94 protein-coding genes and 4 pseudogenes (2 of these 98 cut by a window edge) are annotated in these 115,343 nt (G+C 64.6%); 44 read left to right on the top strand and 54 right to left on the bottom strand.

Going from position 1 to position 115,343, the window contains the following annotated elements:
- Positions 1–1,553, bottom strand: the 5' portion of a protein-coding gene (locus NCR34_RS15315; protein WP_250500341.1) for a carboxyl transferase domain-containing protein. 55 nt of this gene lie to the left of the window's left edge; only the first 1,553 of its 1,608 coding nucleotides appear in the window; its start codon is at positions 1,551–1,553; its stop codon lies beyond the left edge, outside the window.
- An 11-nt stretch (positions 1,554–1,564) separates the two neighbouring features.
- Positions 1,565–2,746 carry an isovaleryl-CoA dehydrogenase gene (locus NCR34_RS15310; protein ID WP_248322602.1) on the bottom strand — a complete coding sequence of 394 codons (1,182 nt, stop codon included), beginning with the start codon at positions 2,744–2,746 and terminating at the stop codon, positions 1,565–1,567.
- Between the two features lie 163 nt (positions 2,747–2,909).
- Between NCR34_RS15310 and NCR34_RS15305 the strand changes: the two genes are divergently transcribed.
- Complete coding sequence (locus NCR34_RS15305; protein ID WP_250500340.1) at positions 2,910–3,650, top strand: TetR/AcrR family transcriptional regulator; 741 nt, start codon at positions 2,910–2,912, stop codon at positions 3,648–3,650.
- On the opposite strand, the gene NCR34_RS15300 is transcribed toward NCR34_RS15305, so the two are convergent.
- Together NCR34_RS15300 and NCR34_RS15295 are read right to left on the bottom strand one after the other, a co-directional pair.
- Positions 3,643–4,536, bottom strand: coding sequence for a ferritin-like domain-containing protein (locus NCR34_RS15300; protein WP_250500339.1), 894 nt, complete (start codon positions 4,534–4,536; stop codon positions 3,643–3,645). The genes NCR34_RS15305 and NCR34_RS15300 overlap by 8 nt on opposite strands.
- An 87-nt stretch (positions 4,537–4,623) precedes the next feature.
- A complete protein-coding gene (locus NCR34_RS15295) occupies positions 4,624–6,069 on the bottom strand; it encodes an MFS transporter (RefSeq protein WP_502800085.1) in 1,446 nt (481 codons plus the stop codon).
- A 350-nt stretch (positions 6,070–6,419) separates the two neighbouring features.
- Between NCR34_RS15295 and NCR34_RS15290 the strand changes: the two genes are divergently transcribed.
- Both NCR34_RS15290 and NCR34_RS15285 read left to right on the top strand, forming a co-directional pair.
- Positions 6,420–7,211, top strand: a complete 792-nt coding sequence (locus tag NCR34_RS15290; RefSeq protein ID WP_250500338.1) for an ABC transporter substrate-binding protein — start codon at positions 6,420–6,422, stop codon at positions 7,209–7,211.
- A gap of 240 nt (positions 7,212–7,451) precedes the next feature.
- On the top strand, positions 7,452–8,567 hold the full coding sequence (locus tag NCR34_RS15285) for a succinylglutamate desuccinylase/aspartoacylase family protein (protein ID WP_250500337.1): 1,116 nt from the start codon (positions 7,452–7,454) through the stop codon (positions 8,565–8,567).
- 14 nt (positions 8,568–8,581) lie between these two features.
- Here the strand turns inward: NCR34_RS15285 and NCR34_RS15280 are convergent, their stop codons facing one another.
- Entirely contained in the window at positions 8,582–8,950 is a 369-nt protein-coding gene (locus NCR34_RS15280; RefSeq protein WP_250500336.1) for a nuclear transport factor 2 family protein, read from the bottom strand.
- A 262-nt stretch (positions 8,951–9,212) separates the two neighbouring features.
- Here NCR34_RS15280 and NCR34_RS15275 point away from each other — a divergent pair, with 262 nt between their 5' ends.
- The gene (locus NCR34_RS15275) at positions 9,213–10,406 is read left to right on the top strand and encodes a porin (protein WP_244849933.1); all 1,194 of its coding nucleotides are present in this window, start codon (positions 9,213–9,215) and stop codon (positions 10,404–10,406) included.
- Positions 10,407–10,461: 55 nt separating this feature from the next.
- Here the strand turns inward: NCR34_RS15275 and NCR34_RS15270 are convergent, their stop codons facing one another.
- From NCR34_RS15270 to NCR34_RS15255, 4 genes are all read right to left on the bottom strand, one after another.
- A complete protein-coding gene (locus tag NCR34_RS15270) occupies positions 10,462–12,102 on the bottom strand; it encodes a bifunctional aspartate transaminase/aspartate 4-decarboxylase (RefSeq protein WP_250500335.1) in 1,641 nt (546 codons plus the stop codon).
- Between the two features lie 65 nt (positions 12,103–12,167).
- Positions 12,168–13,859, bottom strand: coding sequence for an aspartate-alanine antiporter (gene aspT, locus NCR34_RS15265; protein ID WP_250500334.1), 1,692 nt, complete (start codon positions 13,857–13,859; stop codon positions 12,168–12,170).
- Between the two features lie 351 nt (positions 13,860–14,210).
- Positions 14,211–15,272, bottom strand: a complete 1,062-nt coding sequence (locus tag NCR34_RS15260) for an alkene reductase (protein ID WP_250500333.1) — start codon at positions 15,270–15,272, stop codon at positions 14,211–14,213.
- Between the two features lie 61 nt (positions 15,273–15,333).
- Positions 15,334–15,627 (bottom strand): ArsR/SmtB family transcription factor, encoded by a 294-nt coding sequence (locus NCR34_RS15255; protein ID WP_175941112.1) that lies wholly within the window; start codon positions 15,625–15,627, stop codon positions 15,334–15,336.
- A gap of 669 nt (positions 15,628–16,296) precedes the next feature.
- Here NCR34_RS15255 and NCR34_RS15250 point away from each other — a divergent pair.
- The 6 genes from NCR34_RS15250 to NCR34_RS15225 are packed head-to-tail and all read left to right on the top strand — an operon-like array spanning position 16,297 to position 25,758.
- Complete coding sequence (locus NCR34_RS15250) at positions 16,297–17,523, top strand: efflux RND transporter periplasmic adaptor subunit (protein WP_502800091.1); 1,227 nt, start codon at positions 16,297–16,299, stop codon at positions 17,521–17,523.
- Positions 17,524–17,576: 53 nt separating this feature from the next.
- Positions 17,577–20,795 carry an efflux RND transporter permease subunit gene (locus tag NCR34_RS15245; protein ID WP_250500331.1) on the top strand — a complete coding sequence of 1,073 codons (3,219 nt, stop codon included), beginning with the start codon at positions 17,577–17,579 and terminating at the stop codon, positions 20,793–20,795.
- Between the two features lies 1 nt (position 20,796).
- Complete coding sequence (locus NCR34_RS15240) at positions 20,797–22,272, top strand: efflux transporter outer membrane subunit (protein WP_250500330.1); 1,476 nt, start codon at positions 20,797–20,799, stop codon at positions 22,270–22,272.
- Positions 22,269–23,564, top strand: a complete 1,296-nt coding sequence (locus NCR34_RS15235; RefSeq protein WP_250500329.1) for a paraquat-inducible protein A — start codon at positions 22,269–22,271, stop codon at positions 23,562–23,564. The genes NCR34_RS15240 and NCR34_RS15235 overlap by 4 nt, the downstream gene beginning before the upstream one ends.
- The gene (locus NCR34_RS15230; RefSeq protein WP_250500328.1) at positions 23,561–25,162 is read left to right on the top strand and encodes a PqiB family protein; all 1,602 of its coding nucleotides are present in this window, start codon (positions 23,561–23,563) and stop codon (positions 25,160–25,162) included. The genes NCR34_RS15235 and NCR34_RS15230 overlap by 4 nt, the downstream gene beginning before the upstream one ends.
- Complete coding sequence (locus NCR34_RS15225; RefSeq protein WP_250500327.1) at positions 25,162–25,758, top strand: PqiC family protein; 597 nt, start codon at positions 25,162–25,164, stop codon at positions 25,756–25,758. Before NCR34_RS15230 ends, NCR34_RS15225 begins: the two co-directional genes overlap by 1 nt.
- Positions 25,759–25,795: 37 nt before the next feature.
- On the opposite strand, the gene NCR34_RS15220 is transcribed toward NCR34_RS15225, so the two are convergent.
- A complete protein-coding gene (locus tag NCR34_RS15220) occupies positions 25,796–26,260 on the bottom strand; it encodes a glycine zipper family protein (RefSeq protein ID WP_250500518.1) in 465 nt (154 codons plus the stop codon).
- Positions 26,261–26,684: 424 nt separating this feature from the next.
- Here NCR34_RS15220 and NCR34_RS15215 point away from each other — a divergent pair, with 424 nt between their 5' ends.
- Entirely contained in the window at positions 26,685–27,077 is a 393-nt protein-coding gene (locus NCR34_RS15215; RefSeq protein WP_250500326.1) for a DUF6232 family protein, read from the top strand.
- A 42-nt stretch (positions 27,078–27,119) separates the two neighbouring features.
- On the opposite strand, the gene NCR34_RS15210 is transcribed toward NCR34_RS15215, so the two are convergent.
- The 5 genes from NCR34_RS15210 to phnS form a co-directional block, all read right to left on the bottom strand.
- Positions 27,120–29,573: a glycogen/starch/alpha-glucan phosphorylase gene (locus tag NCR34_RS15210; protein WP_248322621.1), complete on the bottom strand. Its 2,454-nt coding sequence runs from the start codon at positions 29,571–29,573 to the stop codon at positions 27,120–27,122.
- A 223-nt stretch (positions 29,574–29,796) separates the two neighbouring features.
- On the bottom strand, positions 29,797–30,573 hold the full coding sequence (phnV, locus tag NCR34_RS15205; RefSeq protein WP_250500517.1) for a 2-aminoethylphosphonate ABC transport system, membrane component PhnV: 777 nt from the start codon (positions 30,571–30,573) through the stop codon (positions 29,797–29,799).
- A 46-nt stretch (positions 30,574–30,619) separates the two neighbouring features.
- Positions 30,620–31,531, bottom strand: a complete 912-nt coding sequence (phnU, locus tag NCR34_RS15200) for a 2-aminoethylphosphonate ABC transporter permease subunit (protein ID WP_250500325.1) — start codon at positions 31,529–31,531, stop codon at positions 30,620–30,622.
- Positions 31,509–32,585, bottom strand: coding sequence for a 2-aminoethylphosphonate ABC transport system ATP-binding subunit PhnT (phnT, locus tag NCR34_RS15195; protein ID WP_250500324.1), 1,077 nt, complete (start codon positions 32,583–32,585; stop codon positions 31,509–31,511). Before phnT ends, phnU begins: the two co-directional genes overlap by 23 nt.
- Positions 32,582–33,670, bottom strand: a complete 1,089-nt coding sequence (gene phnS / locus NCR34_RS15190; protein ID WP_250500323.1) for a 2-aminoethylphosphonate ABC transporter substrate-binding protein — start codon at positions 33,668–33,670, stop codon at positions 32,582–32,584. Before phnS ends, phnT begins: the two co-directional genes overlap by 4 nt.
- 201 nt (positions 33,671–33,871) lie before the next feature.
- On the opposite strand from phnS, the gene NCR34_RS15185 reads away from it, so the two are divergent.
- Positions 33,872–34,753: a DMT family transporter gene (locus NCR34_RS15185; RefSeq protein WP_250500322.1), complete on the top strand. Its 882-nt coding sequence runs from the start codon at positions 33,872–33,874 to the stop codon at positions 34,751–34,753.
- 12 nt (positions 34,754–34,765) lie between these two features.
- On the opposite strand, the gene NCR34_RS15180 is transcribed toward NCR34_RS15185, so the two are convergent.
- The 7 genes from NCR34_RS15180 to NCR34_RS15150 form a co-directional block, all read right to left on the bottom strand.
- Positions 34,766–35,728 carry a L,D-transpeptidase gene (locus tag NCR34_RS15180; protein WP_502800084.1) on the bottom strand — a complete coding sequence of 321 codons (963 nt, stop codon included), beginning with the start codon at positions 35,726–35,728 and terminating at the stop codon, positions 34,766–34,768.
- Between the two features lie 1,224 nt (positions 35,729–36,952).
- Positions 36,953–37,414, bottom strand: a complete 462-nt coding sequence (locus NCR34_RS15175) for a hypothetical protein (RefSeq protein WP_250500320.1) — start codon at positions 37,412–37,414, stop codon at positions 36,953–36,955.
- Between the two features lie 187 nt (positions 37,415–37,601).
- A complete protein-coding gene (locus tag NCR34_RS15170) occupies positions 37,602–40,982 on the bottom strand; it encodes an ATP-binding protein (protein ID WP_250500319.1) in 3,381 nt (1,126 codons plus the stop codon).
- 127 nt (positions 40,983–41,109) lie between these two features.
- Positions 41,110–42,891: a S10 family peptidase gene (locus NCR34_RS15165; RefSeq protein WP_250500318.1), complete on the bottom strand. Its 1,782-nt coding sequence runs from the start codon at positions 42,889–42,891 to the stop codon at positions 41,110–41,112.
- 48 nt (positions 42,892–42,939) lie between these two features.
- Complete coding sequence (locus NCR34_RS15160) at positions 42,940–44,541, bottom strand: S53 family peptidase (protein WP_250500317.1); 1,602 nt, start codon at positions 44,539–44,541, stop codon at positions 42,940–42,942.
- Between the two features lie 271 nt (positions 44,542–44,812).
- Positions 44,813–45,715, bottom strand: a complete 903-nt coding sequence (locus NCR34_RS15155; RefSeq protein ID WP_250500316.1) for a DUF72 domain-containing protein — start codon at positions 45,713–45,715, stop codon at positions 44,813–44,815.
- Positions 45,716–45,755: 40 nt separating this feature from the next.
- A complete protein-coding gene (locus NCR34_RS15150; protein ID WP_250500315.1) occupies positions 45,756–46,154 on the bottom strand; it encodes a GFA family protein in 399 nt (132 codons plus the stop codon).
- A gap of 112 nt (positions 46,155–46,266) precedes the next feature.
- Between NCR34_RS15150 and NCR34_RS15145 the strand changes: the two genes are divergently transcribed.
- Entirely contained in the window at positions 46,267–47,589 is a 1,323-nt protein-coding gene (locus tag NCR34_RS15145) for an inositol monophosphatase (protein ID WP_250500314.1), read from the top strand.
- On the opposite strand, the gene NCR34_RS15140 is transcribed toward NCR34_RS15145, so the two are convergent.
- Positions 47,570–49,612: a tetratricopeptide repeat protein gene (locus NCR34_RS15140; protein ID WP_250500313.1), complete on the bottom strand. Its 2,043-nt coding sequence runs from the start codon at positions 49,610–49,612 to the stop codon at positions 47,570–47,572. The genes NCR34_RS15145 and NCR34_RS15140 overlap by 20 nt on opposite strands.
- Positions 49,613–50,005: 393 nt before the next feature.
- On the opposite strand from NCR34_RS15140, the gene NCR34_RS15135 reads away from it, so the two are divergent.
- The 9 genes from NCR34_RS15135 to NCR34_RS15095 all read left to right on the top strand — a co-directional run bounded on the left by NCR34_RS15135 (position 50,006) and on the right by NCR34_RS15095 (position 59,512).
- Positions 50,006–50,710 carry a 2Fe-2S iron-sulfur cluster-binding protein gene (locus tag NCR34_RS15135; RefSeq protein ID WP_250500312.1) on the top strand — a complete coding sequence of 235 codons (705 nt, stop codon included), beginning with the start codon at positions 50,006–50,008 and terminating at the stop codon, positions 50,708–50,710.
- A 9-nt stretch (positions 50,711–50,719) separates the two neighbouring features.
- Positions 50,720–51,709, top strand: coding sequence for an FAD binding domain-containing protein (locus NCR34_RS15130; protein WP_250500311.1), 990 nt, complete (start codon positions 50,720–50,722; stop codon positions 51,707–51,709).
- Positions 51,706–53,925 (top strand): xanthine dehydrogenase family protein molybdopterin-binding subunit, encoded by a 2,220-nt coding sequence (locus NCR34_RS15125; protein ID WP_250500310.1) that lies wholly within the window; start codon positions 51,706–51,708, stop codon positions 53,923–53,925. Before NCR34_RS15130 ends, NCR34_RS15125 begins: the two co-directional genes overlap by 4 nt.
- A gap of 99 nt (positions 53,926–54,024) precedes the next feature.
- Positions 54,025–54,612: a nucleotidyltransferase family protein gene (locus NCR34_RS15120; protein ID WP_250500309.1), complete on the top strand. Its 588-nt coding sequence runs from the start codon at positions 54,025–54,027 to the stop codon at positions 54,610–54,612.
- Between the two features lie 127 nt (positions 54,613–54,739).
- Positions 54,740–56,257 (top strand): UdgX family uracil-DNA binding protein, encoded by a 1,518-nt coding sequence (locus NCR34_RS15115; protein ID WP_250500308.1) that lies wholly within the window; start codon positions 54,740–54,742, stop codon positions 56,255–56,257.
- Positions 56,258–56,374: 117 nt separating this feature from the next.
- Positions 56,375–56,869, top strand: a complete 495-nt coding sequence (locus tag NCR34_RS15110) for a hypothetical protein (protein WP_250500307.1) — start codon at positions 56,375–56,377, stop codon at positions 56,867–56,869.
- A gap of 163 nt (positions 56,870–57,032) precedes the next feature.
- Entirely contained in the window at positions 57,033–57,641 is a 609-nt protein-coding gene (locus tag NCR34_RS15105) for a glycosyltransferase family 9 protein (RefSeq protein WP_250500306.1), read from the top strand.
- A 19-nt stretch (positions 57,642–57,660) separates the two neighbouring features.
- The gene (locus NCR34_RS15100) at positions 57,661–57,822 is read left to right on the top strand and encodes a hypothetical protein (RefSeq protein ID WP_175941075.1); all 162 of its coding nucleotides are present in this window, start codon (positions 57,661–57,663) and stop codon (positions 57,820–57,822) included.
- Between the two features lie 148 nt (positions 57,823–57,970).
- Complete coding sequence (locus NCR34_RS15095) at positions 57,971–59,512, top strand: methyl-accepting chemotaxis protein (RefSeq protein WP_250500516.1); 1,542 nt, start codon at positions 57,971–57,973, stop codon at positions 59,510–59,512.
- A gap of 20 nt (positions 59,513–59,532) precedes the next feature.
- Here the strand turns inward: NCR34_RS15095 and NCR34_RS15090 are convergent, their stop codons facing one another.
- Complete coding sequence (locus NCR34_RS15090; protein WP_250500305.1) at positions 59,533–60,732, bottom strand: M20 aminoacylase family protein; 1,200 nt, start codon at positions 60,730–60,732, stop codon at positions 59,533–59,535.
- 397 nt (positions 60,733–61,129) lie between these two features.
- Between NCR34_RS15090 and NCR34_RS15085 the strand changes: the two genes are divergently transcribed.
- Positions 61,130–62,290, top strand: a complete 1,161-nt coding sequence (locus NCR34_RS15085; RefSeq protein WP_250500304.1) for a metallophosphoesterase — start codon at positions 61,130–61,132, stop codon at positions 62,288–62,290.
- Positions 62,291–62,581: 291 nt separating this feature from the next.
- On the opposite strand, the gene msrB is transcribed toward NCR34_RS15085, so the two are convergent.
- From msrB to NCR34_RS15070, 3 genes are read right to left on the bottom strand one after another with little or no spacing between them, the layout of a single operon-like run.
- Positions 62,582–63,088, bottom strand: a complete 507-nt coding sequence (msrB, locus tag NCR34_RS15080) for a peptide-methionine (R)-S-oxide reductase MsrB (RefSeq protein WP_250500303.1) — start codon at positions 63,086–63,088, stop codon at positions 62,582–62,584.
- A 45-nt stretch (positions 63,089–63,133) separates the two neighbouring features.
- Positions 63,134–63,895 carry an ABC transporter permease gene (locus NCR34_RS15075; RefSeq protein ID WP_250500302.1) on the bottom strand — a complete coding sequence of 254 codons (762 nt, stop codon included), beginning with the start codon at positions 63,893–63,895 and terminating at the stop codon, positions 63,134–63,136.
- Entirely contained in the window at positions 63,892–64,854 is a 963-nt protein-coding gene (locus NCR34_RS15070; protein ID WP_502800083.1) for an ABC transporter ATP-binding protein, read from the bottom strand. The genes NCR34_RS15075 and NCR34_RS15070 overlap by 4 nt, the downstream gene beginning before the upstream one ends.
- 82 nt (positions 64,855–64,936) lie before the next feature.
- Between NCR34_RS15070 and NCR34_RS15065 the strand changes: the two genes are divergently transcribed.
- The gene (locus tag NCR34_RS15065; protein ID WP_250500300.1) at positions 64,937–65,416 is read left to right on the top strand and encodes a 2,4'-dihydroxyacetophenone dioxygenase family protein; all 480 of its coding nucleotides are present in this window, start codon (positions 64,937–64,939) and stop codon (positions 65,414–65,416) included.
- Between the two features lie 16 nt (positions 65,417–65,432).
- On the opposite strand, the pseudogene NCR34_RS15060 reads toward NCR34_RS15065, so the two are convergent.
- Both NCR34_RS15060 and NCR34_RS15055 read right to left on the bottom strand, forming a co-directional pair.
- Positions 65,433–66,587: pseudogene (locus tag NCR34_RS15060) on the bottom strand (DUF2827 domain-containing protein).
- On the bottom strand, positions 66,584–67,720 hold the full coding sequence (locus tag NCR34_RS15055) for a DUF2827 domain-containing protein (protein ID WP_250500299.1): 1,137 nt from the start codon (positions 67,718–67,720) through the stop codon (positions 66,584–66,586). Before NCR34_RS15055 ends, NCR34_RS15060 begins: the two are co-directional and overlap by 4 nt.
- A gap of 322 nt (positions 67,721–68,042) precedes the next feature.
- Between NCR34_RS15055 and NCR34_RS15050 the strand changes: the two genes are divergently transcribed.
- The 3 genes from NCR34_RS15050 to NCR34_RS15040 all read left to right on the top strand — a co-directional run bounded on the left by NCR34_RS15050 (position 68,043) and on the right by NCR34_RS15040 (position 71,036).
- Positions 68,043–68,975 (top strand): 3-hydroxybutyryl-CoA dehydrogenase, encoded by a 933-nt coding sequence (locus NCR34_RS15050; protein WP_350029434.1) that lies wholly within the window; start codon positions 68,043–68,045, stop codon positions 68,973–68,975.
- Between the two features lie 147 nt (positions 68,976–69,122).
- Positions 69,123–70,295, top strand: coding sequence for an AI-2E family transporter YdiK (ydiK, locus tag NCR34_RS15045; RefSeq protein ID WP_250500298.1), 1,173 nt, complete (start codon positions 69,123–69,125; stop codon positions 70,293–70,295).
- A gap of 159 nt (positions 70,296–70,454) precedes the next feature.
- Positions 70,455–71,036, top strand: a complete 582-nt coding sequence (locus tag NCR34_RS15040; protein ID WP_250500297.1) for a DUF6572 domain-containing protein — start codon at positions 70,455–70,457, stop codon at positions 71,034–71,036.
- A gap of 77 nt (positions 71,037–71,113) precedes the next feature.
- Here NCR34_RS15040 and NCR34_RS15035 read toward each other — a convergent pair whose 3' ends face one another.
- From NCR34_RS15035 to NCR34_RS15025, 3 genes are all read right to left on the bottom strand, one after another.
- On the bottom strand, positions 71,114–71,821 hold the full coding sequence (locus NCR34_RS15035; RefSeq protein WP_250500296.1) for a hypothetical protein: 708 nt from the start codon (positions 71,819–71,821) through the stop codon (positions 71,114–71,116).
- Between the two features lie 137 nt (positions 71,822–71,958).
- A complete protein-coding gene (locus tag NCR34_RS15030; RefSeq protein WP_250500295.1) occupies positions 71,959–73,674 on the bottom strand; it encodes an AMP-binding protein in 1,716 nt (571 codons plus the stop codon).
- A 28-nt stretch (positions 73,675–73,702) separates the two neighbouring features.
- Positions 73,703–74,836, bottom strand: coding sequence for an acyl-CoA dehydrogenase family protein (locus tag NCR34_RS15025; protein ID WP_350029438.1), 1,134 nt, complete (start codon positions 74,834–74,836; stop codon positions 73,703–73,705).
- Positions 74,837–74,939: 103 nt separating this feature from the next.
- On the opposite strand from NCR34_RS15025, the gene NCR34_RS15020 reads away from it, so the two are divergent.
- Entirely contained in the window at positions 74,940–76,004 is a 1,065-nt protein-coding gene (locus tag NCR34_RS15020; protein WP_502800082.1) for an AraC family transcriptional regulator, read from the top strand.
- Between the two features lie 49 nt (positions 76,005–76,053).
- Positions 76,054–76,215 (top strand): hypothetical protein, encoded by a 162-nt coding sequence (locus NCR34_RS15015; RefSeq protein WP_250500292.1) that lies wholly within the window; start codon positions 76,054–76,056, stop codon positions 76,213–76,215.
- Position 76,216: 1 nt separating this feature from the next.
- Here the strand turns inward: NCR34_RS15015 and NCR34_RS15010 are convergent, their stop codons facing one another.
- Both NCR34_RS15010 and NCR34_RS15005 read right to left on the bottom strand, forming a co-directional pair.
- A complete protein-coding gene (locus tag NCR34_RS15010) occupies positions 76,217–76,891 on the bottom strand; it encodes a hypothetical protein (protein WP_248322656.1) in 675 nt (224 codons plus the stop codon).
- Positions 76,892–77,131: 240 nt separating this feature from the next.
- On the bottom strand, positions 77,132–78,427 hold the full coding sequence (locus NCR34_RS15005) for an MFS family transporter (RefSeq protein WP_250473528.1): 1,296 nt from the start codon (positions 78,425–78,427) through the stop codon (positions 77,132–77,134).
- A gap of 309 nt (positions 78,428–78,736) precedes the next feature.
- Here NCR34_RS15005 and NCR34_RS15000 point away from each other — a divergent pair, with 309 nt between their 5' ends.
- A complete protein-coding gene (locus NCR34_RS15000; protein WP_250500291.1) occupies positions 78,737–79,759 on the top strand; it encodes a DUF2891 domain-containing protein in 1,023 nt (340 codons plus the stop codon).
- A 43-nt stretch (positions 79,760–79,802) separates the two neighbouring features.
- Here NCR34_RS15000 and NCR34_RS14995 read toward each other — a convergent pair whose 3' ends face one another.
- Complete coding sequence (locus NCR34_RS14995) at positions 79,803–80,120, bottom strand: YnfA family protein (RefSeq protein WP_250500290.1); 318 nt, start codon at positions 80,118–80,120, stop codon at positions 79,803–79,805.
- A gap of 76 nt (positions 80,121–80,196) precedes the next feature.
- On the opposite strand from NCR34_RS14995, the gene NCR34_RS14990 reads away from it, so the two are divergent.
- Entirely contained in the window at positions 80,197–81,591 is a 1,395-nt protein-coding gene (locus tag NCR34_RS14990; RefSeq protein WP_502800081.1) for an MATE family efflux transporter, read from the top strand.
- Between the two features lie 4 nt (positions 81,592–81,595).
- On the opposite strand, the gene NCR34_RS14985 is transcribed toward NCR34_RS14990, so the two are convergent.
- Positions 81,596–82,636 carry an alpha/beta fold hydrolase gene (locus NCR34_RS14985; protein WP_502800080.1) on the bottom strand — a complete coding sequence of 347 codons (1,041 nt, stop codon included), beginning with the start codon at positions 82,634–82,636 and terminating at the stop codon, positions 81,596–81,598.
- 144 nt (positions 82,637–82,780) lie between these two features.
- Between NCR34_RS14985 and NCR34_RS14980 the strand changes: the two genes are divergently transcribed.
- From NCR34_RS14980 to NCR34_RS14970, 3 genes are read left to right on the top strand one after another with little or no spacing between them, the layout of a single operon-like run.
- Positions 82,781–83,539: a DNA/RNA non-specific endonuclease gene (locus NCR34_RS14980; RefSeq protein WP_250500288.1), complete on the top strand. Its 759-nt coding sequence runs from the start codon at positions 82,781–82,783 to the stop codon at positions 83,537–83,539.
- Positions 83,532–83,792, top strand: coding sequence for a hypothetical protein (locus NCR34_RS14975; RefSeq protein WP_175941054.1), 261 nt, complete (start codon positions 83,532–83,534; stop codon positions 83,790–83,792). Before NCR34_RS14980 ends, NCR34_RS14975 begins: the two co-directional genes overlap by 8 nt.
- 27 nt (positions 83,793–83,819) lie before the next feature.
- Complete coding sequence (locus tag NCR34_RS14970; protein WP_250500287.1) at positions 83,820–84,338, top strand: methylated-DNA--[protein]-cysteine S-methyltransferase; 519 nt, start codon at positions 83,820–83,822, stop codon at positions 84,336–84,338.
- Between the two features lie 81 nt (positions 84,339–84,419).
- Here NCR34_RS14970 and NCR34_RS14965 read toward each other — a convergent pair whose 3' ends face one another.
- Both NCR34_RS14965 and NCR34_RS14960 read right to left on the bottom strand, forming a co-directional pair.
- Positions 84,420–84,923: an OmpA family protein gene (locus NCR34_RS14965; protein ID WP_250500286.1), complete on the bottom strand. Its 504-nt coding sequence runs from the start codon at positions 84,921–84,923 to the stop codon at positions 84,420–84,422.
- A 383-nt stretch (positions 84,924–85,306) separates the two neighbouring features.
- Positions 85,307–85,951 (bottom strand): annotated as a pseudogene (locus NCR34_RS14960) (DUF2968 domain-containing protein).
- Between the two features lie 168 nt (positions 85,952–86,119).
- Here NCR34_RS14960 and NCR34_RS14955 point away from each other — a divergent pair.
- The 4 genes from NCR34_RS14955 (at position 86,120) to NCR34_RS14940 (ending at position 88,914) form a co-directional block, all read left to right on the top strand.
- The gene (locus NCR34_RS14955; RefSeq protein WP_250500285.1) at positions 86,120–86,326 is read left to right on the top strand and encodes a hypothetical protein; all 207 of its coding nucleotides are present in this window, start codon (positions 86,120–86,122) and stop codon (positions 86,324–86,326) included.
- 350 nt (positions 86,327–86,676) lie between these two features.
- Positions 86,677–88,188 carry an ATPase domain-containing protein gene (locus NCR34_RS14950; protein WP_250500284.1) on the top strand — a complete coding sequence of 504 codons (1,512 nt, stop codon included), beginning with the start codon at positions 86,677–86,679 and terminating at the stop codon, positions 88,186–88,188.
- Complete coding sequence (locus NCR34_RS14945; protein ID WP_250500283.1) at positions 88,185–88,541, top strand: response regulator; 357 nt, start codon at positions 88,185–88,187, stop codon at positions 88,539–88,541. Before NCR34_RS14950 ends, NCR34_RS14945 begins: the two co-directional genes overlap by 4 nt.
- Positions 88,542–88,659: 118 nt before the next feature.
- Entirely contained in the window at positions 88,660–88,914 is a 255-nt protein-coding gene (locus tag NCR34_RS14940; protein ID WP_250500282.1) for a CsbD family protein, read from the top strand.
- Between the two features lie 103 nt (positions 88,915–89,017).
- Here NCR34_RS14940 and NCR34_RS14935 read toward each other — a convergent pair whose 3' ends face one another.
- The 4 genes from NCR34_RS14935 to NCR34_RS14920 all read right to left on the bottom strand — a co-directional run bounded on the left by NCR34_RS14935 (position 89,018) and on the right by NCR34_RS14920 (position 95,211).
- A complete protein-coding gene (locus NCR34_RS14935; protein ID WP_250500281.1) occupies positions 89,018–89,797 on the bottom strand; it encodes a fumarylacetoacetate hydrolase family protein in 780 nt (259 codons plus the stop codon).
- A 61-nt stretch (positions 89,798–89,858) separates the two neighbouring features.
- A complete protein-coding gene (locus NCR34_RS14930; protein ID WP_250500280.1) occupies positions 89,859–92,066 on the bottom strand; it encodes an acetate--CoA ligase family protein in 2,208 nt (735 codons plus the stop codon).
- Positions 92,067–92,156: 90 nt separating this feature from the next.
- Positions 92,157–93,413, bottom strand: a complete 1,257-nt coding sequence (gene frc, locus NCR34_RS14925) for a formyl-CoA transferase (protein ID WP_175941045.1) — start codon at positions 93,411–93,413, stop codon at positions 92,157–92,159.
- A gap of 31 nt (positions 93,414–93,444) precedes the next feature.
- Positions 93,445–95,211: a thiamine pyrophosphate-binding protein gene (locus NCR34_RS14920; RefSeq protein WP_250500279.1), complete on the bottom strand. Its 1,767-nt coding sequence runs from the start codon at positions 95,209–95,211 to the stop codon at positions 93,445–93,447.
- Between the two features lie 336 nt (positions 95,212–95,547).
- Between NCR34_RS14920 and sucC the strand changes: the two genes are divergently transcribed.
- Complete coding sequence (sucC, locus tag NCR34_RS14915; RefSeq protein ID WP_250500278.1) at positions 95,548–96,738, top strand: ADP-forming succinate--CoA ligase subunit beta; 1,191 nt, start codon at positions 95,548–95,550, stop codon at positions 96,736–96,738.
- A 12-nt stretch (positions 96,739–96,750) separates the two neighbouring features.
- Complete coding sequence (gene sucD / locus NCR34_RS14910) at positions 96,751–97,623, top strand: succinate--CoA ligase subunit alpha (RefSeq protein WP_250500277.1); 873 nt, start codon at positions 96,751–96,753, stop codon at positions 97,621–97,623.
- A gap of 79 nt (positions 97,624–97,702) precedes the next feature.
- Here sucD and NCR34_RS14905 read toward each other — a convergent pair whose 3' ends face one another.
- The 5 genes from NCR34_RS14905 to oxlT all read right to left on the bottom strand — a co-directional run bounded on the left by NCR34_RS14905 (position 97,703) and on the right by oxlT (position 102,250).
- The gene (locus NCR34_RS14905) at positions 97,703–98,434 is read right to left on the bottom strand and encodes a GntR family transcriptional regulator (RefSeq protein ID WP_175941041.1); all 732 of its coding nucleotides are present in this window, start codon (positions 98,432–98,434) and stop codon (positions 97,703–97,705) included.
- Positions 98,424–98,645 carry a hypothetical protein gene (locus tag NCR34_RS14900; RefSeq protein WP_244849861.1) on the bottom strand — a complete coding sequence of 74 codons (222 nt, stop codon included), beginning with the start codon at positions 98,643–98,645 and terminating at the stop codon, positions 98,424–98,426. Before NCR34_RS14900 ends, NCR34_RS14905 begins: the two co-directional genes overlap by 11 nt.
- 114 nt (positions 98,646–98,759) lie before the next feature.
- Positions 98,760–99,773, bottom strand: a complete 1,014-nt coding sequence (locus NCR34_RS14895) for a 2-dehydropantoate 2-reductase (RefSeq protein ID WP_250500276.1) — start codon at positions 99,771–99,773, stop codon at positions 98,760–98,762.
- A 157-nt stretch (positions 99,774–99,930) separates the two neighbouring features.
- A complete protein-coding gene (locus NCR34_RS14890) occupies positions 99,931–100,875 on the bottom strand; it encodes a LysR family transcriptional regulator (RefSeq protein ID WP_250500275.1) in 945 nt (314 codons plus the stop codon).
- A gap of 22 nt (positions 100,876–100,897) precedes the next feature.
- The gene (oxlT, locus tag NCR34_RS14885) at positions 100,898–102,250 is read right to left on the bottom strand and encodes an oxalate/formate MFS antiporter (RefSeq protein WP_175941037.1); all 1,353 of its coding nucleotides are present in this window, start codon (positions 102,248–102,250) and stop codon (positions 100,898–100,900) included.
- A 402-nt stretch (positions 102,251–102,652) separates the two neighbouring features.
- Between oxlT and NCR34_RS14880 the strand changes: the two genes are divergently transcribed.
- The gene (locus NCR34_RS14880) at positions 102,653–103,597 is read left to right on the top strand and encodes a LysR family transcriptional regulator (RefSeq protein ID WP_206469568.1); all 945 of its coding nucleotides are present in this window, start codon (positions 102,653–102,655) and stop codon (positions 103,595–103,597) included.
- 97 nt (positions 103,598–103,694) lie between these two features.
- On the top strand, positions 103,695–104,039 hold the full coding sequence (locus NCR34_RS14875) for a hypothetical protein (protein WP_250500274.1): 345 nt from the start codon (positions 103,695–103,697) through the stop codon (positions 104,037–104,039).
- Between the two features lie 98 nt (positions 104,040–104,137).
- Here NCR34_RS14875 and NCR34_RS14870 read toward each other — a convergent pair whose 3' ends face one another.
- Positions 104,138–105,589 carry an aldehyde dehydrogenase family protein gene (locus tag NCR34_RS14870; protein WP_250500273.1) on the bottom strand — a complete coding sequence of 484 codons (1,452 nt, stop codon included), beginning with the start codon at positions 105,587–105,589 and terminating at the stop codon, positions 104,138–104,140.
- Positions 105,590–105,876: 287 nt separating this feature from the next.
- Here NCR34_RS14870 and NCR34_RS14865 point away from each other — a divergent pair, with 287 nt between their 5' ends.
- Entirely contained in the window at positions 105,877–106,272 is a 396-nt protein-coding gene (locus tag NCR34_RS14865; RefSeq protein ID WP_250500272.1) for an RcnB family protein, read from the top strand.
- A gap of 57 nt (positions 106,273–106,329) precedes the next feature.
- Here NCR34_RS14865 and NCR34_RS14860 read toward each other — a convergent pair whose 3' ends face one another.
- Complete coding sequence (locus tag NCR34_RS14860; protein ID WP_250500271.1) at positions 106,330–106,689, bottom strand: H-NS histone family protein; 360 nt, start codon at positions 106,687–106,689, stop codon at positions 106,330–106,332.
- 726 nt (positions 106,690–107,415) lie between these two features.
- Here NCR34_RS14860 and NCR34_RS14855 point away from each other — a divergent pair.
- Positions 107,416–108,513 carry a lipopolysaccharide biosynthesis protein gene (locus NCR34_RS14855; RefSeq protein WP_250500270.1) on the top strand — a complete coding sequence of 366 codons (1,098 nt, stop codon included), beginning with the start codon at positions 107,416–107,418 and terminating at the stop codon, positions 108,511–108,513.
- Positions 108,514–109,090: 577 nt separating this feature from the next.
- Here NCR34_RS14855 and tssJ read toward each other — a convergent pair.
- From tssJ to NCR34_RS14830, 5 genes and pseudogenes are all read right to left on the bottom strand, one after another.
- Positions 109,091–109,609, bottom strand: a complete 519-nt coding sequence (gene tssJ, locus NCR34_RS14850) for a type VI secretion system lipoprotein TssJ (protein WP_250500269.1) — start codon at positions 109,607–109,609, stop codon at positions 109,091–109,093.
- Between the two features lie 29 nt (positions 109,610–109,638).
- Positions 109,639–109,995 (bottom strand): annotated as a pseudogene (locus NCR34_RS14845) (type VI secretion system baseplate subunit TssG); the annotation flags it as partial.
- A pseudogene (locus NCR34_RS14840) lies at positions 109,994–111,041 on the bottom strand (type VI secretion system baseplate subunit TssF); the annotation flags it as partial. The pseudogenes NCR34_RS14840 and NCR34_RS14845, both read right to left, overlap by 2 nt.
- 48 nt (positions 111,042–111,089) lie before the next feature.
- A complete protein-coding gene (locus tag NCR34_RS14835; RefSeq protein ID WP_250500268.1) occupies positions 111,090–114,620 on the bottom strand; it encodes an ImcF-related family protein in 3,531 nt (1,176 codons plus the stop codon).
- A gap of 3 nt (positions 114,621–114,623) precedes the next feature.
- Positions 114,624–115,343, bottom strand: partial view of a KPHS_23130 family T6SS system protein gene (locus tag NCR34_RS14830; protein WP_250500267.1) — the final stretch only. It continues 738 nt past the right edge of the window; only the last 720 of its 1,458 coding nucleotides appear in the window; its start codon lies off the right edge, out of view; it ends in the stop codon at positions 114,624–114,626.

The following is a 115,343-nucleotide window of genomic DNA, read 5'->3' as shown; positions in this document are numbered from 1 at the left end:
GCGAGTCCGAGGCCGAGCACGTCGCGGGTTTGCGCCGGATCGATCACGCCGTCGTCCCACAAACGCGCGCTCGCATAGTACGGATGGCCTTGCACCTCATACTGCTCGCGAATCGGCGCCTTGAACGCTTCCTCGTCTTCCTTCGACCACGTGCCGCCCTTCTTCTCGATGCCGTCGCGCCGCACGGTCGCGAGCACCGACGCGGCCTGCTCGCCGCCCATCACCGAGATGCGCGCGTTCGGCCACATCCACAGGAAACGCGGCGAGTACGCGCGGCCGCACATGCCGTAATTGCCCGCGCCGAACGAGCCGCCGATGATGACCGTGAACTTCGGCACTTTCGCCGTGGCCACCGCCGTGACCATCTTCGCGCCGTTACGCGCGATGCCTTCGTTCTCGTACTTGCGCCCGACCATGAAGCCCGTGATGTTCTGCAAGAACACGAGCGGAATCTTGCGCTGGCAGCACAGTTCGACGAAATGCGCGCCCTTCAACGCGGATTCGGAAAACAGAATGCCGTTGTTCGCGACGATACCGACCGGATGCCCCCAGATATGCGCGAAGCCGCAAACGAGCGTGGTCCCGTAACGCGCCTTGAATTCATCGAATGCGGAATCGTCGACGATGCGCGCGATTACTTCGCGCACATCGAAGGGCTTACGCGTATCGACCGGAATCACGCCGTACACGCTCTCCGGCTCATAACGCGGCGGCAGCGGTTCCTTCAGCGCGAGCGTCGGCGCTTTCACGCGATTGAGATTACCGACGATGCTGCGCGCAATGCCGAGCGCATGTGCGTCGTTTTGCGCGAGATGATCGACGACGCCCGAAAGCCGCGTATGAACATCGCCGCCGCCCAGGTCTTCCGCGCTCACTTCTTCGCCCGTTGCTGCTTTCACGAGCGGCGGACCGCCCAGGAAGATCGTGCCCTGATCTTTCACGATGATCGATTCATCGCTCATCGCGGGCACATACGCGCCGCCCGCCGTGCACGATCCCATGACGACCGCGATCTGCGCGATGCCCTGTGCCGACATGTTCGCCTGGTTATAGAAGATGCGGCCGAAGTGATCGCGATCGGGAAAGACGTCGTCCTGATTCGGCAGGTTCGCGCCGCCCGAATCGACGAGATACACGCACGGCAAGCGATTTTGCTCCGCAATTTCCTGCGCGCGCAGGTGCTTTTTCACCGTGACCGGATAGTACGTGCCGCCTTTCACGGTCGCGTCGTTGCAGACGATCACGCACTCCTGCCCTGCAATGCGCCCGATACCCGTGATGATGCCCGCGCCCGGCGCTTCATCGTTGTACATGCCGTACGCCGCGAGCGGCGAGAGTTCGAGGAACGGCGTGCCGGGATCGAGCAACTGCGCGATGCGATCGCGCGGCAGCAGCTTGTTGCGCGACAGATGACGGTCGCGCGCCGCCTGCCCGCCGCCTTCCGCAATCTTTGCGACCTTCTCTTTCAGGTCCGCGACGAGTGCTTCGAGCGCGGCCGCGTTGGTGCGGAAGTCCTCGCTGCGTGGATTCAGCTTCGATTCGATGATGGTCATGACGCGCGCCCTTATGCCGTCTCTGCGAACAGTTCGCGCCCGATCAGCATGCGGCGGATCTCGCTCGTGCCCGCGCCGATTTCATAGAGCTTGGCATCGCGCCAGAGACGCCCGACCGGATATTCGTTGATATAGCCGTTGCCGCCGAGAATCTGGATTGCTTCGCCGGCCATCCACGTCGCTTTTTCGGCGGTATAGAGAATGACGCCTGCGCAGTCCTTGCGCACGTCGCGCACGTGGCCGGAGCCGAGCGTATCGAGCTGGCGGCCCACGGCATACAGATACGCGCGGCACGCTTGCAGCGTCGTATAAAGGTCCGCGACCTTGCCCTGAATCAGTTGGAATTCGCCGATGGCTTGCCCGAATTGCTTGCGATCGTGGATGTATGGCACGACCGCATCCATGCACGCGAGCATGATGCCGGTCGGACCGCCCGCGAGCACGGCGCGTTCATAGTCGAGGCCGCTCATCAGCACCTTCACGCCGCCGTTCAACGCGCCGAGGATGTTTTCTTTCGGCACTTCGACATTCTCGAACACGAGCTCGCCCGTATGCGAGCCGCGCATCCCGAGCTTGTCCAGCTTCTGCGCGACGGAGAAGCCCTTCATGCCCTTCTCGACGATGAACGCCGTAATGCCTCTCGCGCCCGCTTCGATGTCCGTCTTCGCATACACGACGAGCGTGTCGCAATCCGGGCCGTTGGTGATCCACATCTTCGTGCCGTTCAGCACATAGTGATCGCTCTTTTCGTCGGCGCGCAGCTTCATGCTGACCACGTCCGACCCGGCGTTGGGCTCGCTCATCGCCAGCGCGCCCACATGCTCGCCGGATACGAGCTTCGGCAGATATTTGCGCTTCTGCGCTTCGGTGCCATTGCGATGAATCTGGTTCACGCACAGATTCGAATGCGCGCCGTACGACAGGCCCACCGACGCCGACGCGCGCGAGATCTCCTCCATCGCGACCATGTGCGCCGTGTATCCCATGTTCGCGCCGCCGTATTCTTCGGAAACCGTCATGCCGAGCACGCCGAGATCGCCGAACTTCTTCCACAGGTCCATCGGGAACTGGTCGGTACGGTCGATTTCCGCGGCGCGCGGCGCAATCTCCTTCGCTGCGAAGTTGACGAGCGTGTCGCGCAACATGTCGATGTCTTCGCCCAGCGCGAAGTTCAGGCCCGGCACGGTGCTCATGGGTGTCTCCTCGATATGCAGTGGGGTTGGCGTGCCCGGATCTGAGCCTGGCTCACAACGGGCATCTAACCGAATGGTGGCTTATTTCACGCTCAAATCGGGTAGCCGTCAATAGGGTTTTGAGCTACGCTCACATTTGTTCCCGACAATCTTCGGCACGATCATGTCCACGCAATCCACCGGAACCGGCCGCCGCACGCCTGCCGGCGTCAAATCGCAGCAACGCGTGCGCGACATCCTGCAAGCAGGCCGCGATGTCTTCGCCGAAAAAGGCTACGACGCGGCGACCACGGCGGAAATCGCGCAGCGCGCCGGCATTTCGGAGGCAACCGTCTTTAGCTACTTCAGTGGCAAGCGGGCGCTGTGCGCGCGCGTGATCGCGGACTGGTACGACGAGATCATCGACGCATTCGAAAGCGGGCTGCCGCGCGAAGGCTCGATCCGGCAACAGTTCGCGTTTATCGTGCGGACGCATTTGCGGCTGATGCTCGTCAACGGCACGGGCTTATGTTCGCTGGTGCTGTCGGAAGGCCGCACGAAACAGCATGATCTGTCGGACACGCTGACTGAATTGCAGCGCCGCTACACCGCGCCGCTGATGGACGTGCTCGCGCGCGGGCAGGCGCTCGGGCATGTACGCGCGGACGTGTCGCTGCGTCTGTTGCGCTCGCTCGTTTTCGGGCCGATGGAGCATGTGCTGTGGGACGCGACGCTCGCGAAGCGCCGCCTGAGTCAGGCTCAGATCGAGACGACGGCGGATGAACTGGTGGACGTGTTGTGGGCCGCGCTGCAACCGCCGGATGCGCAGCTCGCGGCGCTGGCACGGTTCAAGCAGGACGTGGAGGATGCGTCGCGGCGGTATGAGGAGCGGGCGAAAGGAGCCGGGGCAAGCTCGGCTACTTAACAAACCGCCGCGCCAGCCGCGCGAGCATCGGCACGGTGGTCGGCCGCAGCAGCCGCGCGTCGTAGCCCGCCATGCGACGCTCGTTCTCGACGAGACACAGATCGATCAACGCGCCCACCGACACGTTCCCGGCCACCGAATCCCCGACATTCGCGGGGAAATTCGCGTCCTGCGCCGCGCCGCTCTTGTCGAAACCGCGCGCGAGCGAAATGCGATCGCGGATCAGCGAAAGCCACACGCCCGCCGTCTTCAGCAAGAATCCAGGCTTGCGATACCACGGCAAGCTGCGCCGATACCACGCCACCCAGTTCGCGAAGAACAGAATGTGCCGCGCCTCCTCCTGAATGACCGGCTCGAACGTCTCGACGAGCGCTTCCGGGAAATAGCCGGACTGGCGCGCCGCCTCGAAAAGACCGAACGCGAAGAAACTGTCGATGCACTCACTGTAGCCCGTGAGCATCCACGCGCGCAGGGCGTCGTCGGGCGCGGGATACGGCGGCTCGGGCGCGAGTTCGATGCCGTACGCCTCGACGAGCTTCGACAGCACCAGCTTGTGCCGCGCCTCCTCGCCGCCGTTCATGCGCAGCGCTTCGTTGAGCAGCGGGTCGGACACGCTCGCCGCATACGTCGCCACGCGAATCGACGCCCGGCCTTCCGTCTGCACCGCGATATCCCAGATCGGCAGCGACGTGACGCGCCTGAGCGCCGCCGGGTCCAGCTTCGGCCACTCGATGACGGCAGGCTTATAAGGATTGTGCGTCGTCAGCAGCATCTCGCAGAACATGCGCTTGTGCAGCTCGGAACCGATCCGAATCCGGCCTTCGGATCGATAGATCCAGTTGCGCATCGCATGATCTGCTTCGACTGGGGTGAGCGTGTCGGACATATTCGAATTGTTGGCTTCTACAAGGAACGTTCTGCGGATTCTGGCATACAGAACGCCCAGACGCAGCAATCGGCACGCCGCTGCCTCTCAATGCGAGATCTTCTCGAGCGCCATGTCGCGCGTTCTCGGCCCCATCAGCCCGATCGCCGCCATCACGATCAACATGGCGCCCGCGATGAACACGAACACGCCCGTCGTGCCGAAACCCTTCAGCACGCCCGCGATGATGAACGAGGTGAAGATCGCGGAGAACCGGCTCCACGAATAGACGAAGCCGACGGCGCGAGCCCGGATGCTCGTCGGGAACAGTTCGGCCTGATAGGCGTGAAAGCTGTACGACATGATGTTCGAGGACAGCGTGAGTCCGACGCCCATCGCAATCAGAAACGCGGCATTCGACGACTGACTGAATAGCAGCCCGCACACGATATTGGCCGCCGCCATCGCGACGATGGCCGTCTTGCGCTCGATCTTGTCGGCAATCGCGAGGCCGATCATCGGGCCGATGGGCGCCGCGATCGCGATGATGCTCGAATACATCAGGCTCGACGTCACCGTGATGCCCTGCTTGATGAGCAGCGTCGGCACCCAGTTCGCGAAGCCGTAGAAGCCGACGGTCTGAAACACGTTGAAGATGATCATCATCGTCGCGCGCTTGCCGTAGGGCGGGCGCCACATGCGGGCGAACGAGCCGCCCTTCGCGCTCTCCGCGTCCAGAACCGGCTCCGGCTCGGCGGGCGGCGGCAGCGGCTTGCCGTATTCGCGCTGCACCTGCGCTTCGAGCGCGGTCATCACGCGGTCGGCTTCGTCCAGCCGCCCCTTCTGCGCGAGCCAGCGCGGGCTTTCGGGCAAGCGGCGGCGAATCCACCACACGAAAAGCGCGCCGTGCGCGCCGATCACGACGACCCAGCGCCAGCCGTCGATGCCGAACGGCGCGCGCGGCACGAGCAGATACGCGAGAAACGCGACCACCGGCACCGCCATGAAGCCCACCGCCTGCTCGCACGCGAACGCGCGGCCGCGAATGTGCTTCGGCGCGAGTTCGGAGATATAGGTGCCGATGGTCACGAGCTCCACGCCGATGCCCACGCCCGCCATGAAGCGCCAGAAGTTGAGGCCCGTCGCGGTGTCCTGAAACGCCATCACGACGTTGGCCGCCGTGTACCACAGCAGCGAATACGTGAACACCGCGCGACGGCCGAAGCGGTCGGCGAGCCAGCCGCACGCGACCGTGCCGATGAAGAGCCCCGCGAACAGCGACGCGATGAAGCTCGCCACGCCCGTCATGCCGAAGAAGCCGTTCGTGGTCGGCGTCAGAATGCCGCTTCGCACGAGGCCCGGCGCGACATAGCCCGAATACAGCAAGTCGTAAAGCTCGAAGAAGAAGCCGAGACTCAGCAGCACGACGAGCGTCCATACCGTGCGCGTGGCGGGCAGCCGGTCGAGGCGCGCGGAGATCATGCCGGCGGACAGCGCGGGCGGCGCGGCATCGGCGGATGCGCGGCTAGAAGTCGCCGCGGGTGAAGTGGGCATCGGTATCGTCTCCTGATTCATGTCGGGCTTTTATCTGGCGATGCGCGGCGTTCGACTCCGAGGCGCGCAAAGCAAAGGCCGCATCTTAACCGGATGGATCATCCTCGCGGCGCGGCGGGTTCGGGCACGGCCGGCGTGCTCGAAAACGGATGCCGAAAGGAGGAAAAGCTCTATTCGGGGTTTCACTAGGTTCCGAACTATTTTGGCTTGGTAACCTTCTGCCGATTCTGCACGGACACGATCCGCGGAATGCGCGCCTTCCCGCCTGTTTCAGGCGACCGCCCGCCTCGCCGGACGGCACCGGAACGAGACCTTCCGGGCCGAACTGACCACCTTCTGGAGTTAAAACAGTGAAGAAACTGCTTGCCGCCTTGTCGATGTCCCTTCTCGCCGTCACGTCGTTCACCGCCGTCACGGCCCATGCCAAGGACTATTCGACGATCCGCTTCGGCGTCGACGCAAGCTATCCCCCGTTCGAATCGAAAGGTTCGGATGGCAAGCTGGTCGGTTTCGACATCGATCTCGGCAATGAAATCTGCGCGCGTCTGAAGGCGAAGTGCGTGTGGGTGGAGAACGATTTCGACGGCATGATTCCCGCGCTGAAGGCGAAGAAATTCGACGGCGTGCTTTCGTCGATGTCCATGACGCCGCAACGCGCCGAGCAGATCGCCTTCTCCAGCAAGCTCTTCAATACGCCGACGCGCCTCGTCGCGAAGAAAGGCAGCGGCATCCTGCCGACGGCCGAGAGCCTGAAGGGCAAGAATGTGGGCGTCGAGCAGGGCACGATTCAGGAAACCTACGCCAAGACGTACTGGGCGCCGAAGGGCGTGACCGTCACGCCGTACCAGAACCAGGACCAGGTCTACGCCGACCTGACCTCGGGCCGTCTGGACGCCGCGCTGCAAGACGCGGTGCAGGCGGACATCGGCTTTCTGAAGACGCCGCGCGGCGCGGGCTTCGACTTCGCGGGCAAGGATATCGTCGACGAGAAGATTCTCGGCAATGGCGCCGGTATCGGTCTGCGCAAGGAAGACACCGACCTGAAGGCGAAGATCGACAAGGCGATTGCCGACATCATCAAGGACGGCACGTACAAGAAGATCGAGAAGAAGTACTTCGACTTCGACGTGTACGGCGGCTAATTCATCGGAAGCAGCCAAAGAACGAACGGGCTCCACGGAGCCCGTTTTTTATTGCGCGCCGTTCCGCCCGTGCCCACAAGCCGGCCGCCCGCCGCGCCGATTTCGGCTAAGATCGAACGTCTGAGGCGGCGCCGGCGGACGGAGACACCGCGGCGCCCCACTCGCCCCGCATCGGAGCGCCTCAGCCCGTCCAGCAACCATCGAGGCAAGACCTCGCGCACTCGCGTGCGCGCGAACACTATGCAGACCAGAACTCACCAGCTCATCTCGCCGACGCTCGGCACCTCACGCAGCATCGCCAGTTTCCATTACGGTCCGGGTGACGGACAGAAGATCTACATTCAGTCGTCGCTGCACGCGGACGAACTGCCGGGCATGCTGGTCGCGTGGAAGCTGCGCCGCCAGCTCGCCGCTTTCGAAGCCGCCGGCAAGCTGCGCGGCGAAGTGGTGATCGTGCCGGTGCCGAATCCCATCGGTCTCAATCAATTCCTGCACGGCAATCTGCTCGGCCGGTTCGATACCAACAGCGGCCACAACTTCAACCGCAATTTCCACGATCTCGCCGCGCTGGTCGCGCCGCGCATTGAAGCGCGCCTGACCAACGACGCGGATGCGAACCGCCTCGCCGTGCGCGCCGCGATGAAAGAGGCGCTCGACGAACAGACGCCGCGCACCGAGCTCGAATCGCAACGCCTCGCGCTGCAAAAGCTCTCCTACGACGCGGACGTGGTCCTCGACCTGCACTGCGACCTCGACGCCGCGCTGCATCTGTACACGAACCCGGACATCTGGGAAGAAGTGGAACCGCTCGCGCGTTATCTGGACTCGAAGGCATCGCTGCTCGCGCTGAATTCGGTCGGCAATCCGTTCGACGAGATTCACAGCTTCTGCTGGTCGGATCTGCGCGCGCGTTACGGCGATCGCTTCCCGATTCCGAACGGCGGCATCTCGGTGACGGTGGAACTGCGCAGCCAGCACGACGTATCGCACGAACTCGCGGACAAGGACGCGCAGGCAATCGTCAATTACCTGATTCACCGCGGCGTGATCGATGCGCCGCAAGCGCCGCTGCCCGCGCTCGCGTTCCCCGCGACGCCGCTTGCAGGCGCGGAGCCGATCGTCGCGCCCGTGTCGGGCGTGCTCGTGTTTCGCGCGCAAGTGGGCGCGTTCATCGACGCGGGCGAACCCATCGCCGATATCGTCGATCCACTGACCGACACCGTGACCACGGTCAAGTGCAGCACGTCGGGCGTCATGTACGCGCGGCACATTACGCGCTTCGCGACGGCCGGTCTCGAAGTCGCGCGCATCGCGGGCGCGAAGGCGTATCGCACGGGCTCGCTGCTGTCGGCCTAATCGTTTTCTAGTTTCTAGAAAGCCATGAGACCGCATTGCGCCGCGACCACGCGCCAGGCGCCTGCGGTCTCGCCCCACGTCCGCGTATAGCGCAGGCTGCCCGCAAACGGCGCGCCGCCGAACGTGGCCGATATCGCCACGCGCGTCACCGTGATCGCGAACGCGCCGTACACGCGGATGCTCTGCTCCTCGATGCTCAGCGTGTCGATGCGCTGCATGCCATAGCGATGCCCGTTCAGGTCGTCGGCCTTCGTCCAGACCTTGCCGGTTGCGTCGACGAAGCTTAGATCGTCGGCGAGAAGCGCATCGAGTGCTTTCACGTCTGACGCGATCATCGCCTGTCTCAGCCGTTCCTCCAGTTCGCGGATTCCCTGTTCGTCCATGTCCTCATGTCCATTTGCTCGCGGTGATGAACCGCCAGCATAGCGCGGCCACGCGTGCGCGCGTTGGCACACCTGAGCGCGATGCGCCAGCCCCGTTGCACCTGCGAGACACGCGAGGTCAAGGTAAACCCTGTCACATTTCTTTCTTCAGTCATCGCTACATTTGCGCCCGTCGCCGCCACGCGCCAACGAGAGCGCGACGCGCCGCACAGGCGCTGCCCTCGCAGCGCACCACACCGCGAACTCACTGACGGAGCATGTTTTGAAGAAGAATCTTTTGGCTACTGCCGCCCTCGCCGCATTCGCCACCATCGCCACGTCCGCTCATGCACAGAGCAGCGTGACGCTGTACGGCATCATCGACGCCGGCATCAGCTATGTGAACAACAGCTCGACCAGCACGACGCGCGCCGGCAAGTCGCTCGTGAAGTACGACGACGGCGTGGCTCAGGCCAGCCGTTGGGGCATGCGTGGCGCCGAAGACCTGGGCGGCGGCCTCAAGGCCATCTTCACGTTGGAGAACGGCTTCAATAGCGGCACGGGCACGCTCGGTCAGGGCGGCGCGGAATTCGGCCGTCAGGCATATGTCGGTATCTCGAAGAACGACGTCGGCTCGCTGACGTTCGGTCGTCAATACAGCTTCAGCACCGACTATCTCGGCTCCGCGTATTCCATCGGCGGCCAGACCGTCGCCGGCAACTACGCGTACCACATGAACGACTTCGACCAGTTGACGTCGAGCCGGATCAACAACGCGGTCAAGTTCTCGAGCGCGAACTTCTACGGCTTCACGTTCGGCGCGTTGTACGGCTTCTCGAACACGGCCGGCGCGTTCGCGGGCACGCCCAACACGACGGTCGGCACCACGACCACGCAGGGCTCCTCGCGCGCCTACAGCTTCGGCCTGAACTACAAGGCCGGTCCGCTCGGCATCGGCGCGGCGTACACGGACATTCACTATCCGACGGCTGCCACGCCCGCATTCAGCTCGACGATCGCCAACATCAACACGACCGGCACCACCAACAACGCGAAGGACCTGCGCTCGTTCGGCGTCGGCGCCACTTACGCGTTCGGCGCGGCGACCGTCTTCGGCCTGTGGACGAACACGCGCTTCGAGCCGATCGTCGGTTCGAGCTCGCGCATCAATGCCTTCGATATCGGCGGCAAGTACGCCATCACGCCCGCGATGACGGCGGGTCTCGGCTACACCTACATGGATCTGTACGACAACCTGAAGGGCCACTGGCACCAGATCGACGCGAGCTTCGACTATGCGTTGAGCAAGCGCACCGACGTGTACCTGCTCGCCATCTATCAGAAGGCTTCGGGTTCGAATAACGGCGTGGAGAATCAGGCGTCGATCGGTTCGTCGTCGTCGAGCTACTTCGGCACCTCGGGCGCGGGGGAGAACAATCAACTGGCGTTCCGCATCGCCATGCGCCACAAGTTCTAAGCGTCGCGCGGGACGAGTTGGATAATCGGGCCGCCTTGCGCGGCCCGATTGTCTTCTACTTGCCCTTCTTGCCGTTCTGCGCCTGATACTGCGCGACGTGCTCATCGAGCATCTTGCGAATCGCGCGGCCAATCTGCATGTAGTCGCTTTCGTTGAGATTGGCGAGCGACACGCGTCCCGAAGGATGCTGCGTGCCGAAGCCGCGCCCCGGCAGCAGCACGACGCGCGCTTCCTGCGCGAGCCTGAAAAGCAGCTCTGTCGGCTTCGTGTTCTTCATGACCCAGTCGACATAGTCGCGGCCATACATGCGCTCGCCGAGGTATTCCATATCCAGAATCGTGTAGTAATCGACGAGATTCTTGTCGTCGTCTTCCAGCGGAATACCGATCTCGCGATAGAGCGCCTGCTTGCGATTGCGAATGAGCCGCTTGAGCGCGTTCTTGTACGCGTCGGGCGTGTCCATCAGCGAGAAGAGCGAGAACAGCACCATCTGAACTTGTTGCGGCGTCGAGAGGCCGGCCGTGTGATTCAGCGCGACCGTGCGGCTATCGGCCACCAGCCGGTCGATGAACTTGAGCTTGTCGGGCTCCGTCGTGATGGATTCGTAACGCTCGTGCAAGATCGCCTTCTGCTCTTTCGGCAACGCGGCGAGTTGCTCATCGAAGATATTCTCGCGATGCGTGGCGATGGTCCCGAGCCGCCAGCCCGTCGCGCCGAAGTACTTCGAATAGGAGTACACAAGAATGGTATTCTTTGGACACAGCGCAAAGAGCGACACGAAGTCATCGGCGAAGGTGCCATACACGTCGTCGGTCAGAAGAATCAGATCAGGCCGTTCTTTCACGATCTCCGCGATATACCGCAGGCTCTCGTCGTCCATCTTCACGGAAGGCGGATTGCTCGGATTGACGAGGAAGAACGCCTTGATCTTCGGGTCGCGCAGCTTGTCCAGTTCTTCCCTCGAATACTGCCAGCCTTGCGCGACGTCCGCGTTCAGGTTCACGACTTCGAGCTTGTAGTCGTTGAGCTTCGGAATCTCGATATACGGCGTGAAAATGGGCATGCCGAGCGCAATGGTGTCCCCTTGCTTGATGAGGAAGTTCTCGCGCATCGTGTTGAAGATGTACGTCATCGCGGCGGTGCCGCCTTCGACCGCGAAGATGTCGAATTCGCCGACGAACGGATGCTTGCCGATCATCTCGCGCCGCAGATATTGCCCGACGATGACCTCCGACAACTTGAGCATGCGGTCCGGAACCGGATAGTTCGACGCGAGAATGCCTTCGCACATCTCGTAGAGAAAGTCGCCCGCGTTGAGGCCGAGTTGATCCCGCACATATGACACCGCGCCCGTCAGGAACGCGATGCCCGGTGTGCCCTTGTTCTCCCGCGCGAAGATTTCGAAGCGTTCTTCGAGACCTTCATGCTTCGGAAAGCCGCCGATGCCTTCGGGCATGTACGCGAAGGAACGCTCCGATTCGCGCATCGCGAAGAGACCGAGTTGCCAAAAGCCGTGGCGCGGAATGGTCGCGAGGAAATTCGGATTGCCGCGGCCCGCGTTGAGCATCGCGACGTTCGCGGGACGCTCCACCACGCCGCCGCCCGCTGCCTTGATGAGTTCGTCCTTGAGTTCGAACGGGCTGAGCGAGGCCATCGCTGCACGATCGTCGGAACCGGACTTCGAGGACTTTGACATCCAACACCCCCAGAAAATGAGCAATCAGGTACAGGAAGAAACGATGAGACACGCAGCGTCCGCGTTCACGTCATGAGCATCACCATGACCATCCCCCAGATGGTGAGCAGCGTATTGCCGACCGCATACGTGACCGTGTAGCCCAAGCCCGGCACCTGGCTCTTGGCCGCATCGCAGATCATGCCGAGCGCGGCCGTCGTAGTGCGCGCGCCCGCGCAGATGCCGAGCAAAATCGCGGGATGGAACTTGAAGACGTACTTCGCGATATACATGCCGATGATGAGCGGCACCGACGACGCGAAAATGCCCCATAAAAACAGGCTCACGCCGAGCTTTTGCAGGCCCGCGACGAAACCCGGCCCCGCCGATATGCCGACGACCGCGATGAATACGTTCAGTCCTACTGAATTCATGAACCAGATGGTCGGCGACGGAATGCGGCCGAACGTCGGACGGATCGCGCGCAGCCAGCCGAACACGATGCCCGCGATCAGCGCGCCGCCTGCCGTCGAGAGCGTGATAGGGACCGCGCCGAAGCGGATCACGATCGCGCCGATCAGCGCGCCGAGCGTGATGGCGAGACCCACGAACGCCATGTCCGCCACGTCGCTCGGGCGGTCGATGACGCCGACCGCGTTCGCCACCGCAGTCGTATCCTGCGTGCGTCCGACGAGCGTCACGGTGTCGCCGCGATACAGCTTGGTGCTCGGCAGCACGGGAATCAGCGTCTCCGTCGCGCCGCGCTTGATGCGTCGTATGAACACGCCGCGCGCGCCCGGCGTTTGCCCGAGTTCGGCGAGCGTGCGGCCTTCGACGTGCTTGCTGGTGATATAGACATCGACGCCTTCGACCGGCACGGCGAGCAGTTCGGCGTCATCGACCTCGGTCGCGGTACCGCCGATGAGATCGATGAGATGCTCGCGTCGCCCGACGACCGCGACGACATCGCCCGGCTGAAGCACGTCGTCGAGCGTCGCTTCCTGTATCTTTCCGTCGCGCCGGATGCGTTCGATGAAAAGCCGCGCGCCGGCGGGCCTCAGCGCCTCCAGCTGGCTCACGCTCATGCCGGCTGCTCGACCCTGGTCGGCGACGCGATACGCGCGCAGCGCGAACTGGTGCCATCCGCTGCCCGGCCCGCCGAGTTCGGCCGTGCCGCCGAGTTGTTGCTCGTAGTCCTTGCACGCGGCAACGAGATCGATGTTAAGCAGCTTCGGCCCGAGCATCGCGAGAATGATCGCCGAGCCGATGGTGCCGTAGATGTAGGTGACGGCGTACGCGGTCGGCATCGCGTCGAGCAATGCCTTGGTTTCGGTGGCGGGAAGGCCCAGGCGATTGATCGCGTCGGTGGCGAGGCCCATCGACGCCGAGATGGTCTGCGATCCCGCGAAGAGTCCGGCCGCCGATCCGACGTCATAGCCCGCGATCTTCGCCGCGGCATACGGCGCGGCGAGACAGAGCACGCACTGGATGACGGAAAAAAGCGCCTGCGGCAAGCCGTCTTTCGCGATGCCGCGCACGAACTGCGGGCCAACGCCATAGCCGACCGCGAACAGGAACATCAGAAAGAAGACGGCCTTCACATTCGACGAGATGGTGATGCCGAGTTGCCCGATGGCGATGGCGGCGAGCAGCGTCGCCGTCACCGCGCCGAGGCTAAATCCTTTGAACGACCTTCCGCCGACCCAGTACCCGATGCCAAGCGAAAGAAAGATGGCGATTTCCGGGTAACTGCGCAGCGTTTGCGTAAGCCACGACATATGCGCTCCTTTGCGGGATGAACCCGCGACCGTCAGATGCCCGACGGGCACGGGAGAAACGTAAGGAATGAGCGGCGTCTTGAATCGTTCATGAAACGAATCGCGGCATGCATCTGTTGTTGATGTCGTTTCGAGGCGCGTGCGCGTGGTCGGGGCACGGCCGGCAGAGAGTCAAACGCACCAATACACTATTTTCGCGGTGCGGTTGTGAGCGAAAGCGATAATTTCGCAGTGCGTTTGAAGCGATCAGATCGTTGCACTGTGCATGGCAGCGCATGTCACCGATGTTTGGGCGAAAAAAAACAGCGGCCGAAGCCGCTGTTTCCAAAACATGCTCGAAGCGTGCGTTGCTTATTCCGCCGTCTCCAGCAACGGGTAATCCGTGTAGCCCTTCGGACCCGGCGCGTAGAACGTCGTGGTATCCGGCTGATTCAGCGGCGCGTCGATTTCGAAGCGGCGCACGAGGTCCGCGTTCGCGATGAACGGCTTGCCCCAAGCCACGGCGTCGGCATCGCCACGCTCGATGATGGCTTCCGCGCTTTGCTTGGTGAAGCCTTCGTTGGCGATATACACGCCGCCGAATACCTTTTTCAGTTGCGGTCCGAGGCTGTCCGGACCTTCCGCCTCGCGCGCCGCGATGAACGCGATCTTGCGCTTGCCGAGCTCACGCGCCACATAGCCGAAGGTGGCTGCGCGGTCGCTGTCGCCCATGGTATGCGAATCGGCGCGCGGCGCGAGATGCACGCCCACGCGATCCGCGCCCCACACGGCGATGCACTCGTCGACCACTTCGAGCATCAGGCGCGCGCGGTTTTCGATCGGGCCGCCGTACTCGTCGGTGCGCTTGTTGGTGCTGTCCTGCAGGAACTGGTCGAGCAGATAACCGTTCGCGCCGTGCACTTCCACGCCGTCGAAGCCCGCGCGCTTCGCGTTCTCCGCGCCCTTGCGATAAGCCGCGACCACGCCCTCGATCTCATCGAGTTCCAGTGCGCGCGGCGTGACGTACGGACGCTGCGGGCGCACGAGACTCACGTGTCCGCTCGCTGCGATCGCGCTCGGCGCGACCGGCAGTTCGCCGTTCAGGAAGATCGGGTCCGAAATACGGCCCACGTGCCACAGTTGCAGGAAGATCTTGCCGCCTGCTTCGTGCACGGCGCGCGTCACGAGCTTCCAGCCTTCCACTTGCTCGTCCGACCAGATGCCCGGCGTATCGGCATAACCGACGCCCTGGGGCGTGACGGAGGTCGCTTCGCTGAGGATGAGACCGGCCGATGCGCGATCGGCGTAGTACTGCGCCATCATTGCGTTCGGCACGCGTTCGACGCCTGCGCGCTGGCGCGTGAGCGGCGCCATGACGATGCGGTTCTTGAGCGTGATTGCGCCTACCTGAAGCGGATCGAAAAGAGTCGGCATAACGATAAGAAATCCTAAGTTAATTGAAATGATGCTGTCACCTCGAAGCGCATCCGGACGCTCAAAGATTCTCGATGGAATCGCGAAACGCCTGAATGACCGCTTCGTCGCGCTTGAAGAACACCCACTGCCCTACGCGCTTGGTGGTGACGAGCCCGGCTTTATGCAGAGTGGCAAGATGCGCGGAAACGGTGGACTGCGACATGCCGCAGCGCCCATCGATCTGACCTGCGCAGACGCCATGCGACAGCGGCAGTTCCTGATCGGGGAAATGTCGCTCCGGCTCCTTCAGCCATTCGAGAATCTCGCGGCGAAGGGGGTTGGCAAGGGCCTTGTGTATTGCGTCGATGTCCATTTCGTTGCTCGTGCGCTTGACGGACGGCACATGCGGCGGTGAGCACGCACGTTCCGAATCGTCTTGAGGCGAAGTATATATCGTTAATTTGCGATATGCAAGCCGGCACGTCGGCCGGGAAGAAGCAGACGAAGAATCGCGCCTGTGCATAGTCAAGACTATCGTTTCCGAAATCGATACGCCTACCTTGGAAGATAATAAGTAATCCCTACATTCCTGCACGTCGACGATTCGTCTGGCTTTAGCACCGCGCGCGCAGAGGCATTCTTTCGCCCGCGATCCCCGCCAAATTTCTTATAGCGTTTTGGATCGTCTTCGTTTATTACTGGACTCATCGACACGTCACGCCTGACGGTGGAGAGCCAACCTTTCCGGCGCTTTGCACCGTTACGATCGGAGTCCGCTAACACATCACAAGTATCAGGCTCGCGCTCATTGACGTCGCTTGGCCGTTCGGTTGTATCGATGACGTCGCTCGGAAAGCCATGGCTTTTGCGGCACGCCGTCGTTTAGCACGCAGTCGCCAAATGCATCGCGCGAGCATGCCGTGGCGAGCACGCGTCAGCGCGTTCGCTCCCGACTATCGGCCATCCCAGGGGGGAGGCGCTCATGGCGTTCATGTGCAAACAGATGCTCGACTGCAAGCGGTTCCACGAACTGCCGCGCCGGATGCTCGCACTGCGCTTGCGTTGCTCTGCCTCGATCGTGCTGCTCGCGCTCGCCGCGTGCAACAAGCCGCCTCCCGAAGCGCCACGGCCGGCCGTCGATGTCACCGTCGTCACCGTCGCGTCGAAGTCCACGCCAGTCGACTTCGAGTTCACCGCGCAGACACAGAGTTCGCGCGAAGTCGAAATACGCGCGCGCGTCGACGGCTTTCTCGAGAAGCGCATGTACACCGAAGGCGCGCTGGTGGAAGCCGGACAGGTGATGTTCCTCATGGACAAGCGCCCCTTCGAGGCCGCGTTGCAAACGGCCAAGGGCGCGCTCGCGCAGCAGCAGGCGCGGCTCTTCGTCACGAAGCAGAATCTCGCGCGCGTGGTGCCTCTCGCCGCGATGAACGCGTTGAGCAAGAAGGATCTCGACGACGCCACCGGTAATGAAAAGCAGGCCGAGGCCGCCGTCATCGCGGCGCAGGGCGAAGTGCAGACCGCGCAACTGAACCTGAGCTATACGACGATCCGTTCGCCGCTCAAGGGCTTGTCGAGCTTTGCGCGCGTGCAGGAAGGCAGCTACGTCACGCCGACGCAATCGGGCCTGCTCACCTACATCTATCAGTTGGACCCGATGTGGGTGAACTTCAGCATCTCGGAGAACGAGCTGTTGAGATGGCGCGACGAGATCCGCAAAGACGAACTGCACTTTCCGCCCGGCAATAAGTTCGACGTGACCGTCATTCAGGCAGACGGATCTGTCTACCCGCAAACCGGCCACATCGACTTCACGAATCCGGCGTTCAGCACGGAGACGGGCACGTTTCTCGTGCGCGCGGTGTTCGCGAATCCGCGCGGCACGTTGCGCCCCGGCCAGTTCGTGAAGGCGCGCGTGGCGGGCGCGGTTCGACCCAACGCGATTCTGGTGCCGCAGCGCGCGATTCTGCAGGGCGCGAAAAGTCATTTCGTCTGGGTGCTCGATGATCAATCCAAGCCGCGTCAGCGCGTGGTCGAAGTCGGAGAATGGCATGGCGACGACTGGTTCGTGACGAGCGGACTGAAGGCAGGCGAGCGCGTGATCGTGGACGGCGCGGTGCGCGTCGGAGCCGATTCTCAAGTGCGCGTGGTGAGCGCGCCGACGCCGGGCGCGGCACCGGCAACCGCGCCAGCCGCGACGTCCGGTTCCGGCGCGCAGGCGTCCCTGACCCNAACGAAAAGCGAAGGCGGCGGCAACAACGAGAAGTGATGTGAAGAGTCGACTATCGGAAGCATCGGAAGCACGTCGCGCGGAAGAGGCCAATGAACATCTCACATTTCTGCATTGACCGCCCGATTTTTGCCTCGGTCATTTCCATCGTCATCACGCTGGGCGGCGCGCTCGCGATGCTCGCGCTGCCGACCGCGCAGTATCCGGACATCACGCCGCCGCAAATCACCATCTCCGCGACGTATCCGGGCGCGAGCGCCGATGTCGTCGCGAACAACGTGGCCGCGCCGATCGAGCAGCAGGTCAATGGCGCGGACCGGATGATCTACATGAGTTCGTCGAGTTCCTCGACGGGCAACCTGACCATCAACGCGTACTTCGAGATCGGCACGAACCCGGAGCTGGCGCAAGTGGACGTGCAGAACCGCGTCAACCTCGCGTTGCCGCAACTGCCGCAGTCGGTCACGGCGCAAGGCGTGCAGGTGCAGAAGAAGTCGCAGGCGTTCATGATGGTGATCGCCATCTATTCGCCCGACGAGCGTTACGACGCCACGTATATCGCCAACTACGCGAACGTCTACGTACTGGATGCGCTCAAGCGCATCCCCGGCGCGAATCAGGCGAGCATTTTCGGCACGCCCGATTACGCCATGCGCATCTGGCTCAAACCCGACCGCATGGCGCAACTCGGCGTCACGGCCGCCGATGTGCAGACAGCCGTCGCCAATCAGAACCAGCAGTTCGCCGTGGGACGTCTCGGGCAATCGCCGACGGGCGCGCCCGTCGAGCAGTCGTTCGCGGTGACGACATCGGGGCGGCTCACGGAGCCGTCGCAGTTCGAGAACATCATCATTCGCGCGGAGTCGGGCGGCGCGGCCATCGTGCGTCTGAAGGACGTGGGTCGCGCGGAGCTCGGCCAGAAAGACTATTCGATTCGCAGCCGCTTTCAGGGCAAATCCGCGACCGTGCTCGCGGTCTATCAGCAGCCGGGCGCGAACGCGCTCGACGTCTCCAAGCAAGTGCGCGCGCGTCTCGCTGAAATGAAGAAGTCGTTCCCGGAAGGCATCGACTACCAGATCGCGATGGATACCACCGAGTTCACGCGGGCCTCCATCTCCGATGTCGTGCACACGTTCTTCGAAGCGGTCGTGCTCGTGGTGATCGTCGTGTTCGTGTTCCTGCAAAGCCTGCGCGCCACGCTAATTCCGGTGCTCGCGGTGCCGGTGTCCATCGTCGGCACGTTCATGGGCATGTCGGCGCTCGGCTTCTCGATCAACATGCTGACCCTCTTCGGCATGGTGCTGGCCATCGGCATTGTCGTGGACGATGCGATCGTCGTGATCGAAAACGTCGAGCGCAACATGACGGTGCACAAGCTCGATCCGAAGGCGGCCGCGAAACTCGCGATGGACGAAGTGGCCGGGCCGGTGGTCGCCATCGTGCTCGTGCTGTGCGCCGTGTTCGTGCCGGTGGCGTTTCTCGGCGGCATCACGGGGCAGATGTACAAGCAGTTCGCCATTACCATCGCGATATCGGTCATCATCTCGGGCATCGTCGCGCTGACCCTGTCGCCTGCCCTCGCCTCGCTGCTGCTCAAGCCGGGGCATCACGAGAAGAAGGGCTTCTTCCGCTGGTTCGACCGCCAGTTCGCGCGCATGACGGCGGGCTACACGTCGGTCGTGCGCGTGGCGATCAAACGCTTCGTCATCGCGTTGCTGCTGTTCGCCGGAATGATCGCGCTGGCTGTCGTCATGATGCGCGACATCCCCACGGCGTTCCTGCCGCCGGAAGATCAGGGCTATCTGCTGGGCGCGGTCATCATGCCGGACGCGGCGTCTCTGGATCGAACGGGAGAAGTGTCGGACCGCGTCACCGAGTATTTCCTGAAGCAGCCGGCGGTTGGCAGCATCGCGACCGTCGACGGCTTCAGTCTTCTCGACAGCCAGAACAAGAACAACGCGTCGACCTTCTTCGTGGGCTTCAAGAGCTTCGACGAGCGCTACAAGTCCGCGAACATCCGCACGCAGAACGCGCGCTCCGTGCTGGTCGATGCCTACAAGGCGCTCTCGCAGATCAGGGAAGGCATTGTCGTGCCGCTCAATCCGCCGTCGATACCGGGCCTCGGCACCACGGGCGGCACCGAAATGTGGATTCAGAGCAAGGGCGACGCGCCCACCGCGCAATTCGCGGCGATCGTCGACGACTTCGTGGCGAAGGCCAAGCGCAGGCCCGAGTTGACCGGCGTGACGTCCACCTTCAACGCGGCCTCGCAGCAGTTGCTTGCCGACGTGGATCGCGACAAGGCCGAGACGCTCGGCGTGCCCGTCGAAGACGTGTATAGCGCGATGCAGACGATGTTCGGCTCGCTCTACGTGTCGCAATTCAACCGCTCCAGCCGCCTCTGGCAAGTGATCCTGCAGGCCGAGCCTTCGTATCGGCTGCGCCCCGACGATCTCACGCAGATCTTCGTGAAGAGCAAGAGCGGCAACATGGTGCCGCTCAAGTCGGTGGTGAAGACGCGCTACGTCACGGGCCCCGACCTCATCACGCGCTTCAACAACTTCCCGGCCGTCAAGATCACCGCGAACGCCGCGCCCGGTTATGCGTCCGGGCAGGTCATCCAGGCGCTCGAAGAAGTGGCAGCCGGATTGCCGTCCGACTACGGCATTGCATGGAGCGGCGAGGCGTTCGAAGCGAAGCAGTCGGGCAGTTCGTCGGCGCTCGTTTTCATATTCGGGCTCGTGATGGTGTTCCTGATCCTCGCCGCCCAGTACGAGAAGTGGAGCCTGCCGTTCGGCGTCCTGATGGCCGTGCCGTTCGCCATCTTCGGCGCGCTGCTCGCCATTCTGCTGCGCGGGCTCAACAACGACGTGTATTTCCAGATCGGCCTCACGATGCTCGTCGCGCTGGCCGCCAAGAACGCGATTCTCATCTTCGAGTTCGCCGTGATCAACCGCGAGTCGGGCAAATCCGTGTTCGATGCCACGATGACCGCCGCCGAAGAACGTCTGCGGCCGATCGTCATGACATCGCTCGCGTTCATTCTCGGCTGCGTGCCGCTCGCCATCGCGACGGGCGCATCGGCGAACAGCCGGCATTCCATCGGCACGGGCGTGATCGGCGGGATGCTCGGCGCGACGGTCATCGCCGTGTTCTTCATTCCGATGTTCTTTTACGTGCTCGAAACGATGTCCTCGCGTTCGAGCAAAAAAAGCGGACACGCCCCGCCCGCTTCCGACGCTACCCAGGCTCACGGCGCATCGGGCGGCGGCGCCGACGCGCGGCCTTCCGCTCCCAACGAGGGGAACTGACATGCGGCGCGCCAGGCTCTTTCTTTCGCTCGCGGGTCTCGTCGGCGTCGTGTCGCTGAACGGCTGCCTGCTCGGGCCGAACTATTCGCGCGAGCCCGTGCCGACGCCCGCGACGTTTCGCTTCGCCGCCACCGAAGTCGCCGATACCGCGAACACCGAATGGTGGAAGCAGTTCCAGGACCCCGTTCTCGACGATCTCATTGCCACCGCGCTCGCGAACAACAAGGACGTGAAGATAGCGGCGGCGCGCGTCGAACAGTTCATGGGCCAGTTCGTCACGACGCGCTCGGCGCTCTTTCCGCAGATCTCGGCAGGCGCGACGGCGGGACGGCAGCGCATCTCGCAGGCGGGACCGCAGCCTACGCTGCCGGGCGTCGGACCGGTCTTCAACGACTTCGAGCTTTCGGTGTCGGCGGCGTGGGAGATCGACCTCTTCGGCCGCATCCGCAGGCTGACGGAAGCGGCGCGCGCGAACCTGCTGTCGAGCGAGGAAGCTCGCCGCGCGACGATTCTGTCGCTGGTGGCGTCGGTCGCGTCGTCGTATCTGAATCTGCGCAGCCTCGATCAGCAGCTTGCCATCGCGAAGGCAACCACCGAAAGCCGCGCGGAATCGGTGCACGTGTTCACGCTGCGCTTTCAGGGCGGCGAAGTCTCGCAGATGGAACTGGCGCAGAGCCAGTCCGAATACGAAGCCTCGCTCGCCACGATTCCGCAACTGGAAACGCAAATCGCGCAGCAGGAAGACGCGCTTTCCATCCTGCTCGGCGACAACCCGCGGCCGATCGTGCGCGGCCGCGAACTCGGCGCGCTCGCCACGCCCGTGATTCCGGCGGGGCTGCCTTCCGATCTGCTCGAACGCCGGCCCGACCTGTTGCAGGCCGAACAGAACCTGATCGCAGCGAATGCGCTCATCGGCGCGGCACGGGCGCTGTATTTCCCGCAGATTTCGATCACCGGCCTGTTCGGCACGGCGAGCGGCCAGTTCTCGTCGCTGTTCACCGGGCCGTCGCGCGTGTGGTCGTTCGCGGGCGCGGTGACGCAGCCCATCTTCACGGCGGGCAACATCTCCGGTCAGGTGCAGACGGCCGAAGCGCAACAGCGGGCCGCGCTGCTGTCGTATCAGAAAGCCATTCAAGTCGCCTTTCAGGAAGTCGACGACGCGCTCATCGCCTCCGAGAAACTGCACACGCAGCTCGAAGTGCAAGGCCGCCAGGTCACGGCGCTCGCCACCTACGCGCGGCTTGCGCGGGCACGCTACGAGGGCGGCTATACGAGCTACATCGAAGTGCTGGATGCCGAGCGCAGTCTGTTCGACGCGCAACTCGCGCAGACGCAGACGCAGGCGGCCGCGCTCTCGTCTTTCGTCACGCTGTACAAGGTGATGGGCGGCGGCTGGGTCGTCGAGGCGGACAAAATGACCGGACAGGCGAGCGCGGGCACGAACGCTCCGGCCGGGACAGCTCAGGCGCTGCAATGAGCACGCTGCCAGCCGCGCCGGCCGCCTCGCGCGGCGCCCGTCCGCTGATCGCGTGCCACGAATGCGATCTCATTCAGCGGGAGAATCCGGTGCCGCCCGGCGGCGCGCTGACCTGCTGCCGATGCGGCGCCGTGCTCTACCGGCGTCGTCGAAAAGGTTTCGATCGCGCGCTCGCCTATGCGCTCACGGCGTGCGTGCTGTGGATCATCTCGAACGCGTTTCCAATCGTGGGTCTTTCCGTCAGCGGCTCGCTCGTGCAGACCACGCTCATGGGCGCGGCGCGCGTGTTGTATCGCGACGGCATGTGGCCGCTCGCCGGGCTCGTGTTTTTCACGACGGTTCTCATGCCCGGCTTGCAGGCGCTCGGCATGGTCTGGCTGCTGCTGCCGCTGCATCTGAATCGCAGGCCGTGGCGCGCGTATGCGGTGTTTCGCCTGCTGCGCGTCGCGCGCGAATGGGGCATGACCGAAGTGCTGATGCTCGGCCTTCTGGTCGCGGTCGTGAAGCTCGCGCATATCGCGTCGGTGGTGACGGGTCCGGCGCTGTGGTCGCTCGCGGCGTTGATGCTGCTGCTCGTCGCGGCATCGTCGGCATTCGACGAGCGGGCCATGTGGGCGCGCATCGAAGGGGCGCCGCCTGGCATGCCGCCGGACACGCCACTGCGGGGCGCGACCGCCGCCGCCAACGGCATCTTCATCTGCCACGACTGCGGCCTGTGCACGCGGGGCGCGCGCCGGCACGCTCACTTGTACTGTCCGCGCTGCGGCGCGCGCGTGCATCTGCGCAAGCCCGCCAGCCTGTCGCGCACGTGGGCTTACCTGAGCGCGGCGGCGGTCCTCTACATCCCCGCCAACACGCTGCCGGTGATGAACACGAGTTCGCTCTTCGGCGCGCAGAAGGACACGATTCTGAGCGGCGTCGCCTATCTGTGGCAGTCGGGATCGTGGCCGCTCGCGATCATCGTGTTCATTGCGAGCATCGCGGTGCCGATGCTCAAGATCCTCGCCATCGGCTATCTCGCCGCCAGCGCCAACCTGCGCATGACCCAGCGCAACGCACAGCGCGCCCGCATCTACCGGATCGTCGAACTGGTTGGCCGCTGGTCGATGCTCGATATCTACGTGATCGCGGTGCTCGTGGCGCTCGTGCAGTTCAGCGCGGTGGCGACCATCGAGGCCGGTCCCGCGTCGATCGCGTTCGGCGCGGTCGTCGTGCTGACCATGCTCGCCGCCATGTCGTTCGATCCGCGCCTCATCTGGGACACCGCGACGCCGCGCAAGGAGGCACGATGAGCACGCCGGACGAGACGCCCGACGCCGAGGTGGTGCCCAGACGCCGCTGGCGCATTCCGTGGGTGTGGATCGTGCCGGCCATCGCGGTGGCGATCGGCATCTGGTTGGCGGCGCAGGCCGTGCTCGCACAAGGGCCGACCGTCACCATCAGCTTCCGAACCGGCGAAGGGCTCGAAGCGGGCAAGACGAAGATCAAGTTCAAGGACGTGGAAATCGGGCTCGTCAAGTCGGTGGCGCTCTCGAAGGACTATTCGCGCGTCGTCGCCACGGCGGAGCTGACGCGCGATGCCAGCAAGATGCTCGTCGACGACACGCGCTTCTGGGTCGTGCGGCCGCGCGTGGCGGGCGGCTCGGTCTCGGGCATCAGCACGCTGCTTTCGGGCGCGTATATCGGCATGGACATCGGCCGCACGAAGCGCGAGCGCCACGACTACGTGGGCCTCGAAACGCCGCCCGTCTTCTCGAACGACGTTCCGGGGCGGCAGTTCATCCTGAAAGCGGCCGATCTCGGCTCGATCGATGTCGGCGCGCCGATCTACTTTCGTCGCCTACAAGTGGGCCAGGTGACATCGTTCGAACTGGATCAGGACGGCAGCGGCGTCACGCTTCACGTGTTCGTGAACGCGCCGTATGACCGCTATGTGAACGCGGATTCGCGCTTCTGGCAGGCCAGTGGCATCGACCTCACGCTCAGCACCGACGGGCTCAAGCTCAACACGCAGTCTCTGGTTTCGATGGTGATCGGCGGCCTCGCGTTCGAGACGCCCGCAGCATCGCTGGCCTGGGCCGAGGCGCCCGCGAACACGACGTTCTCGCTCTTTCCGACGCGCGCCGACGCGCTGCGCGTGCAGGAGCGCATCGTCGAGACCTACGCCTTCGACTTTCACGGCTCGGTGCGCGGGCTCGCCGTCGGCGCGCCGGTGGATTTCCGCGGCATCACCATCGGCGAGGTATCGGCCATCTACACGAGTTTCGATCCTGCAACGCGGCAGATCAGCATCCCCGTCGAAGTGAAGCTCTATCCGGAGCGATTCACCTCCCGTTTCGCCAGTGGCGCGACGGGCGGCCGGATGGTGAACGACCCGCGCGCGCTCGCGGAACTGCTGGTGGCTCGCGGCTTACGCGGGCAGTTGCGAACGGGCAGTCTGCTCACCGGACAACTGTACGTGGCGCTCGACTTCTTCCCGACTGCGAAGAAGGCGAGCATCGACTGGAACCGCACGCCGCCGCTTTTGCCCACGACCCCGAGCGGCCTCGCGTCGTTGCAGGATTCGGTCAACCGCATCATGACGCGCATCGACAAGCTCCCGATCGAGGAACTCACGGCGAGCGCGAAGCAGACGCTCGACAACACGAGCCAGCTGATGAGCAACCTGAACACGCAGATCGTCCCGCAAGCCGCGACGACGCTCGCCGCCGCCCGCGCCGCGCTCGATGCCGCGCATTCCACGCTCATGCCGGATTCCGGCCTGCAGCAGGACACGGCCGAAGCGGTCCGCGAACTGACGCGCACGGCGGCCTCGTTCCGCAGTCTCGCGGACTATCTGCAGGAGCATCCCGAAGCGCTGCTGCGCGGCAAGCCGGAGGACAAGAAGTGATGCGCGCCGCTCTCGTGTCCGTCGTTTTGTCCGTCGCTTTCTCCGCCGCAATCTGCGCGGGCTGCGCGTCGCCGCGCGCGAGCTTCTACCGGCTGAGCGCGGAACCGTCGCTTACCGCGACGACGAGCCTTGCACCGGGTCGGCCGCTGATCGTCGGCCCCGTGACGGTGCCGGAACTGGTCGATCGTCCGCAGATCGTCACGCGCGATTCGGCCAACCAGGTCACGCTCAATGAATACGCCCGCTGGGGCGCGCCGCTCAAAAGCAGCATCGCCGATGCCATCGCCGGGGATCTCACGCTATTGCTCGGCTCGGACCGCGTGGCGGTGGCGTCGCGCGCGGTGGCGGACTCGCAGGCGTGGCGCGTGCGCGTCGACATCCAGCAGTTCGAATCCGTTCCCGGCGAAACGGTCGTGATCGATGCGCACTGGACCGTGCGCAGTGTCGGCGGCGATACGGCGCTAAGCGGCCGCTCGGTCGTGCGCGAACCGGTGAGCGGAACCGACTTCGATGCGCTCGTCGCCGCGCATAGCCGCGCGCTCGCGAGCGTGAGCCGCGACATCGCGGCGGGAATCGGCCGCAGCGCCGGGCCGTGAGGCGATGCCTTAGAACCCGGCCACGAGTGGATAGTCGCTACTGGATCGAATAGCCGCGCCCCTGCATGCAGGCGGCCCACGCGCGGTAGTAGGTATCCATCGCGCCCTGGCTTTGCGCCTGCGCGTTCGCCTGCTGCGCGCGCCGGTTCTGCCGGGCTCTCACGCCGCCCGCCATGGTGCCGGCTGCCGCGCCGATGGCCGCGCCCTTGCCTGCATCGCCCGCAATGGCGCCGATCACCGCGCCGCCCGCCGCGCCACGCGCCGCGCCGCCCACGCGCTCGCCGCCGCCCACTGCGGGACCGGAAGGCGGCGGCGGCGCGGTGGATGCCGTCGCGGGATCGATGCCGGTGTTGCTCTTGGCCCAGCTATAGCACGCGCCGTCGTCGCTCTGCTGTTGCTGCGGACTCTGCCCTTTCGACGGATAAGCGATCGGCTTGCTTTGCGCCGCGACGTTCTGCGCCAGCGCGGCGATCACGACGGCACTGACCGCGCGCCCTCTCATTGCGTTCATGGTCACTCCTTGTCCTCGTCGACCACGTTCGAGCACGGCGCATGCGATGCAGTCATACACGCGCTCGACAATGGCAGGCGCGAACGGGCACACGTACCCGCTCGTCGCGCGGATACACGAACATTAAAGGCGCTTTGCACCGCTCAGTCCAGCGATGTTTGCGCATCACCAGTCGAACGGATGCGGCATGAACGAAGTGCCAACAACATATTTCATATACTTCGGCATCCGAAATGAATAGGCCGGCGAAACGCTCCCAAAGATACTTTCGGAAAGAAGCTCGCCGGCTGACAGATTTCGACAGCCGGCGCGCGGCGGCCACTTACAATTCCCCTCGTTAGCGACTTCCTCGCTCAACTTCGGCGTCTGGTAATCTGCCCGGTTTCTTCGCCGTCAACACAGAATCGAACCGCTTATGGATACACCCTTCAACGAACGCGGCGTGACGCTCTCGCGCGCCGGCCTCTCCGCTTCCGGACAGATGATTCCGCTGCGCGAATTGCGCGCGGCGCGGGTCGTGAAGGTCGAGCGCAAGAAGCCGCTGCCGATCATCATCGGGTTGATCGGGCTGGCGGGAGTCGGCGCCGGCGTGGCAACCGGCTCGGGCGCGGCGCTCGTGCTCGGCGCGATGATCGTCGTGGTCGGCTATCTGTCGTGGATCACGCAGGACGTGATCTATCAGCTGATGATCTCGACGCCCGATGGCGAGCGCGAACTGCTGATCACAAAAGATCAGGCGTTCGCGGACCGCGTAGCGGCGCTCGTGGGCGAGGCCGTAGCGAAGCACGCGGCGCGGCCGCAGGCGTGACTTCGGCTGGCCGCGCGCTCGCGGCCAGCTTCTTACCGCCGGTCAGTCGAAGCTCAACGGCTCCACGTGCCAGATCTCGCGCGCATACTCGGCAATCGTGCGGTCCGATGAAAAAATGCCCATTCCCGCGACGTTTTCGATGGCGCTTCTCGTCCACGCGTCCTTGTCGCGGAACTTGAGATCGACCTCGCTTTGCGTCTTGTCGAAGCTCTCGAAGTCGGCGAGCACCATGTAGTGATCGCCCCAGTCCACGAGCGTGTGGAAGATGTCGTAGAAGCGATGCGGCTCGTCCGGCGAAAAATGCCCGAGACGGATCTGGTCGAGCGCGAGCTTCAGCTCCGGATTCTCTTCATAGATCAGCCGCGGCCGATACCCCGCCGCGCGCAGCGATTCGATCTCGTCGGTCGTATTGCCGAAGATGAAGATGTTCTCGCGCCCGACCGCTTCGCATATTTCGATGTTCGCGCCGTCCAGCGTGCCGATGGTCAGCGCGCCGTTGAGCGCGAGCTTCATGTTGCCGGTTCCCGACGCTTCGGTGCCCGCCATCGAGATCTGCTGTGAAAGATCCGCTGCCGGAATGATGAGCTCCGCGACGCTCACGCCATAGTTCGGAATGAAGCCCACCTTCAGCCGGTCGCCGACGAGCGGGTCCGCATTCACCTTGCGCGCGACCTCGTTGATGAGCTTGATGATGTTCTTCGCCATCTTGTAGGCCGACGCCGCCTTGCCCGCGAACATCACCACGCGCGGCGTCCAGTCGCGTTCCGGATTCTCGCGAATGCGGTTGTAGCGCACGATCACGTACAGAATGTTCAGCAACTGCCGCTTGTATTCGTGGATGCGCTTCACCTGCAAGTCGAACAGCGCCTCGGGATTGATGATCGCGTTGGCCTCGCGCCGCGCGCGTTCCACGAGACGCAGCTTGTTGGCGAACTTCGCGTCGTGAAATGCCTTGCGGAACTCGGGATCGTCGCGCCATTCGCGCAGGCGTCCGAGCTCGAAGAGGTCCGTGCGCCAGCGTGGCCCGATGCGCTTGTCGATCAGCGACGACAGCGACGGACTCGCCTGCGCGAGCCAGCGTCGCGGCGTGATGCCGTTCGTCACGTTCGTGAAGCGGTCCGGATACATGCGCGCGAAGTCGGAGAAGATGTTCTGCACCATCAGTTGCGAATGTAGCTTCGAGACGCCGTTCACCTTCTGGCTCGCCACAATGGCGAGATGCGCCATCCGCACGCGGCGCTGGCCGAATTCATCGACGAGCGAGATACGGCGGATCAACTCGACATCGCGCCCGAACTTCTCCGTGACTTGCTTGAGGAACTGCGCGTTGATCTCGAAGATGATTTCCAGATGCCGCGGCAACAGGCGCGCGAGCATCTCCACGTCCCACGTTTCGAGCGCTTCGGGCATCAACGTGTGATTCGTGTACGAGAACATCTGCTGCACGAGCTTCCACGCCTTGTCCCACGGCACGCGATGCGTATCGACGAGCAGGCGCATCAGTTCGGGAATGGCGAGCACCGGATGCGTGTCGTTCAGGTGCACGGCGACCTTCTCCGCGAGCCGGCCGAAATGCGTGTGCGTGCGCTGATAGCGGCGAATCAAATCCTGCATCGTCGCGGACACGAAGAAGTATTCTTGACGCAGACGCAATTCGCGGCCGGCCTGCGTGGAATCGTCGGGATAGAGAAGACGCGACACGTGCTCGGACGTGTTCTTCGCTTCCACCGCGCGGCGGTAGTCGCCCTGATTGAACGCGGAGAGATCGAATTCGTCGGTCGCGCGCGCGGACCACAGGCGCAGCGTGTTCGTCGCCGTCGTCGCGAAGCCGGGAATGACCGTGTCGTAGGCCATCGCGTTGACGTGCTCGGTGTCGATCCAGTCGATGCGGTCGTCGTGCTGCACCGTCCGCCCGCCGAAATGCACGGTGTACACCACTTCCGGCCGCGGAAATTCCCACGGATTGCCCGCGCGCAGCCAGTAATCGGGCATTTCGACCTGATTGCCGTCCACGATCGTCTGCCGGAACATGCCGTATTCGTAGCGGATGCCGTAGCCGAAGCCCGGCACGCCGACCGTCGCCATCGAATCCAGAAAGCAGGCCGCGAGCCGCCCGAGACCGCCGTTGCCGAGCGCCGCGTCGGGTTCGAGATCCTCCAGCGTGGCCAGATCGACGCCGAGACTCGCGAGCGCGTCGCGCACTTCGTCGTGAATGCCGAGCGCGAGCAGCGCGTTGGTGAAGGTGCGGCCGATGAGAAACTCCATCGACAGGTAATAGACGCGCTTCACGTCCTGCTCGTATTGCTGGCGCGTCGTGCGCATCCAGCGGGCGACGAGCCGGTCGCGCACGGCGAGTTCCGCCGCATGCAGCCAGTCGCGCGGCTGCGCGGTCGCCGCGTCCTTGCCTACGCCGTACATCAGGCGGTTCGAGATGGAGCGCCGCAGCGCCTCGACGGTGCTATTGAGCTGGTCGAATTCCAGGTCGACGGATGTCATCGAAACCTCCGGTGTTTTCAACTTATGCAACGACAGCGACGGGCGCCGCGAGTTCGGCCGGATTTCGCATGACCGACTGATTTCGCGCACAGGCGCGCGGACGCGGTCGCCCGAAAAAGGCAGGTTACGCCAGTTTTATTTTTTTTGGTATGACGAGCCGCGCGAAGGTTCCTGCCTGTGTGGCGAGAAAACCCGGTAAATTTTATTTCGGACGTCGAACTATCTAGCTTTCACGACGCGGCGCGCGGCCCGCGATCACGAAGAGCGCAGCCAGCGAAACGGCCAGCAGAATGAAAGAAAGCGCCGACGCGGGCAGATAGTAGCCGCGATTGACCTGCCCGACCACGACGATAGGCACGGTCGCGAAGCCCGGCGGATACACGGTGAGCGTCGCGCCGAGTTCGCCGAGCGACAGCGCGAAGCCGAGCGCGAGGCTCGCGCGCACGGCCGGCAGCAGTTGCGGCAACACCACGCGCGAGAACACCATGCGCGGCGGCGCGCCGAGACTCGCGGCGGCTTCGCGCAACGTGGTCAGTTCCGGGCGCAGCGCGGCGGCGGCGCAGCGGTAGCAGAACGGCAGCACGAGCGCGAGCTGCACGAGAACGACGATGGCCGCCGACCCGGACAAATCGACCGGCCGCTTGTGATACGCGATCAGGACCGCGAGCCCCAGCACGACGCTCGGCACGCCGCTGCCCGCCATCGCCACGGCATCAACGAGCGCGCCGAGCGCGCCGAGCCCGCGACGGTCGCGCCCTTCGAGCGCCAGCGCGAGCCACAAGCCGAGGGCTGTGCCGAGCACGGCGACGGCGAAGCCGGTCGTCAGGCTCGTCGTGAGCGCGTCGAATTCGCTCGCGCCGAGCCGCGCGAACCAGCGCGCGCTGAAGCCGTCAGGAAGAATCGTGCCCGACCAGTGCGACGCCACGCTCGACAGGGCGACCACGATCACCGGCAACACGAAAAGCCAGACGCACACGAGCGCGACGAGAGACATCGCCATCACGCGCAGCAGCGAAGCCGGTCTGAAGGATGCCGAAAGCTGCATGTCAGCGCCTCTTCGTGCGCGCATCGACGCGACGGTAGAGCGCGTAGAGCGAGAGCGACATCAAGAGCATGACGACCGAGCCCGCCGCCGCCGCGCGAAGATCGAGATCGACCGTAGCGGCGCTGTATATGGCGATTGGCAAGGTGATCAGATGCGCGCTGCCGAGCACGAGCAGAATGCCGAATTCGTTCAAGGTCAGCAGGAAGCACAGGATGGTCCCCGCCGCGATGCCCGGCCACGCGATCGGCAGCACGACTTTGGTCGCGACCATCCAGCCATCGGCGCCGAGGCTTTTCGCGGCTTCGACGAGACGCATGTCGAGCGTGGCGTAGGAAGCGAGCGTCGGACGCACGACGAACGGCGCATAGAACACGACTTCCGCCAGAATCACGCCGCCGATGCCGAACAGGAAATCGAGCGGCGGCGCGTCCAGCGAGAACACGCGCTGCAATCCGATACTCACCGCGCCCTGCGATCCGTACAGAAAAATCAGCGTGAACGCGACGAGAAACGACGGGAACGCGACGAAGAGTTCGAGAAAGCGCGTGAGCAGCTTCGCGCCCGGAAACGGCCGGAAGAACAGCATCGAAGCCAGCGCGACGCCGAGCAGCGAGGCAATCGACGCGCTCGCGAAGAGAACGCCGAAGGTCGTGCCGATCACGCCGCGCGTCTCCGGGTTGCCGAAGAACGCGGTGTAAGCATCGAAGGTGAGGCCGTGCGGACCCGTTGCACTCAGCCATACGAGCCGCGCGAGCGGATACACGACGAGCGGCCCGAGCACGAACACAAGGATGAAAAGCAACTGCCACTGCGCGCGCTTCTCGCGACGCTGCGCCGCCGCCCGATGCGCGGCGAAGTCGCCAGCGTTCGCTGCCGGTTGCGCGACGCTGTCAGGGACGAACAAGGACGACATCGTCAGCCTCGAATCGAAGAGAAACGCGCGAGCCCTTTTCGGGCATGCGCGCGTGGCCGCGCTGCATCGTGACGAGGACGGGCTCGCCGGGCAGCGCATCGAGCGCGACGGCAATGGACAGCGCCGCGCCGTACCAGTCCACCGATGCAATCGTGCCGTGCAGCGGGCCTTCGCCGAGCGGCGCAATCGCGAAACGCTCGGGACGGATGCACGCAAGACGCTCGCGCTCGTCGTGACGCGCATCGCCGACCGGATACACCACGCGCGGCGGCAGCAGATTCGCCGCGCCGAGATAGCGCGCGACGAAGCCGTCGTTGGGCGCGTCGTACAGCTCACGCGGCGAGCCGAGTTGCGCGATGCGGCCATCGCGCATCAGAAGCGTGCGATCGGACAGCACGAGGGCGTCGTCCTGATCGTGCGTCACGCAGACGATAGTCAGGTTCGGCAGACGCTCGTGCAGCGCCTTCAGTTCGCTGCGCACGGACGCGCGCAGATTCGCGTCGAGCGCGGAGAGCGGTTCGTCGAGCAAGAGCACGTCCGGCTCGATGACGAGCGCGCGCGCCAGCGCCACGCGCTGCTGCATGCCGCCGGAAAGCTGCGCGGGCATCACGTGCCCAGCATCGGCGAGTTGCACGAGCTTGAGCGCATCGGCGACGCGCCGCGCGATTTCCGCCGCTTTCAGCTTGCGCGCGCGCAACCCAAAGGCGACGTTATCGAACACGGACAGATGCGGGAAGAGCGCGTAGTTCTGAAACAGCAGGCCGAGATTGCGACGATGCGCGGCCACGTGCGTCAGGTCGCGCCCGGCGATGCTGAGCGTGCCCGCGAGCGCGTCCGCGTTGACGAATCCCGCGATGAAGCGCAGGAGCGTGGTCTTGCCGCATCCGCTTCGGCCGAGCACGGTCAGGAACTCGCCGCGCTCGATGTTGAGCGTGAGGTCGTCGAGCACCGTGCGCGCGCCGAAGCGCACGGTCAGGCGCTCGATGCGCACGCCGGATGTCGCGGCGAGCGAGCGTTCCTCGCGCGCGGCCGGCGACAGTGCAATCGTGCTCACGACTTCGGCTTCACGACTTCGGTCTGCTTGCCCGAATTGCCGATGACTTCGTTCTTCCATCGGTCGGTCCAGCCGGCCTTCTTCTGCATCACTTGATTCCAGTCCACCGGAATCAGCTTGACGCCGGAGATAGCCTGCTTGACCGTGTCGCCGTTCTTGCCCGCGAGCGGCACGTCGGTGCGCGCCGGGATGCCGTAGATGTCCGGCACTTTCGCCTGCACGTCGGCCGACATCAGATAGTCGATCAGCTTCTTGCCTTCCGCCTGATTCGGCCCGCCCTTGATGAGACCGATGGCGTACGGAAGCTGGAACGTGGTCGGCGCTTCGCCCGCGGCGTGCGACAGAAAGAGCGGCTTGATCGACAAACCGCCGTTCGCGGCATCGTCGAGATCCATTTGCAGGTCGCCGTTCGCGAACGCGATTTCGTTACGCGAGAGCAGCACGTCGAGATAGCCCGTGCCCTTCGTGTGGAACTTGGCGCTTTGTTCGAGCGACTTCAGGTAGTCGAACGCCTTGTCCTCGCCCATCAGCGCGGAGGTCAGGATGATGACCGCCATGCCGTCGCCGGCGGTGGCCGGATTCGAATACGCCACCTTGCCCGCGTAGTTCGGATGCAGAAGGTCCGCGAACGTCTTCGGCGCGGTCTTCGTGACTTCCGGATTGATCGCGAACGAGAAGTAGTTGTTCACGAACGTGGCCCACGCGCCATCCGGCGCCTTCGCGATGGCGGGCACGTTCTTGTAGTTCACGCTCTGATAGTTTTGCAGCAGCCCGCTTTGCGCAGCCTGCTGGATGAACGGCGGCAGCGTGACGATGACATCGGCCTTCGGCGAGTCCTTCTCGACGGTCGCGCGGTTCACCACTTCGCCGCTTCCCGCCGTCACGATATTCACCTTCACGCGTTCTTTCTTTTCGAAGGCGGGCAGCACGTCCTTATAAAGATTTTCGAGGCCGTCGGCGGTGTACAAAACCACTGCGTCGGCGGCCAGCGCGGGCGTCGCCGCGAAAGAAGCCAGTGCAGCCAGTGCAATCGATGCGCACGCGCCGGGCAGCAGCCGGCGCGCGAAGGATGAATCGCGGGTCATGTAGGGTCTCGTGGCTGGATGACAAAGGACGGTAGAGGCGAAGCATTGCAGAGCTCTGTGACATCGGCGTGACTGGGCGGCGCTGTCATGTGCGCCTTCGGCAGTGCACGGTTGAACAAGACGACACGCGCAATTACGTCGATACTGCTGCCTTTTTGGTCTGCCTTTTTGGTCTGCCTTTTTGTTCTGCCACATTCGCTCATGCTCTCCTTGCTCATCGCGCCCGTATTCGTGTTTCTATGGTCGACGGGCTTCATCGTCGCGCGGGCGATCACGCCTTACGTCGACCCGAATCTGTATCTGCTCGCGCGCTTCTGCGGCACGGCGCTGCTGTTCGTCGTGCTGGCGCTCGCTGCCCGCGTGGCATGGCCGAATGCACGCGATGCCGCGCGGCATCTCTTCGCGGGCGCGCTGCTGCAAGGCGTGTATCTCGGCGCGGGCTACTGGGCGGTGGCGCAAGGTCTGGGCGTCGGCGTGATGGCGTTGCTGGGCGCGCTTCAGCCGCTTCTGACGGCGGCCATCGCGGCGCGTGTGTTCGGCGAGCGGCTTTCAGCGCGATCGTGGAGCGGGCTGCTCGTGGGTCTCGCGGGCGTCGCGCTGGTTCTCGCGCCGAAGCTCGCGCAAAGCGGCGCGCCGGCGGTCCATACCGCGAACCCCGCGCCGCAATGGCTCGTCGTGACGGTCGCGGTGGTCTCTGTTTTCGCGATCACCGCGGGCACGCTGTATCAGAAGACATCGCTTGCGAGCGCCGATATCCGTAGCGCGAGCGCGCTGCAAAACGCGGGCGCGGCCATCGTCGCGGCGGTGCTTGCGCTGTCACTCGGCGAACACCGCTTCATTCCGACGATGACGACGTGGGCGTGCATCGCGTGGGGCGTGCTCATGCTCTCGGGCGTCGCGACGACGCTGCTCGTGTGGATGGTCCGGCGCGGCGATGCGTCGCGCGCGACGGCCCTGCTCTTTCTCGCGCCGCCGCTCGCCGCGCTGATGAGCTATCTCGCGTTCGGCGAGACGCTCGGCGCGCTGCAATTGGCAGGCTTCGCCGTGGCGTTGGCGGGCGTGGTGCTCGCGCGGTCGAAATAGCGTTCGCCGCGTTCAGTCGACGGAATTCGCGCCCACGGGTGTGCGCGCCCGCGCCGCCTTGCCCGGTCCCGGCGCCCACGCGGGCCGCGCCTTCGCGCCGCTATCGACGACGACGAGGTAATGCCCCGCCCACGGCGTCGTCTGCCGCGTGGGCTTCAACACCCACATGGATTCGCCTTCGGCCGCGCGCGCTTCGTACTGCGCATCGAGAATGCCGTGGTGATCGAAGAACGTGTTGAGCGTCGACGGAATGCGCACGCAGCCTTTTGAATGCCGCATGCCAAGTAGCGGCTCGAGCTTTTCGGGATCGGTGGCGTGCATCTGGAAGCGCATCGGCGAGACGCCGCCTTTGCCCCAGCCGCGTTCGCCGTCGGCCCAGCCGAAGTCGTAGATGCGCATGTCGCGCGCTCCGTAGCCGCGAATTTTGAATTCGTTTTCCGTGCCCTCCGCGCGAAAGTCCATGTTGCCCGGCACGTGCTGGAACACGCCGAGCGGCGTCAGGAAGTGGTCGTATGTGCCGGGCCGTCCGGTGGATACAGGCGATGCGCCGATCACCGACCACGCATCGCCCGGCTTCGCGCGAAAGTAGACGAAGATCGCCTGCACGTTCTCGCTGCGATCGACGAGCACGACGAACTCGTTCGCGAGATCGCCGTGGCCGTGTTCGTCGAGCGCGTTTTGCAGCAGGCGGGCATAGGCCTGTTGTGCGGCGAGCGGCACGTTCAGTCGGCGATCGACTTCTTTCGCGAACGTCTGACGCATCGCGTAGGCGCCCGTCGCCGGCAGGCCGGTGCGCTGCGCGACGTTCGGCTCGGGCGGCTCGGGCGGAAGCGGGACCTCGGGCGCGGCGGCTTCGGATGCGGCCTCGGCGGCGGATGCTGCTTCGGCTGATGATGCTCCGCTTGCCGCAGATGCTCCGCTTGCTGCCGATGCTCCGCTTGCGGCTGACGCCGCGGATGCTTCTTGTGGTGTCACTGGCACCGGCATCGCAGGCAACGCGCGGGGCGGCGCACTCGCCGCCCGTGGCGCGCTGGCGCCGCGCAGAAGAGGCGGCGCGGGCGGCACCGGCGCAGGCGAGGCACGCCCTTGCACGATCGTCGCTGAAGACGCCGGTTCTGCGCGAGCTTGCGGCATGCAGGCTAACAATGCGACCAACGCCGCTACCCCGGTGATTCGTGCGCCCATCGGCGTCTCGTTGTTTTCTTCGTCCTGCATTGAATGGTCCGCTTAAGCTCCGACTACGGACGGTTCGCTGGACCGTCCCCTGCAACGAATGCGCGCATCGACGAAAGAGCCGGTATTTGGTAGGGCACCGGCTTGGCTGTGATGTTGAATTCGCCGACATGGCAAGAGCAAGGTCTGTTCCGGCGGTAGTGGCGCGATTGAAGGAATGCGCGATTGCAGAGTGCGAGTGTGGCAGTGTGCGCGGTTCTCGGTTCTCGGTTCTCGGTTCTCGGTTCTCGGTTCTCGGTTCTCGGTTCTCGGTTCTCGGTTCTCGGTTCTCGGTTAGCAGCTGGCCGTGAGTGTCGCGCTCGCGGTTAGTTACCCCCGCGCCGCGCGCCCGCACGCGCGGATTCGCGTCTTGCGTTTTGCTTTTTGCTTTTTGCGTTCTGCGTTCTGGGTGCTGCGTTCTGCGTTTTGCGTTTCGTTCTGCGTTCTGCGTTTTAGCGTTCTGCGTTCTGCGTTCTGCGTTCTGCGTTCTGCGTTCTGCGTTCTGCGTTCTGCGTGTGGCGTGTGGCGTCTGGCGTGTGGCGTGTGGCGTGTGGCGTCTGGCGTGTGGCGTCTGGCGTGTGGCGTGTGGCGTGTGGCGTCTGGCGTGTGGCGTCTGGCGTGTGGCGTGTGGCGTGTGGCGTCTGGCGTGTGGCGTCTGGCGTTCGGCGTCTGGCGTTGGCGTTCGGCGTTCGGCATTCGGCGTTTGCCGCTCTGCGCTTTGCGTTTGGCGATTGTTGTTCGGTGTTCGGTGTTCGGCGTTCGGCGTTCGGCATTAGGCATTAGGCATTAGGCATTAGGCATTAGGCATTAGGCATTAGGCATTAGGCATTAGGCATTAGGCGTCGGCGCTCTGCGTTTTGCGTTTTGCGTTTTGCGTTTTGCGTTTTGCGTTTTGCGTTTTGCGTTTTGCGTTTTGCGTTTTGCGGATTGCATTCTGCGTTCTGCGTTTGCGTTCGGCGTTCGGAGTTCCACCTTCCCACTACCTCCTCAAAACCCCTGACAAGACATACTAGAAAGATTAGGAAAGAGAGTCGCCCAGTCCCCCGCCATAGCCGACTGCGCCGCCTTGAGCGTCATGTCGCCGGTACACACGCAACGCTTGAGAAAAACCGCGAGCCGCTCCTTGCGACGCTGCCCACTGCGCCCCTCCCAGCGGCGCACATCCAGGTTGGCGGGCGAATTCGGGGAGCCGCCGAGCAGCACCGGCATCCGGTGATCCAGCGCATATTCCGACGCGAACGAAGCATCGATGCTGCGCTGCTGCAAGAGCCGCTCCTTCTGGCGCATCTGCGTCTCGAAGGACGGCAGCACGCGATCGACGTAACCGGGCACGCAGATGGTATCGACGATGGTGGCCTGCGTGACGTGCGGGTCGAGCCAGTCCGGCTGCTGCGCGCGCGCCGCATCGGTGCGAAGCGTCGCCGCCGTCGCGATGCACGCGAGAAGCACGAAGGCCGCCGCTCGGACGACGCCCAGCGAACGACGACGGGTTGCGTATGTATCCCTTCGATTCATGCCTCGTTGGCGCAAGCTGATCGCGCGGCCAACGCATGGCCGCTAATTCGAGATGAACGGAGGTTCAATTAGAACACACGATCGCGAACCTACGATCGAGAGGCGACGCGCAAGCGCGTCGTCACACCGAAGGCCGCGCGACGGCGGCGTCGAGCGCGGCATCGAGTGTCAGCGCGGCATGCTCGAAGGCGGCGAACGATGCGTCAATCGAGGCATCGTCTTCGCCGTTGCGGTCGTCGTCGATGGCGCGATCGCAGTCGCGCTGAAGGGCGACGCACGTCTCTTTGAACGGCGCCGCGCCGATGACCGCCGCCGCGCCCTTCATCCGATGCGCGATCTCGCGCAAGCGTTCGTGATCGCACGCGTTCCTCGCCGCATGGGCCTCTTCGAGATCGTGCGCGTTGGCCGATCGGAGCGTTTCGAGAAGCGTCGCGGCCTGATCGCCGAAAGTGGCGAGCGTGGCGGAGTCGAAAGGCGGCGTGGTGTCGGTATTGCGTGCGGCATCGCGGGTCGGTTGTGGGGGCGTCGGCTGCGTTGTCGTGGCTTGCGTGGGCTCGAACATCGCAGGCGCCGTCGGCCTGACTCCAACTCGCTCGCTTTCAGCGATAAGTCCCGCCTGCCCGAATCCAGCTTCCCGCTCGTCCGTGCTCCCCGCGACCGCCGTCGCATGCTTCCCGGCCGTCGCAGCCGCCAGCGCATCGCGCAGCGCATTCAGCCCGATCGGCTTCACGAGGCACATCGTCATGCCCGCCGCCACCGCCCGCCGCGCCGCCTCGGGCTGCGCATTCGCCGTCAGTCCGACAATCGGCGTCGCGTGTGCGCCGAACGCGTGCGTCGCCTCGTCGGCGCGGATGGCTTCGGCCAGTTCCTCGCCGCTCATCTCGGGCATCGAGCAGTCGGTGAGAATCACGTCGAACGCGCCCGGATGGTCGCGCCAGTGCGCAAACGCGCTGCGGCCGTCCACCGCGAGTTCGGTCGAGCCGCCGAGCAGCCGGATCTGTCCGTCGAGCACCATGCGGTTTGCCGGATGGTCGTCCACGACGAGCACGCGCAAGCCCCTGAGCGCGCGCGCGACCTCGGGCGCCGCATCGCGCGTTTCGGAAGGCTGTGGTTGCGCCGTCTCCTGCGCTTCGCGAAACGCGGCGCGCACCGTGAAGCGGGTTCCCTGTCCGGGCGCGCTGGCAAACGCGATGCTGCCGCCCATCATCGACACGAGCCGCTTGCAGATGGTGAGCCCGAGCCCGGTGCCGCCGAAGCTCCGCGCGCTGCCATCGTGGGCCTGCACGAACGGCCTGAAGAGCGACGCCTGCCGCTCCGGCGCAATGCCGACGCCCGTGTCCGACACGACCAGCGTGACCGCGCGCTTGCCGTCGCGCGGCGGCGCGACATCGCAGGACAGCGTGACCGTGCCGGCATCGGTAAACTTGATCGCGTTGGACAGCAGATTGCCGACGATCTGCCGCAGCCGCTGCGCGTCGGCCACGATCCACGCCGGACCGTCGCGTTCACCCTGCCGCTCGACGACGAGCGCGATGCCCTTCGCCCGCGCCGCCGGCTCGTAGATGGCCGCGACGCTCGCGATCCACGCAAACAGCTCGACCGGCGACGGCGCCAGCACCAGCCGCTCGGCTTCGATCTTCGCGACGTCGAGCAGATCGTCGATCATGCCGAGCAGATCGCGCGCCGCGTGATGCGCCGTGCGCAGCGACCGCTCCGTTGCCTCACGGTTGCCGGGCGCGCGCAGTTCCAGTTCGAGCAGGCCGAGCACCGCGTTCATCGGCGTGCGGATTTCGTGGCTCATCGTCGCGAGAAAGGTGGACTTCGCGCGGTTCGCAGTCTCCGCTTCCTCTTTCGCGGCGCGCATCGCGTTCTCGGCGGCGATGCGTCGCACGATCTGCGCGCGTAGCGACACCGCCCATCCGGCGAGCACGAGCAGAAGTGCCCCGCCGAGCGCCGCGCCCAGCTCCACGCGCGGACGCCTTTGCTCCCACAACGTTTCGGGATGCTCAGTAAGTTGCCAGCGAGCACGAATGGCTTCGAGTTCATGGGGCGGCAACGCCGTGATCGCGCGATTCAGAATGTCGAGCAACACCGGCTGATTGCGCGCGACGAGAAACACGTGCGGCGACGGCTTCGACGACAGCACGCCGCTGATCGCGAGCCTGCCGCGATACGGATTGCCGACCGCGTAATTGGCGAGCTTCATGTCGAGCAGCGTCGCGTCGGCGCGGCCGTTCGCGACAGCAGCGAGCTGGCCTTCTATCGGAGCGACTTCGACGATGCGCGCCGTCGGCGCCTTGTCGGTCAGCGTCGGCGGCACGGGAAAGCCTGCGGGCAGCGCGACGCGCTTGCCGGCGAGCGCGGCGGCATCCGCGAGCGGCGGCGCGCCCGCGCGCGTGACGATGGCGACAAGCCCTTCGCCGAACGGCACGGACGCGACGAAGTCCGGATCGTCGGGATCGCGCGGCACGCCGATCGGCAGGAATGCCGATTCGCCGGTCTTCACGTCGCGCTCGATCCGCGTGATATCGCGGCGCAGGCGTCCCTCGAAGCGCAGCCCGGTCATGTGGGAAACCGCCGCGAGCAGGTCCGGCGCGAGACCGGCGGGCTGACCGCGCGCGTCGCGGAACATGAGCGGCGGCGCGTGCGACAGCATCGAGTAATAGACGACCGGATGCGCCGCGATCCACGCCTTCTGCTCGGGCGTAAGTACAAGCGTGCCCTCTGCCGATACTGCGGTCATCGCGACTTCCCAACGAGCGCGGGCCACGATCATGAAGCGCGGCGGCAGGCGCGCCAGCGCGGCATCGACGCGCTGCGCCAGCGCGTGCGCGTCCGGCCGGCCCGCCGCGAACGCGAAGCTGTAGCCGCCCTCGTCGAAGGGCGCGAAGCCCGTGACCGCCAGACCGGGCAAATCGAGGTGCCCGATGCAGTACGCGGCGGCGGTCACATCGCCGGCGAACGCATCGGCCTGACCGAGCGAAACCGCGAGCAATGCCGAAACGGTGTCGGGGTAAGCGGCGGGCGTCATCGACGGATACGCGGCCGCAAGCCGCGCGGGCGATGTCTGCGTCTCCACGTACGCCATGCGATGCGTGGCCGCGTGCTTAGCGAGCGGCTCGACGATCACCGTCTTGATCGGCAGATAAGGCCGCGAAAGCAGCAGCGGGCCGCCGGGATCGTCGCCGGTCGCGCCGGTGGCCATGTCGATTTCGCCGCGTGAGAGCGCCTCGATGAGCGCGGCGCGATTAGGATAGCGCCGCCATTGCGGCGTCATGCCGAGCGATTCGGCCACCGCCTGCGCGAACTCGACGGAGACGCCGCGCGGCGCGGCGTTCGCGTCCGGGCCTGCGGCGACATCGAGCGGAGGAACCATGCCCGGCACCGCGCCGACCACGAGCCGCGCGGCCGCATGGGAAGCGCCCGCCGTCAGCGCCGCGAGGAGCCATGCGACAGCGAGCAGAAAGCGCAACGCGCGTTGCGGCCTCGAAGAATGAGACACGCTGCACCCCCAATCCGAGCGGTGCAGCTAGTGTGTCAGAAAGCGCAGGACGCGCCAATCGGACAGCTAACGAGCCTTTGATACGTTCGCGCGTGCCGTTGCGATACCCGAAACGGCACGCGCCGCCTTACTGCGCGTTCTCCGGCGAAAGCGCCTTGCCCGCCTTGTCCGCCGTGACCTTCTGCAGCGCGATGATCCGGCTCATCGCCGCATGGTTCGACGTCGCTTCGCTATACATCTTCGCGAGATCCGCCTTAAGCTGCGTGCGCGAACCGCCGTCCAGATAGACCATGTGCCCCGACGGATAGAACGTCGCCGAGAGGTTCTGCCGCACGGTCTTGTCGATGAGCGGCATCTGCTGAAGATCGAGGATGGTCTGGTAGAACGGCGTCACGAAGTCGTACATGCCGTTCGCGGCCAGCACCTTCAGATCCACGTTCAGCGCCATCACCGCTGCCAGATCGCCCGCCGTGTACAGCACGACGTTGCCCTTCGCATCGACGCCCTTTTCCTCGCCGGTCGGATCGGTGTGCTTAAAGTCCCAGTTGATGAACGCCTGATCGTTGAGGTCCGTGAACGAAGACGTGGACGTGAACTTCAACTGTTCGTTCAGGTAACTGTTCCACATCGCCGTGTACACGCCGCTCACCGCCGTCATCGTCGGGTCGTTGCCGCCGCTGTTCGGATCGATCTTGCCCGCGATGCCCGTCGATACCGCCGTCACGCGGCCATCGTAAGAGCCGAGCGATTCGCCTTTCGACTTGAGCAGCGTCGTCAGGAACAGCGAGTTGCCGCGGCTGTCGTAAGCGGCGATATCGAGGCTCCACGCGAGCAGCGTCACCTTGTCGATGCCCGTGTATTCCGCGAGCTTTTCGACTACTTCGTCGTCCGTCTGCGGGAACTTGCGCAGCGCGTTCAGGTAGTCGGTGCGCGCGAATTCCGCGACTTCCTCCATGAAGTTGAGCAGGTTCGTCGGTGTCGGATGCACGCCGAGCTTCTTGTGATACCAGGCATCGGCGGCGGCGGTCGGCAGCGCGCCCACCGGATTGCCCGCTTGCCGATAGTCGAGAATCGACGATTGCAGCGTAATGCCGTTCAGATCGACGCCGTCTTCGTGCAGCCGGTAAGCGAGCACGCAACTGCGCGCCGTGCCGTACGATTCGCCGAACAGAAACTTCGGCGAATTCCAGCGGTTGTTCTTCGTCAGATAACGCTTGATGAACTGCTTGATCGAATCGGCGTCCTGATCGACGCCCCAGAAGTCGCGGTTCTTGTTCGGCGCGATCGCCGCCGAATAGCCAGTGCCGACCGGGTTGATGAAGATCAGGTCGCTCTTGTCGAGCAGGCTGTCCGGGTTGTCCTCCATCTCGTACGGCGCGGGCGGCGTGAAGCTCGGCATGGCCGTCTTGATGCGGCGCGGCCCGAACGAGCCGAGCAGCACGAATACCGACGACGAGCCCGGCCCGCCGTTATAGAAGAACGTGAGCGGGCGTTCTTCCTCCTTCGCGCCGTCTTTCGTGAACGCGACGTAGAACATCTTCGCGTCCGGCTTCGAGCTGCTCGGGTCCACGGTCACGAGATGGCCGACGGTCGCGGTGTACGCGATCTTCTCGCCGCCGATGGTCGCCGTGTGATGCGTGATCGCCGCGTTCTCGTCGGCTTCGGTGGCTTCCACCGAATCGTCGGGGCCGTTGCCGTAGGCGACCGGATCGAAATACGGCTGGTCCTTCTTGCCCGCGCTCTTGGCGGGTGCTTTGGCGGGCGCTTTGGCGGGTGCCTTCGCCGCGTGCTCCTGCGCCGCGGGCTCGCTCGCCTCGTCCGGCCGGGGCGCGATGGCGCCCGCATCGGGCGCGACGCCCGTGCCGGTGTGGCCGTGAATCGTCTTCGTTGTCAGTGGATCGGAGTTCATCGTGGTCGCTCCAGAATCGTCGTCGTGGTTGTTGTTCACTGTTGTCCCTCAACTCTTGCTCGACTGCTGTGCCTGACCGCTCGCGGGCGTGAGCGCGGCGGCGATCTTGCCGCCGTCGGGGCTGCCGAGGCCCGTGCACGCATCCCATCCCGCCGATGCCGCAAAGCTGCCGTTGTTGCCCTGCGTGATATCGCGAAACGCGGTCTTCGCCTTGTACAGCTTCGGATTGACGAAGCCGCTCGGCGCGCCGTTGATCGCGTTGATTCGCGCGATCAGCGCGGCCCACAGCGGCGCGACGGCGCTCGTGCCCCCGACGACGGTTTCCTCGCCGTCGATCAAGACTTCGTAGCCGGTTTGCGGCGATGCGTCGCCGGCCACGTCGGGCACGCCGCGCTTCGAGAGCGGCGTGTGCTTGCCGCCCGTGTGCGCGACGCTCAGGCCCTTCTGCCACGCGGGCAGCGCGAAAACCGCGCTGACGCCGCCGCCGCCCGAGCCGCCCTGATCGCCGTCGTTCCACACCACTTCATGCGTGATGGACTGCGCCGACGCCGCGAGGCTCGTGCCGCCGCAGCCGAGCACATACGGGCTCGACGCCGGGAAATCGACGTGATTCGAGCCGTCGCCCACGCCGTCCGACGAACCGCTGTCGCCCGCTGCCGCGCACACAGTCACGCCGAGCGCGGCGGCGCTTTGCAGCACGTCGTTGAACGCGTTGATGGACTGCGAGGTCCAGTTCGTCTCCGGCCCGCCCCAGCTGATCGACACGACGGACGGCTTGTTCGTGTTGTCGTGGATCGCGCGATTGACGGCATCGACGAAACCGGCGTCGCTGTTCGGCGCGAAGTACACCGCGATGCGCGCGCCCGGCGCGATGGCTCCCGCGATCTCGATATCGAGCGTCACTTCGCCGTCCGGCCCGTTCGGATTGCCGGTCGGCGCGTTCTTCGCGTTGTCCACGCTCACCGACACGACTTTCGGCGACTTCACGCCGAGCTTCGAGAAGTACGCCGAAAGATCCGTGTCGCGATAGCCGCCGCCGAGTTCGATGATCGCAATGCACTGGCCCGCGCCGTCGCCATCGGGGAAGTCGTAGAGAGCGGCGAGATCGACGGGCGAAAACGATGCCGGCGTGACGCCGCGCGCCGGCTTGAACGGCGGGCGGAAGCGGAAATGCGGGCGCGCCTGCGGCCGGCTGTCGAGGCCGAGCACGGCGGTTACTGCGTCGTGGATATCGTCCGGCACGTTCACCGGGCCGCTGCGCCCGCGATACTCGCCGATGTTGTGATGCTGGAAGCGTTCGAGCTTCACGTCGAACGCCTTCTGGAACTGCTCGATGCTGCCCTTGAGCACCACGCTGCGCGTGCTCGGCTCGGCCCGCACGACGGTCAGACCGTTGTCTGCCGCGAACTTCTTGATTTTCTCGACATCGTGCTCGGATGCGCCGAAGCGCTTGTCGAATTCGTCTCGCGTGACGGACTGCGCGGGGGCATCGCCCGCGTCGATGCGCGCCATCATCTGGCGAAAGCCCGCTTCGTCCTTGCGCCGCAGCATGACGATGACTTCGATCTGCTCGCCGAGGTCGCACGCGCCGACGCACTTCGCGCCCTCGGGATGGGTTTTCTCGCTGCCGCTAACCGGTTGCTTCGCCATGGTATCGATGCTCCTCGTAGGCTTTGAAGGTCAAAGGTTCTCGATCCTGCCGCTTGCCGCGCATCCGGCGCGCGTGCTTCGCTCATCGCTTTTTCAACCGCTTTTTCTCTCGCGCGAAGCACGCCGCTTATCGTCTTATTTTCCTGACGCGAATGCAATCGATGCAATGGGTCGGACCGTTGAATGAAGAATGCAGTTCCGGCGGGACAATCCGTGTCCCGTTCGATTCGGACACGAAATAGCTCGATGCGGCCGGCGTTCGCGACGCGTTTCAGCCGCCGCTTTCCGGCTTCACGCCAAGACGTTCCATCAGGCGGCGGGCATCGAAAGGCGCCTGCACTTTCTGGTCGTTGTCGAAGTAGCAGTACACGTCGCGCGATGCGCGGCGGCGCGCCGCCGCCGTCGAGATAAGCCGCGCGTCCTCGACCTGCCCGCCCGCCGCCCATCGCTGAATGCGCCGCGTCCAGCCGTCGAGGGCTTCGTCGGAATACGCGCCGCCGTACAGCGTTTCCGTGCCGTGCAGCCGCAGATACATGAAGTCGGACGTGAGGTCTTCGGCATACGGCCAGTCGGCCACCGAGTCCGATACGACGAGCGCCGCGCCGTGCTTGCGCAGGAGCCGCACGAAGGCATCGGTGCAGAAACTCGGATGGCGGATTTCGATGGCATGGCGCAGCGCCCGCTTGCGCCGCGCCTCGAACCACGGCTCTTTCACGCGCGTGTCGTGCTGCTGGGCGAGCGCGGCGGCGGCTTGCGTGTCCTTCGGCAAGAGTTCGAGAAACCGTTCGAACGATTCGGGCTTGAAACTGAAGTTCGGCGGAAACTGCCACAGGAAAGGCCCGAGTTTCTCGTCGAGCGCGAGCACGCCCGAAGCGAAGAAATTGGCGATGGCCGGAATGGCCGTTTCATCGCGAAAACGCAGCATGTGGGTCAGATAGCGAGGCCCTTTCACGCTGAAAACGAAGCCGTCCGGGGTGGCCTCGTGCCAGGCGCGCCAGCTGGAGAGACTTTGCAGCGAATAGTGCGATCCGTTGATCTCGACCGTCTGCACCGCGCGCGACGCAAATTCGAGTTCGCGCGCCTGCGCGAGCTTCTTCGGGTAGAACACGCCGCGCCAGCCGGCATAACGCCAGCCCGAAATGCCGATGCGAATGTGTCCCTCGCGCCCCGGCATGGCGCTCACCTTTCGGGACGCAAGCAGCGGCGGCGCGCGATCATGCCGTCCGTTCCTCGGCATATTCCGGGCGCGCGCCAGTCGGCAGCCACGGCTCGCGGTGCAAGCACCAAAGCTCGTAGGTCGGCTCGAAGAGGCCGGTTTCATCGAAAGCGCCGAGCGGCAGATCCACTTCCGGGCGGCTCACGAATTCCATATACGCCACCGATCCGCACACCGGACAAAAATGCCGCCGCCCGTCTTCCGAGCTTTCCCACGTTTTGAGCGCGCCGCTCATTTCCACTTGATCGCGAGGAAAGATCGCGTAGGCGCCGAACGCCGAGCCGTGCACGCGCCGGCAGGTCATGCAGTGACACAGCGCGACGCGCCGCGGCGTGCCCTTCGCGCGAAAGCGAAACGCGCCGCACGCGCAACCGCCTTCGTGAATCTCGCTGATCATGGCGTTTCTCCACCACCGGGTCGAAGTGTCGAGCGAGAAGCACGTCCTGCGCCCGCTCTCGTGAAGTGGCACGGTTTGTTACGATAGCCGTTCACGATCGGAGACGGCACTCATGAGCACCTCGGGCACCATCGGCAACCCCATCGCCTTACCTCTTTTGAAGCTGCTTCCCGGGCCAGGTTCGGAATTCGGTCCCGCCGCGTCCGACCTCGCCGCGCATGTCCTGTCCCACGCCCGTTTCGACCCGGCGGCCAACGCGCCGCTGCCGCGCGAGACCTTCGTCTCCGTCACTGTGGACGAAGCGATGTCGGACGAGTACGTGTTCCCGCTCGGCGATACCGGCCAGTCGGTCGTGCTGACGGGTTACCGAATCGCGGCGGGCTTCATCGCCGAGCGCGCTGCCGACGAGTGGCTCGAGCTGGCGCACAAGGCGCGCGTCGCGCAAGGCTTGCCCGCCACGCCGCAAGCCGACGAACCGCCGCTCGCGCCCGATCCCGCCGAAGCCGATCAACTGCTCGATCGCGCGCTCGAATGCGCCCAGCGCATCCTCGATCCGGTCGCGAGCCAGCCGGTCGCGTCGCTGTTCGAGGCGCATTACCGTGGCGGACGCGAGTTCCTGCGTCTGTCGTGGGAAGGGCTGCCGGAAGACCTCGTGCCGGAATCGCGCCGGCCGCTTGCCGCGCTCGCGTCGTCGGTGGAAAGCGGCGAGCGCCGCGAAAAGCGCGACTACGACCCGTACGGCTTGCAAGGCACGGACGACTACGACGTGGACCGGCCGCTCGCGTATCGCGAGAAAATCGGCCCGCTGCTCTTCACGATGACGTATCGCCACGAATATCCGCAAGTGGACGACGAGCGGCTCGGCACCGCGTTCGCCGTCTTTCACGAAGCGGGCAGCGATATCGTCGCGGCGGCGGTCGAACTGAAGCTCGTCAAGGTGCCGCCGCTCACGAAGAGCGCCGACCTCGTCTACACGCTCGACACCTATTCGGGCGAAATGCTCTCGCTCGCGCTTGCATCGACGGAGGCGCTCGGCCACGAACGGCTCTGCGAAATCTTCAGCACGCACCGCGTGATCTACATCAGCAAGTGGGAAGTGCGTAAGCCCTGGCGCGGCGAAGGGCTCGGCGTCGCGCTGTTGCATCAGGCGCTGGAGCGCCTTCCCGCCGATGTCGAGGGCCGCCCGAACGCGCTGTGCGTCGCGCCCGAGCCGTATCAGACGGACATGCGCCACTTCGAGAAACTGCCGCCGGTGCTGCGCGAAGAACTGCGGGCGCCCGCGCGGCGGCTGGAAGCGCATCTGACGAACTGGCTCGAAACGTCGAAGCTGCCGATCGCCACGCATTTCTTCGTGCCGATGGCGAAGCACGCGGGCATCGGATCGGCGGGCGAGAACGCGCGGTGGATCGACCGGATCATGGAGAGCGAGGCGTGACGTCTTTCGAGCGACGCCAGTCGGTCAGCGCATCGACGACGCGCTCGATCACCTCGATCCACTGACCCGGCGCGCGCTGGCGGAAAAGCCGCGCGCTCGGGTACCACGGCGAGTCGTCGCGGTCCTCCAGCCAGCGCCAGCAGGCGTTCGCGTTGAGCAGTATCCACACCGGCTTGCCTAGCGCGCCGGCCAGATGCGCGACCGCCGTATCCACGGAAATCACGAGGTCCAGTGACGCGATGATCGCGGCCGTATCGGCGAAATCGGCGACGTCGTTCATCAGGTCGAGCGGGCGCAGCCGGCCGGGCAGCGCGGCAAGCTGGGCGCGCGCCGTCGGCCCTTTTTGCAGGCTCACGAACGTTACGCCGGGCGTGGCGAAAAGCGGCTCGCACAGGCGCGCGTCGAGCCAGCGGCGGCTGAACGCGCCGAACGAGTCCGGCATCCACGGGCGGGGCTCCCCCGACCATGAGATGCCCACCTTCGGCGCATCCGGCAAGCGGCGCTTCCAATACTCGATGCGCGATGCGCTCGCGTGCAGATAGGGCGTCGCGCGGGGAATCGTGTCCAGCGTCGTGCCGGCGCGCGCGGGCAGGCTCAACAGAAAGCACCAGTAGTCGTGCGGCGGCAGCGCGGCGAGCGCATCGGGCGTGACGCATCGCGCGACGCCATCGGCGGATTCGAGCAGCGTGGCGAGCGCCGGCGGGCACACGACCGTCAGCTTCGCGGCGCCTTGCGCCTTGAGCATCGGCAGATAGCGAATGAACTGGATGCTGTCGCCGAAGCCCTGCTCCGTGACCACGAGCAGCGACTTGCCCGCGAGCGGTTCGCCGCGCCATTGCGGATACGGCACCCGCGGCGGAAGAACTGAACGCTGCGAAAGACGCGCGTCGTAGCGGGCTTCGAAGCAAGCCCATCCTTGCTCGAAGTCTCCCGCGCGCAGGAGCGTCGTCGCGAGATTGAGCCGCGCATCGGCCGATTCGGGATCGACGCGCAGCGCCTCGCGGAACACGGCCTGCGCCTCCGCCGACCGCGCGCTGTCCTCGCGCAGCAGATTGCCGAGATTGATCAACGCGGCGCCAAAGCCCGGCCGAAGCGCCAGCGCCCGGCGATACGACGCCTCGGCTTCCGGCAAGCGCTCGCGACGGCCGAGCGCGACATCGCGATAAATCGCGTTTGCCAGATTGCAGTGCGCGTCCGCCGATTCCGGCTCGATGGCAAGCACCCGCCGATACGCCGCTTCGGCATCCTTCAGGCAGCCGAGCGCGTCCAGCACGCCGCCGAGATTGTTCAGCGCGGCGGCGAAATCCGGACGCAGCGCCACGGCATGCCGGTAGGCGCTGCGGGCATCGCCGAGCGACCCCTGCGCGCTGTGCGCGTTGCCGAGATTGAAATGCGCGTCCGCCCAGTCCGGGCGAGCGGCGACGGCCTGCCGAAGGTGCGCGACGGCTTCATCGAACCGGCCGGCATCTTTCAGCAGATTGCCGAGGTTGTTGTGCGCTTCCGCGTAGCCGGGCCGCGCGGCCAGCGTCTGCCGATACGCCGCCTCCGCTTCGGGCAGGCGGCGCGCGTGCGCGAGCAGCGCCGCGAGGTTCAGATGCGCTTCCGCGAAATCCGGTTTGAGGCGCAGCGCCTCTTGAAAGGACGCTTCGGCTTCGTCGTTATGGCCGAGCTTCTGCGACACGTTCGCGAGGTTGTAATGCGCTTCGACGAAGTCCGGCCGCAGTTCGATCGCCCGGCGATAGAGCGCCCGCGCGTCGCTGAAACGGCCGCGCGCCGTCAGCGCGCTCGCGAAGTTGCTGTACGAACCCGCGTCGTCCGGATGCTCCTCCATCGCGCGTTGCCAATAAGCATCGGCCAGTTCGTGACGATCGGCACGGAACGCGCACATCGCCGCGAGGTTCAGCACTTCGCTCGTCGCGGAATGACGCGCGAGCATCGGCGCGAGCAGCGCAAGCGCGTCGTCGAAGCGGGCGTTCGAATAGTGGGAAAAGGCGGCGTGATAGCGATCGGCGTCGGCTGTCATGGACGAATTCGGAACGGACTGAATGCGATTGTGCGACGCGCGCAGCCGAGAAAAGGTCACAAAGTGCGGCCTCGTTCCTGACAAATACCGAAACGATGGCGAACGCGGAATTACTCGCCGATGCAGGTTTTACGCGCGGCGCTCGGACCAATCCACGACAGAACGCCCGCGCGACAGGCCATGGCACTCGATTTGCATAGACATGCGGTCGCGAATTGCCGAACGTTCGGTCGCCTTACAGTCGACTGCGCTTCGGCTCGCAGACACCTTGCGCCGCGCGGACCCGGGCACCGGCGCTCATCGGCCGAAAGTCGCGTCGGCCGCGAGCGATCAGCCCACGAAGACCCGAGCCGGACGACGCCCTTCCGAACGAGCGAGGAGCCTTCTTTCGCCATGTCTCCAGTCAATAAAGCTTCACCTCCCGTCGACGACGCGGCGCAAAAGCCGTCGCGCAGGCGTTTTCTTCAATCGGCTGCGGCGGCAGCGGCCGTGACCGCGACGCCGCTTGCGCACGCGCAGCAAGCCGGCTCGCAGCAAGCGGGCGCGCAGGCAACCACGCCGATGCCGCCATCCGCCGCGCCGGTCATGCCGGTCAAGCTGACCATCAATGGCCATCCGTACGAATTGCAGGTCGAAGCGCGCACCACGCTGCTCGATGCGTTGCGTGAATACGCGGGCCTCACGGGCACGAAGAAAGGCTGCGATCGCGGCCAGTGCGGCGCGTGCACGGTCATCGTCGGCGGCAGGCGGATCAACTCCTGTCTCACGCTCGCCGTCATGCACGAGGGCGAAAGCGTGACGACCGTCGAAGGCCTCGCGCCCGCCGCCGACAACCTGAGCCCGCTGCAACAGGCGTTCATCGAAAAGGACGCCTTCCAGTGCGGCTACTGCACGCCGGGTCAGTTGTGCTCGGCGACGGCGCTGATCGACGAATACCGCAACGGCGACGCGAGCGCCGCGACCGCCGACGTGCGCTTTCGCCCGCCGCAACTCTCGGACGACGAAATCCGCGAGCGCATGAGCGGCAACATCTGCCGCTGCGGCGCGTATCCGAACATCGTCGCGGCGGTGAAAACCGTCGCTTCGACGCGCGGTTAAGGAGACGACATGGACGCGATCTCCTATCAGCGCGCCGCCGACATCGGCTCGGCGGTGCAGGCGGGCGGCCAGCCGGGCACGGTGTTCATCGGCGGCGGCACGAACCTGCTCGATCTCATGAAGAACGGCGTCGCGCGCCCGGCGCGGCTCGTCGATATCACGCATATCGACGGCCTCGGCGGCGTGACGCCGTTGCCGGACGGCGGCTTGCGCATCGGCGCGCTCGTGCGCAACAGCGACGCCGCCAATCACACGTGGGTGCGCGAGCGGTATCCGCTGCTGTCGCAGGCGCTGCTCGCGGGCGCGTCGGCGCAACTGCGCAACATGGCGACCGTCGGCGGCAATCTGATGCAGCGCACGCGCTGCTACTACTTCTACGACACCGGCTTTCCCCAGTGCAACAAGCGCGCGCCGGGCAGCGGATGCGCCGCGCTGGACGGCAACACACGCATTCACGCGATTCTCGGCGCGAGCAATCAGTGCATCGCGACGAATCCGTCGGACATGAGCGTGGCGCTCGCCGCGCTCGATGCCGTCGTGCGCGTGACCGGCCCGAGCGGCGAGCGCGTCATTCCGTTCGCGGAGTTTCATCGGCTGCCGGGCGACCGGCCCGATCTTGATACGACGCTGAAACCGGGCGAGCTGATCACCGCCGTCGATCTGCCGCCGCCGCTCTTCGCCGACCACTCGAAGTATCTGAAGATCCGCGATCGGGCGAGCTACGCGTTCGCGCTCGTCTCGGTGGCGGCCGCGTTACAGATGGATGGCAACACGGTCAGGACCGCGCGCATCGCACTCGGCGGCGTGGCGCACAAGCCGTGGCGCGCGAGCGCAACCGAAGCAGCGCTCGTCGGCAAGACGCTCGATGCCGCCACGCTGCAAAGCGCCGCCGCGCTCGCCGTACAGGGCGCGCAACCGCGACGCGACAACGCGTTCAAGGTGACGCTCGCGCAACGGGCGATCGTACGCGCCGTCAAACAAGCAGGAGGTGTCGCATGAGTGTCATCGGTCAACCGATGGATCGCACGGACGGCGTGCTGAAGGTCACGGGTCAGGCGCGCTATTGCGGCGACAACAGCGAGGCCAAGCTCGCGCACGCGGTGCTCATCACGAGCACGGTGGCGAAAGGCCGCATTGCGTCGATCGACGCGAGCCGCGCGCAGTCCATGCCCGGCGTGCTCTTCGTGATGACGTACCGCAACGCGATGCGCCTGCCGCACAGCGGCAAGCCCGACGCGCAGCCGCCCGCGATTCGCGGCCTGTCGCTCCTGCAAACCAACGACGTGCGCTACAGCAACGAGCCGGTGGCCGTCGTCGTCGCGGATACGCTCGAACATGCGCAAGGCGCGGCGCGTTTCGTCGATATTCGCTATGACGCCGCCACGCCGAACGCCGATTTCGACCGCGCGAGGCCCACGGCGTATCAGCCGCAAAAGATGATGGGCCGCGCGATCACGACGCAGCGCGGCGACGTGGACGCCGGCCTGCGTCAGGGTCCGACGCGGCTGAACACGGTCTACACGACGCCTATCGAGCATCACAATCCAATGGAGCCGCACGCGACGCTCGCGCGCTGGGACGGCCCGAAGCTCACGCTCTACGACACCACGCAAGGCGTCTCCGGCGCGCGCAGTTCGGTGGCGAAGTTCTTCGGCATTCCGGAGGACGACGTGCGCGTGATCTGCCCGTTCGTCGGCGGCGGCTTCGGCTGCAAGGGCTCGGTGTGGTCGCATGTCGTGCTGGCGGCAATGGCCGCGAAGCAGACCGGGCGGCCGGTCAAGCTCGTGCTCGATCGCACGCAGATGTTCGGCATGGTCGGCAACCGGCCGTTCACCGAGCAGCGCATCGCGGTCAGCGCGCGCGAGGACGGCACGATGACCGGCATGCGCCACGACGTCGTATCGACGACATCGACGTTCGAGGACTGGACCGAAAGCTCGGCGATCGTCACGCGCATGTCGTACGCGGTGCCGAATCTTTCCACGTCGCACAAGCTCGTGAAGCTCGATGTCGGCACGCCGACCTTCATGCGCGCGCCGGGCGAAATGAGCGGCTCGTTCGCGCTGGAAACGGCGATGGACGAAATGGCGTACCAGCTCGCGATGGACCCGCTCGCGCTGCGCATCAAGAACTACGCGAACATGGAGCCGCAGGAAAAGAAGCCGTGGTCCAGCAAGGCGCTGATGGAGTGCTATCAGGAAGGCGCGCAGAAGTTCGGCTGGTCGAAGCGCCGCGCCGCGCCGCGGTCGATGCGCGAAGGCAATACGCTCATCGGCTGGGGCGTGGCGACGGCGACGTATCCGGCCAATCGCAGCGAATCGTCCGCCATCGCGCGCATTCTGCCCGACGGCACAGCGATGGTCGCCGCCGGCACGCAGGATCTCGGCACCGGCACGTACACCGTGATGACGCAAGTGGCGGCGGACGCGCTCGGCTTTCCGCCCGCCTACGTCAACTTCGCGCTCGGCGATTCGTCGCTGCCGAAGGCGCCCGGCTCGGGCGGCTCGCAGTCGGTCGCGAGCGTGTCGCCGGCGGTGCAGGCGGCCTCCAGACAGGCGCGCGATCAGCTCATCGCGATGGCGATCGCCGACCGCGGCTCGCCCGTCGCCGGACTGTCGCGCGACGACGTGACCGTGAACAACGGCTGGGTGGTGAGCCGCTCGAACCCGGACAAGCGCGATCCGGCGGCGGCCGTGATCGCGCGCAACGGCGGCAAGCCGATCGAAGCCATCGCGACGACGAAGCCCGGCGACGAGAAGAAGGAGTACGCGTTCCACTCGTTCGGCGCGGTGTTCGCGGAAGTGCACGTCGATGCGGAACTGGGCACGATTCGCGTGCCGCGCATCGTCGGCGTGTACGACGTCGGCAATCTGCTCAACGAAAAGACCGCGCATAGCCAGTTGATGGGCGGCATCGTGTGGGGCGTCGGCTCGGCGCTGATGGAAAAGAGTGACCTCGACCCGCGCTATGGCCGCTACACCAACGCCAATCTCGCGGAGTACCACGTGCCGGTGAACGCGGATATCGGGCAGATCGACATCGCGTTCGTCGGCAAGCCGGACCCGTTCATCAATCCGCTGGGCGTGCGGGGAATCGGCGAGATCGGCATCACGGGCGTGGCCGGGGCGATCGGCAATGCGGTGTATCACGCGACGGGCGTGCGCGTGCGGGATCTGCCGATCACGCTCGACAAAGTGATGCCGCGCACCGCCTGACGGCGCATCACGGCGGGGTTCAGGCGCGGCATTTCTTCGCGCTTGCCCCGCCTCTCGTCGCACTGCACAATCGGCTTTCCTCGTCCTTCGAGCCGCGCGATGACCTACTCGTCCACTGCGACCGGCATCCTGCTGGCGGCGGGCCTCGGCACCCGCTTCGATCCCTCTGGCCTGCACAACAAGCTGCTCGCGACGCTGCCCGGCGGCACGCCGGTCGTGTTCCAGTCCGCGCGGCGGCTGCTTTCCGTTGCGTCCGACGTGATCGCGGTCGTTCGGCCGGGCGCCGAGAAGCTCGCGGACGTGCTGAACGAAGCCGGCTGCGACGTGATCTTCAGCGCGGACGCCGCGCGCGGCATGGGCGCGACGCTCGCCGCCGCCGTGCGCGCGACGTCCGAAGCCGAAGGATGGATCGTCGCGCTCGGCGACATGCCGTGGATCGAGCCCGCGACGATCGAAGCCGTCGCGCGGCCGCTGGATGCGGGCGCGGCGCTCGTCGCGCCGACGTATCGCGGGCAGCGCGGGCATCCGGTCGGCTTCGGGCTGACGCACCGCGCGACGCTCGCCGCGCTCGACGGCGACGCCGGAGCGCGCGCCATTTTCGCGACAGCGGCGCCGCTTCTAGTGGAAGTCGACGACCCGAACGTGTTGCGCGACGTCGATCAGCCGGGCGATTTGCCGCAAGGCTGACTCCACGCGGCCCGCAGCGTCAAAAGGGCACGACCATCTTAAAAAGGTTGCCTACCGGCCGGAGCCATCGCTAGAATTACTGTATGGATATACAGTACTTTTCGGCTTTTTCTGGTTCCGGTTTCCGATGAAAAGCGTCACTCTTGATCCCTCGTTCGCTGCATGGCGCACCGTCGCGCGCTCGCTCGTCATGGAGGGCGTGCCGCCGGAAGACGTGCTGTGGCGGGAATCGAGCGCATCGGCCACCGTGTTCGGCACCGTCGGTTCGCCGTGCGGCCCGGCGAACCCGAATGCGCCGAAGCCCGTGAAAATCGCCCGGGAATTTCTCGCCATGCTGGAAACGGCGGCGTGTTACCGCGCGCCGGACCGCTGGCCGTTTCTGTACAAAGTGCTGTGGCGCTGGACGCAGGGCGATCGCGCGGTGGCATCGCCGGAAGACGAAGACGGGCAGCGGCTCCTTCGAATGATCGAAATCGTGGAGGCGGAAGAAACCAGAATGCGCAAGACGCTGCGCTTCAGGCACCGGGATTCGTCGCTCGGGCCGCCGGAGTTCATCAGCTGGTGCGAGCCGGTGCACGACCTGCTGGAGCACGCCGCCATGTATTTCGCCACGCGCATGGGAAGCGCCACGTGGATGATCGCCACGCCGCACGGCGCTGCGTTCTGGGACGGCGCCCTGCTGCGCGTGGACCGCACGAGCGAGCCGGAGGAAAAGCCCATGGACTTCGGCGTGGGCCCGGACGCCATGAGCGGCGAGGCCGTGAGCGGCGACGCCATCGAGGCATTGTGGCTCGCGTATTACGAGAGCACCTTCACGCCGGCGCAGGAAAATGCCGCCGAAATGGCGTCGCACATGCCGGTGCGCTACTGGAAGAACTCGGACAACAAGCGCGCCGATCCCGCGCTGATCGCCCGCGCCGATCCTTACACGCGGCGCGACCGCCATCCGTGCAACGTGCCGGCGGACATGGAAGTCGCGCTGAATACGGATCTGGAGCCGCTCAACGGCACGTCGCTGAAGGAGCCGCCCTCGCTTGACGCGTGCAAACGCTGCTCGCTCTGGCGCAACGCGACGCAGGCCGTGCCGGGCGCGGGTCCGGCGGGCGCGCGCGTCATGCTGGTCGGCGAGCAGCCGGGCGATCACGAAGACCGCGAGGGCAAGCCGTTCGTCGGTCCGGCGGGGAAACTGCTCGACGAGGCCATCCGCGAGGCGCAGCTCGAACGCGAGTCGCTCTATCTGACCAACGCGGTGAAGCATTTCAAGTGGGACGCGCACGGAAAGGACAACGAGCGGCTGCACGTCACGCCGTCGCAGCGCGAGCGCGAAGCCTGCCGCCACTGGCTCGACGAAGAACTGACGCGCATCGGGCCGAAGGTGGTCGTCGCGCTCGGGGCCACGGCGCTCAAGGCGCTGACCGGGCATCGCACGGCGCTTTCCGAGTATCTCGGCAAAACGATCGAGCACAAGGGGCGCATTGTCGTGCCGACCTATCATCCGTCGTATCTGCTGCGCCTGACCGACGACAAAATCCGCGCGGAAGTGTTCGGAACCATTGTCGAAGCGCTCGTGTTCGCGCAGCAAATCGCCGACGGCACGGCCACCGTGCGCACGCCGATAAAGGACCCCACGGACCCGACGCGCTGACGTCAATTGCAACAACCGGAAACAGAGCGCAACAAGACGAAAGCATCGTCAACGGCCGTGTAAGCAATGCGTTATACCGGTGTCGCGCCGCCTGGGCGCTTTCTTCAAGACACTTTCATGGCCGCTCTCCCGCTCGACGCCTTGCAGCAGCAACTTTCCGTGACCGCGCTCGTGCCGAAGTCGGCGAGACAGTTGCACACCGAACGAGAGCGCATCGTCGCCCGCGCCGGCTGGCTGCTGAATGCGACCATCGCGCTCGCGGTCGTCGGCGCGGCGCTCGTCGCGTGGCTGCCGTTCTCGCCGCTGCCGCGCGAAATCCGCTTCGGCGTGCAGGAAGTGCTGGGCGTCGCGGCGTTCGCGTCGTGCCTGTTCCTGCTGCACGAGCGCGCCGAACTCATGCTCGGGCTCTACGATTACGAGCCCGTCGAGCAGACGACGCAGGGCGAATTGCGCGCGCTCCTGCATCGCGTGCCGGAAGGCGCGTCGTATCAGCAGGCGCTCGCCGCCGACAACCGCACCTTCGTGACCGGCGAAATCGACGGCATCCGCCGCCGCGCCGACGCCTTCACGCCGCAAACCTTGCCCGCCGAGGACGGTCCTACCGAGACCTGAGCCTTCTGGCATCCTCCGGCAACGAAAACCGCCGCTCTCGCTCGACGCGAAGCGGCGGTTTTACTTGGGCTTTGCGCCTCACCGCACGGTCAGCTGGGCATGCGACGTGCTGGAACTACTCCCGCAGTCCGCTTACGCGGCCACGCCCTTTGCAGGAGTCAGAATGCGAGCCGATCCCCTTTTTCCCTTGTCCCAGTTGACCGACGTGCTTTCACCGGATCTCGCGCTCGTACCCGACGCGCCGAGTGCCGGGCCGCGCGCGCCGTCGGGCGACATGTCGGACGCGGAATACGACGAACTCGTCGCGTTTCACGGCATCGAGCGCGAGCGGCTGGTGCTGATTCATCCGGGCAGCCACCTGTCCACGCCCGCGTGGAGCGCCGAGCAATACGCCGATGTCGCCGATCAGCTCGCCGCCGATGGCTGGCAGATCGCGATCGTCGGCGACGCGCCCGATCCCGAGCGCACCGCCGGCGTGCTCGGCGCGATGCAGACGGCGGCGCTCTTTCTGGCGGGCGCGGTCGGGCCGCGCACGCTGCCGCGGCTGATCGCCGATGCGCAGCTTCTCCTCTCCGACGACGCCGCCGCGCCCTCGCCCGTCGCGGTCGCGCGCGCGCTGGGCACGCCGCATATCGTGCTCGCCGAGCAGCCGCGCGCCGTCGGCAGCGACACGATCACGCGACGCGCGCGCGCCGAACTGTCCGACGTCGAGCACGCGCATCCGGGCCGTCCCTTCACGCTGCACATGCCAGCCGTGTACGATGCCTCGTGACCTTCTTTCGGGGACCATCATGAAATTCGACCTGCAGACCAGTCCCGTTCCGGACCCGATTGCGGACCCGAACCGTGATCCGGAAGCCGATCCGCTCACGCCGCCTTCGCCGGGGCATCGCCCGGAAGAGCCGCAGCATCCGGACGCGCCGCCCGACAAGGACCCGATCCGGCGCTTCTGAGCCGCCGCGCGAGCCTCGCTTTACGGGTATCCCCGCCCTTCAACCGCCGCATCGCCTGCCGTAAAGCAGACGAGCGGCGGCGCGCGCCGTCGCTTCGTGGAAGACACGTTAATCCAACGAAGACATCGCGGGCGCACTTATGAACAAAATGACGTTGAACAAGAAGCTCGGTTCGCTGATCGCCGTGCTGTGGATCGGGCTGATCGCCATCGGCGTGATCGGCGCGTGGCAGAACCGCGCGTCGATGATCGACGACCGCAAGGAGCAGCTGAAGTCGCTCGTCGGCGAGGCGCATGCGATCGTGTCGCACTACGCCGCGCTCGCTGCGAACAAGACCATGACCGACGACGAGGCGAAGAAACAGGCGCTGGCCGTGGTCGCCGCGATCCGTTACGGCACGGACGGTTATCTGTCGATCAACGACTCGCACCCGACCATGGTCATGCATCCGATCAAGCCCGCGATGATCGGCCAGGACATGTCGAATTACACCGATCCAGCGGGCACGCGGCTTTTCGTCGATATCGTCAAGGCAGGCGACCAGCCGGGCGGCGGCTTCGTCCACTATCTCTGGTCGAAGCCGGGCAACGACAAGCCGGTCGCCAAGCTCTCGTATTCGCAACGGTTTGCGCCGTGGGACTGGTACATCGTGACCGGCATGTACATGGACGACGTGCAAAGCGCGTTCTACGCGAGCGCGCTGCGCTGGCTGCTCGTCACGGTGCTTCTCGGCGCGGCGGCGACGGTGGCGATGCTCGTCGTCGTGCGCAGCATCAAGCGCAATCTCGGCGGCGAACTGGAATTGGCAGTGGGCGCCGCGCACCGCATGGCGGAGGGCGACCTGACGACCGCCGTGACCGTGCATCCGGACGACACGACGAGCCTGCTCCACGCCCTTTCGACCATGCAGCGCGGACTCGTCGAAACCGTTTCGCGCGTGCGCAACGGAACCGAGAACATCAATGTGGGCGCGTCCGAAATCGCGGCGGGCAACACCGACCTCTCGCAACGCACCGAAGAACAGGCGGCCGCGCTCGTGCAGACAGCGTCGAGCATGGACGAAATGACCGCCAACGTGAAGAACAACGCGCAAAGCGCGGCGCAAGCGGCGCGGCTCGCGGAACAGGCGGCCGACGTGGCGACGCGCGGCAGCGGCGTGGTCAGCGAAGTCATCGACACGATGACGCGCATCACCGCGAGTTCGCAGCAGATCGGCGACATCATCGGCGTGATCGACGGCATCGCGTTCCAAACGAACATTCTGGCGCTGAATGCGGCGGTGGAAGCGGCGCGCGCGGGCGAACAGGGCCGCGGCTTTGCCGTCGTGGCGGCGGAAGTGCGCAGCCTCGCGCAACGCTCGGCGACGGCGGCCAAGGAAATCAAGGCGCTGATCGAGACGTCGACGCAGACGGTGCAGCAGGGCGCGTCGCTCGTCTCGAACGCGGGCGCGACGATGGGCGAGATCGTGCAGTCGGTGCGCCGCGTGAACGAGATTCTCGACGAAATCAGCGAGGCCTCGCGCGAGCAGAGCGCGGGCATCGAACAGGTGAATCGCGCGGTCGTCGAGATGGATCAGGTGACGCAGCAAAACGCCGCGCTCGTCGAGCAAGCCGCCGCCGCCGCGCATTCGCTGAAGGATCAGGTGGATGTGCTGCGCGAGGCGATCGGCAGTTTCAAGCTGCCGGCGTAGTTTTCAGGCAGCCGGGCGGCTCACGCTTCCAGAAACCGCTCCACGAGCCGCGCCCAGTACGCCGCGCCGACCGGCAGATTCTTGTCGTTGAAGTCGTAATGCGGGTTGTGGACCATGCAGCCGTCCTCGCCCGCACCGTTGCCGATGCGCAGGAACGTGCCCGGCCGCTCCTGCAACATGAATGCGAAGTCCTCGCTGCCCATCAGCAGATCCGCATGCGCGACGACGTTTTCCTCGCCGACCAGTTCGCGCGCCACTTGCGTCGCGAACTCGGTCTGTGCGTCCGAATTGACGACGACCGGGTAGCCTTCGAGATACTTCACCGTCGCCTTCGCGCCGTAACTCGCCGCCTGCGACTCGACCAGTTCCTGAATGCGGCGCTTGAGCAGCGCGCGCACTTCCGGGCTGAACGAGCGCACCGACAGTTCGAGCGTCGCGCGGTTCGGAATGACGTTATTGACCGTCCCCGCGTGCATGGAGCCGACCGTCACGACGGCGGGCTGCGCCGGGTCGACGTTGCGCGCGACGATCGTCTGAAGCGCCATGACGATGCTCGCCGCGACGACCACCGGATCGACCGACAGATGCGGCCGCGCCGCATGACCGCCGACGCCTTTGATCACGATCGACACCTGATCGCCCGCCGCCATGAACGGCCCCTTGCGGAAGAGGAACGTGCCCGGCTGCGCGCCCGGATGGTTGTGCACGCCGAACACGGCATCGCAATGGAAGCGGTCGAAGAGACCCTCCTCGATCATCTTTTGCGCGCCGCTCGGCACGCCATGCTCTTCCGCCGGCTGAAAATACAGGTGCACCGTGCCGTTGAAGCGCCGCGTGCGCGCCAGATGGCGGGCCGCGCCGAGCAGCATGGTGGTGTGGCCGTCGTGACCGCACGCGTGCATCTTGCCGGGCGTTTCGCTCGCGTACGGTTTGCCGGACTGTTCGAGGATCGGCAGCGCGTCCATGTCCGCGCGCAAGCCGATGCTCTTGGTCCCGTCGCCCGCCTTCAGCGTGCCGACGACGCCCGTGCCGCCGACGCCGCGCGTCACCTGCCAGCCCCATTCTTCGAGCTTCGCGGCGACGAGCGCGGCGGTGCGCGTCTCTTCGTACGACAACTCCGGATGCCGGTGGATGTCGTGGCGAATCTCGCGCAGCGAGAGCGCGTCGTCGGCGAGATCGGCGATTTCGGTGTAGCGGTGGTCGGACGAAGCGGTCGTCATGGAAGAAGCCCTTGCTAAAGATGAGTCTGGCGGCGCGCCGCAAAGCTCTGAAGCCGCGCAGCCGCGAAAGCAGAAAGGCGCACATCTTCCTCCAGTCGGGCGAAGCTTGCCAGTTTCGCGTTCGCGGCTGTGCGTTTTTTGCACGGTGACTCTGAAATCCGAGGCGACGATACCGTGGGCACTGGAAGCTGGTTCGCGCCGAAGCAAGTGTGCAACATCGTAGATTCGACGCTCATCTGCACCGACTTCCACCGCTCAAGGCGGGATTCCCGGCGAACCGGTAGAATCGGCTGCCTGATGGCGACCGTCTGCGTCGCGTCTTGTGAATCCACACCAACCTTCTTTCATGGGGCGGAGCGCAGCGCAACGAGCGCCGACCCGGCCCGACAGGGGCGCTATGCGACGTTCCGCATTCTTCATCCGGTTCATCGGTGTCGGTGTTCTGTTTCACGTCTATGTCGGCTGGCGGCTCATTCCGGCCGCGCCCGTCGGCATGCCGCTCAAGGTGCTCGCGGCTGCGTGGCTCGTCGCGTCGCTGATTCTGATTCCGCTCGGGATGATGGCGCGCAACATCGAGGCCCAGCCGCTTTCGGACCGTCTCGCGTGGTGCGGCCTCACCGCGATGGGCTTCTTCTCGTCGCTGCTGTTGTTGACCTTCGCACGCGATGTCCTGCTCTTGTGCGTGCATCTCGCCGACTGGTTGCGCGGCGCGCCCATCGGTTCGCCCGCGCTCGTCGCCGAGAGCGCGCTCGCCGTGCCGATACTCGCCATCCTGCTGTCCGCGATCGGCTTCTACAACGCCCGTAAGCGCGCGCCGATCGTGACCGTCGACGTGCCGATCGCCAATCTCCCCGCCGCGCTCGACGGCTTCACCATCGTGCAGATCAGCGACATTCACGTCGGCCCGACGATCAAGCGGCCTTACGTGGAGCGCATCGTCGCTGCGGTGAACGGCCTCGCGCCGGACCTGATCGCGGTGACGGGCGACGTCGTCGACGGCGCGGTGCCGCATCTTGCGGACCACACGCGCCCGCTCGCCGGCTTGAGCGCGCGGCATGGCGCATTTCTCGTGACGGGCAACCACGAGTATTACTCGGGCGCGGACAAGTGGATCGCGGAGTTTCGTCGGCTCGGGCTGAAGGTGCTGCTGAATCAGCATGTGGTGGTGGATCACGACGGCGCGCAGGCCGTGATCGCGGGCGTCACCGATTACAGCGCGGGCAGCTTCGACCCGGCGCACCGCAGCGATCCGGCGAAGGCACTCGACGGCGCGCCGGCCGATGCGCTCGTGCGCGTCTTGCTCGCGCACCAGCCGCGCAGCGCGCCGGCGGCGGCGGAAGCGGGCTTCACGTTGCAGCTTTCGGGACACACGCACGGCGGCCAGTTCCTGCCGTGGAACTTCTTCGTGCGCCTTCAGCAACCGTTCGTCGCGGGACTCGTGAAGTTCAACGGGCTCTGGGTCTATACCAGTCGCGGGACCGGATACTGGGGGCCGCCGAAACGGCTCGGCGCGCCGTCCGAGATCACGCGCGTGCGACTGGTGGCCGCGACCGCGTAGATGGGAGAAAGTGGACGCGCGTCGATGTCGCGCGTCCGGCGCTCAGGGAAAGCGCGACGTCCGGACACGGGAATGAACGGACGCCCTCCGTCGGCGAGCGGGATCCTTGCCAACGAAGTAGCGACAACTTAAAGAAGTGCCGGATCATCGGCCACTAGATATTTCTTAATATGCCGACCGGCGCGCGGCGGCTCTTGTCGATTGTCAGGGAGTGCGAACTTTTTGCCCCGGCTTGGCGAAGCAACGCATAGGCACAACAAGACACGCCTCGCGATTGCCGCCGACAGCATCTCACGTCGCTTGAAAGACGAGCGCCGCGCCGTTGATGCAATAGCGCAGGCCTGTCGGATTCGGGCCGTCGTCGAACACATGGCCCAGATGACCGCCGCAACGCCGGCAATGCACTTCGTTCGGCAGCGGTATGGACGCGGTGCTCGCATGCGTTCCCACCGCGCCGTCCAGCGGCACCCAGAAGCTCGGCCAGCCGGTTCCGCTTTCGAACTTCGTCTCCGACGAAAAGAGCGGTAATCCGCAGCCCGCGCACGCGAACGTTCCGCTGCGGCTTTCTTCGAGAAGCGGACTCGAAAACGGCGGCTCGGTCGCCCCGCGCCGCAACACGCGATACTGCCGCGCAGACAAGCGCCGGCGCCAGTGCGTGCGGCTGTGCTCGACCTCGAATTCCGGAATTCCGCTGGCCCGCGTGGCGGCCATCCCCTGCCGCCACGGCGCAATGCCGCCCGCCAGCGTCGCGGCCATCGCGCCGAGGAAATTTCGTTTCGTGCGTCTGATGATTTTCATCGTATGAACGCCTCCTCCTTTCCCGTCGCGTGGCGCCGCGCTTTGCTACGCCTTCAGTCGATACCCGGTCTTGAAGATCCACGCGACGATGGCGATGAAGATTGCCAGGAACACGAGCGTCATCGCAAGGCTTGTGCCGACTTGCACGTCCGCCAGCCCATAAAAGCTCCAGCGGAATCCGCTGATGAGATAGACGACGGGATTGAACAGCGCGACCGTCTTCCAGAACGGCGGAAGGATATTGATCGAATAAAAGCTGCCGCCGAGAAACGTGAGCGGCGTCACGATCAAGAGCGGGATGATCTGTAGTTTCTCGAAGCCGTCGGCCCATATTCCGATGATGAAACCGAGCAGGCTGAAAGTCACCGAGGTCAACAACAGGAACAGAATCATCCATATTGGATGATCGATGCGCAGCGGCACGAAAAGCCGCGCCGTGGCAAGAATGATGAGGCCGAGAATGATCGACTTCGTGGCCGCCGCGCCGACGTAGCTAATGACGAGTTCGAGGTACGACACCGGCGCGGACAGCAGCTCGTAGATGGTGCCGGTGAAGCGCGGAAAGTAGATGCCGAACGACGCATTCGCGATGCTTTGCGTGAGCAGCGACAACATGACGAGCCCCGGCACGATGAACGCGCCGTAGCTGATGCCGTCCACTTCCGGAATGCGCGTGCCGATGGCCGCGCCGAACACGACGAAGTAAAGCGATGTGGAGATGACCGGCGACACGATGCTTTGCATCAGCGTGCGGCCGGCGCGCGCCATCTCGAAGCGGTAGATTGCACGAACTGCGTGTAGATTCATTTGGCGTCCCTGACGAGGCTCACGAAGATGTCTTCCAGCGAGCTTTGCGTCGTTTGCAGATCCTTGAAGCGCACGCCGGCTTCGTCGACATGGCGCAAGAGCGCGATGATGCGCCCCGGCTCGTCGTGCGCGTCGTATGTATAAGTGAGTTCCGTCCCGCTCGCCGACAGCGTGAGACCGTACGGCGCGAGCGGCGCGGGAACGGCGGCGAGCGGTTGCTCCAGTTGCAGCGTGAGATTCTTCTGCCCGAGCTTGCGCATCAGTTCGGCTTTCTCTTCGACGAGCACGATCTCGCCGCGATTGATGACGCCGATGCGGTCGGCCATCTCCTCCGCTTCCTCGATGTAATGCGTCGTCAGAATGATGGTGACGCCCTTCTCTTTCAGCGCCCGCACGAGATTCCACATATCGCGGCGCAGTTCGACGTCGACGCCGGCGGTCGGCTCGTCGAGAAAGAGAATGTCCGGCTCGTGCGAGAGCGCCTTGGCAATCAACACGCGCCGTTTCATGCCGCCCGAGAGCGTCATGATCTTGTTGTCCTTCTTGCTCCACAGCGACAGTGACTTCAAGACACGCTCGATGTGCGCCGGATTCGGCGCGCGCCCGAACAGTCCCCGGCTGAACGACACGGTGGCCCACACGGTCTCGAACGCGTCGGTCGTGAGTTCTTGCGGCACGAGCCCGATCATCGCGCGGGCGGCGCGGTAGTCGGTGACGATATCGTGACCCGCAACGGTGACCTGTCCTTGGCTCGCTCGCACGATGCCGCAGACGGTGGAGATGAGCGTCGTCTTGCCCGCCCCGTTCGGGCCGAGCAGCGCGAAGATTTCGCCGCGCCGGATCTCCAGGTTCACGTCCTTGAGCGCGGCAAATCCCGACGCGTAGGTCTTGGAGAGATTGGAAATAATGATGATGTTCGGCATGGCGTGGACGATAGCAGATACCGCGCGATTCGGCATGAACGGAGGGGTCGTCCGAATGGCCGATGTTCGGCGCGCCGGGCGGTGCCTACAATGTGTCCGCCAAAGCCAGGGAGCCGACATGTTTTTCGAACAGATTCAGACCGCCTGCCTCAACGACGAGGACGTGCCGTGGGTGCCTTTCACGCCCTACAGCGAGCATGTGATGGTGAAGTACTTCAAGCTCGACGCGATTCGCGGCGAGACCATCGCGCTATTGAAAGCGCCGGCCAAAGGCGAGATGCCGCGTCACCGGCATACCGGCACGGTCATCGTCTATACGGTGCAGGGGCGCTGGAAGTATCGCGAGCACGACTGGATCGCCGAGACAGGCAGCATCGTGTATGAAACCGCCGGGTCGAGTCACACGCCGGAAGCCGTCGCGCCGCAGCCGGGCGCGCCGGACATCATCACGCTGAACATCATTCACGGCGAACTCGTGTTCGTCGACGAGAACGGGCGCACGCTCGCCACGGAGACATGGCGCAGCGGTTGGGAACGATACGCGGGCTATTGCCGCGCGCATGGCCTGACGCCGAAAGACCTGACGGCGTTCGGCTAGCGCGCGGGCAGTTGCATCAAGGCTTCGCGAAGAGCGCGTCGAGCGCGTCCGAATAGGCGCGCACGTTGGCTTCGTGCAGCGGGTCGAGCGTTCGCAGAAACGCCTGCGCGGTCGCCCGGTAAGCGTCGAGATTCGCGTCGTGTTGCTCGAACGCCGTGCGCAACGCGCGGCCGCCGTCTTCGCAGTCGAAACCGTGATAGCGGTAGCCGCACGCCCCGATGAGATGCGAGTTGTGGATCAGCGGATAGCCGCCGTGAAGCGCCTCGTAATACAGATAATTCTGCGCGTTCTCCCAGTGATGACTGACCACCGCATCGACTTCACGCGGCACGATCTGCGCAAACGGAAAGCGCGCTTCGAACGAAGCGAGGTTATGCCTGACCACGTCGAGACTGCGCGCGAACTCGACGAACGTCGGCTGCTCTTTCAGCTTCGCGGTGCCGTAGACGCGCACGGCGTCGATCACGTCCGGATCGGCGCGATGTGCGCACTCGCAACTGAGCAGCGGCACGTAGCTCGTCTTCACCATCGAGACGTTCGGTTCGAAGATGCCGATGCGCCACCGCCGCTTGCCCGGCTGATAACCGAACGCAAGACCATCGGGCAGATTGCGCGCATCCTGTTCGAGGAGCATCGGGCTCCAGATGTGCGGCACGATGGTGACCGGCGCGCGGCCGAGCGCCTGAAAGTACGGCTTGCACGACTTTTCGTACTCGGGCAGCGTCCACACGGCATCGTAGGGCACTTGCGGCACGAGCCCCGCTGGCGGCAACGAGAAGATCATGCGCTCGATATCGAGCACGTAGTCATTGCCGACGCGCATCGACACGATCTTCCCGCCGCGCTCGCGAAACCTGAGCACTCAGTCGCGCTGAAGCTGCGCATGCAGCTCGATCATCACATCGAGACGGCCGAGCGCCGATTCCGGTTCGATGATCGGCGCGGGTGCATCGGCCATGAAGCGTTTCGCGTCCTCGCGCGTGCCGTCGCCGCTCGCGACGATGTACACCGCGTCCACGCGCGGCGAGCGCGCCAGCAGTTGAATGAGGAACAGCGCGTTCTGAGCAATGCCGCTCTCAAACATCGACTGTCCGCCTGCGCGGACATACACGGACACGCCTACGCGAAGGCGGCGCGGCGTTTTCTTGCTGGCGGCGTTGATGGAGCTCATCGTGCGGCGCTCCGGTTCGGTCGGTTCCAAAGATGCATCAGACGATGCGCGTAGGCGTCGAGATTGGCCGGATTGAACGGATTCACGGCGTCGATCACGCGAGCCGCGCGCGCCCGGTAATCGTCGAGCGCGGCGTCGTGCTCGCGCAGCGCGCGCAGCAACTGGCGCGCGCCCTCCTGAACGTCGAAGTCGGGATAGTAGTAGCCCGCGTCTGCAAGCCACGGCGAGTTGTGGATCAGCGGATAGCCGCCGTAGAGCGCATCGAGGTAAAGATAATTCTGGTCGTTGGCCCATTGATGCGACACGATCGCGTCGCCGTGCATCGCCATGAAGCTCACGACATCGTGCCGGCCCTCGAAGAGCGCGCGATGATCCCGCACGAGGTCGAGCGAATTCGCCATGTGCAGAAGCGTCGGGTGTTCCTTCATGTGGACGGTGTTGAGCGCGATCATGGACGCGACACTGCGGCTCTCGGCGCGATACGCCTCTTCGCAGATCAGCATGGGAATGGCCGAGGCTTTCTGCACCGAGATGTTCGGTTCGAGGATTCCGACGCGCAGCCCCTGCGCGCCCGCCTCCGCCCGCGTGCGGTAACCGTAGTGGTAGCCGTGTTGCGCGACATGCGCCATGCGCGCCTGCAAGAACTGCGGATGCCAGATATACGGCACCTCGAACACGTCGCAGCGATGCATCGTGCGCATGATCGGCGCGGACGGCGCGTCCTTCGACAGCAGCCAGACTTCGTCGCAGCGGTCGGGGCGCGACATGTGGCTCGGCTTCTCGAACACGGCAGGTTCGACGAGTCCGAGATACGGCTGACCCACCACATGGAACACGACCTTGCGCCCGCGCGCGCGCATCAGGTCGAGCCAGCCGACATCGAGCGCGCCGCCCAGCTCGATCACGACATCGACGGCATCGGTGGCCTCGCGAGTGTTGATCACGCGCAGCTTCTTGCCGGCCACGTCGACGTCCTGCGGCATGGCCGAAAGCGCGCCGACATCGATCAGGACGACGGACGAAACGAACGGCAGACGCTGAAACAGTTCCGCGAGAAAGACGATGTTCTGGCCCATTCCGTTGGACCAGATGCTTTGCCCTTCGTAGCTCGCCATCGAAATGCCGATTCTCATTGACACCACTTTCAAGACTCCGAAAAGACGCTGCCGGACGTCCGGCGAGGCAAGCACGACGCAGCGCCGTTGCGCAAGACCGGCGCGGCTTCCAAAGTTGATTCAGGACAATGACCGAAGCGCAAAACGAAATAAAGTGAAGCGGCGCGACGCTCGGGCTCGGCTTGCTGCGTGGCCCGAACCCGAAGCCGCTCGATGTTCGCGCTGCATCGAATGCCATGACGGGCGAATCACGGGCCGCGCATTCTATCAACTGCTCTGCGGCCGTCGTTTGATGAACTGAGTGTAGGTCAAAGATTAGGAAATATCGCAAGGCGAAGGCGTGGCTCGACGCTGCTGTTTAGAATCGGCGTGGACGCGCGAATCAACTATCTCAACGCATCACGAACAGGAGGAACGCAGCATGAACATTCAGACCGTCGGTATCGTCGGGGCAGGAACGATGGGCAACGGCATCGCGCAGGTCGCGGCCGTCGCGGGCTTCGGCGTCGTCATGATCGACGTCACCGACGCCGCGCTCGCCAAGGGCGTCGCCACGCTGACTGCGAGTCTCGAACGACTCGTCGCGAAGGACAAGCTCGACGCCGCCACGCGCGACGCGGCCATCGCGCGCATCGAGACGTCCACGGACTATGCGCGGCTTTCGGCAGCGGACATCGTGATCGAGGCGGCAACCGAGAACGTCGAGCTCAAGCATCGCATTCTCGGACAAGTCGAGGCGGCGGCGCGCGCGGACGCGATCATCGCATCGAACACGTCGTCCATTTCGATTACCGCGCTCGCCGCCACGCTCGCGCATCCGGAGCGCTTCATCGGCATGCACTTCTTCAATCCGGTGCCGCTGTTGCAACTCGTGGAAGTGATCCGCGGCGTGCAGACGAGCGACGAAACGGTGGCCGCCGTGCGCGAACTCACCGAGAAGCTCGACAAGTCGCCGATCGGCGTGCGCAATTCGCCCGGCTTCGTCGTCAATCGCGTGCTCGTGCCGATGATCAACGAGGCGTTTTTCGTGCTTTACGAAGGCGTGGCAACGGCCGAGGAGATCGACACGGGCATGAAACTCGGCGCGAATCACCCGATCGGCCCGCTCGCGCTCGCGGATCTGATCGGCCTCGACGTGTGCCTTTCGGTGATGGACGTGTTCCTGAAAGACTTCGGCGATTCCAAGTACCGCGCGTGCCCGTTGCTGCGCGAACTCGTCGCCGCAGGGCATCTCGGACGCAAGACAAAGCGCGGCGTGTACCGCTACGACTGAGCGGTCGGGCGGCGGCGCGCCTTGCATCGGATACCGTATGATCGCGGTCGTCCGCTGCAAGGCGCTTGCTTGCGCAACCGCTTTGGCTTATTCCTAGCGGATGCGCCGCTCGCCGCGCTCATCGAATCATCCCGACACGCTCGCACCATGCAAATCTCTACCAACGGGCAGCCGAACCTGAATCCGCGACAGCCGGTCGACATCGCCCGCATTCTGCTCGTGATCGCCATTCTTTCGGCGCTCGCGGCCGGCAGCCTGTTCATTCTTCGTCCGTTTCTGCCGGGTCTCATCTGGGCGACGACCATCGTCGTCGCCACGTGGCCGCTGATGCTCGCGGTGCAGCGCCGTTGCGGCAATCGCCGCTGGATCGCGACCACCGTCATGCTGCTCGGGCTGCTGATCGTGATCGTGCTGCCGCTCTATCAGGCGATCAGCACGCTCGCGCTGCATGGCGGCGAGATCATGTCCGCGATCAAGAGCCTGCCGACGTACGCGCTGCCGCCGCCGCCCGCCTGGGTCCACGACGTTCCGCTCGTCGGGCAGCGCGTCTCGACCGAATGGCAATCGCTTTCGGACGCCGGCCCCGGCGGCATGCTCGCGAAGCTCGAACCTTACGTGACCATCGCGGCGCGCTGGATGCTCTCGCACGCGGCGGTCGTCGGCGTGTTCGTCATGCACATGGTCATCACCATCATCATCGCCGGGATTCTGTACACGCGCGGCGAGGCGGCGGGCAGCTTCGTGGTGCGCTTCGCGACGCGGGTCGCGGCGCAGCGCGGCGCCGAGGCCGTCAAGCTCGCCGGGCTCGCTGTGCGCGCGGTGGCGCTGGGCATCGTCGTGACGGCGGTCACGCAGTCGGCGCTCGGCGGCATCGGTTTGTGGATCGCCGGGGTGCCGGCCGCCGGCGTCATCACGGCGGTCATGCTCATGCTGTGTCTCGCGCAGATCGGCCCGCTTCTGCCGCTGCTCGGCGGCGTCGCTTGGCTTTTCTGGCACGGCTCCCACGTCGCGGCGGCTTTGTTACTGGTGTGGTCGCTCATGATCGCGATGCTCGACAACTTCTTGCGTCCGCTCCTGATTCAGCGCGGCGTCAATCTGTCGATGCTGCTGATTCTTTCCGGCGTACTCGGCGGCATGTTCGCCTTCGGAATAGTCGGATTATTCATCGGGCCCGTTATTCTTGCGGTCACCTCCACCATTTTGAATGCGTGGATTAACGAACAGCCGTCCATGCCTCAAGTGGACGCAATTGCCAACGAGGAAATCGCCCGCGCCGCGCCAGAAAAGGGTTTGGCGGATGCGCCCCGGCCGCGCCCGTGATTTATCTCAAGATGACTTTTTACAGAATCGCGCAGAATTGTCGGATTTATTCCAAATGTGTCTTAGGAGTGTGACTAAAAACGCTGTTGCGCCTTACAGCACACGGCGTTTCGCGCGAAATCGACGGCACACATCCATTACAATGCGGGTCTTTGATACTTGCCCGCTGAAGGGCGTAGGGGAATGACCATGTCTCTGCGCGACGTGGACGCCATCGATTACATCGGAATCAATATTCTGTTCAAGCAGGTATATGTTGGCCTTTTCGACGAACTCGACTGGCAAGACGAAGAACTGCATCAGGATTTACTGACGAAGAAAATCGACCGCTACACCCGATATATCCGGTCGGGTAAATTACTACTGAATTATCCGAAAGTCCGCGGTTATGAAATCGTGATCGAATACGTTTCGATGCACGCCATGCCCCCGTCCGCCGCCGCGTTCTGGAGAACGCGCGAAAGTCTCATTCGCAGCGCGGGCTTCGCCGTCCGCACGCGTGGCGTCGATGTGCGTCGTTCACTCGGGCTCAAGGCCGAAGAGCCCGCGCAAGTTCTGGTGGCCGAAGAAGTCGAAGAACTCGTCGAGCCGCCCGCGCTGGAAGTGCTCGACCCGGAGCCGCGCATGCATCTGGCGGAGAGCGCCGAGATCTCTTTTTTGCCGCCGCTGGTATCGCAGCAGCGTCGCGCGCATACACTGCCGATCCTGACGCGGCTGTCGCTGCGGCGTGCTTCGATGTAGTCATCGAAAATAGTGAACTCACGAAATGAAAAGGCGAGGCCCCGTGCCTCGCCTTTTTTCGTTCGCGATACCGCCGCTTACTTGCCCATGCCGAGCGCGGAGCTCGCAATGGACGGCACCGAGATGCCGTTCGTCTCGGCGTACTGCACCGCCTGCGTCAACGTTTGCACGAGCGATTGCAGTTGCCCCGGCGCCGACTGCGCGATGTAACTGGCCGCCTGCGCCGTCGCCGGGTTCGATCCCGCCTGCAGTAGCGACGACACGTTCATCGTGTCCTTCACCGCGCCCAGGTCCGACTGAAGCCCCGCGTACTGCTTCACGCCCTGCCCCAACGACGCCAGTCCGTCCGTGAACGTCTGCTTGCTCGCGGCGGTCGGCGGCGTTGCCGACTTGTTCGCGAACGCCTGCATCAGCGATTGCGAGACGCTCTGCTGCGTGCCGCCGAGTTGCGACAACATGCTGGTGCTCGGCGCGCCGCCGCTCGTCGCGCCCGACAACATGCCCGCCGCCGACTGCGCCTGACTCGCGACGCTCGACATGCCCATCGCCGATGCGAGGCTCGACTGCCCGCTCAGCACTTGCTGGTTCGCGCCGAGATAGTTCTGCACGAGCGAGCCGAGCGCGGACGGCTGCGCCCCGCTATCGCCGGCCTGTCCCGACGACTCCGACTTGTTGCCGAAGCCGAATTGCTGGAGATTGATTTGTGCGTAAGACGCGGCCGGCGTCGCGAGCGCGCCTGCGAGAGCCGTTGCAAAAAGCGCGATCCGTAGCGACCGATTCGACATGATCGGGTTCCTCCTTCAAATGTTCCGACGTGAATGAGCCGTTTCGACCAGCGGCCTTCCCGACGGTTCGCGGCGCGCTGCCCCGCGTTACATTTGCTTGCCAATTCCTCCGACCAACGATGCAACGGTCCGCCCGATCATTTCGCGGCATCGGCCACGCCCGACTGTCGCAGTTCGGGGAAGTCGTCCTCCCAGAATTCGAATGCGCCGCGCGCGCCGTCCTGCGCGCGGGCCACTTCCTGTCGCCGCAAATCGACGCGCCGGATCTTGCCGGAAATCGTCTTCGGCAACTCGGCGAATTCGATGCGCCGAATGCGCTTGTACGGCGCCAGCCGCTCGCGCGAGAACGCGAAGACGCTGCGCGCGAGGTCCGGGCCCATCGTGAAGCCGTGCCGCAGCGTGACGAACGCTTTCGGCACCGAAAGCCGCAGCGGATCGGGACTCGGCACGACGGCGGCCTCGGCAATCGCTTCGTGTTCGATCAGCACGCTCTCCAGTTCGAACGGGCTCAGACGGTAATCGGAAGACTTGAACACGTCGTCGGCGCGGCCGACATACGTGAAATAGCCGTCCGCGCCGCGTGCCGCGACGTCCGACGTGCGATAGAAGCCGCCGCGCATCGCGTTCTCGGTGGCGGCGGGATTGTCCGCGTAACCGGTCATTAGACCGAGCGGCGGCGGATCGAGCGAGAGCGCAATCTCGCCTTCGTCGGCGCGATTGCCTTCCGGATCGAGCAGCACCACGCGATACCCCGGCAGCGGACGTCCCATCGACCCGGGCACGAGCCGCTGGCCCGGCGAGTTGGCGATCTGCGCGGTGGTTTCCGTCTGCCCGTAGCCATCGCGGATCGGCACGCCCCACGCTGCCTGCACGCGTTCGACGACCTCGGGATTCAACGGCTCGCCCGCCCCGACGATCTCGCGCAGCTTCACCTTGTACGACGCCAGCGGCTCCTGCACGAGCATGCGCCACACGGTCGGCGGCGCGCAGAGCGTGGTGACGTCGTGCGTGACGAGCACGTTCAGCGTGCGCGCGGCATCGAAGCGGCTGAAGTTATGGATGAACACGCACGCCTGCGCATTCCACGGCGCGAAAAAGCAGCTCCACGCGTGCTTCGCCCAGCCGGGTGAACTGATGTTCCAGTGCACGTCGCCGGGTTGCAGGCCGATCCAGTACATCGTCGAAAGGTGGCCGACCGGATAGCTTTCGTGCGTATGCGCGACGAGCTTCGGCTTCGACGTGGTGCCCGATGTGAAGTACAACAGATACGGATCGCTCGCCTTGGTTTCGGCGTCCGCGTGAAAATCGGGCGATGCGTCGTACCCCGCGTCGTAGCCGAGCCAGCCGTCGCGCGCGCCGCCGACGGACATGCGCAGTCCGCGCAAGTCGATGCCGTCGAACTTGTGCGTGTCGTTCGCATCCACGATGACGTGATCCACGCGCCCGAGCGCGATGCGATCACGCAGATCGCCGCTCGCAAGCTGCGTCGTCGCGGGCAGGACGACTGCGCCGAGCTTCATCGCGGCGAGCATGGTTTCCCACAGCTCGACGCGATTAGGCAGCATCAGCAGAATGCGCTCGCCGCGCTTCACACCGATTGCACGCAGGTGATTCGCGACGCGCGCCGACCGCTCGCTCATCTCCGCGAAGCTAAGGCGCGTTTCATCGCCGCTTTCGTCGACGATGCAAAGCGCGGGCGCATCGTTGCCGCGCGCCATCGGATCGAAATAATCGAGCGCCCAGTTGAAGCGGTCGAGCACGGGCCACTTGAACTCGCGGTACGCGGTGTCGTAGTCGGTACGGTGACGCAGCAGAAAGTCTCTCGCTTCGATGAACGGCCGGGCTCGATTCATGGCGTCTCCTGTCTCCTTTTATATGCCGCTAGACATTGCGCGCAATCACCATGCGCTGGACTTCGCTCGTGCCTTCGTAGATCTGCGTGATGCGGGCATCGCGATAATGCCGCTCCACCGGGTAGTCCTGAAGATAGCCGTAGCCGCCGTGAATCTGGATCGCGTCCGAGCACACGCGCTCGGCCATCTCGGATGCGAACAGCTTCGCCTGCGACGCCTCCGACAGACACGGCACGCCTTCCGTGCGCATGCGCGCCGCGTGCAGCACCAAAAGCCGCGCGGCGTTGATTTGCGTCTGCATGTCGGCGAGCATGTTCGCGACCGACTGATGCTCGCGGATCGGCTTGCCGAACTGCACGCGATCGAGTGAATAGGCGCGGGCTGCATCGAAGGCCGCGCGCGCGATGCCGAGCGCCTGCGCCGCAATCCCGATGCGCCCGCCTTCCAGATTCGACAGCGCGATCTTGAGCCCCTCGCCGCGCGCGCCGAGCAGATTCGCGGCGGGAATCGCGCAGTCGTCGAAGGTGATCGGACAGGTGTCCGATGCGCGGATGCCGAGCTTGTGCTCGGGCGGGCCGACATTGAAGCCCGGCGTGTTCTTCGGCACGATGAACGCCGAAATGCCGCGCTTGCCCGCTTCCGGGTCCGTCACGGCAAACACGATGGCCACGCCCGCGCGCCGACCGTTGGTCACGAACTGCTTGCTGCCCGAGATGATCCACTGCCCGTCGCGCTCGACCGCGCGCACGCGCAGGTTGTTCGCCTCGGACCCAGCTTGCGGCTCGGTCAGGCAGAACGCGCCGATCACTTCGCCGCTCGCGAGCTTCGGCAGCCATTCCGCCTTTTGCGCGTCCGTGCCGTACGCGAGAATCGGCCCGCAGCCGACGGAGTTGTGCACGCTCATCATCGTCGCGCACGACGCGCAGCCCGCGGCGATCTCCTCCATCGCGAGCGCGTAGGCGGTGTAGTCGCTGTAAGTGCCGCCGAGTTCCGCTGGCACGATCATGCCGAGCAGGCCGAGTTCGCCCAACTGCCGCACGACGGCGTCGGGAATCGCGCCGTCTTTGTCCCACTGGCCCGCGTTCGGCGCGAGCACTTCAGCCGAAAACTGGCGCGCCGCATCGCGGATCATGCGCTGCTCTTCGGTGAGAAAACTGTCGATCATGGTTGAACTCGCAAATGACCTCGTCAGTCGTTCGGATACACTGGCTCGCCGGTCAGCGGCGGGCGCTTCGCCAGTCTAGGCAATCGTCCGCGCCCGGCCGATGACCAGAACGATCACGCTAACTGAACGCTTTCGCCACCTAGTGACAACCCCAATCCGCAGAAGAGAATTCGAGCGCGATTCGATCGCCGTCAGTCTCGTCGACGCGGCGCTGCGGTGCGCCGAAGCGCGCGGCATGGCACGCGCGACGCTGCTCGATGCAGCGGGCATCGCGCCGGCGATGCTGGATTCGCCGCGCGCCCGCGTTTCGCCCGCGCAGTACGGCCGGCTGTGGCACGCAATCGCCGACGCGCTCGACGACGAGTTCTTCGGCCAGGACCCGCACCCGATGCGGCGCGGCAGCTTCGTGCTGATGTCGCAGGCGGCGCTCGGCGCGCGCGACGGCGCGCAGGCGCTCGGACGTATCGCGGGTTTCATGCGGCTCTTGCTCGACGACTTGACGTTCGAGCCACACATCGACGACAAACGCGTGCGGATCGTGCTGCGCGACGCCCACGCGCCGAAGACGATGTTCGCGTACGCGACGGGCTTCATCCTCGTGTATGGCTTGCTGTGCTGGCTCGTCGGGCGGCGCATTCCGGTGCTCGCCGCGAACCTTCGCTGCGCCGAGCCGGACGACAGCGACGAGTACCGCGTGATGTTCTGCGACGCGATGCGCTTCGATCAGCCGCAAAGCCATGTCGATCTCGCGCCCGAGTGCGCGGCCCTTCCGGTCGTGCAGACGGCATCGACACTGAAGACGTTTCTGCGCGACGCGCCCGCGAACTTCATCGTGAAGTATCGCAATCCCGAGTCGCTCGCGGCGCGCATCCGCAAGCGCCTGCGCGAGACGGCGCCAGCCGACTGGCCGGATGCCGATTGCATGGCGCTGTCGCTGAATATGGCCGAAGCCACGCTGCGGCGGCGTCTGAAACAGGAAGGGCTGACGCTTCAGGCGATCAAGGATGCGCTGCGCCGCGACCTCGCCATCTCGCGTCTCGCGGACACGAACGAGACCATTCCGGAGATCGCCGCCGCGCTCGGCTTCTCGGAACCGAGCGCGTTCCGGCGCGCGTTTCGCAAATGGACGGGCGTGCGCCCGGCGGACTACCGGTGGGCGCGCTAATGGCGCGACTGCTATATTGAGACGTCCGATTCACATTGCGGAGCGCGCCATGACCCAGCCACGCCAGACCGAAGCGACAAAGGAGCAGAACCCGGCGAACGAGGAGGACTTGCTCGACGAAGCCCTCGAAGAGACGTTCCCGGCCAGCGATCCGATTGCGGTGCATCCTGAGCCGGAATCGCAAGCCGAAGACAAGGGAGCGAAGAAGTAACTTAGCTGTCGTTCGGACCGGGCTCGTCCGGCGTCGAAAGCAGCGCGACCAGCTTCTCGACGTGCTGATGCAACAGCTTCACGTGTTTGTCGATCTGTTCGAGCCGCCCGGACAGATCGGCCTTCGCGGCTTCGCTCATGCGGTCCGAGGCGATGAGTTCGTCGGCTCGCGGCAGCATCGGTTCTACTTGCAACAGTCCTAGCTGGCGTTCCAGCCGGCGCAAATCCTGTGACAGCAGTTCGCGGTTCTTCCTGAAAAGAAGATCGCGCCGGTTGACCTCGGCCTGCTGCTGCGCGAGATCGGCGACGCGCCGCGTGGCTTCCGTCTGCGAGAGAAGCGGCTCCGGGCCGCGCAGCACCGAACGCTTCGGCGCGGGGTGCGCGGTGCCGCGAAAGACGGCGAACGGCCTTTCTTCGTCGAGCGCGCGCTTGACTTCGGCGGGCACGTCGGCGGCGCTGCGGCGCTCGTCCATCCAGTGCGGCGGCAGGCCGGACACGAGTTCGATGCCGCGCACGAACTCCTCGTTGAAGTCCCGCTGACCCGCGACGATGAGCTTCATGAACGACGGCGAGAAGTTCATCATGCGCGCCAGACGCGCCGCGCCGCCGGGCGAACCGACCAGAACGTTCAGGTTCGATCGCCAGACGACAAACAACGTTTCGTCGAAATCTTCCATGGACAGGCTCCCTGCAGACCGGGACGCAGCACGCCGCGCCTCGCTGTAGCGCGCGATCCGGCCGCGCGCATGCTTATCCTGTTTCCAATTGCCACCGCGGGCCGGGCCCGGCGCGTCGTCTACCGATACATACCGCATAAAACACCATACTACCGACATCGGCAAGCCGGGCGGACTTCGATGTCCGCGCCGGGCGCGCCGGATTGAGAATGCCGCGCCGGTCCGGACGCGGCAGAAAGCTTACGGTTCGTTGCGCAGATAGCCTTCCTTGCTCGGGTCCATCATTCTCCACGAGACCAGGAGCGAGATCGCGCACATCACCGTCACATACCAGTAAAAGCCGGACTCCATGCCCTCCGTCTTGAACTTGAGCGCGACATATTCCGCCGATCCGCCGAACACCGCGTTCGCGACCGCATACGAAAGGCCCACGCCCAGCGCGCGCACTTCCGGCGGAAACATCTCGGCCTTGATGAGACCGCTGATCGACGTATAGAAGCTCACGATGGCGAGCGCCGCGACAACGAGCACAAACGCCATGACCGGACTCGTCACGTCGCGCAGCGCGTGCAGCAGCGGCACCGTGCACAGCGTGGCGAGCGCGCCGAACCACAGCATCGACTGGCGGCGGCCGATGCGGTCCGACAGCGCGCCGAACACCGGTTGCAACAGCATATAGACGAGGAGCGCGACCGTCATCACGTTGCTCGCGGTCTTCGCGTGCATGCCCGCCGTGTTGACCAGATACTTCTGCATGTACGTGGTGAACGTGTAGAAGATGAGCGAGCCGCCCGCCGTGAAGCCGACCACGGTCATGAACGCGCCCTTGTGCTGCATCAGCCCGGCGAGCGTGCCGGCTTCCTTGCGCTCGCGGATTTCGGCGGTCGTGGTTTCATTGAGCGATCGGCGCAGATACAGCGAAACGAGCGCCGCGCACGCGCCGACGAAGAACGGAATGCGCCAGCCCCACGCCTTCAGTTCTTCCGTCGACAGGAAAAGCTGCAGGATGACGAGCACGAGCAGCGCGGCGAGCTGCCCGCCGATCAGCGTGACGTACTGGAAAGACGCGAAGAACCCGCGCCGGCCGCGCAGCGCCACTTCGCTCATATAGGTGGCGCTGGTGCCGTATTCGCCGCCCACCGACAAGCCCTGAAAGAGCCGCGCGATCAGGAGCAGGAGCGGCGCCCACGCGCCGATGCTCGCGTAAGTCGGCAGAAAGGTGATGACGAGCGAGCCGCCGCACATCATCAGCACGGAGATCATCATCGCGTTGCGGCGGCCGTGCTTGTCGGCGATCCGGCCGAACAGCCAGCCGCCGATCGGACGCATCAGGAAGCCCGCCGCGAACACGCCCGCCGTGTTGAGCAGTTGCACGGTCGGATTGCTGCCGGGGAAGAACGCGGCCGAGAAGTACAGCGCGAGGAACGAATAGATGTAGAAGTCGAACCATTCGACGAGATTGCCCGACGATGCGCCGACGATGGCGAAAACGCGTCGCCGGGTGTCCTCTGCGGTGTATTGGGGAAGATCGGTCATGTGTGCTGAGCTCTTTTGTCTCTGTCGGATGGCAAGTCCGGCGCTTAGGTCCGGGACGGAACGCTCTTTCGGCGTTCGGGCGCAAGTTTAAACGACGCGTCGGCGCGTCGCGCGCGAAAGCGCGTGTCGTGGGATCGGCGCGAAGCCCTTTCGCACAGCTTGCAACGAGTGTAGGCACGGCGGGCGGCGGACGAGCGGCGTTCTTCTCGCCCGTGGCTAGGTGATTTCCCCAATGAGAGACTTTATCGAGCATTTATCGATAAAGTCTCGGTTTCAGGCCGCATCGGATAACGGAAACGCGAGGTTTGCATGGACAAGCAGAAACCGGTCACGCTCGACGCCGCGCTCGCGTCGAAGTTCGCGCAAGTGGCGCTCGGCCATTTGACGCGCGAGTACCCCAACAAGCTCGATCACGTCTTGGCGAGCGATGCCGACGCGCAAAGCCCGCGCGCGCTGCATCCGATCTTCTACGGCAGCTTCGACTGGCATTCGTGCGTGCACGGTTACTGGCTGATCGCGCGCCTACTCGATCGCTTTCCCGGCCTGGCCGAAGCCGGGCGCATTCGCGCGGTCATCGACCAGCATTTCACCGAGGCCAATGTCGCCGCCGAAGTCGCTTATCTGCAGCGCCCCGCGTCGCGCGGTTTCGAGCGGCCGTACGGCTGGGCGTGGCTGCTGGCGCTCGCGGGCCAGTTGCACTCGATGCAATCCGACGACGGCGCGCGCTGGGCGCGCACGCTGCAACCGCTCGCGGATGCGTTCGTCGATCGTTTCACGGAGTTCCTGCCGAAGTCGACGTATCCGCTGCGCGTGGGCACGCATTTCAACATGGCGTTCGCGCTGACGCTCTCGCTCGGCTACGCGCGCACGGTCGGCAATGCGTCGTTCGAAGGGCTGCTCGTGGAAACCGCGAGGCGCTGGTTCGAGAACGACGCGGGGTGTCAGGCGTGGGAGCCGGCGAGCGACGAGTTTCTGTCGCCTTCGCTGATGGAGGCCGTGCTCATGCGCCACGTCCTGCCCGACGCACGCTTCGCCGGCTGGCTCGACGCCTTCCTGCCGCGTCTCGCCGACCGGGAACCGGCGACGCTCTTCGTGCCCGCCACCGTCACGGACCGCAGCGACGGCAAGCTCGCGCATCTCGACGGCCTGAACCTGAGCCGCGCGTGGTGCCAGCGCACGATCGCGCGGTCGCTGCCGCCCGGCGATGCGCGCGTCGCCGTGCTGGAGGCGAGCGCCGCCGAGCACCTCGCGTCCGGCATCGAACACGTCGCGGGCGATTACATGGGCGAGCACTGGCTCGCGACCTTCGCGCTGCTCGCGCTCGAAGCGTGATGCGCGATGGGCGATGCGTGATGCGTGATGCCGATGTGACGCGTCAACGCGGCTGAAACGCGATCACGCACATGCCGACGAGCGCGATCGCCGCGCCTGCCACGTCCCACGCGCTCGGCCGGATGCGCTCGACCGCCCACAGCCACGCAATCGCCACGCCGATATAGACGCCGCCATACGCCGCGTAGACGCGTCCGGCGGCGGCATCGTGCAAGGTCAAGAGCCACGCGAAAAGCGCGAGCGACAACGCGCCCGGCACAATCAGCCACGGCGAGCCGCCGCCTTTGAGCCATCGATACGGGAAATAGCAGCCCGCGATTTCGGCTACGGCGGTCGCGACATACAGCAGGAATGTTCTCATCGAAGGCGAAGGCGCTGACTGGAATCGCATTATCGGCTGGGCTCGGACGTTGCGCCGCCGCCGCGCGCTGACGACAATGTCGCGTTTCCCACCGACGCCCTTCGAAGCCCACTTGACCGCTCCCGACGATTCCTCGCAACGCGCCGCCCTGCCCACGCACTGGCATCGCCGCGTCCTGACGCTCGCCTTTCCCATCGTCCTCGCGAATCTGACGCAACCGATTCTCGGCGCGGTCGATACCGCCGTCGCCGGTCATCTCGACGGCCCGCAGTATCTGGGCGGCGTGGCGCTGGGCGGGCTCGTCTTCAGCTTCGTGTTCTGGGGCTTCGGCTTTCTGCGCATGGGCACGACCGGGCTCGTCGCGCAGGCGTTCGGCGCGCGCGATGCCGCCGCGCTGCGCGCGCACGTGTTGCGCGCGCTGATGCTGGCGCTCGCGATCGGCGTGGCCGTGCTCGCGCTGCAAGCGCCGATCATCCGCTATGCACTCGCCTCGCTCGGCGGCAGCGCAGCCGTGCAGCAGACGGCGAGCGCCTATTGCCACGCGCGCATCTGGGCCGCGCCGTTCGCGCTCGGCAACTACGCGGTGCTCGGCTATCTGCTGGGCTGCCAGCGCGTGCGGCTCGCGCTTGCAACGCAGGTGTTCATCAACGCGGTGAACATCGTCGCGGTGCTGCTCTTCGTGTATCGCTTCGGCTGGGGCATCGCGGGCATCGGCGCGGCGACCGCCTTCGCGGACTTCTGCGGCTTCGCGTTCGGACTCGCGATCCTCTGGCGTCTGCGCGAGCGCGGCTTGCCGCCGCTCGTCCCCCGCAGTTTGATCGATGCACGCGCGATCAGGCGCCTCGTCGCCCTCAACCGCGATATTTTCGTGCGCACGCTGTGTTTGCTCGGCGCGTTCGGCTGGTTCGCGCACGTGGGCGCGCGTCAGGGCGACACGATTCTCGCCGCGAACGCGCTCCTGTTGAACTTCCAGACGTTCATGGCATTCGGACTCGACGGCTTCGCGCACGCCGCCGAAGCGCTGGTCGGCGCGGCCGCCGGCGCGCGCGACCGGCACGCGTTCCGTCAGGCCGTCAAGGTGACGATGCTGTGGTCCGCGATCGGCGCGGCGGGCTTTTCCGTCGTCTATTGGCTGGGCGGCGAATGGATCATCGGACGGCTGACGGATCAGGCCGCCGTGCGCGCGGCGGCGCTGCGCTTCCTGCCGTGGGCCGCAGTTCTGCCGCTCGTGTCCGTCGCCGGCTTCCAGCTCGACGGCGTGTTCATCGGCGCGACCGGCACGCGGGAACTGATGCGCGCGATGGCCGCATCGGCCGCCACCTTTTTGCTCGCGGCTTGGCTCTTCACGGGCGCGCTCGGCAATCACGGGCTATGGCTCGCGCTCACCGTTTTCATGGTCGCGCGAGGCGTCACGCTGCTGGTTCAGCTGCCGTCGATCGAGCGGGCGTCGTGCGCGGGCGATGCGCGGTGAAGCGTCATTCGGCTTTCGGATGCAGCGCCGCGAGGCCATCGAGTAGCGCCTTATGAAACACCGCCGGCTCCTGCATCTGCGGCGCGTGACCGGCGTCCGGAAACTCGACGAGCGTCGCGTTCGGAATCCGCTCCTTCGCCTGTTTGGCCAACTCTGGATAGCGCCCGAGCGTCGCGCGAATCTCGGGCGGCGCGAGATCCTTGCCGATGGCCGTCGTGTCTTTGTCGCCGATCAGGAGCAGCGTCGGCGGCTTGATGCGGTCGAATTCGTAGACGACGGGCTGCGTATAAATCATGTCGTACAGCAGCGCCGAATTCCACGCGACGATATCCTTCCCCGGCCCGCGATACATGCCCGCCAGCATCTGCACCCACGGCTCGTAGTCGTCGCGCCACTGACCCGCGTAATACGTGTTCTTCTCGTAATTGCGAATGCCCTCGGCGCTCGTCTTGAGCTCGCGCGCATACCAGTCGTCGATGGAAATAGACGGCACGCCCTTCGCCTTCCAGTCCTCCAGCCCGATCGGATTGACGAGCGCCAGTTGCTCGGTCTCCTGCGGATACATGAGCGCGTATCGAACCGCGATCATGCCGCCCGTCGAATGCGCAATCAGCGTCGCGCGATTCACGCCGAGCGCGCCGAGCAGCGCGTGCGTGTTGCGCGCCAGTTGCTGGAAGCTGTACTGATACCGCTCGGGCTTCGTCGACTTGCAAAAGCCGATCTGATCCGGCGCAATCACGCGATAGCCCGCATCGGACAACGTCTCGATGGTCTGTTTCCACGTCGCCGCGCAGAAGTTCTTCCCGTGCAGCAACACCGCCGTGCGCCCGTTCGGATGCGCCGGATGCACGTCCATATACGCCATGCGCAGCACCTGCCGCTGCGACGTGAACGCGAAGCGCGCGACCGGATACGGATAGTCGAAGCCCTGCAACTCGGGACCGTACGCGGGTTCATCGGCGGACGCGGGCGCCGCCGCGATCAACGACGCGCACGAAGCCAAAGCCAGCAGCAGGGATCGCGCGAAGAGAGGCATCGATTTCATGGGCTGTTTTTATCGAGATGAATGGCCCGAGCGATTCTAGCGCGCGACAAGCCCTTATACTGTGCCGCCCCCGCTGGCCGCGTTTCGATTGCAGCCAAGCGACGGGCGTTTCGAGGCATCGCAATCAGTCGGGATTTTCAAAGCATGCAAGCAAGGTTCAAGGCACTCGTCGCCGCGCTTCTCGGCGCCGCGTGCATCAGCGCGGTCGCGAACGACTGCCCGCAGTTCAGCCCGTTCGGGCGCGAACCCGTCGTGACGAACGCGAAGATGCGCGCGTCCACGCAGGAAATCTGCTATTCGGACTTCGCGCTCCTGCACTCGGGCGTCACGCACGGGCCGCTGTGGTCGGCGGAGCATCTCACGGCGCAGAGCGTCGATGACGCGAAGGACAACACGCGCACCAATCGCTTCTTCGTCGACAAGCGGCTGCCGCGCGGCGACAGCGCGCAACTCGACGACTACAAGCGCAGCGGCTACGACCGCGGCCACATGAGCCCGGCGGGCGACCGCGCGAGCAAGCAGGGCATGGCCGAATCGTTCTCGCTCGCGAATATCGTGCCGCAGGACCCGTCGAACAACCGGCGCATCTGGTCGCGCATCGAGCAGGCGGTGCGCCGGCTCACGGAGGAATCGGGCGAGGCGTACGTCGTCACCGGGCCGCTGTTCTCGGGCCGGCAATTGCAGACGATCGGCGAATCGCGCGTGTTCGTGCCGACGCAGTTGTACAAGGTCGTGTATTTGCCGCAGCGGCAGATCGCATTCGCGGTGGTCGTCGAGAACACGCCGACGAATACCTATACGATGAAGACCGTGCGCGAACTTGAAGCCATGAGCGGTCTCGCGTTTCCCGGCATTCCGGACGCGCTCAAGGACAAACGAATTGGAGGATTGAGAGGTGTTTAAGCCCTTTGCCAACGATACCGACGCCCTGAACATCGCGGGCGACGCCATCAACATCGTCAACGGCAAGACGCGCGTGACGATCAGCGGCGATCTGACGATTGCGCGGGACCAGGCCGGCCTCGCCGCCGCGAAGGCGCTGCACGACGCGCTCGGCGCGATCGTCGAGTCGCTCGCGAAGGACGCGCATCTGCCGGCGAAGCTGCCGGACGAGCCGCCCGCGCCCACCGGCACGGCCGACAATCCGTTCATCTGACGGCATCGCGCGTCAGGAGAGCGCAGCGTGATCGAATGCCACGTCCGCCCGAGTCCGCTCGGCCCGATTCTGTATCGCGCCGAGGACGCGTGTCTGACCGGCCTCTTTTTCGTCGGGCAAAAGCACTTCCCTGCCGGGCTGCCGCCGCACGCGATTGTCCACGACGGCCGGCCCGCGCCGCGCGTGATCGAAGCCGCGTGCGATGAGATCGCCCAATATTTTGTCGGGGAGCGGCTGACGTTTTCGGTGCCGGTCAGGCTGCGCGGCACGCCGTTTCAGCAGCAGGTCTGGGACCTTTTGCGTCAGATTCCTTTCGGCGATGCGTGGACTTACGGCGATCTCGCGCGGCGGCTCGGCTTGCCGCCCGGCGCATCGCGGGCCGTGGGCGGCGCGAACGGGCGCAATCCGGTGGCGATCATCGTGCCGTGTCATCGCGTGATCGGCGGCGACGGCGAGTTGACGGGCTATGCCGGCGGCGTAGACCGGAAGCGATCGCTCCTGACGCTCGAAGGCGGCCGCGGACGCGCGCAACTCGCCCTCTTCTGAGCGCCGCAACGACGAAAAAAAACTCGCGGACCGTGCGGTCCGCGAGCTTTTGCTTTTGTCTGAGTACGACGCTTCAGCGCGTTATTGCGTCAACACGACTTCCACGCGACGGTTTTCGGCACGGCCGACGCTCGTCGCGTTGGATGCGATCGGATGCAACTCGCCGTAAGCCTTCGTCGCGAAGTCCTGCGCTTGCAGGCCGTGGGTCTTCAGGTACTCCAGCACGGCACGCGCGCGGCGCTGGGACAACGCGACGTTGTACGACGCCGAACCGATGGAATCCGTATAACCCTGCACCACGACCGACGAAAACGTCACGCCGCGACCTTCGGCGATGAGCTTGTCAAGAATGGCGCGCGCTTTCGGCGTGAGTTGCGCGCTATCGAACGCGAAGTTGGTCTTCTCGTCGAGCGTGACCTTGCGCACCGGCGCGATGACCGGCGTTGCGGCGACCACCGGCTGCGGTTCGGCTTGCTGAACGGGCGTCTGCGCAACTGCGGCTTGCTGCGGCATCCCGCACGTGAAGACGACTTCGCCCGCGTTGCCCGGCGCATTCGTGCCTTCCACGTTTTGCAACACATTCACCGGCTGATTTCCACACATTTTCTGCGCGGCTTGCATGCACGCACTGCCGTTCTGAAATACGCCGTAGCATTCGGAACGGAACGCCTTCTGCCCGCCCGATGTCTGGATTTCTTTGATATTGAACGTGGGCCCGGAAGTGGTGGAGCAACCGGCGAGCACAACGGCGGCGGCGAAAACGACAGCAAGGGTTTTTTTGAGCATCTTTGATTCGACTTGATAACGCGAGACCTGGAATCAGGCGCGCTTGAGATACGGGTGACGCGCGCTTTCCCGACTGGAAGGGATGCGGCGTTTTGAAGCGTTGCGATTCTAGCAACGCGTTTTGCGTCTCCCGCAGGGATAAATCCCAATTTTTCGAACTTTTCCGAGCCGAGAATGAGGCGTTATTTGCCCGTCGCGGAAAGATCGCCGTCGGCCTGCTTCTGCAACTCGAGCACGCGCAATTGCAGCGCGCGAAGCTGCGCCTGCGCCGCCGCCTGCTCCGTGCGCAATTGGCGAATGGCGTCCTGCTCCGCTTGCTGATGACTCGCCACTTCGCTTTGCTGCGCGCGAGCGACATCGAGATCAGCCTGCAAGCGATTGGCCCGTTCCTGTTGCGCGGCGATCTGCCGCTGGGCGTAGGCCGTTTCGGCTTCGAGCTTGATGCGGCGAATCTCCGCATCGGCCAGCGTCGCTGACGACTTCACAAAATCCGAAAAAACCGATTCGGCGCGCGCCTCATTTTGTGTTTCCAATACGCGCCAGATTTAATCTAGCTGAAACATGGCCGCGTAATACGTCATTTGCTCGCGATAATACGCGAGAGTCGCGCCATAACTGCCGTTCACGGTTTTGCGCAGAGTGATGATTTTTTTGCCGTCGCGGGTCAACGCTTCTAATTCGGCGACGTCGCCGTTTGCGGGTGACGCATTGTCCAGCGTATCCGGCGGGCGGGCGGATTGCGCTTCGCCGGGCGCGGCGCCCACGCTTATCGACAGCACGCAGCAGCCCGCGATCAGCGCCACTTTCGAAACAGCCCGGCGCTTCATTGCAACGTCCCCGGACCATCGACAATGGGGTTAGCCCGGATTATGACGAGACGCCGCGATTAATGCGAGCCGGTATTTGACCGGCGTTATGCGAATTGCTGATGCCTGATTCGCGCTTCCGATAGTTCCACCGCGTCGCGGCCAACCGGCGTTTGAAGCGGAGAAAATATGCGCGAGTCCGTAGGTGAAACAGGCATCGGCGAGAAAATGCCGCGATCGGCGCTGAACGCAAACGGCGCGGCGGAAAGAATATGCGCGTCGGGCAACGGCTCGGCGGCTCGTGAGGGCGCAGCCGACGAAAGCAAATACGAAGTCAGACAGGCGGCGAGCGCGACGGCGCTCCAGATCGAGTACGAACGGTTCATGGCTGGATAAACGGAGGCTGGCGCAACGCGCCGGGAGGCGGAGCCGGAGAACGCGCGGCTCCACGACATCGAAGACCGTATTTGACCAGCGGCGACGTCCGCCGCCCATGAGAGGGTTCTCAAACAGCCGTTGTCCGCGACAAATCGGCGATCCTGGGCGCCACGGGCTCGGATTATGCAAGGCCGAAACGCCGGCGCACTTGTGAGGACCGCTTGCGACGGCAGCGCGGACGCTCAACGGAGCCGCCCGCTCAAAGCCCGCACAGGAATGCGAGCGATTCAAACGGCGACACGTTGCCGGTAGTCAGCCATAATTCGCGTTCTTTACGAGCCCGTGCGCCAAGTAAAAACGAAAATTCCATGAGCCAAGACGACAATCTCTCCGCCGAATCTTCACCCGAGCGCGCCGCGAACGACGACAACGTCACCACGGGCGTCCCGGGCCTGGACGAAATACTCGGCGGCGGCTTTGTCGGTGGCGGGCTCTACATGATCGAAGGCATGGCGGGCGCGGGCAAGACGATCCTGTCGTCGCAAATCGGCTTTCATCGCGTCGCGCAGGGCGACAAGGTGCTGTACATCACGCTCATCGCGGAATCGCACACCAAGCTGCTCTCGCATTTGCGCGCCCTGTCCTTCTACGACGCCAACGCCATTTCCGGCCGCATGCTCTTCGTGAGCGGCTACCACGAACTCATGCGCGAGGGCCTTTCCGGCTTTCTCGCACTGATCGCTTCCACGATCAAGTCGAGCCGCCCGCGCTTCATGGTGATCGACGGCTTTCGCAGCGCGCGCGAGTTCAGTTCGACGGAGCTGGAACTCTCGCAGTTCATCCACGAGCTGTCGGCGTTCGTCAGCGCGACGCGGTGCACCACGCTGATTCTCGCGCCGCTTTCCGGCAACGAGCCGCATCCGGAGCACACGCTCGTCGACGGGCTGATCGAACTGAACCGCTTCAGCACCGGCATGCGCCGCGCGCGCGAGATCGAGGTGCATAAGCTGCGCGCCCGCGACCACTTGCTCGGCAAGCATTTCTTCAGCATCTCGAATAGCGGCGTCATGGCGTATCCGCGTCTGGAGGCATCGGCTGCCAACCAGCACGCGCCACGCCATTACGATTCGAAGCTCTCATTCGGTTTTCCCGAGTTCGACCGCATGATGGGCGGCGGCGTGGCGCGCGGCTCCACGACGACGCTCGTCGGGCCGTCGGGCGTCGGGAAGACGCTGCTCGGGCTCAAATTCCTGCAGGCGGGCGTCGAACGGGGCGAGCGTTGCGTTTATTTCGGCCTGTACGAATCGCCGGACCGGCTGATCGCGAAGGCGCGGTCGGTGAATATCGATCTGACCGACGCGGCGAAGGACGGCCGCCTCGCGATCGAGTGGCATTCGGCGGTCGAACTGTCCATCGACGAACTTGCCGCGCAACTGCTCGGCGTCGTCGCGCGCGCGGATGCTTCGCGGCTCGTGGTGGACGGCATCGACGGCTTTCATCAGTCGGCCAACCGCGCGGAACGTTTCGGACTGTTTCTGAACGCGCTCACTTTGCGACTGCGCGATGCCGGCGTCACGACCATCGTCACGGAGGAACTGCCGCTCTACGGCGAATCCGCGCCGCCCACCACCATGCGCGCGTCGGCGATGACCGAGAACATCGTCCTCATGCGCTACGTCGAGGCCAATTCCGCGCTCTACCGGATGGTGTCGGTCGTCAAGCAGCGCGAGAGCGCGCACGATTCCGGCATCCGCCGCCTGACCATCGATGCGCGCGGCCTGCATATCACGGAGAGCTTCATCGGGCCGACAGGCATCCTGTCCGGCCATCCGTCGCTCTCGCCTGCGCTGTCCGTGACCGATCCCGGCCCGCGCACATGAAAAAGATCCTCGTCGTCGACGACGAATTCGACATCCTGACCACCTGGCGGCTCGTGCTGGAGATGGAAGGCTACGAGGTGACGACGGCGTCGAACGGACGCATCGCGCTTGACGCCGCCAAGCTGAGCGCGCCGGACGTCATCATCACCGACTGGATGATGCCGCACATGGACGGCGTCGAGTTGATCCGCAGTCTCGCGGCAAGCGATACGCTCAACAAGGTGCCGGTCATTCTGATGAGCGCCGCCGCGAACGCGCCGGAACTCGACCATCCCGACGCGCGGTTCCGCAGAAAGCCGCTTTCCATCGACGATCTGCTCGCGCTGGTGGCGGATCTGGTGAATCGCAGATGAGCGCGCGGCGCGGTGGGCACGAAGCGTGCTCTATCGTCCGTTCCGGCGCTGCCGGTTGAATCGAAGCAGTAACGGGGCAATACCAACGCAAACCGCTTCAACGAGAATGGGAGGCACCATGGTGCAAGATCAAGTGGAAGGCACGGCTCAAAACGTGGTCGGCAAGGTGCAAGACGCGGTCGGCGCGCTGACGGGCGATTCGGGCACGCAGGTCGAGGGCAAGGCGCGTCAGGCGCTCGGCTCGCTGCAGCAGACGTACGGGCAGACGATCGACAACGTTCGCAGTGCCGTCTCGGATCAGCCGATCAACGGCATCCTGATCGCCGCGGCCGTCGGGTTCCTGCTGGGCGCGTTGTGGAATCGCGATCGGTAGTCTTTGAGCGCGACGCGCTGCGTATCACCGCAGCGCGCACGCGTTTGAGCGACGAAGCCGGCGTCTCGCGCGCCGGCTTTGTCGTTTGTGGCCGTCTTATGCGCTAAGCGGCGAGCACATTCGACAAGGTGCCGATCCCCGCGATCGACACATCGACGCGCGCGCCGTCCTTGATCGACCCCACGCCGATCGACGTTCCGCACGCGATCACGTCGCCGGGCGCGAGCGACATGTCGTGTGAAATCAGGCTGACCTGCTCGGCGGGCGAGAAAATCATGTCGTCGAGCGGGTAGTTCTGGCGCTCGACGCCTTCCACCGTGGTCACGACATTCGCGCTGCGCCAGTCGAAACCGCTGACGATTCCCGGCCCGAGGCACGTGAACGTGTCGAAGCCCTTCGAGCGGCACCACTGCGCGAAGTTGGGATCTTCCTGAAGCAGTTCGATGGCGGTGACGTCGTTCACGCAGGTAAAACCGAAAATCGCATCCTCGGCTTCTTCCACCGACGCGCACGACACCGCCTTGCCGATCACGATGCCCAGTTCGCCCTCGTAGGCAATCTTGCCGTGGTAATTCTTCGGCCGGCGAATCGACTCGTTCGGCCCGATCACCGACATCGGCGGCTTGATCAGAAAGAGCGGATGCTGCGGCGGCGCCTTGTCGAGCTTCTGCGAGAGCGCGTAGTAGTTGTTCCACAGCGCGATGACCTTGCTCGGCTCGCAGGGCGCGAGCAGCGTGAGGTCGTCCACGGGAAAGGAGATGTCGGTCGGGCGCGGCTGGTCGAACAGCGCGCCGTCGTGCTGCACGACGCGGCCCGAGCGCTCGTCGAGCGTGCCGAAGCCGATATGCCTGTCGGCATCGCGAAAACGTATCCAGGTGGTCACGGCAGTCCTTTTCTAATTGGCGCGAGCCGCGGCCCGCGCCGTTCCCTCGGATCGAATCGGATCAGATCAGGCCCGCGCCGCGCGCCCACTTGTATTTCGCGCCGAGCACCGCGACGGGCAACTCGGTCGAATACGCGTAGGCCGGCACGCCGTGTTCGTACAGATATTCGGCGGCCTCCTCCACCTGCACGTCGCCGGCCAGCGACGCCACGATCGGCTTTTCGATGCCGCGCGCCTTCATCTCCTCCTTCACTTCGATCACGAGTTTGGCGAAGACCATCGGCGGCGTGATGATCGTGTGCCAGTAGCCGAGAATGATCGAATGGATGCGGTCGTCTTCGAGCCCGAGCTTGATCGTGTTCTTGTACGTGGTCGGCGGCTCGCCGCCCGTGATATCGACCGGATTGCCCGCCGCGCCGAACGGCGGAATGAACTTGCGGAACGCGGCATCGAGATCGTCGGGCATGGTCATCAGCGAAAGGCCGTTGTCCACGCAGGCGTCCGAGAGCAGCACGCCCGAGCCGCCCGCGCCGGTGATGATGACCGTGTTCTCGCCCTTCGGCGTCGGCAGCTTCGGAATGCCGCGCGCGAATTCGAGCAGATCGCGCAGCGACCGGGCGCGGATCACGCCGCATTGCGCGAACACGTCCTCGTAGATCTTGTCGTTGCCCGCGAGCGCGCCCGTGTGCGAACTCGCCGCGCGCGCCCCGAGGCTCGTTCTGCCCGCCTTCAGTACGACGACCGGCTTCTTCTTCGACACGCGCCGCGCGGCTTCGGCGAAAGCGCGGCCGTCCTTCAGATCTTCGCAGTGCTGCGCGATGATTTCCGTGTTGTCGTCCTGTTCGAAGAACGTGAGGAGATCGTCCTCGTCGATATCGCTCTTGTTGCCGAGCCCGACGATGGCCGACACGCCCATCTTCGCCGAGCGCGAAAAGCCGATGATCGCCATGCCGATGCCGCCCGATTGCGACGAGAGCGCGGCCTTGCCCTTCACGTCGTACGGCGTGCAGAACGTCGCGCACAGATTCTTCGGCGTGTAGTAGAAGCCGTAGATGTTCGGGCCCATCATGCGGATATCGTACTGACGCGCGATGCGCACGAGTTCTTCCTGCCCCTCCTGATTGCCCGTTTCAGCGAAGCCGGACGGGATCAGCACCGCGCCGGGAATCTGCTTCTCGCCCACCTCCACCAGCGCCTGCGCGACGAACTTGGCGGGAATCGCGAACACGGCCACGTCGATCACGCCCGGCACGTCTTTCACGCTCTTGTACGCCTTGCGGCCCATGATCTCGTCGGCCTTCGGGTGGATCGGATAGATGGTCCCCTGATAGCCGCCGTTGATCAGGTTCTTCATGACCGAGTTGCCGATCTTGCCGTCCTCATTCGACGCGCCGATCACCGCGACCGCATCCGGCTTCATGATGCGGTTCATCTGCCTGACGATCTGCTCCTGCGTCGGGCGATAACGCGGCTCGGCCGGCTCGAAGTCCATCACGATGCGCACGTCCGCCGCCACCGCGCCGTTCGGGCTCGCGAAGACCGGGTTCAGGTCCATTTCGGAGATTTGCGGGAAGTCGTCGACGAGGCGCGACACGCGCTCGATCAGCGTCACGAGCGCCTCGCGATTCACGGCCTCCGAACCGCGCACGCCGCGCAGGACATCGGCGGCCTGAATGCCGTCGAGCATCGACGCGGCCTCTTCGCGCGTGACGGGAGCCAGGCGGAACGTCACGTCCTTCAGCACTTCGACGAGCACGCCGCCGAGCCCGAACGCGATCAGCTTGCCGAACGACGGGTCCGTGACCGCGCCGATGATGACTTCCTGGCCCGCGCCGACCATCTGCTGAACCTGCACGCCGACAATGGTCGCGTTGGCGTCGTACTTCTTCGCGTTCTCGATGATGGTCGCGAAGCCCGCCTTCACGTCCGCTTCGTTCTTCACGCCGACGAGCACGCCGCCCGCCTCTGTCTTGTGCAGAATCTCCGGCGAGACGATCTTCAGAACCACCGGAAAGCCGATGAAGGACGCGAGCTTGGCCGCGTCGTCGGCGCTGGTCGCGACGCCTTCCTGCGGCACCGAAATACCGTATGCGTCGCAGACGAGCTTGCCTTCCGGCGCGGTCAGCGACGCGCGGCCCTCGGCCTTCACCCGCTCGAAGATTTCCGCGACGCGGCGCTTGGCGTCGGCCGCGTGCAACGGCACGACGTTCGATGCCGGCGTGGAAGATTGGACTGTTTCGCTGCGTTCCTGGACGACCGTGCTGTTCATGTTGGCGTGTCTCCGTGTATTCGAGGACGAGTCTGGACCGCGCGCCGCCCGTTGTGGGCAGCGCGCGAAGGGCGCATCGGGAGTGAAGGTTCAGATCGCGCCGAGGCTCTTCAGCGTGGCGATCTGGTCAGGCGTGTAGCCGAGCTCGGCCATGACTTCATCGGTATGCTCGCCGAGCAGCGGCGAGCGCACGACTTCGGTCGGGCTGTCCGAGAGCTTGATCGGGTTGCCGACCGTCAGGTACTTGCCGCGCACCGGATGGTCCACTTCCACGACCGTGCCGGTCTTTCTCAGCGACGGTTCTTCGGCGATTTCTTTCATCGAGAGAATCGGGCCGCAGGGAATGTCGTGCTTGTTCAGGATTTCCATCGCCTGGAACTTGGTTTTCGACATGGTCCAGCGCTCGATTTCCGCGAAGATTTCTTTCAGACGCGGCAGGCGAGCGTTCGGCGTCTTGTAATCCGGATGCTCTATCCACTCTTCCTTGCCGATGACCTTGCAGATCTCGCCCCACACCGGCGCCTGCGTGATGAAGTAGATGTACGCGTTCGGATCGGTTTCCCAGCCCTTGCACTTCAGGATCCAGCCCGGCTGGCCGCCGCCCGACGCGTTGCCCGCGCGCGGCACCGCGTCGCCGAACTTGCCGTTCGGGTATTGCGGGTACTCCTTCATGACGCCGGTGCGTTCCAGCCGCTGCTGGTCGCGCAATTTCACGCGGCACAGGTTGAGCACGCCGTCCTGCATGGCCGCCAGCACTTTCTGCCCGCGCCCCGTGCGGTTGCGCTGATACAGCGCCGTCACGATGCCGAGCGCCAGATGCAGCCCCGTGCCGGAATCGCCGATCTGCGCGCCGGTGACGGTCGGCGGGCCGTCGTCGAAACCGGTGGTCGATGCCGCGCCGCCCGCGCACTGCGCGACGTTCTCGTACACCTTGCAGTCTTCGTACGGCCCCGGCCCGAAGCCCTTGACGGACGCCACGATCATCGCCGGGTTCAGCTCCTGGATGCGCTCCCACGTGAAGCCCATGCGGTCGAGCGCGCCCGGCGCGAAGTTCTCGACGAGCACGTCGCACTTCTTGACGAGCGTTTCGAGCACTTTCTTGCCCTCGGGATTCTTCGTGTCGATGGTGATCGACCGCTTGTTGTGGTTGAGCATCGTGAAGTAGAGGCTGTCCGCGTCGGGGATATCGCGCAGTTGCTCCCGCGTGATGTCGCCCGCGCCGGCGCGCTCCACCTTGATGACGTCCGCGCCGAACCACGCGAGCAGCTGCGTGCAGGTCGGACCCGATTGAACGTGCGTGAAATCGAGGATGCGTACGCCATCCAGTGCCTTGCCCGAGGTGTTCATGGCTGTCTCCCTGTGTCTTCGATCGCGTTCTTTATTTGTACATCGTCTGGGCCATCGTGCCAGGCGCGTATACCGTAGGATCGACCCAAATATTGATGACCGCGCTCTTGCCCGTTTTCGCGATCGACTCGCGCGCCCGCTGCAACGCGCCCGCGATCTTCGATGCTTCGTACACTTCCTCGCCGTAGCCGCCGAGCATTTCGGCGAAGCGGCCATACGGCACGTCCGAGAGCAGATTGCCGACGTTGCCGCGCTCCTCGCCGTATTTCGCGAGCTGGCCGTAGCGAATCTGGTTCATCGCCGAGTTGTTGCCGATGACCGCGATATACGGCACGCCGAAGCGGTTGGCCGTTTCCATGTCGAACGAGGTCATGGAGAACGCGCCGTCGCCGTAGTAGCAGAGCACTTCCTTCTCCGGATTCGCGAGCCCCGCCGCGATGGCGAAGCCCGTGCCGACGCCGAGCGAGCCGAGCGCGCCGGGGTCCATCCACTGGCCGGGGCGGCGCGGACGCACGGCTTGCGCCGAGATTGTCACGACGTCGCCGCCATCGCCGATATAAATGGTGTCGTCGGAGAGGAACTGGTTGATCTCGTGCGCGACGCGATACGGATGAATCGGGCTCGCATCCGACGTGAACAGCGGCATGAGCTTGGCGGTCGCGGTTTCTTCCGCCGCCGCGAGTTCGCGCATCCACGCCTGGCGCGACTGGCGCTTGTCGTTCTTCAGCCGGCCGCTCGCGGCTTGCAGCACCGCGCCGAGAATCGCGCCCGGATCGCCGACGAGCCCGAGGTCGATATCGCGGTTCTTGCCGACCGTGCGGTAGTCCATGTCGATCTGCACCAGCTTCAGCTCTTTGCTGATGCGCTTGCCGTAACCCATGCGGAAATCGAACGGCGTGCCGACGATCACGATCAAATCCGCCTTCGCGAAAGCCTGCGAGCGCGTGCGGTCGAAGTGATGCGGATCGCCCGGCGGCAAGAGGCCGCGGCTCGCGCCGTTGAAGTAGCCGGGAATGTCGAGGCCGCGCAGCAGCGCGATCGCTTCTTCGTGGCCGCGCGCCGTCCACACTTGCTGGCCGTAAAGGATCGCCGGGCGCTCGGAGTTCACGAGCAGATCGGCGAGCTTTTCGATGTCCTTCGGATCGCCGACCGATTTCGTCGATGCGCGATAGCGTCCGGGTTGCGGAATCACGGCCTTGCTGACGTCGATTTCACGGTCGAGCACGTCGCGCGGAATTTCCAGATACGCCGGGCCGGGCGCGCCGTTGAACGCTTCGCGGGCGGCCATCGAAACCATGTCGGCGACGCGCTCGGTGCTCGGCACGGTCGCCGCGAACTTGGTGATGGGCGACATCATGTCGACGTGCGGGAGGTCTTGCAGCGAGCCCATCTTGTGCTGCGTGAGCGCGCCCTGCCCGCCGATATGGATGATCGGGCTTTCCGAGCGAAACGCCGTGGCGACACCCGTGACCGCGTTCGTGCAGCCGGGGCCGGCCGTCGTCACGACGCAGCCGAGCTTGCCCGTCTGACGCGCGTAGCCGTCGGCGGCGTGAGCGGCGACCTGTTCGTGGCGCACGTCGATGATGCGGATGCCTTCATCGACGCAGCCGTCGTAGATATCGATGATGTGGCCGCCGCACAGCGTGAAGATGGTATCGACGCCTTCGTTCTTGAGGGCGCGCGCAACGAGATGGCCGCCCGAAATGACGCCTGCGCCGCGCGTCTTTTGCTTGAGCGTGTCATCGGCGGTGGTGGTGGCTGGAGCGACTTCCGGACGGCTGCTGACGACTTCGGACATGTGTTGTCTCCTCCTCGAATGGGGTGATGTTCTTTCGCTCAGGACCTTGCGCTGTTGTCCCGTTGCTGTGATATACAATATTCCACACACAGTATTAGTCAACGATGTTCTGATTGGAACAAACCCTGTGATGCGGTGCATGATCGCCACTCCTCGCTGTGGCATGTGCTTTTCGCGTTTCTTCTTGCTGCGACGCACAACGACTCCCTGATATCCACTCGACTCTGATATGTGATATATCTCATATCAGCGCGGACCACTGCATTCGTCACGCGCATCCACGACAACGACCGGAGCGCTCGCTGTCAGCACGCGCCGGACGAAACAGGAGACGCAATGAACATTCACGAATACCAAGCGAAGGCGCTGCTGCGAAAGTACGGCGTCGCGGTGCCGCAAGGCCGCGTCGCCTTCACGGCGCAGGAGGCCGCCGATGCCGCTAACGCGCTCGGCGGCCCGGTCTGGGTCGTCAAGTCGCAGATTCATGCGGGGGGACGTGGCGCGGGCCGCTTTGCCAACGATCCCGATGGCAAAGGCGGCGTGCGCGTGGTGAAGTCGGTGGAAGACGTGCGCGAGAACGCGCATAAGATGCTGTCGTCCGTGCTCGTGACGAAGCAAACCGGACCGGCCGGCAAGGAGGTGAAGCGCCTCTATATCGAGGAAGGCTGCGACATCGCGCGCGAGCTGTATCTCGGCATGCTGGTCGACCGGGCGACGTCGCGCATCACGATCATGGCGTCGACCGAAGGCGGCATGGAGATCGAGGAAGTCGCGCATCGCACGCCCGAGAAGATTCTCAAGGTCGCGATCGATCCCGCAACCGGCCTCCAGCCTTTTCATACGCGGCAGATCGCGTTCGGCCTGGAGCTGACTGGCAATCAGGTGAAAGCGGCGTCGAAGTTCATCGCCGCGCTGTATCAGGCGTTCGTGGAACTCGACGCATCTGTGGTCGAAGTCAATCCGCTCGTGGTGACCGGTTCCGGCGACGTCATGGCGCTCGACGCGAAGCTCAATTTCGACGACAACGCGCTGTATCGCCATCCGGACGTCGAAGCCCTGCGCGACGAAGACGAAGAAGACCCCGCCGAGATCGAAGCCGCGAAGCACGGCCTCAACTACGTGAAGCTGGACGGCAGCATCGGCTGCATGGTGAACGGCGCGGGCCTGGCGATGGCCACCATGGACATCATCAAACTCTATGGCGGCGAGCCGGCGAACTTTCTGGACGTGGGCGGCGGCGCGACGCAGGAACGCGTGGCGACCGCGTTCAAGCTGATTCTGCGCGATCCGAAGGTGCAAGGCATCCTCGTCAACATCTTCGGCGGCATCATGCGCTGCGACGTGATCGCGCAAGGCGTCGTCGCGGCGGCGCGCGAAGTCGACTTGCGCGTGCCGCTCGTCGTGCGTCTGGCCGGCACGAACGTCGATGCGGGCCGCGAAATTCTGCGCGCGTCCGGACTCACCATCATTTCCGCCGACAATCTCGCCGACGCCGCCGACAAGATCGTCAGCGCCGTCCACCACTGAAAGGAAGCCCCCATGAGCGTCTTGATCGACAAGAACACGAAGGTGATCTGCCAGGGCTTCACCGGCGCGCAAGGCACCTTTCACTCCGAGCAGGCGATTGCCTACGGCACGCGAATGGTCGGCGGCGTCACGCCCGGCAAGGGCGGCACGACGCATCTCGACCTCCCAGTCTTCGACACGGTGGCCGATGCGGTCGCGAAAACGGGCGCCGACGCGTCCGTGATCTACGTGCCGCCGCCCTTCGCCGCCGATGCGATCCTCGAAGCCATCGACTCCGAAGTGCCGCTGATCGTCTGCATCACGGAAGGCATCCCGGTGCTCGACATGCTGCGCGTGAAGCGCGCGCTCGCGGGGTCGGCGAGCCGGCTCGTCGGGCCGAACTGTCCAGGCGTCATCACGCCGGGCGCGTGCAAGATCGGCATCATGCCGGGACACATTCATCAGCCGGGAAAGATCGGCGTGGTGTCGCGCTCGGGCACGCTGACCTACGAAGCCGTCGCGCAGACGACCGCGGCCGGGCTCGGCCAGACGACGTGCATCGGCATTGGCGGCGATCCGGTGAACGGGACGAACTTCATCGACTGCCTGTCGCTCTTTCTCGCCGACGACGCGACGGAAGGCATCATCATGATCGGCGAGATTGGCGGATCGGCGGAGGAAGAAGCGGCGCAGTTTCTGAAAGACGCGAAAACGAAAAAGCCGGTGGTCGGCTTCATCGCCGGCACGACCGCGCCGCCGGGACGCCGCATGGGCCACGCGGGCGCGATCATCTCGGGCGGCTCGGGCACGGCGAGCGCGAAGATCGACGCGATGAAATCGGCGGGCATTCACGTCGCCGATTCGCCAGCGGCGCTCGGCGAAACGATGCTGCGGGCGATCCGCTAGCGCGTCTTGCGAGCGCAAAAAAAGGCCGCGCGGCGATTGCCGTGCGGCCTTCTGCTTTACTGCTCGCGCTGCCAGAAACTCAGTCCAGAAAATCGCAATTCGCCTCGACGAACGCCGCGAGATCCAGCGAATGCTGCCTCACGAGCCGCTCGACGAGCTCGGTGTCGCGCTTCTCCAGCGCCTCGATAATGCGCATGTGATCGACGATCGAGCGCGACGCGCGGTCGCTCTGCGAGATCGTCATCTTCCGAATGGCGCGCACGTGCACGAAGATGTTCTTGATCGTGTCGAAGATGATCTGCGACTTCGACAGCCGCACGATGGCCTGGTGGAACGCGATATTCGCTTCCGAATACTCGTCGATATGCTCGGCCGGCGTGCTGTCGCGGAAATTGTCGAACATGTGGCGAAGCTGGGCGATTTCCTCGTCCGTCGCGCGCTGCGTGGCAAGGCGCGCCGCCATGCTTTCGAGCGCCGCCCACATGTGGATCATCTCGACGATCTCGCGCTTGGTCTTGCGCAGGATATACACCCCGCGGCGCGGCACCGTGCGCAGAAACCCTTCCTGCTCCAGAAGCGTCATGGCCTCGCGGATAGGCGTTCGCGAGACGCCCAACGCTTCCGTCAGCTCTTTTTCGTCCAGACGGATTTCTTCCCGCGAACGGTAGATGTCCGCCTCCGCAATCGCCTGTCGCAGTTTCGCGTACGCCTGATCGCGCAGCGAAACCGTGGCGTTGATCGGCTCCAGCGAAAGCGTCAGCCCGTTCGGGCGAACTTCCGGCCTGTCTACGGATTGAGTATCAGATGGCATTGATGGCTTGGTTTCCCATTTGCGGACGGTCCGCGACGACGCGCTTGCCCGAACCGCCGTTCTGGTCGTCCGCCGCGAGTCCGGCAAAGCGACCGTGTTCCTGTGCGCGCTGCAGCATGTCCTGCGGCACCGCCGACGCAATCATAAACGTAACGCCCACACCCACGGCAACCAGCGCGATTCCAACGACTACCAACAAGGCGATGCTCATTTCAGGCTCCGGTCAAATCACTCAAGAGCCTCTAGTATATGTTGCGTCGCAGCAGGACGCAACATATTTTGCATCTTGTATATCAGAAACAACGCTGGCGTCCTTCGATCCAGTTTAGGCCGCTTTTTGCGTCTGCGGCGGCGCTGGAGCCCGCGCGGTTCCCTGATTCACCGCTTCGCGCAGCTTGATCAATGCGAGGACCGCATCGATCATCGGCGTCTCCACGTGCACCAGGCGGCCGATTTCCTGCACGACCGTAATGAGCGGGTCGATCTCCATCGGCCGGCCCGCTTCGCAGTCCATCAGCATCGACGTCTTGTGCGCGCCAACCGCCCCCGCGCCGTTGATGCGCCGCTCCACGTCCACCCGGAAGTTGACGCCGATCTTGTCGCCGATCGCCTTTGCTTCCAGCATCATCGCCTTTGAGAGCGCGCGCGTGCCGGGGTCGCTCGTGAGGACATCGAGCGTCGCGTGCGTCAGCGCGCTGATCGGATTGAAACAGAGGTTGCCCCAGAGCTTCAGCCAGATTTCATCGCGGATGTTGTCGCGCATCGGCGCTTCCATGTCGGCGGCCGCCATGATGTCGTGCAGGGCCTGAAGGCGCGGCGTGATCTCCCCGCTCGGCTCGCCGATGGGAAACTTCTTGCCGTAGTGATGCTCGATGACGCCCGGCTCCGCGATTTCCGCCGCCGGCAGCAGCACGCAGCCGATGGCCCGCTCCGGCCCGAAGACGCTCCATTGCCTGCCGCCCGGATCGATGCTTTGCAGCGTCGTGCCGGCAAGCGCGCCGCCGTGCTGATAGAAATACCAGTAAGGCAAGCCGTTGACCGCGGTGACGATGGCCGTATCCGGGCCGAGCAGCGGCGGCATCAGGTCGACCACGCCGGGCACCGAATGCGCCTTCAGCGCGATGATCACGTAGTCCTGCGGCCCGAGCTCGGCGGGATTGTCCGTACAGCGCACCTTGACGGTGTGCTCTTCTCCGTCGATTCGAAGCCGCACGCCGTTCGCCTGCATCGCCGCGAGGTGCGGCCCGCGCGCCACGAAGCTGACGTCCGCTCCGGCCCGCGCGAGTTGCGCGCCCATGTAACCGCCGATGGCTCCAGCGCCATACACGCAGATCTTCATGCTCGTCTCCTAAGGTCGTATTCGTGCATGCCTCTGATATACCAGATACTACATTCCAAGATCACACAGAACAAGGCGATTCGTGCGGCGGCAGACGAACGAAAACCCGCATGCGGCGGCGGCCTTGCGGTGTCGTCGGGATGAACGGACGCGTCGCTCAGGCCTCGATGGCCTGTGACCTGTTGAGAGTATGCGTCGAGGATGCGATGAAGTGTGACCAGACATGCGCCGCGCCCTCGCGCAGCGCGCGGCCACGGCGGCGCACGATCATCACCGCGCGAGCGGCATCGGGCGCGAGGGGAATGAAGTGCGTGCGGGCGCTGTCGCAGGCGAGGCGGGCGTGCATCGGCAAAACGCCGACACCGAGACCGGCCTCCGCCATGCGCGCCACCGCGACCGGCTGCGTCAGCCGCTGCCGCACTGCGCCCGCCACCGCGTGGCGCGCGAGCGCGGCTTCGACGGCGGCGAGGCTGCCGGTGTCGTCGTCGAGCAGAAGGAGCGGCGTGCCGCGCAACTGCGTCCATTCCAGACGCGCGGCGTCCGCCAGCCGATGCGACGCGCCGACCACCGCTGCGAAACCATCGGCGAATAGCGGCTCGAAGGCGAGTTCGTCGAGATTGTCCGGCGCAATGACGACGCCGATTTCCGCCTCGCCCGAGCGCACGAGTTGCAGCACGGCGCTCTGCGGCCGGTCGATCACGGTGATCGACAGATCCGGCAGCCGCTCCTTGCACGACGCGAGTAGCGCGGGAAGCACGCTCGCCGTCAGGCCGCAACTGCTCGCCACGTGGACAATGCCCTGCCCTTGACTGTCGGCGCGCGGCCGCAGCGTCGCTTCCAGTTCTTCGACGAGCGGCGCGATGCGCGCCAGCAGCTTGCGTCCGGTGTCGGTGAGCGTGACCTGGCGCGTGGTCCGGTCGAACAGCCGCAGCGCGATTTCGTCTTCGAGTTCTCGAATGCTGCGGCTCACCGCCGATTGTGTAATGCCGAATTCGTCGCCGGCGCGAGTGAAGCTGCGGTATCGCGCGAGCGTCACGAAAAGCCGCAACTGATGCAGCGACACCGAAAGCGCATGCGCGGGAGCGGCCGGGCGTTCGCGCATGCGCTGCGTTCCTCAGCGTTCGTTATTGAACCGACGTCTTGCCGGGCGCTTCGGGCCAGCCCGCCTGAAACGACGCGTTGATCGACGAATCGCCCGAGGTGGCGGCGACCGTGTTCTCGATCCAGCGCTTTCTCATCGGCGCGAGCACGAATTTCGCGCACAGTCCCGCGCAAATCGACGTCGTCGCGGCCGTGATGAACACCGCATTCCACGATCCGATCGACGCGAGCACCGACGCGAGCGGCACCAGCATCGAGGCCGTGCCCTTCGCCGTGTACAGCGTGCCCGCGTTGGCGGCGGCGTACTTGCTGCCGAAGGTGTCCGCGCAGGTCGCCGGGAAGATTGAGAAGATTTCGCCCCAGCAGAGGAACGTCATCGCGGCGAACAGCATGAAGAGATACGGATGATGGCCGAACTGCATCAGCCCGAGCAGCGCCACGCCCTCGCCCAGGAAGATGATGAACATCGTGTTCTCCCGGCCGATCTTGTCCGAGATGAAGCCGCAGAGCGGACGCGTGAAGCCGTTGCAGAGATTGTCGATGGAAAGCGTCATCGCGAGCAGCGGCAGCGTAATCCCGAACAGGTTCACCGGCATCTTGGCGAAGCCGTATTCCTTCGCGATCGGCCCGAACTGCGCGGTGGCGATCACGCCGCCCGCCGCGACGAACACGAACATCAGGTAGAGCACCCAGAAGAGCGGCGAGCGCACCATCTGTCCGGTCGTGTAGTCGATTTTGGTGGACACGATCCGCTTGGCCGGCGCCACGTGCACCGGGGGCTTCGGACGCACGAGCATCAGCGCGAGCAGGAAGATGCACACGCCCTGGAAGATGCCGAAGAACATGAACGCGTGCTCGTAGCCCGAGGACTGGATCATGTTCGAGATCGGGATGACCGTGACCGCCGCGCCAGCGCCGAAGCCCGCCGCCGTCAGGCCCGCCGCGAGACCGCGCTTGTCCGGGAACCACTTGAGCGCCGTGCCGACGCACGTGCCGTACACGCATCCCGCGCCGATGCCCGCGATGACCGCCGCGATATAGAGATGGACGAGGCTCGTCGCGTGCGCGTCGATGACCCAGCCGATGGCCGCGCACACCGATCCGCCAATCACGACCGGACGCGGCCCGAACTTGTCGACGAGCCAGCCCTCGACCGGCACGAGCCAGGTTTCCGTGACGATAAAGATGGTGAACGCCGTCTGAATGGCCGCTTGACCCCAATGGTGCTTGGCATCCATCGGCACGACGAAAAGGGTCCAGGCGTATTGGAGATTGGCGACGAGGCCCATGCATAGAATGCCGATCGCCAGCTGGATCCAACGGTTGTGATGACGCCCGTGCGACTGCCCGGACACCACCGTGTCTGCGCTTGCCATGTCTGTCTCCGATATCTGTCTCTGCGCTCGTGCGGCGCTTGGTGTACAGCGAGATCACCGGCGCGGGGCCGGCGGGCGTTGCGGTCGGTCAGGGAAGGTGCTCCGGCCAGGCGGCGCGGGCGTGGCGTCGCGTGTCCAGAAGGGCGATGGGTTCGCGCTGGGGGCCAACATCCGCGTCAGGCGATCGAAGAATCATTTCGAGCGATTCCCAAGAAGTCCGGATGGTCGATGCAGCCCTGTCGGGCTCGATGCTGCGTGCTCTGCGGCGCTCTTGCGTCGGCTGAAAACTGGCTTACAACTGCGGGGCACGTGAAAGCATCGTGGGGGACAAAAATGATTAAGGAAAGTTAAAAAAAATTATTGTATAAGTTAGCTATCGTGAATGGATGAGGGCCTGCCGTGCTGCGAAATGCCACTCTGCGCCAACTCAAAATCTTCGAAACGGTCGCGCGACGCTTGAGTTTTTCGCGGGCGGCGGAAGAGCTCTATCTCACGCAGCCGGCCGTCTCCACGCAGGTCAAGCAACTCGAAGAGCACGCCGGCTTGCCTCTTTTCGAACAGCTCGGCAAGAAAATCTATCTCACTCCGGCCGGGAACGAAATGCTCCATTACAGCAGGGCGATCCTCGAGCAATTCCGTGAAGCCGACGACGCAATGGCGCGTCTCAAGGGTATTTCCGGAGGCACGCTCAACGTCGCCGTGATCAGCGCGGGCGATTACTTCTTTCCTCGTCTGCTGGCCGAATTCACTAAACGTAATACGGATGTCCGCCTCAATCTCGCCGTGCATAACCGCGAGGAACTGCTGCATCAACTGTCCGACAATTTGACGGATCTCGCCGTCATGGTGCGTCCGCCGCGCGATATGGATACGGTCAATGTGTCGTTTGCGCCGCATCCTTATGTGATCGTCGCGCCGCCGGACCATCCGCTTGTCGGACAAAGCGATATTCCGCTGGAGTCGCTTGCCGATGAACCTTTCATCGTGCGCGAGCGTGGCTCCGATACGTGGAATTCAATGGAAGAAGGCTTCGCCGGCAGGCTCACTAATCTGAACGTCGCGATGGAGATCACGAGCACCGAGACCATCAAGCAGGCCGTGATCGCCGGAATGGGACTGAGTTTTTTATCGGCGCATACCATCAGCATGGAATTGCAGGTCGGCAAACTGGCCGTGCTGGATATTGAAGGCTTTCCCGTCATGCTCAACTGGTTTGTCGTGCATCGCAACAACAAGCGCTTGCCGCCGGTGGCGCTCGCGTTCAAGCAATTTCTGATCGAAGAAGGCGCCGCGCAGATAGAAGCGATCACGCATATCGTCGCCAAAACGGGTAAACCCGATTCATAACCGAAGCTAAATGGATAGCCGAAGAAACTTTGACTGTCCTGTATGAATGGCTTTTTCTATCCTGCGTGTATGCCCTGCGGCCACTGAGGAGACGATCATGAGCCAAGCCATGCACAACGACGACCGCGAAGTTCAGGCGCAAGTCTGCGCGTTCAATACCGCTTTCGAAGAACTCGACCTGATGTTCCGCTGGGACGCGGACACGTATCGCTCGCTGGCATCGGCGGACAGCGACTACGGAAAGATCGCGCAGTACATCGAGACGCAGTGTCCGCATTTGCTCAAGGCGTATAGCGCGGAGTTTCTCTGCCAGGCGATCGTCGAGCGCAAGAACATGACGATCGAGGCATGCCGGCAAAATACCGTTCAATACGAGGACAGCACGCAGCGCGCTCGGCTTTGGCGGGCGCGCGACCAGGAAGGCGCGCAGGCGCGCGTTTAAGTCTTTTTATGTCGATGTACTCAGGGCGGCTTCGGCCGCCTTTTGCGCTTTGTTCGAGAACCACCGCGCGTGTTCGACGCGCGGCGTTCATCGGTCGCTCAGGGCGTCAGCGACACCCACACTGCCTTCGGCTCCGTGAAGTTCTCGATAGCCACGTCGCCATGCTCGCGGCCGAAGCCCGAATCGCCCGAACCGCCCCACGGCAGCCGCACGTCCGTGTAGCCGTAGGTATTGACCCAGACAGTGCCCGCCTTGAGTCCGGCCGCCATGCGATGCACCCGTCCGATATCCGCGCTCCACACGCCGGCGGCGAGACTGTAGGCGGTGCCATTGGCGATGCGCAGCGCGTCCGCTTCGTCGTCGAAAGGAATGACGCTCGCCACCGGACCGAAGATCTCTTCCTGCGAGATGCGCATTTCGTGCTCGACGTTCGCGAACACCGTCGGCTCGACGAAGTAGCCGCGCTCGCCCGAGCGCCGCCCGCCCGTCACGAGCGACGCGCCCTCGCCCTTGCCGATATCGACGTAATCGAGCACGGTCTTCATCTGCTTGGCGGAGATGAGCGGTCCCATGTTCGTCTCGCGCTTCGATGGATCGCCGAGTTTGATGGTTTGCGCGCGCTGCGAAAGGCGCTCGACCACGTCGTCATAGGCGGCGCGCTGCACCAGCACGCGCGAGCCCGCCGAGCACACTTGTCCCGCGTTGAAGAAGATGCCCGATGCCGCGGCGCGCACTGCGCTGTCGATGTTGGCATCGGCGAAGATGACGTTGGCCGACTTGCCGCCCAACTCCAGCGTCACGCGCTTGAAGTTGCCCGCCGCCCCTTGCAGGATGCCCCGCCCGACCGATGGCGAACCCGTGAAGGTGATCTTGTCGATGCCCGGATGCGCGACCATCGAATCTCCGACCACCGAGCCCTTGCCGGTGACGATGTTCAGCACGCCCGCCGGCACGCCCGCTTCGAGCGCGAGACGGCCGACCATCAGCGCGGAGAGCGGCGTGATTTCGGCGGGCTTCACGATCAGCGTGCAACCGCACGCGAGCGCCGGCGCGATCTTCCACATGCCGATCATCAGCGGGAAATTCCACGGGACGATGGCGCCTACTACGCCCACCGGCTCGCGCACCGTGTACGTCAGTGCGTCGGGCCGCGCCGGCACGACCTGACCGTTGATCTTGTCGCACCAGCCGGCGTAGTACGCGAGCGTATCGATGGCGGCGGGCACGTCCTGGCGCTGGACGCCGGCAATGGGCTTGCCCGCATCGAGGCTTTCGAGCGCGGCGAGTTCTTCCTGATTTTCGCGGAGCAGCTCGGCAAGCCGCATCAAGATACGGCCGCGCTCGGCGGCGCGAATCGCGTTCCAGGGTTTCAATGCGGCGCGCGCCGCCTGCACGGCGCGGTCCACATCGGCCGACGTGCCCTGCGCGACATACGCGATGGGCTCTTCGGTCGCGGGATCGAGATTGGTCGAATATTCGCCGCCGCTCGGCGCGACGAATTCGCCGCCTATCAATAAGTCATAGCGCTTCAAGTCCGCTCTGCTTTCCATGTCTCGCTCCATGCTTTATTAAATCGTTTCATGGTGAGCCAGAAAGCCGCTCGACGATAGAAAAACATTTTTATTGTTCTTATTCAGCGTCATCTATGGGCGGATATGACGTCGCTATTGTCGATCCGTTCGAGCTTGCTGCCCGATGCGCGTAATGCGAAGTAAGCGTTGCTTACACAATCTCACCCCATCGCGCCGGCATGCAACGTAGAGTGACCGCCTGTTCGCGCACAAGGGGAATAACCCTGGCAAGCGATCAATCACTGCTCTACGAGGAGAAACGTCTCATGAAAAAAGGGATCATCGTTGCGCTGTTGTCTGCTGGTTTCGGACTTACTGCGGGCGCGAGTTTCGCGCAGCAGTGGCACGGCCCGGATGAGAATCACGGCCCTCAAGTCAATCACGCGCCGATGATGCACGGCCACGACGCACACGACGGCCACGATGCACACGACGGGCCCCGCCCGCCGGAGCATGCGGATCGCGACCGCGGTCATCCGGAGTGGCACAAGGGCGATCACCTTTCGAGCGAATATCGCGACCATCAGTATGTAGTCGACGATTGGCGCGGCCACGGCCTGCGTCAGCCGCCGCGCGGATATCAGTGGGTCGGCGTCGGCGCGGACTACGTGCTCGTCGCCGCAGCGACCGGCCTGATCGCCCAAGTCGTATTGGCGCAGTAAGACGGCGCTCGCGCGCGCAGGATGGGCTTACGCGAAGCCTTCAGCCCTGCGCGCGGTTCAGTCTTCGTCCGCGAAGAGCGAAGCCTGCGAAGCCTGTCGCGGCGACAGGCTCGCGGACCGTTCGACCAGAAACGCGTCGCGATCCTTGCCCGCAATCCACTGCGGCGCGCGACCGCGCCCGCTCCACGTCGCACCGCTTTCCGGATCGCGATACTTGATGGCCGCGTCCGGTGCCGAATGCTGCGTGCCCGGCTTCCGGCCCATCAGTTCGTTCAACGAGATGCCGTACTGACGCATCTTCTGGACGATCTCGATCAGCGCGAGGCGCTCTTCTTTGCGCCGTGCTTCGGCCAGTTCCTTCTCCAGCGACTCCCTTTGCGCCATCAACTCGGCGACTTGCGGACTTCTGTACGTCATGTTCGTGATGTGCGATTGAATTGACAGCGGCTCATGCCCCGCCGCCGCGACAAAAACGAGAGGCTATCATGATCGGGCTCGGCGCGAGCAGTCGGCGCCTATTGCTCCCTGGCGCACTTTTCTCAGTCGCAGACACGAATCCTCATATCGATGTCATTCGTTCGTTATCCGAACCACTATCCAAGGCGGTGAATGTCTTTTCCCTCAATGGTTACGCCGTTGTGCCGCATGATGTCATTTTACTAAGGATGCCGAAATATAGTGCGAGTACGCACCCTATGATGACGCAATGATCTGCGCTTAAGGTTTACATTGAAGCGAGAACGAAGTAATCTTTCGCCGCTGCCTCGGGTTCCCGGCAACGCTTGCCTATTTGACGCATCGCTTCGCATAGAACGGGTAAATCTGACTGCTCAGTATCGATGCGGCGGATTCGAGTCAGCGTGGATCGACCGCGCGCTTGCATGTTTCGCCGCGAATCCGCCTTTCATGCGCGATGAGTCGCGCATGACCGAACGCATCGGCGATCTTTTAGTTCGCCCTTGACTGCCTTGCTTCTGGCTGGCAGTGAGTTTCAACCATCTGCTTCATCCATTCGTGGGTCGATGTGCGCCGCGATGCATTTTTCCGCGCGGCCTGCCTCCCTTTCCGTCCGAGCCATCTGAGACGATGAAAGCGCACTCTCATCGTGCAGGACTCGGCATGCATTTAGTACGACTAATAACCATGAAAAAATCGATTCGCCCTTCCTCGTTCGTTACCCGGCCTTTCACGTCGCTCAAGCGCGGCGCGGCAGTCAGCGCGGTGATGACGAGCCTGTTGTTTGCAGCCTGCGGCGGAGAAAGCGGAAGTCCCGTTGACGCAGCCACCGACAAGAGCGGCACGCTCGCAGCAACGGTGAAAAGTGCGAACACCAACGGCTCGATCTTCTATGGCATGAACGGCCATAACAACAGCGGCGGCGCATACGACCGCTCCAGCCCTGAGACGCAGCTTTCGCAACTCCGCGATCTCGGCGCGACGATCTACCGGAACGAGGTCTACAACCAGGCTTCGGCGAACAAGCTCGCGGGCATCGCACGAACCATGGCGGACGGCGGCGTGACCGTCTATCCGGTCATGCTGCTGGGTCTTGGCTATAGCAACGAGCAAGATGCGTATAACGCGGGCTATAGGCTCGGCAAACAGACGGCGAGCGCGTACCACTACAAGTACTATGAGGTCGGCAACGAACTGGAGGCGCGCACGCTAAACGGAAATGTCGATGGCGTCTACTGGCAACACTACGACAATCACCGCTACGAGATTGCACGAGGCATCATTCGTGGGCTGATTGCGGGCGTGAGATCCGAGGACACGGAAGGGAAGATCGTTCTGGGCGGCACGTGGCTGCACTATGCGTTCTATCAGATGCTAGGCGATGGGTCGCAGCCTGACGGCTCGTGGGGCCATCCGACCGTGAACTGGGACATTACGGCATGGCACTGGTACTCTAACGAAGGCGATATCACCAACGCTTGCGGCGGTACGGGCTGCCATGACGTGCTGGCCGTGCTGCATCAGATGGGCAAGCCGATCTGGATCAACGAATTCGGCGTGCGCCCGAGCCTGGGATCGCTTTTGCAGATCGCAAGGTATCTCACGGGCGGCGACATGATGTCCCAGTATGTGAATGTCGCGTCCAAGTACAACATTCAGTCGATTCAGGCATACGAGCTCTACGACGATGCGGAAGGCGCGTATGGAATGATGCGAGGCGACGGGCATACGCAGAAGCCGGCGTATGCGTCTTATCGGGATTTTGTGCGGAATCATCCGCGGTGATGGGGTTGTGAGGGGGCCGATGGGAAAGTGGTAGTGGCGTGGCGTTGAGATTTCTTCGTGGCATAACAGCACCAGCGCGACTACGACGGTTGCACGAAGTTGTGATCGATGCCGTGCGTCATGTCCCGGTTTCATGCATGCGAGGCCACGATGTCTCGACGCTGACTACTGCTACAGCGTCTGGTCCGGGTTGTTGACCGCCGTCGCACGCACTGTGCCGCTCCCATCGGCTACGCCACTTTGCACCGCGGTCTCAGCCTGAACCGCGTGACCCGACGTGATCGCGCTATCGTGCCGACGTTCAGTCAGCCTCAAGACGCGCCCGCGAGCATGGCGCTTGTGGGCCACTCGCGCGACCCTTTCGCGTGGTCGTGGTCGCCGTTCAATCCGCTTAATACGGGGTTGGCCACATAGTAGATGGTGACCGTTCCCTCAGCGCTGGTCGTGAGAGTGTCTTGATAGAGCGTCGTGGCGTGCCCTCGATGTGCCCCACGACTTTGAGATTTAATACGTTCGGCCCGCACGCTCTTGCTCGACACTATGGAAGCGGCGCTGAACGCATCGTTCGTCGCGATGCTCAATTCCGACTTTCGCTTGCAGCAACGCGTATCTTATCCACCAATTCCAGCTTCAGTGGCTTATCCGCATCCAGCATCTTCTTCTCGGCGACGTATTTCCACCCGCTGCCCGTGCCCGGATTCCGGTAGAAGGCAACAACCGCGACGTACTTCGCTTCTGTTTTCATCGGCTGCGACAGGCTGGCGGAAGCGCCCGGGCTCAGTACGGTTGCCATGCTGTCCTGCAGGTCCTGCGCAAGTACCGTGCGATCGTTCTTGAGAAGGGCGTCGTAGGTTGTTCCATCGAAGAGCTTGCGGTCCTTGAGTTGGTAGATCCGAATTGCGACCGAGGTCGCGCGGCCGGCATCGTCGGGATTCAATGCGTCGCGGGCCGATAGATCGATGTTGAGCACCTTCACCTGTCTGTAAAAGACCGCGTGATAGGCGTCCGACGTCGTGTCGGAAACGGCCTGCCACGCGCCGCAGGCCGACAGCAGCCAGACAGACGCGACCATAGTGATGACCAGACGGATAGACATCAACGTTCCTTGGTTTTGCTCGATTTGGTTCAGGTACGGATTGGACTCAAGTACGGATTCGGCGCTGGCGCGGGGAAGGCTTCTCGTACGCCCAGCGGGATGGTGATCATGCGATCGCGCTCGGCCGGTAGCACGGTCGTCCAGCCTAGTCGCGGCGCTGGGCCCACAGGGACAGTGCCGATCGTTGGAACCGGGGCCACGCGCGAGGAAACCTGCATGCAAAGGTGAACGTCTGCCTTGATGCCGACGTACAGTTGCACGAAGGCCATCAGTTCTTGATGCAGCCACGCGCCGGGCAGCAGGTCATGTGCATGCTGCGCATTGTCGGGGCACAGCGTCACGCGCACGGCGCGACTGCGATAGGCAAGTCGCCGGCCGAGCACATAGCGCAAGGGCGCCACGCAGCACCTCCGCATCCATCATCGAGAGAAAGTTCGGCGCGAGGTGTGACAGCACGCGCCACTGATAGCGGTCGCCCGTGGGCGGATAGAGCGGCAGGGTCGGCGCGACGAGGTTGCGCACCCCCATTACATTGGGCGTGCTTTGCGCCAGTTCGCTGAGAGTCGCTTCGCGTAGTCCCTTGCGCGGCAACATACCGTTGGTCCCGGTCACTCGCAGCGAAAGACTTTCTTCCGGCAGCGAATCCATGGTCTCCCAGGCATGCCCGCCCAGCACTACCCACGTCTCATGCATTCCGGACATGCCGGGGCGTACGCGCGCATGAAAATACCGTTCCGGCGCCTCATGACGCAGCATTCCGCCACGATGCCGGAACGTAGTGAACGGCACGTATTCGTAGCGCTCGGCTGTGTAGTGATCGAACGTTCCGATGGCATCGACCGAATACGTTTCGACGTGCTCGCCGTGATGCCCAGCCGGCACGACGCGATACTCCGTTTCATGATGGTTGATCTCGATCGGCTCTGCATCGAGCTCGAAAAGGTTGATCACCGGCGAGCAGAACAGCCTCACATTCTCCTTGTTGAAGTCCTGGTCGGACGGGTATGCGCCACAACACTGCATCGACCTGACGCGTGAATGCGAGGTGCATGGCGAACGCGACGGGGAGGTCGGCACTCAGGTGGAGGCGCAATCGCGACAGATTGGTTTCATCCCGCCGCGCCGAGTGATGAAGCTCGAAGCCGATGCGAATGACCGAGCGACCGTCGTGGCGCACAGAGGGACCGGCGTGGGTGATGGACAGCGGCTGGAGCTGCACGGCCTGGGTGGTCCGGTACAGACATTGCACGGTCTTTGGAGACGCGCCTTCGGCGCCCGCTGGCGGCGGGACACTGATGGGTGCGGACCGGACCGGCACGCCCGCCGGGACCAGCTCGGTTCGCTGCAACTTTTCCCGTAGCGGGATCAGCTCGACTACTGACAGCGACGGAATCATGCGCAAATAATGCGGCCACAGCAGACTCACCAGCCCGCTCGCGTCTCCACATGCTTAGACGACCGTTCGCAACAGCTCTTCGGTCTAAGTCCCCCGTGGGAGCGAACCTTGCGGCAAAGGCATCACGGCGTGTCTCGCCGCCGCGATTGCGGCCGGTGGTAATGGCGGCGGACTGCTCGCGGACGGTCGAGGGCTCGCCTGCGCACCTCCGCTCACAAAAATCCGCGTCGGCAGTGCGAAGTGCCGGAGTTGCAGCACATCGAGCGGCCCTGCGCCCGCGTCGCTGCGCATCTGGGCCTTGAGGGCGATACCCTCGCTGTTGTCGGGCGCCCACGTCAGGAGATAGCGCGCACTGTCCTGCTGAATGACGTGCGCGCTTTCCAACAGACGGATCGCACTGAACGCACCCTGCGCATCCGTTCCTGAGCGCAGGCCGCCCTTCTCCGTCTGCCACTCGATGTGCGACACGTTCTCCAGCGACTGGCCCGGCCACTCGAACGGAACCCATTCCTCTTTCTGATTGAAGTAGTCGAACTCACGCCCGGATAACACGATCTTCATCTCTGTGACGCCTGGCGTCGCAACGCCACGCATATCGAACCTGACATGCGCGTCGCCCGCCGGGAACAGCACGGTCGAAACGCGAGTGAGCCGGTTGAGCGCTTCGAGAAAGGCAGGATCAAGCGTGAGCGAGCCATGGTCGGCGCCTTGCGCTGCTACCCAGCGGTCGCCCTGGCGTTCGATAACACCAGCAAGTTGTGTCTCGACGAACCGGGTGATTACGCCGTTATTCGGGCGCATGAAGCGCGCCATCTCGGGCAACGAAGCATCGATGTCGGAATCGGCAAACGGATAGTGGCCACCGAGAGTGCGGTTCCAATCGGCGAGAACGGAGGAACGCCAGATGTCGTTCAAGCTCGCTGACGCCGGCTGAACGACCGCCTGCCAAGTTTGATCGAGCGGCGCCTGCAACAACTGCCCGAAGCCCGCCCATTGCTCGCCGAGGCTTGCGGCCACGCGGCTCGCATAGTCCCGGCTTTCCGCGATATCCGACGTCTTGCCCTGCAGGACCGCCTGCGCCGCAACCCGCGACATGGCGTCCGTGTCGGCGCTATTCACCATCTGCTGCACCTTCAGACGCATGGCTGTCACGCGCTCGAGATAGCGCGCGAGACTCAAGTCGCCGCTGGTGCCCAGTTGCGCCGCAGCCTTGCCGGTTTTGCCCGGCGCGGCAGACATGAGGTCACTGCCCGTCAGCCGCAGAATGGGGCCGAAGGCGGTGGCAAGCGGAACGAACTGTGGCTGTGCCTGTTTCGACGGATCTTGACTTCCGCTGCTGACAAGCTGCTGCGCCTTGCTGATCAACGTGTCCGAGAGCGACTGCACACTTGCGCCGGTGCTTGCCTGATAGACGATCGCGTTCATCAGCGCGACCAGCGGCGAGCGTTGCGGATCGCCCAGCAGGTTCAGCTGGTCGGCCGTCGCCGACAGCGTTGCGGCCGGTTGCCAGCGCAGGCTATTTAGGAAGTGCTCCCATGCGCGTGCGTAGTCATCGAAATAGCGCTGGCGCAGTTGAGCCTTCAGCGTCGAAGGCGCTTGATTCGCGGTCTTGGCGTCAGACAGCACCCAGTCGCCGGCCACGTTGCCCTTCTCGCTCGCCTCGTCGATTGCCTTCGAGATGCGTTCTTCCCACGCAGCGCGCGTGAAAACACCCGGAATGGTCTGCGTCGTGTTGAATAGACCCCGGCCCGTGGTGTCACCGAGCAGCGTCGCCAATGAGACCGGCGGATATTTAGGCTTCGCTTCGTCGACAATCTGCTGGTAGATCGCGTCAGTCGAGTTCTGGATGCCGCGCACGCCGATGATGGTCTGGCGCGTGGACGCGATGAGACCACTATCCGGCGTGATGGCAAGCGACGAACCGCTTGACGACGTTCGATGCCCGAGGTGGTCCGCAAAGAAGGCGACGGTGTGCTGCCGCAGGTCGTCCCATGTGCCTGAAGATAGTGGCGAATCGATAGGCCGTGCGGGAACCGCCGTCGGAATCAGCTGAGGCGTGAGAAATGCGGCGACTGCGCGCTCTGGCCTTGCGAGCATCAGATAGGCCTTGAGGGTGTCGTAAGCGGTCTCTGCCTGTGCGCTGCCCCCGCTCGCGATCTCTTCATCGGACATGGAGGCAAGCTGGCGCAGGCGATCCTCGAGCCTTTGACGAATCGGGGCGACGAGCACGTTGCTTGCGGCGTCGTCATAGGCCGGCCAGATCGCGGCCAGCAATGCATTGTCGCGATTCAGGCCAAAGCGCGTAGCCCACGGCGCACCATCGCGCTGGCGCGTCTCTAGGGTGTCGATCTGTTTGTCGAGACTGTCGAGGGCCTGCATGGACTGCGTGCGATTCTGAGCGCCCGCAAGCTGCCCGACCTTGTCCCGGGCCATACTGATCATTGTACGATTCGCGAAACCCGACAGCATCGTACACGCGATCCAAAGCGCCATCGATGCGGTCGCGATCCATGCGGCGGTGGTTGAAAGCGAGAAGCCGACGCGACGGCCGTAAACCTTGCGGCTATGATCTGCGATCGTTTGCCAGAGCGCGGGATTTCGGATCTGCGCTTTCCGAGTTGCTGAATTGGGGCTGCGCACTGATCCCGAGAAAACGGGAGCGAAAAACACGCCGTGGACATCGTTGCGCCATACGGTCGATTTGCTGATCCGCGTCACGAGATCACAGAGCCGGTTCCGTGATTCATCGATACGCTGGGATAGCTCGGCAATAACGCGATCGCGTGGATCATGCGCAAGGCGCAGAACGCCAGCCTCGGCAAGCTTTTTTGCGAGACGGAGCAACAATGTGTCTAATTCGGTACCCGGCATTTGCCTTTTCGCCCAACTCAATCCAATTCCCTCATCCGGATCTCGCACCGTGCCATGGCACTCGGCAACGTTCACCACGTATACGGGTGCGGCCCATCCCAGCCAGCGCGCGGCTTGTGCAAGACGCTTCGCCAGGTTATCCGCGTAATCTAAATCATGTGGTCCGTGTTCGTCGGACGTGACCGACACTAACGCGTCAACAGGGCGATGAGGGCGGACGCGCCGAATGTGCGACATCCACTCGCGGTCCGGCTCACCGTCGTTCCAATCTGCATAGAGGATGACTGTTTCGCCGCGAACCACGTAGCGAGTCGTCGTCAGCCCTGGCAATAAACGTTCGACGAACTCCCTCTCTCCGACAATGAGAAGCCAACGTGTTCGATCGCGCGATCGACGCCCACCTTCGAGACTACGTGTAAGTTCGCGCGCCGTAATAGACGGAATAAGACTATTGCGCGTGGAGGACGTGACATACTCCGATGCTTGACCAAGCCCTTTCACGCCGGGCCGGTGAGCTTTGGAAAGCGATCGGTCCACAACGAGGGTGGATAGCATGACGGTTAACACGACCGCTAGCAGCCCGAACCCAATGCTCAAAACACGGTCAAAGTTCCAGCCGAGAAGCGATCCAATGAACCAAACCACGCCCGCGATAGTGATTAACGCGCCAGCGGTTATCCATAAATGAGATATTGCTGTTCTCTCGTTTGTATCACGGTCTAACCGATGATCTGACAGACTCATTATTCAATATGCCCTGCAATCGTACTCGCGCCCGCCATACATAGGGGGCAAACGGCCGCCCTGCGCCTCGATCTCGCTTACCGTTCTTATTCGGACCATGCCCGGATGAAACAACCGCAGCGCCAATGCACACATGACCGCACCGGCCACGCCTGCGGCGAGCCACGGGAAAAAATCTGGTGCCTTGAAGAACACGCCAAGCAACACCGCAAAAATAGGACAGATGCTCACGAGGACGACCGACGCGTGCGACGCAGACGGCGGCGGCGGATCCATTCGACGGGGAGAGGTCGCCTCGTTTGCGGATGCAACTAGAAGGAAAGCCTGTCTACCCTCTTGACAGGCCAGTAGCTGAGCACCTTGCCCATACTGGACCAATTCCGCCGCTAGTGCGAGGGACACCCAAGGGTTGATCGGGCCGACTGGACCAATGCAGTCGCACACACTCACCATCCCACTGGTTCCACCCTCAAGCACTAGCCCCGAATCACCGACTGCACGCGACAGTGCATACCCCTCCGCTTTGCCTAGATTGCAGTGCCAACCCGAGCGAATGTCAGCGAGCGGGATCGCTCCCGATTCGCCCAATTGCTGAAAGTCCGCGCACATTGAAGCCGTCGATACCGGCATAGCTCGGTAAATCCGGACGACGGGAACGCCAGAGTCGAGCCGCGGTAAGCTCGGCTGAAAGAGGTGCGCCACGGCCGACTCCGTGAACTGCGC

This window comes from Caballeronia sp. GAWG1-5s-s, assembly GCF_023631445.1.
Taxonomy (GTDB): Bacteria; Pseudomonadota; Gammaproteobacteria; order Burkholderiales; family Burkholderiaceae; genus Caballeronia.
Note: the sequence above shows the minus strand (reverse complement) of the source record. Positions and strands in the feature narration are given on the sequence as shown.

Coding starts and splice junctions, on each gene's coding strand:
- NCR34_RS15030 (WP_250500295.1), bottom strand. CDS start 73,674: ATGAATCGAGCCCGGCCGTTCATCGAAGCGAGAGACTTTCTGCTGCGT.
- NCR34_RS15160 (WP_250500317.1), bottom strand. CDS start 44,541: ATGGCGAAGCAACCGGTTAGCGGCAGCGAGAAAACCCATCCCGAGGGC.
- NCR34_RS14930 (WP_250500280.1), bottom strand. CDS start 92,066: ATGAACAGCACGGTCGTCCAGGAACGCAGCGAAACAGTCCAATCTTCC.
- NCR34_RS15310 (WP_248322602.1), bottom strand. CDS start 2,746: ATGAGCACCGTGCCGGGCCTGAACTTCGCGCTGGGCGAAGACATCGAC.
- NCR34_RS14945 (WP_250500283.1), top strand. CDS start 88,185: ATGAAAAAGATCCTCGTCGTCGACGACGAATTCGACATCCTGACCACC.
- NCR34_RS14870 (WP_250500273.1), bottom strand. CDS start 105,589: ATGGAAAGCAGAGCGGACTTGAAGCGCTATGACTTATTGATAGGCGGC.
- oxlT (WP_175941037.1), bottom strand. CDS start 102,250: ATGGCAAGCGCAGACACGGTGGTGTCCGGGCAGTCGCACGGGCGTCAT.
- NCR34_RS14980 (WP_250500288.1), top strand. CDS start 82,781: ATGCAAGCAAGGTTCAAGGCACTCGTCGCCGCGCTTCTCGGCGCCGCG.
- NCR34_RS15230 (WP_250500328.1), top strand. CDS start 23,561: ATGAGCACGCCGGACGAGACGCCCGACGCCGAGGTGGTGCCCAGACGC.
- NCR34_RS15260 (WP_250500333.1), bottom strand. CDS start 15,272: ATGCCGACTCTTTTCGATCCGCTTCAGGTAGGCGCAATCACGCTCAAG.
- NCR34_RS14920 (WP_250500279.1), bottom strand. CDS start 95,211: ATGTCCGAAGTCGTCAGCAGCCGTCCGGAAGTCGCTCCAGCCACCACC.
- NCR34_RS15285 (WP_250500337.1), top strand. CDS start 7,452: ATGCAGACCAGAACTCACCAGCTCATCTCGCCGACGCTCGGCACCTCA.
- NCR34_RS15105 (WP_250500306.1), top strand. CDS start 57,033: ATGCGAGCCGATCCCCTTTTTCCCTTGTCCCAGTTGACCGACGTGCTT.
- NCR34_RS15185 (WP_250500322.1), top strand. CDS start 33,872: ATGCTCTCCTTGCTCATCGCGCCCGTATTCGTGTTTCTATGGTCGACG.
- NCR34_RS15135 (WP_250500312.1), top strand. CDS start 50,006: ATGTCTCCAGTCAATAAAGCTTCACCTCCCGTCGACGACGCGGCGCAA.
- NCR34_RS14995 (WP_250500290.1), bottom strand. CDS start 80,120: ATGAGAACATTCCTGCTGTATGTCGCGACCGCCGTAGCCGAAATCGCG.
- NCR34_RS15020 (WP_502800082.1), top strand. CDS start 74,940: ATGACCAGAACGATCACGCTAACTGAACGCTTTCGCCACCTAGTGACA.
- NCR34_RS15150 (WP_250500315.1), bottom strand. CDS start 46,154: ATGATCAGCGAGATTCACGAAGGCGGTTGCGCGTGCGGCGCGTTTCGC.
- phnV (WP_250500517.1), bottom strand. CDS start 30,573: ATGGCGATGTCTCTCGTCGCGCTCGTGTGCGTCTGGCTTTTCGTGTTG.
- NCR34_RS15075 (WP_250500302.1), bottom strand. CDS start 63,895: ATGAATCTACACGCAGTTCGTGCAATCTACCGCTTCGAGATGGCGCGC.
- NCR34_RS15165 (WP_250500318.1), bottom strand. CDS start 42,891: ATGAACTCCGATCCACTGACAACGAAGACGATTCACGGCCACACCGGC.
- tssJ (WP_250500269.1), bottom strand. CDS start 109,609: ATGTCTATCCGTCTGGTCATCACTATGGTCGCGTCTGTCTGGCTGCTG.
- NCR34_RS15300 (WP_250500339.1), bottom strand. CDS start 4,536: ATGTCCGACACGCTCACCCCAGTCGAAGCAGATCATGCGATGCGCAAC.
- aspT (WP_250500334.1), bottom strand. CDS start 13,859: ATGTCGTGGCTTACGCAAACGCTGCGCAGTTACCCGGAAATCGCCATC.
- phnS (WP_250500323.1), bottom strand. CDS start 33,670: ATGACCCGCGATTCATCCTTCGCGCGCCGGCTGCTGCCCGGCGCGTGC.
- NCR34_RS15125 (WP_250500310.1), top strand. CDS start 51,706: ATGAGTGTCATCGGTCAACCGATGGATCGCACGGACGGCGTGCTGAAG.
- sucD (WP_250500277.1), top strand. CDS start 96,751: ATGAGCGTCTTGATCGACAAGAACACGAAGGTGATCTGCCAGGGCTTC.
- NCR34_RS14855 (WP_250500270.1), top strand. CDS start 107,416: ATGAAAAAATCGATTCGCCCTTCCTCGTTCGTTACCCGGCCTTTCACG.
- NCR34_RS15090 (WP_250500305.1), bottom strand. CDS start 60,732: ATGACGACCGCTTCGTCCGACCACCGCTACACCGAAATCGCCGATCTC.
- sucC (WP_250500278.1), top strand. CDS start 95,548: ATGAACATTCACGAATACCAAGCGAAGGCGCTGCTGCGAAAGTACGGC.
- NCR34_RS15240 (WP_250500330.1), top strand. CDS start 20,797: ATGCGGCGCGCCAGGCTCTTTCTTTCGCTCGCGGGTCTCGTCGGCGTC.
- NCR34_RS15220 (WP_250500518.1), bottom strand. CDS start 26,260: ATGAGAGGGCGCGCGGTCAGTGCCGTCGTGATCGCCGCGCTGGCGCAG.
- NCR34_RS14900 (WP_244849861.1), bottom strand. CDS start 98,645: ATGAGCATCGCCTTGTTGGTAGTCGTTGGAATCGCGCTGGTTGCCGTG.
- NCR34_RS15095 (WP_250500516.1), top strand. CDS start 57,971: ATGACGTTGAACAAGAAGCTCGGTTCGCTGATCGCCGTGCTGTGGATC.
- NCR34_RS15000 (WP_250500291.1), top strand. CDS start 78,737: ATGGACAAGCAGAAACCGGTCACGCTCGACGCCGCGCTCGCGTCGAAG.
- NCR34_RS15070 (WP_502800083.1), bottom strand. CDS start 64,854: ATGCCGAATCGCGCGGTATCTGCTATCGTCCACGCCATGCCGAACATC.
- NCR34_RS14990 (WP_502800081.1), top strand. CDS start 80,197: ATGTCGCGTTTCCCACCGACGCCCTTCGAAGCCCACTTGACCGCTCCC.
- NCR34_RS15270 (WP_250500335.1), bottom strand. CDS start 12,102: ATGTCAAAGTCCTCGAAGTCCGGTTCCGACGATCGTGCAGCGATGGCC.
- frc (WP_175941045.1), bottom strand. CDS start 93,413: ATGAACACCTCGGGCAAGGCACTGGATGGCGTACGCATCCTCGATTTC.
- NCR34_RS15110 (WP_250500307.1), top strand. CDS start 56,375: ATGGCCGCTCTCCCGCTCGACGCCTTGCAGCAGCAACTTTCCGTGACC.
- NCR34_RS15115 (WP_250500308.1), top strand. CDS start 54,740: ATGAAAAGCGTCACTCTTGATCCCTCGTTCGCTGCATGGCGCACCGTC.
- NCR34_RS14860 (WP_250500271.1), bottom strand. CDS start 106,689: ATGACGTACAGAAGTCCGCAAGTCGCCGAGTTGATGGCGCAAAGGGAG.
- NCR34_RS14950 (WP_250500284.1), top strand. CDS start 86,677: ATGAGCCAAGACGACAATCTCTCCGCCGAATCTTCACCCGAGCGCGCC.
- NCR34_RS15015 (WP_250500292.1), top strand. CDS start 76,054: ATGACCCAGCCACGCCAGACCGAAGCGACAAAGGAGCAGAACCCGGCG.
- NCR34_RS15055 (WP_250500299.1), bottom strand. CDS start 67,720: ATGAGAATCGGCATTTCGATGGCGAGCTACGAAGGGCAAAGCATCTGG.
- msrB (WP_250500303.1), bottom strand. CDS start 63,088: ATGAAAATCATCAGACGCACGAAACGAAATTTCCTCGGCGCGATGGCC.
- NCR34_RS15245 (WP_250500331.1), top strand. CDS start 17,577: ATGAACATCTCACATTTCTGCATTGACCGCCCGATTTTTGCCTCGGTC.
- NCR34_RS15130 (WP_250500311.1), top strand. CDS start 50,720: ATGGACGCGATCTCCTATCAGCGCGCCGCCGACATCGGCTCGGCGGTG.
- NCR34_RS15235 (WP_250500329.1), top strand. CDS start 22,269: ATGAGCACGCTGCCAGCCGCGCCGGCCGCCTCGCGCGGCGCCCGTCCG.
- NCR34_RS14955 (WP_250500285.1), top strand. CDS start 86,120: ATGCGCGAGTCCGTAGGTGAAACAGGCATCGGCGAGAAAATGCCGCGA.
- NCR34_RS15255 (WP_175941112.1), bottom strand. CDS start 15,627: ATGGACATCGACGCAATACACAAGGCCCTTGCCAACCCCCTTCGCCGC.
- phnU (WP_250500325.1), bottom strand. CDS start 31,531: ATGTCGTCCTTGTTCGTCCCTGACAGCGTCGCGCAACCGGCAGCGAAC.
- NCR34_RS14940 (WP_250500282.1), top strand. CDS start 88,660: ATGGTGCAAGATCAAGTGGAAGGCACGGCTCAAAACGTGGTCGGCAAG.
- NCR34_RS14895 (WP_250500276.1), bottom strand. CDS start 99,773: ATGAAGATCTGCGTGTATGGCGCTGGAGCCATCGGCGGTTACATGGGC.
- NCR34_RS15010 (WP_248322656.1), bottom strand. CDS start 76,891: ATGGAAGATTTCGACGAAACGTTGTTTGTCGTCTGGCGATCGAACCTG.
- NCR34_RS14985 (WP_502800080.1), bottom strand. CDS start 82,636: ATGAAATCGATGCCTCTCTTCGCGCGATCCCTGCTGCTGGCTTTGGCT.
- NCR34_RS15305 (WP_250500340.1), top strand. CDS start 2,910: ATGTCCACGCAATCCACCGGAACCGGCCGCCGCACGCCTGCCGGCGTC.
- NCR34_RS15210 (WP_248322621.1), bottom strand. CDS start 29,573: ATGACATCCGTCGACCTGGAATTCGACCAGCTCAATAGCACCGTCGAG.
- NCR34_RS15145 (WP_250500314.1), top strand. CDS start 46,267: ATGAGCACCTCGGGCACCATCGGCAACCCCATCGCCTTACCTCTTTTG.
- NCR34_RS15155 (WP_250500316.1), bottom strand. CDS start 45,715: ATGCCGGGGCGCGAGGGACACATTCGCATCGGCATTTCGGGCTGGCGT.
- ydiK (WP_250500298.1), top strand. CDS start 69,123: ATGCAAATCTCTACCAACGGGCAGCCGAACCTGAATCCGCGACAGCCG.
- NCR34_RS15065 (WP_250500300.1), top strand. CDS start 64,937: ATGTTTTTCGAACAGATTCAGACCGCCTGCCTCAACGACGAGGACGTG.
- NCR34_RS15140 (WP_250500313.1), bottom strand. CDS start 49,612: ATGACAGCCGACGCCGATCGCTATCACGCCGCCTTTTCCCACTATTCG.
- NCR34_RS14890 (WP_250500275.1), bottom strand. CDS start 100,875: ATGCGCGAACGCCCGGCCGCTCCCGCGCATGCGCTTTCGGTGTCGCTG.
- NCR34_RS15120 (WP_250500309.1), top strand. CDS start 54,025: ATGACCTACTCGTCCACTGCGACCGGCATCCTGCTGGCGGCGGGCCTC.
- NCR34_RS14865 (WP_250500272.1), top strand. CDS start 105,877: ATGAAAAAAGGGATCATCGTTGCGCTGTTGTCTGCTGGTTTCGGACTT.
- NCR34_RS15215 (WP_250500326.1), top strand. CDS start 26,685: ATGGATACACCCTTCAACGAACGCGGCGTGACGCTCTCGCGCGCCGGC.
- NCR34_RS15225 (WP_250500327.1), top strand. CDS start 25,162: ATGCGCGCCGCTCTCGTGTCCGTCGTTTTGTCCGTCGCTTTCTCCGCC.
- NCR34_RS15295 (WP_502800085.1), bottom strand. CDS start 6,069: ATGCCCACTTCACCCGCGGCGACTTCTAGCCGCGCATCCGCCGATGCC.
- NCR34_RS15280 (WP_250500336.1), bottom strand. CDS start 8,950: ATGGACGAACAGGGAATCCGCGAACTGGAGGAACGGCTGAGACAGGCG.
- NCR34_RS14875 (WP_250500274.1), top strand. CDS start 103,695: ATGAGCCAAGCCATGCACAACGACGACCGCGAAGTTCAGGCGCAAGTC.
- NCR34_RS15085 (WP_250500304.1), top strand. CDS start 61,130: ATGCGACGTTCCGCATTCTTCATCCGGTTCATCGGTGTCGGTGTTCTG.
- NCR34_RS15005 (WP_250473528.1), bottom strand. CDS start 78,427: ATGACCGATCTTCCCCAATACACCGCAGAGGACACCCGGCGACGCGTT.
- NCR34_RS15035 (WP_250500296.1), bottom strand. CDS start 71,821: ATGTCGAATCGGTCGCTACGGATCGCGCTTTTTGCAACGGCTCTCGCA.
- NCR34_RS15100 (WP_175941075.1), top strand. CDS start 57,661: ATGAAATTCGACCTGCAGACCAGTCCCGTTCCGGACCCGATTGCGGAC.
- NCR34_RS14905 (WP_175941041.1), bottom strand. CDS start 98,434: ATGCCATCTGATACTCAATCCGTAGACAGGCCGGAAGTTCGCCCGAAC.
- NCR34_RS14835 (WP_250500268.1), bottom strand. CDS start 114,620: ATGAGTCTGTCAGATCATCGGTTAGACCGTGATACAAACGAGAGAACA.